Genomic DNA, 114147 nt, shown 5'->3' on the forward strand with positions numbered 1-114147 from the left:
CTCTGTGACCGAAGCCGCGAAGGCATCAGGGTCACGCATTGGAGATTGGTTCGAGAACCGAAGGACACCTTTGTCCTGCGGAGGAGAAGTTTTAGCCGATCGGCGAAGTTGCCGGTCAAAGAACAACCGAACCCAAGGAAAGCACGCAAACGCTGGTGTTTTAACCCTTGTGTTCTTTCATTGGAGACAAACCATGTCATCCCAACATGCCGTCATCATTGGCGGCTCATCCGGTATCGGCCTTGCGACCGCCGCCCATCTTCTCGAAAAAGGATATCGGGTGACGATCACCGGTCGCGATGCGGCAAAGCTTCGGGCGGCGGCGGAAAGCCTTACCGGCGACGTCGCCGCGATCGCCATGGACGCCGCCGATCTCACCAATCTTGCCAAAATCTTCCAGACGATCGGGCCGCTCGATCACCTCGTTCTGGCATTGGGTGGCGGCAACGGCGGCGGGCCCTTCGCCACAGTCGATCTTGCCGATGTCAAAAGAGGGTTCGAACAGAAGACGATGGCGCATTTTGCCTGCGCCCAGGCGTGTCTTCCCTATCTCTCGAAAGAGGGCAGCATCACCTTCGTTTCCGCCGTTTCCGCCCAGGCAGCCTTGCCGGGAACGGCAGGACTTGGCGCTGTCAACGCCGCAATCGCTGCCCTTGCGCCAATCCTCGCCGTCGAACTCAAGCCGATCCGCGTGAACTGCGTCTCGCCCGGCGTCGTCGAAACGCCATGGTGGGATTTCCTTGGCGAAGACCAGAAGGCGCCGGTCCTCGCGAGCTTCGCTGCGCGCACGCCGGTCGGACGCGTCGGCCGCCCGCAAGAGATCGCCGAAGCCATCGCCTTCCTGATCGGCAACGGCTTTACCAGCGGCCACACGTTGATCTGCGACGGCGGCATCCGGCTCGGCCAATAACCTGCAGCGCGTTGCCGGTCATCGCCGGCAACGGCTTATCTGCCGCCGACATCCGCCTGCAGATGCGTTAGAATATTGATGAGTTCCGGAGCTCTGTCGCGGATCTCCCGAAGGTGGATGGCAGTCAGCCGGCGCAGGATCTCTTCCGATTTTTCCGTGAGCTGCAGCGTCTGCCGGCGTTTGTCGCCCGGATCGGGATGGCGGGTGACATAATCCGCATCGATCAGCCGGCCGACCAATTCGGTCGCGGTATGTGGTGCGATCAGCAGCCGTTCCGCCAGCATCCCGATGGTCATCGTCTCGCCCTGCGGATTGCCCTTGATTGCCAGCAACGCCTGATGTTGCTGCGGCGGCAGTCCCTCCTGATGAGCAGCGGAAGTGCTGAAATCCATGAATTTCCGCAGCGTGTAGCGCAGTGTCGCCAAAGCCTCGTAATCCGCCTGCGATAGCGTTTCCTTCAATTCCCGCGCCACTTCCATCTTCCTTGTAAATTCATTCTATTTTCAGCCGTTGCTTTATATCGCATTACGATATAATTGCCATTGCAGTTCCGGCCATCTGCCGCCGCGCTTTAGCACAGAAAGCATTCCATGCAGGATATCAACGTACATCATCGGCCCGCCCATGATTTCTCGGGTGGCGCTTCGCGGAAAGACAATGGAGATTTTACCACGGACAAGCGTGTCCTGGTGCTTGCGGCCATGGCACTGGTCGTCGGCACCGGTGGCGCCCTGTCCGCCTGGGTGCTGATCAATCTCATCGCACTCGTCACCAACGCCGTCTGGCTGTTCAAGATCAGCGTCGAACCGCTGTCGCTGGGAACGGTCGCCCGCTCCCCCTGGATGGTGGCCGCGCCCATCATCGGCGGCATCGTCATCGGACTCATGGCACGCTACGGTTCGGAAAAGATCCGCGGCCACGGCATTCCGGAGGCGATCGAGGCGATCCTGATCGGCGGCAGCCGCATGTCGCCGAAAGTGGCGGTCCTGAAGCCGCTCTCTTCCGCCATCTCGATCGGCACCGGCGGTCCGTTCGGTGCGGAAGGTCCGATCATCATGACGGGCGGCGCCATCGGTTCGCTCTTCGCGCAGTTCTTCCACCTGAGCGCCGCCGAGCGCAAGACGCTGCTGGTTGCAGGTGCCGCCGCCGGCATGACCGCGATCTTCGGCTCGCCCATCGCCGCCGTCATGCTGGCCGTCGAACTGCTGCTGTTTGAATGGAAGCCGCGCAGCTTCATTCCGGTCGTGATCGCATCCTGCGTCTCCATCGCCTGGCGGCCCCTGCTGATCGGCAGCGGCCCGCTCTTCCCGGCCCATTTCGACATGCAGCTAAACTGGTGGGGCATGCTGCTCGCCGCCGGTGTCGGCATCGTGGCCGGCCTGCAATCCGGCCTTTTGACGACGCTGCTCTACCGCATTGAAGACGCCTTCGAGAAACTGCCCATTCATTGGATGTGGTGGCCCGCACTCGGCGGCCTCATTGTGGGTCTCGGCGGGCTGATCGAGCCGCGCTCACTCGGCGTCGGCTATGACATCATCTCCGATCTCCTGAACGACCACGTCGTCGCCATGGCAGTGGTCGCCATTCTCCTGGTAAAGGCCGGTATCTGGCTGGTCGCATTGTCGTCGGGAACGTCTGGCGGCGTGCTGGCGCCGCTGCTCATCCTCGGCGGTACGCTCGGCTGGCTCGTCGGCCTCGTTCTGCCGGGAGATCCCGGCTTCTGGGCGCTGCTCGGCATGGCCGCGATGATGGGCGGTACGATGCGCGCGCCGCTGACCGGCACCTTCTTCGCCATCGAATTGACCGGCGACATGCATGCTCTCGTGCCGCTGCTTGCCGCCACCGTCGCAGCTTATGCGGTTACCGTGTTGCTGCTGAAGCGCTCGATCCTGACGGAAAAGATCGCACGCCGCGGCCAGCACATCACCCGCGAATACGGCATCGATCCGTTCGAATTGACCCGTGCTGCCGATATCATGATTGCGAAGGTGAATACGCTTCCCGCCGCAATGCCCGTGGCGGAGGCCCTGACGCAGTTGACGGAGCAGCCGGACGCCCATCGCTTTTATCCGGTCGTTGAGATCGACGGGCGCCTGGTCGGCATGATCTCTCGCGCCGATGCCCTGAGATGGCAGAGCCAACCCGATTTCGCCGGTCAGACACTCTATGATCTGATTTCGGATACGTCCATTCCGGTCGCTCATCCTGAAGACACGGTTGGCCGCGTCGCCGATATCATGATCCAGGCCGATACCGGCCGCGTTCCCGTCGTTGACGAGCGGACCGGCGTTCTCGTCGGCCTTATTGCCCGGAAGGACCTGTTGCGCCTGCGCAGCGCCGCCAATCGTTCGGAATTCGAGCGCGGCGCCTATCTCGGAGCAAAACGTTAAGGGGAGGAGGAGCGGCGTCAGCGGGGCAACAAGAACCCTGCGGCGCTGCCTTCTCTTCAAAGTCGAGAAAGAAAGAGCGATCCACGACGACCGATGGATGTTTACGATCCTGGGCGCCTACAAACGTAGGTGGGCACCGTGTGTCCAGGCCCACGAGCCTGGTCAGGGACAGCTCCCTTTGGATCGAGTATGGCCCCAGGGATTGTGGTTCCTGTCGGGAAGCGCAGACCGCTCGCCATATATAAAGAGAATTTTCGGCTTGTACCAGAGGGTGCCGGGGCGCAGTCCCGATAAATAAAAGAAAAGCCTCAGTTCGGCTCCGCCCCCGGACGGACCGTCAGTTTTTCGGTGATACCGCGAATGCGCGTCGTCACTTCGTCGATGACGGTCGCCAGCGTCTCTTCGCTGCGGGCATTGGCCGCAAGCACGGTGTCACGGTTGCTGCGCAGGTTTTCGAGCTCGGTTTCCAGCCCCGAGACACGGCGCGTCAGCTCCGCCACCTCGTCCATGATCATGATACCGGCCATGACGGTGACCCGCAGATCGCCGATTTCGCCGAATTGGCTCTTCAGATGCATGACATAGCGGTCGAAGCGGGTGGCGAGATCCGTCAGATGCTCTTCCTGCCCCTCTTCGCAGGCCATGCGATAGGCCTTACCGTCGATCGTTACCGTTACCTGCGCCATCAGACTTTCCGATCATTGCCGTTGATCGCGACGGCTGCGTCCCGAGGGATCAGCGGTCGAGCACGGCTCTTATGGTTTCCATCGCCGTCACCAGCCGGCGCGACACTTCGCGATTGACTTCTTCGAGCCGGTTCGCTCGAAACTCGGCCTGATCGAGTTCCTGGGCGAGCCGCGAGCGATCCGCATGCACCCGGCGAACCTCGCCTTCGACATCGCTTTGGGCGCGTTCACGTTCGAACCGCCCGTCGACGGCGCTCTCCAAAGTCGAAAGCGCCTGGCGCAACTGAGCGAGCGCCACATCCACCGTTTTGCCTGAGGGTGTCATGCCTTTCGATTCCCCGCGCAAGGCCCGAATCAAAATATCCGGCCACTCGACTGATTTCCCAACAATATTCAACTCAGCAACTGAACGTCAATAAAGGCCGTCATGCCGCAAGGGGCCTAATCTGTGGATGAAGGTCGTCTTTATGGCTTACGCGGGCTTTGCCGCACCCTTGTCGTCTTTTGTACAAGGCGGCGGGCAAATGTCGAAAAATTGCCGCACCAGCGCCCGATCGGCCTCCGGATTTATTGACTTGCTCGCCCCAACTGCTATGTCTCAGCCGCCTGAGGCAGTAGTGAAAACGGAGTTTGTAAAGACTTCTCCGTTTCGGCCGCCTTTCACCGGTGGCCCTGCCCCCCAAGCGTGTGGCCATCCCCCGAACCCGGAACCCTGCGGAAAAACCATGATCTCTCGCGAACAACACGACCGGATGGCGAATGCGATCCGTTTCCTTGCCATGGATGCTGTCGAGAAGGCCAATTCCGGTCACCCCGGTCTGCCGATGGGGATGGCGGATGTCGCTACCGTTCTCTTTAGCAAATATCTGCGTTTCGACCCGAAGCATCCGCACTGGCCGAACCGTGACCGCTTCGTGCTCTCGGCCGGCCACGGCTCCATGCTGCTTTATTCGCTGCTGTACTTGACCGGCTACCCCGACATGGGGGTGGAGGACCTCAAGCAATTCCGTCAACTCGGATCCAAGACCGCCGGCCATCCGGAATATGGTCACGCCACCGGCATTGAAACCACGACCGGCCCGCTTGGCCAGGGCATTGCCAACTCGGTCGGCATGGCGATCGCCGAGCGCAAGCTGCGTGAGGAATTCGGCGCGGATCTGATGGATCACCATACCTATGTCATGTGCGGCGACGGCTGCCTGATGGAAGGTATCAGCCATGAAGCGATCGCGCTGGCCGGCCACCTGAAGCTGAACAAGCTCATTCTCTTCTGGGACAACAACTCGATCACCATCGACGGCGCTATCTCGCTTTCGGATTCGACCGACCAGGTCGCGCGCTTCAAGGCCGTTCACTGGAACACGATCGAAGTCGACGGTCATGACCAGGCTGCTATCGGCGCTGCCATCGAGGCCGCTCACAAGTCCGACCGCCCGACGCTGATCGCCTGCAAGACGATCATCGGCTTCGGCGCACCGAACAAGCAGGGCACCCACAAGGTTCACGGTTCGCCGCTCGGGGCCGAGGAGATCGCAGCTACCCGCGTTGCGCTGAACTGGCCCTATGAAGCTTTCGTCATTCCGGACGACATTCTTTCCGAATGGCGTGCGACCGCCGAGCGGTCCGTCGACATCCGCACGGCCTGGGAAGGCCGCGTTGCGAGCGCCGAGGCCGGCAAGAAGGCTGAGTTCAACCGCCGCTTTGCCGGCGAGCTGCCGGCAGGCTTCGATGCCGCCATCAGCGACTACAAGAAGAAGCTGGCCGAAACCAAGCCGACGCTTGCAACCCGCAAGGCATCGGAAGATGCGCTCGAAGTCATCAACGGCTTCCTGCCGGAAACGCTCGGCGGTTCCGCCGACCTGACGCCGTCGAACAACACCAAGACGAGCCAGATGAAGTCGATCACCCCGACCGATTTCTCCGGCCGTTACGTCCACTGGGGCATTCGCGAGCACGGCATGGCCTCTGCCATGAACGGCATTTCGCTGCATGGCGGCCTGATCCCCTATTCCGGCGGCTTCCTGATCTTCACGGATTATTGCCGTCCGCCGTTGCGTCTCGCAGCGCTGATGGGCATCCGCGTCATCCACGTTCTGACGCATGACTCGATCGGCGTCGGTGAAGACGGCCCGACCCACCAGCCCGTCGAACAGATCGCCGGCCTGCGTGCCATCCCGAACTTCCTGTTGTTCCGTCCGGCTGATGCCACCGAAACGGCAGAATGCTGGCAGATCGCGGTCAAGACGCACAATCGTCCGTCCGGTCTTGCGCTGACCCGCCAGAACCTGCTCGCTGCGCGCACCGAATATAGCGAGAAGAACCTCTGCGAACAGGGCGCCTACACGCTCGCCGGCAGCGCCGATGCCAAGGTGACGATCTTTGCTTCGGGCTCTGAAGTCGAAATCGCCGTCGCCGCCCGCACGGCGCTGGAAGGCAAGGGTATTTCCACCCGCGTCGTTTCCGTTCCCTGCACGGAGCTGTTCTTCGAGCAGCCGGACGCCTATCGCGAGGAAGTGCTCGGCAGCTCGCCGGTCAAGATCGCCGTCGAAGCCGCCGTGCGCGAAGGCTGGGACGCATTCATCGGTCCGGAAGGCACCTTTATCGGCATGAAGAGCTTCGGCGCTTCCGCCCCTTACAAGGACGTCTACAAGCATTTCGGCATCACCCCGGAAGCGGTTGTCGCCGCCGCCGAGGCAAAGCTTTCCTGAGGGCGCCGCAAGGCGCTCTCCATTCCAATAGCAATACCCTGAGTGAACGGGAGTGAACACAATGACTGTAAAAGTTGCCATCAACGGTTTCGGCCGCATCGGCCGTAACGTTCTGCGCGCGATCGTCGAATCCGGCCGCACCGACATCGAAGTCGTCGCGATCAACGACCTCGGCCCGGTCGAGACCAACGCCCATCTTCTGCGCTATGATTCGATCCACGGCCGTTTTCCGGCTGAAGTGAAGGTCGAAGGCGACTCGATCATCATCAACAACGGCAAGCCGATCAAGGTCACAGCCATCAAGGATCCGGCAACCCTGCCGCACCGCGACCTCGGCGTTGACATTGCGATGGAATGCACCGGCATCTTCACCGCCCGCGACAAGGCTGCCCTGCATCTGACGGCAGGCGCCAAGCGCGTCATCGTCTCGGCTCCTGCCGACGGCGCCGACCTCACCGTCGTTTACGGCGTCAACCACGATCAGTTGACCAAGGAACATCAGGTCATCTCCAACGCATCCTGCACGACGAACTGCCTGGTTCCGGTCGTTAAGGTTCTGCATGACCTGATTGGCGTCGATCATGGCTTCATGACCACGATCCACTCCTACACCAACGACCAGCCGTCGCTCGACCAGATGCACAAGGATCTGTACCGCGCCCGCGCTGCCGCGCTTTCGATGATTCCGACCTCGACCGGTGCCGCCAAGGCCGTCGGCCTCGTGCTGCCGGAACTTAAGGGCAAGCTCGATGGTTCGTCGGTTCGCGTGCCGACCCCGAACGTTTCGGTCGTCGACCTGAAGTTCGTCGCCAAACGCGCCACGACCGTCCAGGAAATCAACGATGCCATCAAGGCGGCTTCCAACGGCGCCCTGAAGGGTGTCCTCGGCTACACCGACGAGCCGCTGGTTTCGCGCGACTTCAACCATGACAGCCATTCGTCGATCTTCGCCCTCGACCAGACCAAGGTCATGGACGGCACCTTCGTGCGCATCCTCACCTGGTACGACAACGAGTGGGGCTTCTCGAACCGCATGGCCGACACGGCCGTCGCGTTCGCCAAGCTGATCTGATCATGGCCTTCCGCCCTCTCCTTCCGACGACAGTTCGCTGGCGTCCGCTGGAGGGAGACGGGCTGGAGCATCTGACGATCGCTCCCATCGACACGGCCACCGGCGCAGCCATTCGCGCCTGTGGCACCATCATCGGCAGCCGCGGAGGTTCGCCCTACGGCGTTTTCTACCGCATCGATTGCGCAGCCGACTGGACCGTTCTCTCCTTCTCGATCGAAACCACCGATGGCCGGCGCCTTGCCTTGCTTTCCGACGGCACGGGACATTGGCGCACCGAAGACGCCATTGCCCTGCCGCAATTCGACGGCTGCATCGATATCGATCTCAGCGGCTCCCCCTTCACCAACAGCCTGCCGATCCGACGGCTTGCGTTGACGCCGGAAGCCGGAACGGCAAAGCTCTCCATGCTCTATATTCCGTTTGATAGCTTCGTGCCCGTACGCGACGGCCAGCGCTACACCTGCATCACGCCGGAAAAACTCTACCGCTATGCCGCCGAAGACAGGGCTGTTGCCGTCGACCTGCCCGTCGATGCCGATGGCCTGGTGATCGACTATCCCATCTATTTCAAGCGTGTGGATGTTTGATGCAGCCGCAGACAGCGGCTAACAGCCTGCGATCTGCATTATTCCTTCGATCCGGCTGAATCTTCCCTCTCCCTGCCCTGCTATGGTCCAGATTTAAAAATAAATTTTTCACAGGAATTCTCCCAAGACATTCCGGGGGCCGTTTCGCCGTTCTGGTGAGGCGCATCACATCATGACGTCGCAATTGTCGGAGCGGGCATCAATCCATCGCCTTCTCCGAATAATATTTGCATGTACTAATTTTGAGCGTGCGACGGCATAGTAGGTGGCGGGAGAATTGCGAGTGATCCGGGCTCAGCCCCCGGCAAGGCGTGCGGGAAAGGGGAAGAAGGGGTGGAGGCATTTTACGTCGTCGTGCTGGTAAGCACGGTCCTGATTCTGTTGGCGGCCTTCTCGAGCCTGCTTGCCTTCCGCTTCGGCGCACCGTTGCTGCTGCTGTTTCTGATGATCGGCCTGATGGCCGGCACAGACGGACTCGGCATCGAATTCAGCAACAACTATCTTGCCTATATTCTCGGCTCGCTGGCCCTCGCCATCATCCTCTTCGATTCCGGCTATGGCACACCGATCCAGGCCTTCAAACTGGCGGCCGCGCCGGCCCTGACCATCGCGTCTGCAGGCGTTCTCGTGACGGCGGCATTGTTCGGCCTCGCCGCGAGCTGGCTCCTTGGCTTTTCCTGGCTGCAAGGCCTGCTTCTCGGCTCTATCGTCGCCTCGACGGATGCGGCCGCTGTCTTCTTCCTGCTGCGCATCGGCGGCATCAACATCCGCGACAAGGTGCGCTCGACGTTGGAAGTCGAATCCGGCACCAATGATCCGATGGCGATCTTCCTGACGCTGGCGCTCGTCGAGCTGTTGGCGAGCGGCGAGGGCCATCACGGCATCAATCTCGTCATGCTCGCGACCTTCCTTCAGCAGATGGGTCTTGGCGTCATCCTCGGCCTGCTCGGCGGCATGATGATAGTGCTGATCGTCAGCCACCTGGAGACCGATCGCGGCCTGACGCCAATCTTCGTACTGGCGCTCGCCCTCCTCGTCTTCTCCTTTACCGGCGCCGTCGGCGGCAGCGGTTTTCTCGCCGTCTATGTGGCCGGCATTTACGCCGGCAACCGCAAGATGCCGGCCTCCGCCAGTATCAAACGCTTCCAAGACGGTATGACCTGGCTCGCGCAAATCATCATGTTCCTCGTCCTCGGGCTGCTCGCAACGCCATCGCAATTTCCAGCGATCGCCATCCCTGCCGTGGCGCTGGCGCTGTTCCTGATCTTCATCGCCCGGCCGATCGCCGTCTGGCTCTGCCTGCTGCCTTTCGACTACACGCAACGGGAGACGGGTTTCGTTGCCTGGGTGGGCCTGCGCGGCGCCGTTTCCATTTTGCTCGCCATCATGCCGATTCTCGGCAATCTCGAGGGCGGCCACACCTATTTCAATGTCGCCTTCATCGTCGTGCTGGTGTCGCTGCTCGTTCAGGGCTGGACGATCAAGCCGATGGCGCGCCGGCTAGGCCTCATCGTGCCGCCGCGCATGGGCGCTGTCGACAAGGTCGAGGTCGATCTGCCGGGCACGGTCAATCATGAGCTGCTTTCCTATCGCGTCGTCAAGGATAGTCCGGTCCTTCGCGGCGAGCGCATTCCGCGCTGGGCCATGCCGTCGCTCGTCGTGCGCGAAGGCAAGTCGATGCGTTATCAATATGCCGGTCGCCTGCGCGAAAACGATCTCGTCTATCTCTTCATCTCGCCCAGCTATTCGCGCCTTCTCGACCGTCTGTTCGCGAGCCGTGCGCCGGTCGATCCGGACGATACGGATTTCTTCGGCGCCTTCTCGATTTCGCCGCTGCGTCCCGCCGCCGATCTCGACGCGGCCTATGGCCCAGGGCTTCTGAGCGATTCCGAAAAAGGCCTGACAATCGCCGAGCTGATGCGTCAGCGCCTCGGCGGCAAGGCCGATTATGCGGACCGTGTTCGTCTCGGCGAGATTATCCTCATCGTCCGTGATCTCGACGAAAACGACCATATCCAATCGGTCGGCATGTCGCTGGAAGCGCTGGAACCGGCGACGATCCTGCCGATTTTCGTCAATCTCCACGATATTCTGACCGGTATTCGCGGCTTCCTGCGCAAGCGCCGTGAGCACGCCGAAGAGGTGGTTTCAACCGATTCAAATACCGGCAAAAACGACGCCTGACCGCCTTGCGTCTCGCATCATCCGTAGTATGGTCGGCGCACTTCGCGGCACCAACAACATTGGATCCTCCCCATGGCAGCCTTCAAAACTCTCGACAATCTCACCGATATCACCGGCAAGCGCGTGCTCGTGCGCGTCGATCTCAACGTGCCGGTCAAGGACGGCAAAGTCACCGACGCGACCCGCATCGAGCGTGTGGCGCCGACGATTTTGGAATTGTCCGACAAGGGCGCCAAGGTCATCCTGCTTGCCCATTTCGGCCGCCCGAAGGATGGCCCCTCGCCGGATCTGTCGCTTTCCCTGATCATTCCTGCCGTCGAAGAGGTGCTCGACCGCGCCGTTCTCTTCGCCTCCGATTGCGTCGGCGCCCCTGCAGCCGACGCCGTTGCCAAGATGAACAACGGCGATATTCTGCTGCTCGAAAACACCCGCTTCCATAAGGAAGAGGAGAAAAACGACGGGGCCTTTACTGAAAAACTGGCCGTCAACGGCGACATCTACGTCAACGACGCCTTTTCCGCTGCCCACCGCGCCCATTCCTCCACCGAAGGCCTTGCCAATCACCTCCCCGCCTATGCCGGCCGCACCATGCAGGCCGAGCTGGAAGCGCTGGAAAAAGGCCTCGGCAACCCAGCCCGCCCGGTCGTTGCCATCGTCGGCGGCGCCAAGGTCTCGACCAAGATCGACCTGCTGATGAACCTGGTGAAGAAGGTCGATGCGCTGGTGATCGGCGGCGGCATGGCCAATACCTTCCTCGCCGCCCGCGGCACCAATGTCGGCAAGTCTTTATGCGAGCATGATCTGGCCGACACCGCCAAGCAGATCATGATCGAAGCCGCCACGGCCGGCTGCGCCATCGTGCTGCCGGAAGACGGCGTCGTCGCTCGCGAATTCAAGGCAGGCGCCGACAACGAAGTCGTTTCGATCGACGCCATTCCGGCCGATGCCATGGTCCTCGATGTCGGGCCGAAATCGGTCGAAGCGATCAAGGCCTGGATCGGTCGCGCCACGACGCTGGTCTGGAATGGCCCGCTCGGCGCTTTCGAAATCACGCCCTTCGACGCCGCCACCGTTGCCGCTGCCAAATATGCCGCCGAATGCACCGAGACCGGCAAGCTGACCTCGGTCGCCGGCGGCGGCGATACCGTCTCGGCACTGAACCATGCCGGCGTTGCCGATGATTTCACCTATGTCTCGACCGCAGGCGGCGCTTTCCTCGAATGGATGGAAGGCAAGGTCCTGCCGGGTGTCGCCGTTCTCCATACTGGAAAGTGAGGCAGCCGCATCCACACGAGAAGGAGAGCTGCGAGCCGGACTTTCGCAGCTTTCCACAGGATGCTAAACTGATAGTCCAAACTTTCAAACGGTTGAAATCATTTCAATCGTTTCAATAATTTAGCTGCCCATTTCCCTCTATATACACTTCTGTTATCGCCGACTTATATGACCCGTCGCTGACTGAAATCGCCTTGGAGAACGAAAATGAGCGAACGACTTGAAGACATTGCCTTAAAGATGGTAGCCGGTGGCAAAGGCCTGCTGGCGGCTGATGAATCCACTGCCACGATCAAGAAACGTCTCGACACGATCGCTCTCGCCTCCACCGAAGAGAGCCGGCGCGACTATCGCGAAATGCTCTTCCGCTCTGACGAGGCGATGAAGAAGTACATCTCCGGTGTCATCCTCTATGAGGAAACCCTCTTCCAGAAGGCTGCCGACGGCACGCCTTTCGCCGATATCATCCGTGCCGCCGACAGCATTCCCGGCATCAAGGTCGATACCGGCGCCAAGCCGATGGCCGCCTTCCCGGGCGAGACGATCACCGAAGGCCTTGACGGCCTCGCTGACCGCCTGGCGAAATATTATGATGCCGGCGCCCGCTTCGCCAAATGGCGCGGCGTAATCGCCGTCTCCGACGCGCTTCCGACCCATGGTTCGATCAAGGCCAATGCCCATGCTCTGGCCCGCTACGCCGCCCTCTGCCAGCAGGCGAAGATCGTGCCGATCGTCGAGCCGGAAGTCTTGATGGACGGCGAACCCGGCACGCACGATCTCGCCCGCAGCGAGGAAGTCACCCGTTGGACGCTGCAGATCGTCTTCCAGGAACTCGCCGAAGCCCGCATCAAGCTCGAAGGCATGATCCTGAAGCCGAGCATGGTCATCGACGGCAAGAAGGTGCGCAAGGCATCGGTCGAGCAGGTTGCCGAAGCTACCGTCAGGGTGCTTAAGGAAACCGTTCCCTCCGCCGTCCCCGGCATCGCCTTCCTCTCCGGCGGACAGTCGCCGGAAGAAGCAACCGCGCATCTCTCGGCCATCAACGGCTATGATCTGCCTTGGCATGTTACCTTCTCCTACGGCCGCGCCCTGCAGGACGCCGCGCTGAAGGCCTGGGGCGGCAAGCCGGAAAACGTCGCCGCCGGCCAGCGCGCCTTCGCCCACCGCGCCGAGATGAACTATCTCGCCGCCAAGGGTAGCTGGACCAAGGACAGCGAAAAGGCCGCCTGATTTAAGGTCGCGTTTCGAATGGATGAAAGCCCTGACCGCGATGCGGTCAGGGCTTTTTGCTTTTGTGGCGTAGATGCTCTTAGAGGCGTTTACTCTTGTCGAAGGACTATCATCCTGTCCCAATAAAAGGGGGAGAACGCCTTATGAGCTCGCTCTTATCTGGTAAATGCCACCCCTGAAAACTCTGGCTCATGACCGATGTCGCAAAATATGGAGATCGCATCATGCTCAGGCTATTTTGAGCGCAGCAAGGTCACCGCTACTAAGAGACGCTAAGTTGGCTTCGATTTTGTCTATCGGCCAATCCCACCAAGCAATATCAAGAAGTTCGTTGATGACCTCACTCGGATAACGCATCCGAATGATAGTTGCCGGGTTCCCCCCAACAACTGCATAAGGCGGTACATGATGTGCGACGACCGAAGCAGCAGCGACAATCGCGCCCGCCCCGATCTGCACGCCCGGCATTATGGCCGCGTTATGACCAATCCAGACATCGTGACCGACGATTGTATCCTTCACCGGCAGATCCGTGTAGCCGAAAGTCTCAGGCTTAAAGATGCGAAATGGATACGTGGTGAAGCCGGTCATCGGATGATTGGCCGAGCTGGTGATGAAGTAGCTTCCCCGAGCAATCTGGACAAACTTGCCGATCACCAAGCGCTCACGAACGTTACTGCCGAGATAGGGCGCCAGTATCCGGGCGGTATCTTCCGGCCTTCCAGAATGGGTATAATAGCTGAACTCGCCGATTTCCATGCGCGGATGGTCAATTACGTTCTTCAGGTAGACAGTATCGCGATAGAGGGTGCCATCGGGCAGAGTAATTGGATGGATTGCATAAGGATCAAGAAGAGGCACGGAAAACCTTTTCAAATTGCTGGTAACTTCGCAGAAGTAGATCCCGCTTCAACCTAGCTATGTGATTTTATACAGACGAAGCTAAACCCACATATCGATCGAATCCATCACGCCGCTCGAAAGCGTTCATGAATAATTTAAATGCTGGATGAGGCGTGATCCACAGTGAGGAACTTGTCACAGGCACAAGTTCCCGCTTTCAGGCTCGCCCGAGCAGCGGCTAAATCCTCGCTCTATCAAAACTCTGGGAGCCGCCATGACAACCGTCCCTTATGTCACCGTGGACGTCTTCACCTCCGAACGCTTCGCCGGCAACCCGCTTGCCGTCATCCCCGATGCGCGCGGTTTGAGCGATGAGGCGATGCAGAAGATCGCAATGGAGTTCAATTATTCGGAAGTAACCTTCGTTCTTCCGCCGGAGAATCCTGACAATACGGCGCGTGTCCGCATTTTTACGCCAACAATCGAAATCCCCTTTGCCGGCCACCCCAATGTTGGCACGGCTTTCGTGCTCGGCCGGCAAACCGATATCTTCGGAAAGACGCCGGGCGACAGGCTGATCTTCGAAGAGAAGGCCGGGCTGGTGGATGTAGAACTGTTGCGCAATGGCAATGAGGTCAGCGGCGCGAAGATAAGGGCGCCCGGCGTGTTGCAAGTTGGCAGCGCCATCGCCGGCGATCTCATCGCCCGCTGCGTTCAGCTCGATCCCGCATCCATCCGTCACACGGCACATGCCCCGACATTCGCCTCCGTCGGTCTGCTCTTTGCCTTCGCCGAAGTGGATGATCTCGAAACGCTCGGCAAGGCCCGCCCGAATGCCGCCGTCTTTGCGGAAGCGGCCGCTCGCCACAGGGAAGAAAAGACCGATTTTTCGCTGTTCCTCTACACACGCTCGGCCGAAAAACCGCAGCACCTCCGCGCCCGCATGTTCGCGCCGCTGGATAATGTTATCGAAGATCCGGCAACCGGCAGCGCCTCCGCCGCGCTCGGCGCCTATCTCACCTCGCTGCTGCCCGCAGCCGATGCCGAAGTGCAGATGACCATTGAACAGGGCGTTGAAATGGGCCGGCGCAGCCTGATCAATCTCGATGTCAGAAAATCCGCGGGCTCTGTCACCGACGTCTTTATCTCAGGCGACTGCGTCAGCGTCATGCGCGGCGAAATCGCATTCTAAGCAACGCCTGAAGCTTTCCAAAATCGAAGCCCAGGTTGTGGGCCATGCGCTAAAATGTCTCGTTGATCACCAAAGCGACCGTCCAAGCCACGAAGGCAATCACGGCGATCTTCCAGAAATCGGCACGCCGTTTGAGGCCGGGCAGTCCTAGCGGCTTGATGATTTGCACCGCCATGGCAAGCAACAGCAGCACCGCGATCACTTTCGTCACGGTATTTTTCTCCGTTTGCGCAAGAGTGAGCATGGCCTCATTCAAAAACCGCTGCGCAGTTTTCGCGATCATGCTCTATTCGTCATAGGACGGACATCTTTCCGCGCCAACAGACTGTTTCTACACGCCGATAACGGCAATCCGGGGCACAATCAATAGTGAAAACTGGCAGGGCTTGGTCCTGCCGTATCGGTTCTTTAAGCGGAGCCGCATGAAAGTGGGAACATGAAAAGAAATATTTTACCCGTTCTTGCCCTGCTTTTCGGTACGCTCTTTCTATTCACCGGCAATGGCCTGCACAGCCTGCTTCTGCCGGTGCGCGGTACGGCCGAGGGCTACGCCACCACGACACTTGGCCTGCTCGGCACGACCTGGGCGACTGGTTTCGTGCTCGGCTGCCTGACCGCGCCGAAACTCGTCCGGCGCATCGGTCATGTCCGCGCCTTTTCCGGCTTCATCGCCGTCATTGCCATCATCGCGCTGCTGACTGGCATCATCGTCGACGCCACCTGGTGGGTTTTGCTGCGCGCCGTCACCGGCTTCTGCACCGCCGGCACCTCGATGATCATCGAAAGCTGGCTCAACGAACGTGCCACCAATGAAAGCCGCGGCGCGATCTTTTCGCTTTATATCGGCATCACATTGATCGGCGCCGTTGCCGGCCAGATGATGATCCCCTTTGCGGACATCCACACGCCGATCCTCTTCATGTTCTGCGGCATCTGCTACTGCGTCGCCATGCTGCCGACGACGCTCTCGACCGCCGCTTCGCCGCAACCGCTGAAAGCCGTCAGCCTGGATCTGAAGGCGCTCTATCGCAATTCCCCCGTCGCCTCGATCGGCATCCTGTTGGTCGGCATCGCCAATGGCGCCTATGGCACGCTCGGCGCCGTCTTCGGCGCCAATGCCGGTCTTTCCGACGGCAATATCGCGCTGATGATGAGCTCGACCATTTTTGCCGGCGCCGTGATGCAGTTTCCCGCCGGCCGCCTTTCCGACCGTATCGACCGCCGCTATGTGCTCGCCGGCATGGCCGCGATCGCCGCCATCGACGGGCTGCTGCTTTTCCTGCTGCAGCCCGCTGGTCCTTATTTCCTGATCGGCATGGTGGTCATCTATGGCGCCGTCGCCAACACGCTTTATCCGATCACTGTCGCCCATGCGAACGACTTCGCCGCACCCGAGGATTTCGTCAAGGTCTCCGGCGGCCTGCTGCTGCTCTATGGCATCGGCACCATCATCGGCCCGACGCTCGGCGGCCCGGTCATGTCGGAGATCGGCCCCTACGCGCTGTTCTTCGTCACCGCTGTCGCCCATGTGCTGATCACGACCTACGCAATCTTCCGCAGCCGCATGCGCGCCGCAAAGCCCGCGAGCGATCGCGACGCCTACACGACGATGCCTTCGGCGAATGCGCAGATGATCACGCCGGAAAGCATGTCGCTGGCACGCAGCGAGACTTCGAAAAAGGAAGATATGACGGTAAACTACGGCACATGAGCCGCCGGGGGTGACCAGCCGACAGCAAGAAGGAGGACACAAATGAGCATTTTCGATGATGACCGCCCGAAGAAGCCGTCCGCCCACGAAATCGGCAGCGATTTGTCGCTGCTCTCCGTCGATGAGCTCAAGGCGCGCGTCGCACTGATGCAGGCGGAGATCGCCCGGCTTGAAGCCGAGATCGCCACCAAGGCGTCCGGCCGCAAGGCCGCCGAGAACCTGTTCCGCTCGTAACCCTGCCGTCAGCGCAAATTGTGCGATCGAAGTACAGATCGAGACAGGTTCAACGGAATATTAAGCTTTACGACATATTACTATGATCATCCAGATTTGCTCTGGACTCAGACAGTTCCTCCACTTGGCGAATTGGTCTGATTTTTCTCCCTGTTTTACCTTGAGAGCCGCTTTTGCGGCTCTTCTTTTTCGCCTCGATGCGGCGCGCCCGAGGAAACTGTGGAGATTAACCCTTTCTTAAGAATCGCCTTGCGAATTTCAGTTAAAACCACCATCTTGAAGTCATAAGAGCGGACGCCGAGAGTTCTTCCGGACTTAAGCGGCTTTTCCTGAACAAAAGTGTTGCGTGAAGCAGGGATTACTTCGATGTCGGAACTTGGTTTGAACACGATCAGCTTTGCTGGCCACGCAGCTTCGTCGGCGCAGTTCAGGACGCTCTATTCCGAAGGCATGTCGCTGGTCGAGGAAACCGCGAGCTATCTTGACGGCCAGGGCCGCGCGGCCTCCAAGGTTCTGCCGCGCATGGCCTCCGTGCTCTATGCCGCTGAATCCATGCGGCTGACCACCCGCTTGATGCAGATGGCCTCCTGGCTGCTGCTGCAGCGCGCGGTCAATAACGGCGAAATGTCCCGCGATCAGGTGCTCGCCGAAAAGAACAAGGTTCGTCTCGACGGCTTCAACGTCGATCGCAGCGCACCCGGCTGGAGCGACCTTCCGGAAGCCTTCCGTGACCTCGTCGAACGCTCCCTGCGCCTTCAGAACCGCGTCGCCCTGCTCGACCGCGAAATCTACCGCCCGACGGAAGCGCCGATCGTTCCAGACAATCAGAACAGCGTCAAAGCACAACTCACCCTGCTGCAGACGGCATTTGGCAATCACTGAATTTCGATAGTTTAGAACTGACAATAGAACCGGTCGTGTTTTGCACGGCCGGTTCGATTTTTTTCGTGCCTGCTCGAGGGCTAAGCTCAAGGTAGCAAACTGGGCGAGCTTGACGGATTTTAGGAAACATCTGTAGAAATGGCAGCAGTTTGTCCCAAGTGGAGAAACTGGCAAGCCGACATCAGATATGCGTGGAGGTCCCAATGCGCCGACTCACTTCTCACGAAAATCACATCCGAAATTCTGAGAAGATGATGGACCATGCGCACATTGAATTTGGGCATTCTCGCCCATGTAGACGCGGGCAAAACTAGCCTTACCGAACGACTCCTTTTCGACACCGGCGCAATCGACGAGCTTGGCAGTGTCGACGCCGGCAATACGCAGACCGATAGTCTCGAAGTCGAAAGACAACGCGGCATCACCATCGCCGCGGCGGTGGTTTCCTTCACCATCGGCGATGTGGTGGTAAACCTCATCGATACACCCGGCCATCCGGACTTCATTGCTGAGGTCGAGCGGATTCTGCAATTGCTCGATGCGGCCGTGGTCGTCGTTTCGGCGGTCGAGGGCGTGCAATCGCAGACCCGCGTGCTCGTTAGGGCATTGCGCCGCCTCGGCATCCCCTTCGTGTTCTTCATCAACAAGGTCGATCGCCTTGGCGCACGCTACGATGAAGTTCTCGAGGAAATTTCGAGCCAGTTGTCGGTTCGCCCCGTTGCGATGTCGACGATTAGCAATATCGGCAGCAGACTCGCCGCTGTAGAAGCCCTAGATAGTGAAAGCGATCCTCACTTCTCGCGCCTGTGCGAAGCACTTGCGGTGAACGATGAGACTCTGCTGAAGGATTATGTCCTGGCATCCGACCGCCTGACGAGACAAAGACTGGAGCGCGCCCTTGTCGATCAGGTGGCAAAATCTCTGGTCCATCCGGCATTTGCCGGCGCGGCCACGCGGGGCCTCGGCATTCCTGCCCTAATCGCGGCCATCGAGACCTTGCTTCCGAGCCGCGGACCGAACCCTGATGGGCCGGTCTCCGGGAACGTCTTCAAGGTCGAACGCGGATGGGGTGGAGAGAAGCTCGCCTATCTCCATCTCGCATCAGGCGCGATTGCAGTTCGCGAGGACCTCGAGCTCCCGAGCGGCCCGGCAAAGATCAGCAGCATCCAGCTCTTCCGAGACGGTCGCACAGACAAGGTCACGCATATGATGGCGGGACAAATCGCCAAGATCGGCGGGCTCGCCAAGGCCCGCATCGGAGATTGGGTGGGCACCGCGACTGGGGCGGGCGATCTTCGCCACTTTGCTCCGCCCACGCTGGAAACGCGCGTCCGCCCGATGCGCCCCTCCGAAAACGCGGCGCTCTGGGTCGCCCTCGGTCAGCTCGCAGAGCAGGATCCGCTCATCAATTTGCGCACCAATGACGAAAGCGGCGAAATATACGTCTCCCTTTATGGCGAGGTGCAGAAGGAGATCATCCAGGCCATCCTTTTAAACGAGTTCGGCCTCGACATCGCCTTCGAGGAAAGCACCGTCATCTATGTCGAGAGGCTGGTCGGAATTGGGAGCGGACTTGAGCAGATATTCAAAGAACCCAATCCGTTTCTGGCGACGGTCGGACTGCGTATCGAGCCCCGACCGGAAGGCACCGGCAACAGCTTTGCCTTAGAAGTGGACGTGGGGCAGATGCCCGCGAGCTTCTATCGCGCAGTCGAGGAGGCGGTTTTCGAAACGCTCAAGGAAGGCCCTTACGGTTGGCAGGTTATCGATTGCCATGTCGCCATGACGTCGGCGCGTCAAAGCTCGCCAGCCACTACAGCGGCGGATTTTCGCAAGCTGACCCCGTTGGTGCTGGCGGCCGCCCTTTCATCCGCACGCACGTTCATATGCGAGCCCATCGAGCATTTTGACATCGAGATATCGGCAACGGCATTGGCCGGCGTGCATAGCCTGCTCGCAAAATCCGGCGCATCGATGAAAAAAACGCTGATCGACGGTGGGCTGGCCCGCCTGGAAGGTACTGTGGCATCGGCCATGATCCAGAATATTCAAAGGCAGTTGCCCGGCTTGTCCGCCGGAGCGGGTGTCCTGGATCATTCCTTCGACCACTATGCGCCGCTGACCGGCCCCCAGCGGTTGCGCCCGCGCGCCGGCGCAAATCCGTTCGATCGCGCCGACTACCTGCGTCGGATGCGATGAGACGCCGAACCTCTGCATTCAAAGCAAAAAAGCCCGGCAAAACCGGGCTTTTTTTCAAACTACCAGATCGCGAAGCGATTAGATGCCGAGGCCGCCGAAGCGCTTGTTGAACTTGGAAACGCGGCCGCCGCGGTCCATGAGCTGCTGGTTGCCGCCGGTCCAGGCCGGGTGAGACTTGCTGTCGATTTCGAGGTTCATGACAGCGCCTTCCGAACCCCAGGTCGAGCGGGTTTCGTATTCGGTGCCGTCGGTCATGACCACCTTGATCGTGTGGTATTCGGGATGGATGTTGGCCTTCATAACAATCTTCCTGTCATGCCAGGGTCCATTTGTCGCAAGCCATTGCGGCAACCGAACCGATTGAATAAATGAAGCCGCAGTCCGATTGAGGCCACGGCTTCCAATTAAGATGGCGTGCCTATACATGAAGGCAGCAAGGATAACAAGGGGCGAAAGAGCGAAGTCCCTTGCTGATATGGGGATTGGAGACGACTTGTCAGAGACGGGCCAGACAGACGACAAAAAACGCAGATCCATTCGGCCGCTTCGGCGCCTGGCACCCTATCTCAGGCGCTATCGCGGCATGGTGTTGGGCGCGCTGATCGCCTTGACCGTTGCTGCCGTCACTTCTCTCGCTTTGCCGCTCGCCGTCCGGCGCATGATCGACCATGGCTTCGATCAATCCGATCGCGGCCTCATCGACAGCTATTTCGCCGCGATCATGGTTATGGCCGTCGTCCTCGCGGTCGCAAGCGCGCTACGCTATTATTTCGTGATCACCATCGGTGAGCGCATCGTCTCGGATATGCGCCGCGAGGTCTTCGATCATGTGACGCGGCTGTCGCCCTCCTTCTTCGATGTCAATCAATCCGGCGAGATCGTCTCGCGGCTGACGGCCGACACCACGCAGATCAAGTCCGCCGTCGGTGCAACGGCTTCGGTAGCGCTGCGCAATCTCATTCTCTGTCTCGGCGCTGTCGCCATGATGATCGTTACCAGCCCTAAGCTGTCGAGCATCGTGCTGATTGCCATCCCGATCATCGTGCTGCCGCTTGTCAGCTTCGGCCGCTCTGTGCGCAAGCGCTCACGCGCAGCCCAGGATACGCTCGCCAACGCGTCCGCCTATGCCAACGAAACCATCGCTGCCAACCGCACCATCCAGGCCTTCAACGGCGAAGCGGCGGCAGCGCGGCGGTATGGCGCAGCGGTCGAGGATGCCTATCAGGCCGCGCGCGCTGCAATCAAATCCCGCTCGCTGCTGACCGGCTTTGCCATCACCATGGTGTTCGGCAGCATCGTCGCCGTGCTTTGGGTCGGCGCGCAGAATGTTCTGGCCGGAACGATGTCGGCGGGAACGCTTGGTCAGTTCCTCCTTTACTCCGTGATCGCCGGCACATCGCTCGGCTCGCTGTCGGAAGTCTGGGGCGAGCTGTCGCAAGCTGCCGGTGCCGCCGATCGCTTGGGCGAACTTCTGGCTGAAGTTTCGCCGATCGCCGTCCCCGCCGATCCCCTACCCCTTCCCCAGCCGCCGCAGGGCCGGGTGGAATTTTCCGACGTGCATTTCTCCTATCCGTCGCGGCCGGGCAAATCGGCGCTGCATGGCCTGTCGCTTTCCGTCAAGCCTGGCGAGACGGTGGCGATCGTCGGCCCTTCCGGCGCCGGCAAAAGCACGGTCTTCTCGCTCCTCCTGCGCTTCTATGATCCGCAGCAGGGTAGCGTCTCCGTCGACGGCATCGATATCAGCCGCGTCTTGCCCGATGACCTGCGTGACCGCATCGCTATTGTGCCGCAGGACACGACCATTTTCGCCGCCTCGATCCACGACAACATTGCCTTCGGCCGCCCGGGAGCCTCCCGCGACGAGGTCCGCGCCGCGGCAATCGCCGCCCAGGCGGATGAATTCATCTCGCGCCTGGACAAGGGTTATGACACTCAGGTGGGCGAGCGCGGCATCACCCTTTCCGGCGGCCAGCGCCAGCGCATCGCCATTGCCCGCGCCATCCTCAAGAATGCGCCGATCCTGCTGCTCGACGAAGCAACATCGGCGCTCGACGCAGAGAGCGAGACGCTGGTGCAGAAGGCACTCGATGGCCTGATGGAAACACGCACCACCCTCGTCATCGCCCATCGCCTGGCAACGGTTCTCAAGGCCGACCGCATCCTCGTGCTCGATCAGGGCCGCATCATCGAGGAAGGCACGCATCAGAGCCTCATCCATCACGGCGGCATCTACGCCAAGCTGGCGCGGCTGCAATTCGACGCCGGTATCGAGGATCGCATGCTTGCCGTCAAATAAGTCAGCCGGTTACAACTGGTGGAAATAGCTCTAAAGTTGAGCTAGATTTCTGCTGTTATCTCGCGCTGACGCGATTCTAGGAGACGGGACCATGTATAAATTTGAAGTCTACAAGGACAAGGCTGGCGAATTCCGCTTCCGGTTCAAGGCCTCCAACGGCGAAACCATGTTCGTCTCCGAAGGCTATAAGGCGAAGGCTTCCGCCCTGCATGCCATTGAATCGATCAAGGCACATGTCGGCGGCGCTGCCACCGACGACCAGACCGCCGCCGCATAAGACCTTTCGTCTGGCATCTGCCGCACAGCTTTCTACGGCCGGCCGCCGCCTGGTGCGCCGGCCGTTTCAGTACTTTCGCTAAAAAAATTTTGAAAAAATCTGCTCCGGCCTGTCGAAATCGGCCTTCCTCGCGCCTCATAGTATCGGAACGGGCATGAAGCCGTTTCGCCGTCGGCGTTGCACATCTTGGCATTTGCTTCTTAGATGCAGCGTCCAGTCCGGCTTACCGCCAACATAGCGAGCAGGAGTTTCCCCATGCAATATGCCTTGATCATCCGTGAATCGGCCGAGGATTTTAAGCGGCGCGAAGATCCCGCCTATAGGAACGGCTGGATCGCCTATACCCAGGCGCTCGTCCAGGCCGGCATCATGACCGGCGGCGCCGGATTGACCCAGCCGGAAACCGCAACGGTTGTCCGCCGCCGCGGCGAAGACCACGATGTGCAGGACGGTCCTTTCCCGGAAGGCAAGGAGCAGCTCGGCGGCTTCTATCTGATCGATGTCCCCAATCTCGACGCGGCTCTGGAATGGGCGGTGCGCGTGCCGATCTCCCAGCAGGGATCCGTCGAAGTACGGCCGCGCCTGCAGATGTGAGATGGTCATGAACCATGACGTTGGACGCGCCACGGAACGGGTGGCGCGCCAATCCTACGGCAAGTTGATCGCCTTCCTTGCGGCGCGCTCGGGCGATGTCCCGGCCGCGGAGGATGCGCTGTCAGACGCGCTTGCCGCCGCTCTGAGTGCTTGGCCGGTTCGCGGCATTCCAGACAATCCCGAGGCCTGGCTGTTGGTCGCGGCGCGGCGCAATCTTTATGGCGCTGCAAGGCATGCAAACGTCAAAGCCGCCGCCCGCGAGACGATCACTCTGGCCTTCGAGGAGGCGGAGGAGCGCATGAATGCCGATGGCCCGACCTTCCCCGACGAGCGGCTGAAACTGCTGTTTACCTGCACGCATCCGGCGATCGACCGGTCCGTCCATACGCCGCTGATGCTGCAGGCGGTTCTCGGCATAGATGCCAGGACCATGGCCCAGGCCTTCATCGTCTCGCCGGAGACGATGAGCCAGCGGCTGGTTCGGGCAAAGACCAAGATCCGCGAGGCGCATATTCCTTTTACTGTTCCCGACCGCTCCGTATTGCCGGAGCGCCTGACGGGCGTGCTCTCGGCAATCTATGCCGCCTACGGCCTTGGCTGGGATGGGCTCGATGGCGAAGATGGCAAGCGCAACTCCTTGGCAGACGAAGCCATCTGGCTCGGCCGCGCCCTGCTCGCCACCATGCCGCAGGAGCCGGAGGTGGCGGGCTTGTTGTCCCTGATGCTTTATTGTGAAGCGCGCCGCACCGCCCGGCGGAATGCGAATGGCCGCTATGTGCCGCTCGCCGAACAGGATACCGCGCGCTGGAACGCCATCATGATGGCCGAAGCCGACGGCTTGCTGCGGCAGGCCGGCGCTTTCGACCGCTTCGGTCCATTCCAATGCCAGGCGGCCATCCAATCCGTCCATTGCGAACGCCGGCGCTCCGGAGTGACGGACTGGACGGCGCTTGCAAAGCTCTATGAAGCACTCGTGCTGATGAAGCCGACCGTCGGCGCCCGCGTCAGCCAGGCCGCCGTTATCGGCCACACACACGGGACTTCGGCCGGATTGCATAGACTGAACCAGTTGGCTGAGCGCGATATTCTGAGCTACCAACCTTATTGGGCCGTCCGCGCCCATCTGCTTGCTGAAGCCGGAGAAGCGGAGAACGCCGCTGCGGCCTACCGCACAGCGATCGGGCTTAGCGACAGTTCCGCCGTCCGCGAATTCTTGCAGGCGCGCCTCGATACCATTCTGACCGATAGAAACTGACGGTTACTTCTCCGTCAGCTTCAGCTCGATGCGGCGGTTGGTGGCGCGGGCCTCCGGCGTATCGCCCGGAGCGATCGGCTGGAACTCTCCGAAGCCGGCGGCGACGAGCCGGTCCGCAGGAACGCCATGGGCAATCAGGAACTTGACCACGGCGATGGCGCGGGCCGACGATAGTGCCCAGTTGTCAGGATAGCGGCCGCTTCCCGAGAGCGGCACATTGTCTGTGTGACCGTCGACACGCAGCACCCAGTTGATCTCGGGCGGAATTTCCTTGGAAAGATCGATCAGCGCAGCGGCAAGCTTGACCATCTCCGCCTGGCCGTCCGGATTGAGATCAGCCGCGCCGGAAGGGAACAGCACTTCCGACTGGAAGACGAAGCGGTCGCCGACGATGCGGATATTGTCGCGATCGGAGAGGATTTCGCGCAAGCGCCCGAAGAAGTCGGACCGATAACGGTTGAGTTCCTGCACGCGCTGCGCCAGCGCTACATTCAGCCGTCGGCCGAGGTCGGCGATTTTCACCTGCGACGTCTGATCCTTCTCCTCAGACGCCTGCAAGGCGGCCTCGACGGCGGCGATCTGGCTGCGCAGTGCGGCAATCTGCTGGTTGAGAAGATCGACCTGGCTGAGCGCGCGGGCACTCGCCTGCTTCTGCTCGTCAAGCTGCTGCGTCAGCGTGCCCACGCGCTGTTGCGCGGCCTGGCTATTGCCGGAGCCGGCGTCCAGCAGCGCCTGCAGACGCGAGCGGTCGCCCTCTGCCACCGAAAGCGACGCCTGCAGATTGGCGATGGAATCCTCGAGATCCTGCTTGCCGCTCTTTTCGAGCGCCAATGCCTGCGTCAATTCGTTGATCTGGCTGTTGAGTCGGTTCAGCACCTCGTCGCGGCCGGAGATTTCACGGCTCAGGATGAACTGTCCGACGACAAACACCGTCAGCAGGAACATGATCGCCATCAGCAGCGTGGAGAGCGCATCGACGAACCCCGGCCAGTAGTCCACCGTTCTCTTATGGCGACTGTTTCGCGCGAGCGCCATGATTTACTTGCTCCCGGTCTTCTCGGTGTGGCTGATGCGGTCGGCGAGGCGATCGAGCGTGCGGCGCATCGATTTCGCTTCTTCCTGTTGGGCCTCGATCCAGTCGCGCAGCATCTGCTGTTCGTTGCGCATGTTCTTGACCAGGCCTTGAATGCCCTCGGCGAGGTTCGCCATCGCCGTCACCGAACGCTGACCGCCGCCGCCCTCTTCGGCGATCTTGCGCAGATATTCCGAAAGCACCCGCACATCCTCGGAGGATGCGCCGCTGGCGCCTTCGATCACGGGAGCGATATCGGAGCCGACGTCGGTCACGGACGAAAGCCAGTTTTCCAGTTCGGTGTAGAAGCGGTTCTGCGCGCGGCCGGCCTGAAGATCGAGAAACCCGAGGATCAGCGAGCCGGAAAGGCCGAGCAGCGAGGAGGAGAACGCAGTGCCCATGCCGACCAGCGGGCCGGAGAGGCCGGTCTTGAGCGCGCCGAGAATGTCGCCGGTATCGCCCGAACCGACATCGAGGCTCTGGATGACATCGTTGATCGAGCCAATCGTGCCGATCAGACCCCAGAAGGTGCCGAGCAGGCCGAGGAAGACGAGCAGGCCGATGAGATAGCGCGACGTGTCGCGCGACTCGTCCAGGCGGGTGGCTATGGAATCGAGGATCGAGCGTAGCGTCGCCGTCGACAATTGCATGGCGCGACGGTTGCCGATCAGCGCCCGCATCGGCGCCAGAAGCCGCGGATTGCGGCCGACCTTGTCGGCAGCGTTGCCAACGGCGCGGAAATGGTTGAACCAGCGAACTTCCGGCCTGAGCATCAGGACGTGATTGAAGACCAGCAGGATGCCGACGGCAAGCACCCCAAGGATCAATCCGTTCAGGCCGGGATTATGCAGGAAGGCGACTTGAGCCTGGCGAAACAGGATCGCTACGATAAAACCGACGATGACCAGGAAAAGGATCATCGTCCAAAAGAAGGCCATCGGGCTGGAGAGCTTGTAGGTATAGTTGCCCGACACATTGTCGGTCGACCCCAGATCCCCCAGATTTACATTTTCCATCGCACACTTCGCCTCCGCATTCTCCGCCCCGGAGACTAGAGCAACATTGTGCCGAATTGAAGAGACGGAAAACACAAAACAATCCGTTGGCAACAGCCTGTTTTGCCGCAGGCAATCGCTGAAAGGCGACCCTTATTTCGTCGGGATAGGCCGTTTGATGACCTCGGCCAGCGCCTTTTGAATATGCTCGTTACCGCAGATAATCGAGCCGTTACCGATCATATCGGTGCCGCCGTCCAGATCAGAGACGAAACCGCCGGCTTCGCGCACCAGCAGGATGCCGGCCGCCATATCCCAGGGGGACAAGCCCACTTCCCAGAAGCCGTCGAAACGGCCGGCGGCGACATAGGCGATATCGAGTGCTGCGGAACCGAGGCGGCGGATGCCCGCGACTTCGCCCATGACATGGCGCAGCTCGACCAGGAACTTGCCGTGATTGCCGCGGCCCAGATGCGGAACGCCGCAGCCGATGACGCAATCGGACAGCACGCGGCGCGAGGCGACGCGCAGGCGACGGTCATTGAGGAAGGCGCCGCCGCCGCGCTCGGCAGTGTAAAGCTCGTCCGTCGCCGGATTGAAGACGACGCCGCCGACGATCTCGCCATTGCGCTCCAGCGCGATCGAGATGGAGAAGAACGGAATGCCGTGCAGGAAATTGGTCGTGCCGTCGAGGGGATCGACGATCCAGCGATGCGCGCCGTCGGTGCCCTTGATCTCTTCGCTTTCCTCCCCGAGGAAGCCATAGGTCGGCCGCGCTTTCAGCAGCTCGTCATGAATGATCTTCTGCGCTTTGAGATCGGCCTGGCTGACGAAATCGCCCGGTCCCTTCACCGAAACCTGCAGGTTCTGCACTTCGCCGAAATCGCGGCTGAGCGACTTGCCTGCCTTGAGGGCAGCCTGAACCATGACATTGAGAAGAGCAGAGCGGGCCATCGGGCTTCCTTGGATAATATAGAAGGCACTGACCGGACCTGGAGGCAGGCCCCGGCGGAGCGGGATCGGCAGCGCAATAAAGATTGGCGGCCTCAAGACCACAAAATCGGGCGAATTTCAAGTACAGCGAGTCGGAAGGCCTGGTTTTCTCATCAGCCGGACTTCCTCATCAGCTCGGCACTGATGATCGACGGCGGTCATCCAGCCTAGAATTTCTGCTGCGCCATCAGGATCTCACGGGCGATCTGCTCCAGTGGCACGACACGATCGACGCCGCCGCGGGCGATCGCCTCTTTCGGCATGCCGAAAACGACGGAGGTCGCCTCGTCCTGGGCAACCGTATAGGCGCCGGCCTGCTTCATCTCGAACATGCCGCGCGCCCCGTCATCGCCCATGCCGGTCATGATGATGCCCATGGCATTCGATCCAGCCGCCCGCGCCGCCGAGCGGAAGAGGACATCGACGGAAGGCCGATGGCGCGAAACCAGCGGCCCGGTCTTGACAGCCACGTGGTAGCGCGCACCCTGCCGCTCCAGCAGCATGTGATTGTCACCGGGGGCGATCAGCACATGACCGCGCAGAACGGGATCGCCATCGACCGCTTCCTTGACCTCGACTTCACAGAGGCTGTTCAGCCGCTTGGCGAAGGCGGCGGTAAATTTTTCCGGCATGTGCTGGACGATGACCATGCCCGGCGCATTGGCGGGCAGCGCTTCCAGCATCTCGCGCAGCGCTTCGGTGCCACCCGTCGAGGCGCCGACACAGACGACCATTTCCGTCGTCTTCGCCATGGCGCGGCCGGTCGGCGGCGGCAGCATGGCGTCGGCCGTCAGCTTCTTGGCCGGTCCCGAAGCGGATGCCGACCGCGCTTCGGCGCGCCGGACATTCGGCATCCTGGCATGCGATGCGCTCCTAACCACCTCGCGGATGCGCATCGCCTCCTCGGCGAGATAGTCGGCAGCGCCGATCCGAGGTTTTTGGATGATGTCCACCGCGCCGGCTTCCAACGCCTGCAGCAGCGTCTCCGAACCCGCTTCCGTCAGAGACGAGCACATCACGACCGGGATCGGCCTCTGTGACATCAGTTTGCGCAGAAAGGTGATGCCATCCATGCGTGGCATCTCCACATCCAGCGTAATGACGTCGGGCACTTCCTCGTGGATCCTGCGTGCTGCCATGAAGGGATCGTTCGCCACCCCCATGACCTCGAGCTCGGGGTCGTCAGACAAAAGCGCTGCAAGCGTCTGACGCACGCTGGCGGAGTCATCGATGATCAGGACGCGGATTTTCTTTGGCATGACGACCTGCCCTAGATTCGCTGGAAGACCGTGTTGGAGACCTGTTTCAGCGGTAGATCAAAGCCGGTGATCGATTCCGAGTGGCCGATGAACATATAGCCGCCGGAGACGAGACAATCGCAAAGACGCGAGAGAACGCCGGCCTGCGTCTGCTTATCGAAATAGATGAGGACATTGCGGCAGAAGATGATGTGCATCGCATCGCCCACCTGATATTTCTCATCCATCAGGTTCATCCGGCCAAAGCCGATCTTCGAGCGCAGCCGCGGCGTGATGCGCACCTCCCGCCTGTCCTGCGCTTTGGCGGTCATGACATATTTGCGCTTGAGTTCGGCCGGAACCGGCAAGACCATATCATCCGTGTAGATGCCGCTTCTGGCCGAGTGCAGCACATCGGTGCTGAGATCGGTCGCCAGGATCGCGTAATCGATACCACCTTCGCTTTCGGAGAACTCCTCCATCACCATCGCCATGGAATAGGGCTCCGCCCCGGTCGAGCAGGCGGCACTCCACCCGCGCAGACGGCGGTGGCCGGCGCGCATCAGCATCGGCAAAGCCGCGGTCTGCATGAATTCGAAGTGTTTGGCTTCGCGGAAGAAATCGGTCTTGTTGGTCGTGACCGCATCGATGAGATAGACCGACTCCTGTTCCAGGCCGCCATGATTGAACAGGAAATCGCAGTAGTCGTCGAAGGATGTGATGCTGGTGGCGCGCAGGCGCCGCCGTAGCCGTCCCTCCAGCATCGTCAGTTTCGTCGATGGCATCTTGATGCCGCTGTAGTCATAGATGAAACGCGCCAGTTTCTCGAAATTCCGCTTGCTGATGCGATCACCGATGATTTGGCTCTCCTGAACGACGGCCGTTCCCATCCATCCACTCCCTTGCGAATTCCTATGCGGCATGACCGGCGCGATTCGGATCGAGCGCGACTGTGTCTTCCCGCGACAGCAAGCGGGCGAGATCGACAATGACGACGAAGCCGTTCTCCCGACGCACGACGCCGGCGATGTAGTCGGAACGCCAGCGCACGCCGATATCGGGCGCCGCTTCGATCTGGTCGCGCCGGAAGGGCGTCACCTCGAAGACGCGGTCGGCGACGAGTCCGAGCGTCAGCACCTTGGCCTCCATCGGAATATCCAGCACCAGCACGCGGGTATGCGGGGTCGGGACGGTCTTGGAGAGACCAAGCTTCAGCCGCAGATCGATGGTCGGCACGCCCTGCCCTCGCACATCGCGCAGGCCGAGCAGGTAATCCGGCCCGTTCGGAATCTTGAAGGCCTCGGCATAATCGAGGATTTCACGGACCACTTCGACAGGTACGGCAAAGACTTCCTCGCCGAGACTGAAGGTGACGAATTGCGCTTCCGGAGCGGGTATAGCCATGGTCATGCACTTTCCTTGAATTCGAGGTCGCCTTCGTCCGGGCCGCCCATAGAGAGATCGAGAGCAAAGCCCTTGGCACGCGCCTGCTGGGCAGCGACGGTCTGCGCGGGAGCGGCAGGCGTGCCACGGCGGTTGGCAAGCGGCGCAGCGACAGCCTTCTGAACTGCCTTGGTGGGCGACTTCCTGGCGGTGACTTTGCTGCCTGCAGTATCGACCTTGAAGAAGGCGATAGAAGCTTGCAGCTCTTCGGCCTGAGCCGCCAGCTCTTCCGAAGTGGCCGACATTTCCTCCGAAGCGCCGGCATTTTGCTGCGTCACCTTGTCGAGCTGCTGGATCGCTTCGTTGATCTGGGCAGCACCGATATCCTGCTCGCGGCAGGCAGCGCTGATCTCGGAGACCAGTTCGGCGGTCTTGCGAATGTCCGGCACCAGGCGGCCGAGCATCTCGCCGGCTTCGGCAGCAGCCTTGACGGTGTCGCTCGACATCGAGCTGATCTCGGCAGCGGCCGACTGGCTGCGTTCGGCAAGCTTGCGCACTTCCGAGGCGACGACCGCAAAGCCCTTGCCATGTTCGCCGGCACGGGCCGCTTCCACAGCCGCGTTCAGAGCGAGCAGGTCCGTCTGGCGGGCGATCTCCTGCACGATGCCGATCTTCTCGGCAATGGTGCGCATGGCGCTGACGGCGCGGGTCACCGCATCGCCGCTCGCTTCCGCATCCTTGGCCGACTGACGGGCGATCTTTTCCGTCTGGGCGGCATTGTCGGCGTTCTGCTTGATGTTGGCCGCCATCTGCTCCATCGACGCCGAGGCTTCTTCGGCCGAAGCTGCCTGTTCGGTCGCGCCCTGCGACACCTGCTCAGAGCTTGCCGAGAGTTCCTGGCTGCCCGAGGAGACGTTGTCGGCCGCGCCCAGCGCATCGGCAACGACGCCCCTCAGGCGTTCCACCATCTGCTCCAGCGCCAGACCGAGGACATCCTTGTCGGAAAGCGGCATCGGCGTGACCGTAAGGTCTCCGTCGGAAATCTTCGTCGCGATATCGGAGGTGGCGCGCAGATTGGCGACCATGCTCTGCATGGCGAGACCGAGAACGTCCTTGTCGGAGAGCGGCTTCACGGCAACGGAGAGATCGCCCATCGCGATCCGGTCCGCCACGTCGGCGGTGGCGCGCAGGTTCGAGGTCATGACATTGACGGTCTCGATGAGATCCTTGATCTCGTCATTCGTCTTGACCTCGACCTTCTGATTGAGATCGCCGATGGCCACCGCTTTGGCAATGTCAGATACCTTGGCCAAACCGCGATTGATCCCGAGCGTAATCCAGAGGGCAGCGCTCAATGCGATGATCAACGCGATGGCGGAGACGGCAGCCAGGACCATCAGAGTGTCTTCATAGAGCCGGTCATTGGCCGCATCCGTATCCGCCAGTGCCTTTTTCTGAATGTCGACGAGACTATTGATCGCGCCCGTCATCTGTTTGCTGAGGTCGCTCAACTCACCGTCCGAAAGCGCCTCGGCACCGGCGTGATCGCCTTTGGCCTCAAGGCCCTGCAGCTCGGTGGAGCGCTGGCGGAAGGTCTGGCCCAGCGATATCAATTTCTCCCAGAGGGGTTTGCCTTCCACTGTCGCGATAGCGAGACCGTCCTGGGCTTGCGAGAACATGGTATCGAGCTCAGCGCTGGATTCCTTGTAGAAGGCAGTTTCTGCATCGCCATTGGCAATCAGTGCATCTTTCTGCGCCCGAATGGCTTCAACCGCTGCGATGTTGGCGTCGAGCGCACGTTGCAACTGTTTGACAGGGCCTTCGGTCATTCCGTTGCTGGCATCGTTGAGGTGCCCAAGACTGATGCTGCCATAGACCGCGATGCCGATCAAAAGCAGCGTCATTGTGCCGAAGGCGAGACCTAGTTTCAGTTTGATGGAGAAGCGCATTTGTCCTATCCCCCAGAGATAAAGAGGCAAAATGGTATTGCGGAACGGCGTCACCGCTTGACAGCGTCGTACCGATAAAAAGAGCCTTCGAACGGGGGAAAGCGATCCATTCACCTCCCCGTCACCGGACATCTCAGGAACCACGACGCCAACGCATACACACGTTGGGGATATCAGAACGCCGGGACCACGGCGGTCCCGGCTGAGGTCATCGGAGCCCGCGCTCAGGCGCTTTCGCGGAAATCCGCATCGCCGGCATCCGGGCCGCCCATGGAGAGATCAAGGGCAAAGCCCTTGGCACGCGCCTGCTGGGCAGCGACGGTCTGCGCGGGAGCGGCAGGCGTGCCACGGCGGTTGGCAAGCGGCGCAGCGACAGCCTTCTGAACTGCCTTGGTGGGCGACTTCCTGGCGGTGACTTTGCTGCCTGCAGTATCGACCTTGAAGAAGGCGATGGAGGCTTGCAGCTCTTCGGCCTGAGCCGCCAGCTCTTCCGAAGTGGCCGACATTTCTTCCGAAGCACCGGCATTTTGCTGCGTCACCTTGTCGAGCTGCTGGATCGCCTCGTTGATCTGTGCGGCACCAATATCCTGCTCACGGCAGGCGGCGCTGATCTCGGAGACCAGTTCGGCGGTCTTGCGGATGTCCGGCACCAGGCGGCCGAGCATCTCGCCGGCTTCAGCGGCAGCCTTGACCGTATCGCTCGACATCGAGCTGATCTCGGCAGCGGCCGACTGGCTGCGTTCGGCAAGCTTGCGCACTTCTGAGGCGACGACCGCAAAGCCCTTGCCATGTTCGCCAGCACGCGCCGCTTCCACAGCCGCATTCAGAGCGAGCAGGTCGGTCTGGCGGGCGATTTCCTGCACGATGCCGATCTTCTCGGCAATCGTGCGCATGGCGCTGACGGCGCGGGTCACCGCATCGCCGCTTGCTTCCGCATCCTTGGCCGACTGACGGGCGATCTTTTCCGTCTGGGCGGCATTGTCGGCGTTCTGCTTGATGTTGGCCGCCATCTGCTCCATCGACGCCGAGGCCTCTTCGGCGGAAGCCGCCTGTTCGGTCGCGCCCTGCGACACCTGCTCGGAGCTTGCCGAGAGTTCCTGGCTGCCCGAGGAGACGTTGTCGGCCGCACCCAGGGCATCGGCAACGACGCCGCGCAGGCGTTCGATCATGACATTGACGTTGCCGAGCAATTCACCGATTTCGTCATGATTGGTGATCTCAGCCGTCTTCGTCAGATCGCCCTCGGAAACCTCTCGAACGACGGTATTGGCGCGGGTAAGGCCCTTGCTGATCGTGCTTGCGATCCAAAAAGCGGTTGCGGCGGCGATCAGTAGCGCCACACCTGCGGCGACCAGCATGGCGAGGCGGGTGCCGGCATATTGCACGTCGGCGCCATCATCGGCTTCCTTCATTTTCTGCTTCTCGGTGGCGAGCAGAGCGTCAAGAGCATTGTCGATGTCGTTGGCAGCCTTGCGGGCATCGGTAACCGAGATGTTGGTCGCCCCTTCCTTGTCGCCTGCCTTCAGCAATTGCCGAATCTGGTCGTCGGCCTGGATGAACTTCGCCGCGATCGCTTCTACCGCGTCCCAACGAGCGCGGCTCTCTTCGGTCGCGATCTTGTCCAAGGCTGCGAGGGTATCGGCGAGTTGCTTGCGTGCCACGTCGCCGGCAGCGAGCGAAGCCTTGATTTCATCATCGCTGTGAGCCGCAAGAAGGTTCTTCTGCTGACGGATGACTTGGAGCTGCCAGATGTTGACCTGCTGTGTCAACTCCAGCCGCTCGACAGGGCCTTCGAGCACGTTGCTGATGGTGTCGTTGAAAGCGCTGAGGCTCATGATGCCGTAGCCGGCCGTGCCCATCAGCATGAGGATGATGAAGGCGAACGCCCCCACCAGCTTGGCTTTGATCGTTAGACGCATCGTCTTGATTCCCTCGAAAATTCGGCCGCGGCGATGCTCAGGCGGAAAGCGCCTTGCTTTGCCGGGCGGAAAAAATCGCCTGCAGATTGGGGAGAATGATGAATTCCCCTCCGCGCTTGACCAGGCAGTTGATGTAGTCGGGACGCCAACGCATCCCCACGCTAGGCGGTGCTTCGCTGGAAGCTTTTGCAAGTGTGGTGACTTCATTCACCCTGTCGGTCCGCAGACCCACGAGCGTGGGTTCATCCTGCAGGTCAAGTTCGATAACGATGATACGGCTATCGATAGTCGCTTCCGCTGCTTCCATGCCGAAAGCGAGGCGGAGATCGGCAAGGGGGATCACCTTGCCGCGAAAGTTGATGACGCTGCCCACGAAAGGCTGGCTGCCGGGAACGGCGGTTTCCGGCAGAATGTCCAGGATTTCCTGAACCATGACCGCCTCGAGGGCGAAGGTTTCACCGGCGAGATCGAAGGTCAGAACTTCGACTTCGCCGTTTTCATTCCAGTGAGTGCCATTCCAGAGATTGTCGGATTTCATGGCTGTTCCGCTCATCCCGCTGCACGCAGATGCGCCTCCTGTTGCTGGCCGGCTGCGACCAGATGCACGACATCAAGAATGAGGGCGACGCTGCCGTCACCGAGGATCGTGGCCCCGGAGAAATGGGCTACGTCATTATGCAGCTTCGACATGGATTTGATCACGGTCTGATGGTCGCCAATGATCTGATCGACGACGAGGCCGACCCGCTCCGTACCGGTCGAGATAACGACGACCTTCTGATGCACATCCGGCTTGGTGCCGGTGCGGAATACGTCCCGCAACCGCAGGAACGGCACAAGGCTGTCGCGCAGCGAAATGAAGCTGCGGCCGCGCGAACGCAGATCCTCTTCCAGCGACAATTCCAGGCATTCCTCGACCGCCGACAGCGGAATGACATAGCGTCCGGCACCAACGCGCACGAGCAGGCCGTCGATGATGGCGAGCGTCAGCGGAATGCGCAGCGATACATCGGACCCCTGCCCCGGCTTGCTGACGATATCGATGGCGCCTCGCAGCGCTTCCACCGTCTGCTTCACCACATCCATGCCGACGCCGCGGCCGGAAAGATTGGTGATCTGCGCCGCCGTCGAAAATCCGGGCGCAAAGATTAGCTGCAGAAGCTCGGCGTCGCTGAGCTGCTGACCCGGCTGAATCAGCCCCGACGATTCCGCCTTGGCGCGGACACGTTCGCGATTGATGCCGCGGCCGTCGTCATTGATCGAGATGATGACCTCGCCGCCCGATTGCCGGGCCGACAATGTAATTGTGCCGGCTTCGGCCTTGCCGGCAGCGAGGCGCTCTTCCGGCGGCTCAAGGCCATGGTCAATGGAATTGCGCACCAGATGTACCAGGGGATCGGCAAGCCGCTCGATCACGGTCTTGTCGACCTCGGTCGTCTCGCCTTCAGTGACCAGCTCGATGACCTTGCCGGTCTCTCGTGCCAGATCATGCACCAGGCGGCGGAAGCGGCTGAAGAGGCTGGCGACCGGCACCATGCGCAGCACCATCATCGTATCGCGCAGCTCGCCCGACAGACGTTCGATCTCTTCGGACACCGACCGCAGCCCGATATCGGCGCTGGCACTCGCCAACTGGCTGAGGCGCGATTGCGCGATGACCAGCTCGCCGACGCGATCCATGAGTTCATCGAGGCGCTCGGCCGGAACGCGGACGCTTTCCGCAGCCTTGGCCTGCCGTTGGTCGGCAACCGACGCCGCCGTTGCCGCCGCTTCCCTTTTGACCGGCACAACCTCGGCAGCAGCCGCCGCGACGGGTGCGACCACCTGCGGAACTGCCGAGACGGCGGGCTCATCCGGCGTTGCAACAATCGCATTGCCATCGATTTCTTCGACATCGAGCTGCATGTCGTCCATGACGAAGATGAAGACATCGTCGATGGCTGAGCGCGGCTGCTCGGTGGTAACAGTCACATCCCAGGAAAGATGCAGCTCCGTCGGTACCAGCGCACTCAGTGGGGGAATGGCCGAGGTATTGGCAAGGATACGGCATTCGCCAAGATCGCGCAGCTCATCCAGCAATCCCAGCGGATTGGTGCCGTTGATCATCGCGTTCTGCGGCAGGCTGAAGCGAATGCGCCAGGTCTTGCGCTTGTCCGCCACAATAGGCGCGGTGGCAGCAACCGCATGAACGGACTTTGCAGCATCGCCGCCGCCGACCGCTGCTTGCAACTGCGCCAGAAGGCGCTGGCTGGTGGCGTCGTGATTGCCATTGGGGTCGTCGACGAGGGCGCGCATATGATCCTGAGCGTCGAGAACGGCAGCGACGAGCTCGGTCGTTGCCGGCGCCTGGCCCTTGCGGACGCGGTCGAAGGCGGTTTCGCAATGATGGGTGAAGGCGGCGAGCGCATCGAAGCCGAACATGGAGCCCGAGCCCTTCAGTGTATGAAGGCCGCGGAACACGGCGTCGATCAAAGCCTTGTCGTCTAGCTGATGCGTGAGATCCAAAAGGCCTGCCTCGATTTGCTCCAGGCATTCTGCAGCCTCGGTACGGAAGACAGCGATTGGATCGATCGAGCTCATCTGCCCAGCACCTTCCTGGCGATCTTGACGAGATTTTCCGGATCGAAGGGCTTGGTCAGCCAGCCGGTGGCGCCGGCAGCCTTGGCCCGCGCCTTGAGATCGGCATCGGATTCGGTCGTCAGGAAGATGATCGGAACGCCCATGTGAGCCGGCAGCTTGCGCAGCTCCTCGATCATGGTCAGTCCGTCCATGACAGGCATGTTGAGGTCGGTCACGATGAGATCGAATTGCCCGGCCTTGGCCTTGTCCAGGCCCTCGGCTCCGTTCGCCGCCTCGGTGACTTCGTAGCCGGCATTGGTCAACGTCACCTTGGTCGTCAGACGGATGCTGGCGGAATCGTCGACAGTCAAAATCTTCGCACTCATGAATGTACCTCTTTATGGAGCCAGAATTGCGCGTCCTCCGCCGTAAAGGCCTCGATGAACCCACCCCTCTGCAAGACTTTCAAAACAGAACCGCTGGCCGGAGAAGAAAGACGAAGTGTTTTGCCGGAAGCCTTCGCCTCGGCCCGAGCCGACTCGACCAATTGCACGAAGCTCAAATCAGCTTCCGCATCATCAGCGACTTCGAGGACAAGCATTTTGCTGTCCCGAAACTTCAAAGTCATACTTTGATAGATTTCGGAAATGTTCCTGATGTTCAGGATATCGGGCAGGGAAATAGATTCGGAATATTGATCGTCCATTTCAAATCCGGCTCCGCTACCACATGAATACTTGAGCAATAACTACTGAATCTCATGTCAGCCTTAACAGGCAGTAAACACAGGTTGTACAATTCTCCAATTTCCCGGCTGTGAATTCTCACCTGACATAAATGACCGCTGAAGTTTTACGATGAAAAATATGTTTGAGATTCAGTCAGTTAAATCGGAAGGATCAAAACACCGGCTTTCCGGTGAGTGAATCTTAACTCTGCTGGGGAAAGCCGGGGATGCAACGTCCACGAGTCCGGCGAATTTACCGGAATTTTCCATCCCACATTTAAGAGTTGAGTCAAACGAGCCTTTCTCCAAGTAAAGGGACACACATGCAGAATGGAACAGCTCTGGCACGCCGCATCGATCGCCCACGGGGACTCCCGCGGGCCATGGATGTCAGCCGCACCCTGGAAGCGGCGCGCACAGAGGTTGAGAAACGCTTTCTCGACGGCGGCGCTGTTCTCCTGTCTGTGATGGAGGTCCTGAACCAACTCCTGTCGTCCCTCGACCGGCTGACCAAGGCCCTCGACAGTGATGGCGCCAGCGACACCACCGCCGATCTGTTGCAGACGGTGAGCGGCCTGTCCGATCTGCCCGGTCTCGAAGCCAGGCGCCAGGAGAATTTCGCCGTTCTCGCCGAAGCCGGCACCAAGCTGCACGCGCATGTCACGGATATGCAGGAGACCATGCGTTACCTGCGCACCTTCGCCGTCACAGTGAAAATCACCGGTGCGGGCATTGCCGAATTTGCCGGTTTTGCCGAGGAGATTCTGGAGCGCATTCACTCCGGCACCAACGAAGTCAACACCTTCGCCCAGCAGCTCGGCGCGCTCGAACGCGACCTCAAGGTCGCCATGACCTTCGGCGCCACAACCGCGAGGGCCTATGACCGCAACGTTCCGCAAGTGGTGGCAGCACTCGAAAAGGATGCCCGCACCATCGCTGCCCACCGCAGGGAACTCGCGGTCATCGCCGCCGAGGTTGGCGCCATCGCCCGCGGCGTGCAAAGCAAGGTCGCGACAACTCTTTCGGCTCTGCAGATCGGCGACATCACCCGCCAGCGCATCGAGCATGTGCAAAGCGCCTTCGCCTTTCTCGAAGAATTTCTTGAATGCGACGACGGCAGCAGGCTCGATGCCGATGCCCGTAAGCGGCTCGAAAATGTCATCCATCATCTGACGGCGGCGCAGATGCGCGACATGGTCTCGGATTTCCAGCGGGAGTCCGGCAGCGTCGTCAAGACCATCGCCAGTTTCAGCCATGACACGCAGGAAATCCTAAAGCTGCGCGATGCCATGAAACCCGAGAACGACCGCGACGGCAATGTGCTGCGCGCGCTGGAGCAGAGCGTCTCTGCCGCCCACACCATCGTAAAACAGGTGGAAACCGCCCGCGTTCAGGCCGATGGCATCAGCCAGTCGACGCTCGGCACCGCCTCGAATCTTTTGCACCGCATCGAGACCATCCGCGCCGTCAAGACCGACATCCACTATATGGCGCTCAATACCAATCTGCGCTGCAGCCGCATGGGCGAGGAAGGCCGTTCGATCAACGTCGTCACCGCCGAGCTGCGCATCTTCGCGGCAAAGCTCGATGAATCCGCCGATGCGATCGTCTCCGGTCTGACATCTCTCGAAACTGCGGCCGGCCACGTCGCCTCCGGCCAGGAAGCCTCGGACTACCGGCTCGACGAGCGGCTGATCTCCGCCGTCGACGCCATCCGCACCGCCGCCAATATCATGGATGGTGAGTTGGAAACGCTCTCGGCCCATGGCCGCGAAGTGGCAAACAAAATCATGCTGTCAATCGGCAAGCTCGATTTCCAGCGCGATCTCGGCGAGATCCTGGCAAATTGTGCCGATACGCTCGAAGACATGGCCGGCAGCGAAATGGCCGATGTCAGCGATTTGGAGCAGATCATCGCGCCGCTCAGCGCCCGCATCTTCAAGACCTACACTATGGCGCAGGAGCGCAATGTCCATCGCGATATCATCGCCATGGAGGCCAGCGTGGCACCGGTTGCGGCACCGGCCAAGGCTGACGACGAAGATCTTTTCGCCGACGCTCTGTTTTAACAGAATTCGCTTGGCGTCTTACTGCGCCCTGCGAAATTTGTTGGCGGCGTCGATCGCGGCCTTTTGCTGATAATCCTCGATGCCCTGGTAAAAATCCTCGAGCTCGGGATCTTTGAGGCCGGCGCGGCGTGAGATGACATACCAGGTCGCCGCGGCGACCGGATCCTGCTTCGTGCCGAGCGCGTTGATATAAAGATGCGCCAGCTTGTTCTGTGCAACGACGTTGCCGCGATAGGCGGCAACCCGCATCCAGTTGAAACCGTTTTCCAGATCCTGCTTGCCGCCGATACCGTTGATCAGCCAAATGCCCATGTCGAGCTGGGCGGTGTCGAAGCCCGCATTGGCGGCGCGCGACAGCCATTCACGCGCCTGCGCCTTCTTCTCCGCAGGCAGGTCGGGCAGATTTTGATAGAGCTGAGAGACGGCATATTGCGCATCGGCAATGCCCTGCTGCGCCGCCTTTTCATAATAGGGAAGAGCCATCTGCAGGCCCTTGATACCGGGATTATCAGCCGTCAGGGTCTGCCCCCAATTGAATTCGGCGGATGCCTGGCCGGCATCGGCCGCCTTCTTCATCCACTCGTCGGCCTTCTTCTCGTCGCGCGGCAGGTCACGCCCCTCCATCAGGAGCAACGCGTATTTGAACATCGAAGTCGCATCGCCACCCTCGGCTGCCTTGCCGTACCAGAAGGCCGCATCCTTGGTGTCGCGCTTGACCCCCAGGCCTTGCGACATCAACTCGGCAAGCAAGGTCTGCGCCGCGGGATCACCGAGCTGCGCCCGCGGCAGGGCTTTTTGAAAAGCGGTCAGGTAATAACCGCGTTGGAAAGCGCCGTAGGCCTCGTCGATCTTGCCGGTGAAGGGCTTTTCCGGCGGCAGGTCGGGCAGCTTCGCGCCCATACGGTCGAAGACGCCCACACCTTGGGAGGGCTTGATGGCATCGTCCGCCTTCGGCTCGCCGGGCGCGGTCTTCTCGGTCTTGAAAGTGCCGACCGCGGCATTCAATGGCCGCGTCACCACGCTGTCGCTGGGCGTCGGCGCGCTATCCTCAGGCGCCGCAGCTTCATCCGGCGGCGCGGCATCGTCGGATTGTCCGCTGTCTGTCGGCCGAGCGCCCTTGTCCGGCTGCGTTGTAATGCCGGGCAGCGACGTATCGCTATTGTTCGATTGCGCCACCGCAAGCGGCGGCAACGCCGTTAGCCCAACGGCGAGCGCAGCAAGAAAAAACCGGTGACTGAATCGAGGCGTGAGCGACATGGATTGCTATCAATCTTCAAACCGTGGCGCTTTTTCGTCGAGAAGCGCATTCACTTCCGCAACGATGGAAGGCGCTGCAGAAGGATCGGCGAAAACGGCGCTGCGCAGCGCTACGAATTCGGCGCCCGTCAAAGCCACCTCCAGCGCCGATTTCGGATCCGTGCCACCCATGATGATGCAGGGAATCTCGATCATCGATGCCCACCATTCGCCGAGCGCCAGGTTTTTCGGGTGCGCCTCCGGCTTGATGTCGCCGTCGAGCTTGCCGAAGAAGATGTAGTCGGGACGCAGCTCGCCGATCTCCAGCGCATTGTGCCTGTCTGTGGCGTTGCCGCCGCCGACGATCAGCTTCGGTACGAATTTCTCGACTGCCTCGGTCAATTCGGCAAGATTGCCGGTAATGTGCAACCCGTCGGCCTTGGCGCGGCCGGCAACACGGCTGTCACCGGCAATCAACGCCGCTGCACCCGCCGCCTGCACCACGGGCACCAGCTTTTCCGCATGCTTCTGGAAGGTGCTGTCGTCGAGGCCATATTGCGGGATGATAACCGACGCGACATCCCCGCCCCTCAGTGCGTCGGCCACCGCCTTCGCCTGCTCCTCTATATCGGCAATATCGGGAACGATGAGAACGAGACGGCAACGATCTTCGGGTACGGTCATGCGGGTTTCCATATTTGCGTTCATTTATCAGGGGATGGCGCACCCATTCGATGCTTGTGAGTAAATCCGTTAGAACTTGCTGACAAGGGGAAACAGGCGCTGATCTGTGCATTGCCTGCCCCACAACCAAAGACCAATGTGAAAACAACCTTAAAGTTGATATTTACCGCAGCACCAAAGTACAGCTAGGGGATTGATCAGCGACTGTCTGGAGCATCCATGATAAATCACATGAAACTAGGGCGCATAGTATTCGCACTTACGCTGAGCATTGCGTTATGCGCGGCTCGTACGGCCGCCCTCGCCGATCCAGATGAAGCCTTCACAGCCTATCAGAAGTCGGATTATGCAACCGCCTTCAAACTGTATCATGAAAGAGCACTAAAGGGAGATGTGACCGCTCAGGGTATGGTCGGCACTCTCTACGCTTACGGACGGGGTATTAAGCAGGACGACACTCAGGCAGCCTTCTGGTTCCAAAAGCTGGCGGAACAGGGCAATCCCAAGGGACAATTTGCACTTGGGGAGATGTATCTCGCAGGCCGCGGCGTACCTCAGGATTACACCAAGGCGGCCGAATTGTTTCGCAAAGCCGGGGAACAAGGCGAACCACTCTCCGCATTCTGGCTGAGTATGCTCTACGAACAAGGGCAAGGAGTCCCCAGGGATCCACAGCAAGCCGCCTACTGGAAGAAGAAATCCGACGAAAGCATGTCCGAGTTTTCGGATATGTTGCTCCCCCGACAACAAAAGTAGGCTGCGACGAACACGATGCATCATGCAGCGCACAATTAGCTTGCCGCTCTTAGGCGTTTGACGTAGCTTTCGGCCCATGTCGACCATGGACCCCTTCGCAGCCATCGCGGATCCGAACCGGCGCCACCTGCTGGAGGAGCTGCGGCGCGCACCTAAAACGGTCAACGAACTGGCGCAGGGCCTGCCGATCAGCCGGCCCGCCGTGTCGCAGCATCTCAAGGCGCTGCTCGACAGCAATCTCGTCTCCGTCACCACTGAAGGGACGAAACGCATCTACGCGGTCAACAGCCGCGGTTTCGACAAGCTCAATTTGTGGCTGGATCAGTTCTGGGCCTAAGACAGGCTCTCTTGCGCGCTCTGCGGCAATTTTCTTAGATATTCTCAGGAAAGTTGCGCCAACTCCCACTCTTCACGTTTTGAAGTTGGCGCATTCCGTATCGACTGGGAGTAGTCACCGTCTCTTACAAGGGAATTGTTTCAGGGCCTATCGGCCCGCCCGTCTTCCTTGCCACGATCGGCGGCCTCGGTCCTCTGGAAGACGTTGTGTCAGTGAACTGACGATCGCAGACGTTGGATTTCGTCTTTGAGGCGCAGCTTTCTGCGCTTGATGTCGGCTATTTCGGTATCATTGATAGAGGGAGATGTCAGTGCAGAATGTAGCTCCTCCTCGAGAGCGACATGTTTCTTTTCGAGCGATTCAAGATGAGCTTGAACAGTCATATGACCCTTCCTTCCTCTTACGAACCTTGGCCATCCATCGCCAAAGCTCTAGGTGTCAACCCTACTACTGTGCCATAATATTGAACCCTTGTCGAAGGCCAAAACGTGGCTTATGAGCGGCAAATTCGTGATGAAGGATAACTTCCCGTTACCGTCATTTGGTGATAGGAGCTTGCGGAATTCACGAGGCGGAACGAGCACGAGTCCGCAGGGCATTGGGGAAATAGGAATGGCCGATCAGGAACAGGCGGAAATCAGGCTGATCGTGGCGCGGCTGCGCCAGGAACATGAGGATTACGACGCCGCAATCGACGCCATGATCCAGACGGGCTGCGACGCGCTTCGCATTCAGCGCATGAAAAAGAAGAAGCTTGTCATCAAGGACAAGCTCACCAAGCTGGAAGACCAGATCATTCCCGATATTATCGCCTGAGGAGCAGACGCGACGATGATGACAGAAAGACCGCCCGTCGCCATCATCATGGGCAGCCAGTCCGACTGGGAAACCATGAAGAACGCCGCAGATACGCTGGAGGCGCTGGAAATCACCTATGACGCGCGCATCATCTCCGCACATCGCACGCCGGACCGGCTGGTGAGCTTCGCCAAGGGCGCCCGCGACGAAGGCTTCAAGGTCATTATCGCCGGGGCCGGCGGCGCCGCCCATCTTCCAGGCATGGCCGCATCGATGACGCCGCTTCCGGTCTTCGGCGTGCCGGTGCAATCACGCGCCCTTTCCGGCCAGGACAGTCTTCTTTCCATCGTGCAGATGCCGGCAGGCATTCCCGTCGGCACATTGGCGATCGGCAAGGCCGGCGCGATCAATGCCGCCCTTCTTGCCGCCGCCGTCCTGGCGCTCGGTGACGAGGATATTGCCGAGCGGCTGGACGAATGGCGTGCCCGCCAAAGCGCTGCAGTTGCCGAATATCCGATGGATGACCTATGAGTGCGAAAACGATCGGCATCATCGGCGGCGGCCAGCTCGGCCGCATGCTGGCCATGGCGGCGGCTCGTCTGAACTTCCGCACGATCATCCTGGAGCCGGAAGCCGCTTGCCCCGCCGCGCAGGTGGCGAACGACCAGATCACGGCTGCCTATGACGATCCGGCCGCTCTCGCCGAACTGGCAGAGCGTTGCGATGTCGTCACCTATGAATTCGAAAACGTCCCCGTCGCCGCCGCGGAAAGGCTCGGCAAGGATATTGCCGTCTACCCGCCGCCGAAGGCGCTGGAGATGGCGCAGGACAGGCTGACCGAAAAGCGTTTCATCAACGACTGCGGCATTCCGACCGCCCGCTTCCACGCCATCGACAGCCAGGCCGATCTCGAAACGGCGCTTGCCGATTTCGGCGGCCAAGGCGTGCTCAAGACTCGGCGTCTCGGCTACGACGGCAAAGGCCAGCGCGTCTATCGCTCGTCCGCCGACAGCGCTGAAGGCGGCTATGCCGCGCTCGGCGGCGTACCGCTCATTCTCGAAAGCTTCGTGGCGTTCGAACGGGAGATTTCCATCATTGCCGCTCGCGGCCTGGATGGTACCGTTGCCTGTTACGATCCGGCGGAAAATATCCACCGCAACGGCATTCTCCACACATCCACCCTCCCCGCCAGCATCTCCGCCAAGACGGCGGCCGCAACACGCGTGGCGGCCGAAAAGATTCTGGCCGCGCTCGGCTATGTCGGCGTCATCGGCATCGAATTCTTCGTCCTCGCCGACGGCAGTCTGATTGCCAATGAAATGGCGCCGCGCGTTCACAATTCCGGGCACTGGACGGAAGCCGCCTGCGTCGTCTCGCAATTCGAGCAGCATATCCGCGCCGTCGCCGGCCTGCCGCTCGGCAATCCGGTACGCCACTCCGACTGCTTGATGCAGAATCTGATCGGCGACGATATCCTTTCGGTACCCGATTGGCTGAGCCAAGACGACGTGCTGGTGCATCTCTACGGCAAGACAAAGTCGCGTCCCGGCCGCAAGATGGGCCATATTACACAGCTTCGTCGCTAACAGCGCAGGGAAAAAACCTCTGACGTGGTTGACAGGGCTGAGGCGACAGGGTATTTGCTGCCCACCCTAAAGAGCGCGCCCTGAGCGCGCTTTTGATTGTTAAAGATACCGGGCGAATGTGACATTCCCCCTCAAACATCGCGGATCAGAAAAATGAAGATCAAGAATTCGCTCAAGTCGCTCAAGGCGCGTCACCGTGACAACCGTCTGGTCCGCCGCAAGGGCCGCATTTACATCATCAACAAGCTGAACCCGCGCTACAAGGCTCGTCAGGGCTGATTTTGCGTGGCGTCCGGCCATGGGCCGGGCGGACCGTTCGCGGTCGCTTGAGATGATCACATCAAAATTATTTTGATCTTCGACATTGGCGGGCTACTATGCCCGCCATGCGCATTTTTGCTTCGTCATATCTGGCATTGCCGATTCTCCTCGCCCTGACCGCCGCCACCCCGCATTTCGCCATGGCGGATGATTCGAACATCGTCGAGAAGAAAGACCCGAACGCTGCGTCCGGCACCCTGTCCTCGAAGCAGCAGATCGACAATCTCTTCACAGCTTTGAAGCGCCAGCGCAATCCCGATCAGGCGAGCCTCATCGCCGACCAGATTCGCATGGAGTGGAGCGATTCTGGCAGCGCGACCATCAATCTCCTGATGCAATGGGCCGACAAAGCCATCCAGGAAAAGCGCAATGCCGCTGCCATGGATTTCCTCGACCAGGTGATCTCGCTGAAGCCGGACTATGCCGAGGGCTGGAACCGCCGCGCGACGCTCAATTACGCCATCGGTGACTATCGCAAATCGATGGAAGACATCAATCAGGTGCTGCGGATAGAACCGCGCCACTTCGGTGCGCTGGCTGGCCTCGCTGCGATCTTGAGCGAAACCGGCAATGACGAGCTGACGTTGAAGGCCTGGCAACGCTTCCTTGAAATCTATCCGGCAAATCGCGCCGCCCAAGAGCAGTTTAATACCCTCTCCGAAAAAATTGCCGGCAGCCGCACCTAAAGCAGTTTATTCGCTTAAGGGTGATTCCGCGTGAAAGCGGAATAGTTTAGGATTTCTTAACATGGGCATCCCTACGGACGAGAGGTCGTGACAGTCGGATAGGCCGATAGTCCCCATTATCTGCTTCATACCGCAATGATCGATATTCTACTTTGCGCTCCTATTCTGCTCCTTGCCATTGCCGCCGGCTTTTCGGCCTATAAGACACGCGCGATCGAGCAGGCCTATCCCAATATCGGCGAGCTGACCGATATCGGCGAGTTCCGCATGAACGCCCTGCATCTGCCGCGGCCGGCGACCGCCGATCTGCCGCCGCTGATCTTCATCCATGGTGCCAGCGGCAATCTGCGCGACCAGTTCGAAGCCTTTGCCGGCCCGCTCGCCGGCCGGGCGGAAATGCTGTTCGTCGATCGGCCCGGCCATGGCTACTCCGAGCGTGGCGGCCCGGAAAACGCCCTGCCCTCCGGCCAGGCTGACGCGATCGCCAGATTGATGGAGAGGCGCGGCATCAAGAGTGCCATCATCGTCGGCCACTCCTTCGGCGGCGCCATCGCCGCAGCCTTTGGCATGCGTCATCCGGACAAGACGATCGGGCTGCTCTTCCTCGCACCGGCAACCCACCCGTGGCCAGGAGGCATCGACTGGTACTATACGCTTGCCGCCATGCCGGTCTTCGGCTGGCTCTTCGCCCATCTGCTGGTGATGCCGATCGGCCTGCGCCGTGTCGAAAGCGGCACGCTCGGCGTCTTCAGACCCAACGAGCGGCCCGTCGATTACATCGCAAAGACCGCACCGGAGCTGGTGCTACGGCCACGAGCTTTTATCAATAACGCAGCCGATGTTGCCAATCTCTTCGCCTATGTTTCGGCGCAAGCACCGCGCTACCGCGAGATCACGGCGCCAACCGTCATCATCACCGGCGACAGCGACGATATCGTCATGGAAGAGCTGCATTCACGCGGTCTGGCACGCGACATTGCCGGCGCCGAGCTCGTCACCATCCGTCATCTCGGCCATAAGCCGGATTACGTCGCGACCGATGTCGCCATCGCGGCGATGGAGCACCTTGCCGGCCAGTCGCGCGATCTGCAGGCATTCGCTTTGGAGGCGGAAGCCCGCCTCGCCCGCCTGAAGACTGCGCTGCAGACCGAAGCCGCTGCCGCTCAGGCAGTCACGAGTTCGTAGTTCGGCGCATCGACAAACACCCGCCCTTGCGGCGTCGCGTCCACCGTTTGCCGCACCGCTTGCAGCATGATCGAAGCTAGTCGCTCCGTCGCCGGGCTCGCTTCCGCATCGGCCCGATGCAGTACGAGATCGAGCTTCGGCAGCGGCGGAAGACCGGCTTCACCGGACGCCATAAGCCGCACCTTGTCCGGCAGACCCAGCGGCGTGCGCACCGTCACGCCCAATCCTGCCGCCGTCGCAGCCCAGAGCCCGCCAAGGCTGGGGCTGACGAAGGAAATGCGCCAGCCGATGCCGGCATGGTCCAGCACCCTGGTCGCGATCGACCGCAGCAGGCAGGGCGCTTCGAGTGACGCGAGCGGCAGAGGCTCGCCGCTGTCGGCATGCCAATTGCTGACACCATGCGCCGGCCCGACCCAGCACATCGGCACTTCGGCGATCCGATCGGTATGGGCCGTGCGAAAACCGTCGCTCCAGGCTAGCGCCAGATCGAGCTTACCGGATGTCACGCGCTCGATCAGCTCGGCATTTCGTACCACGCGCGCCTCGATCCGCACCTTCGGATGCGCCCGGGCAAACCGACCGAGTACCTCCGGCAGCAGCGTCTCGCCGAAATCCTCCTGCAGCCCGAGCCGAACCCAGCCCTCCAGATCCGCACCATGGATCGCAGTCGCCGCCTCGTCGTTCAGATCCAGCAACCGCCGCGCATAGGCGAGCATCGTCTCGCCGGCTTCCGTCAGCGCCAGCCCACGCCCGGCCTTGCGGAAGATTGGCGTGCCCGCCTGTTCCTCCAGTTTCTTGAGCTGCGCACTGATCGCGGATGTCGAACGCCCGAGCCGCTCGGCCGCCTTGGCGAAGCTGCCAAGCTCCATGCCCGTGACGAAGCTGCGCAAGATATCGAGGTCGAAGACAACTTTCCGCATGATCAACCATCCATATTTTTGGGACCATTGGTCCAATATTATCTGATTTTTTGAATGATTATCCCGTGGCATGGTGTGCTCGTCAAGTAGACATAATGACAGGAGCACACGATGCCATTCACCCGCATTTCCCTTCTCCGCGGCAAGTCGCCGGAATATCTGCAGGCGCTTTCGGATAATTTCCACCGCGCCATGGTCGAGACCTTCGACGTGCCGCCCACTGATCGCTTCCAGGAGATTCATCAGTTGGAGCCGAACGAACTGATCTTCGACCGCACCTATCTCGGCGGCCCGCGCTCGGACGACTATGTCTTCTTCCAGATCACCATCGGCAAGCCGCGCACGACGGAGGTCAAGAAGGCTTTCTATCGCCGGCTCGTCACGTTGCTTGCCGATGCGCCGGGTCTGCGGCCCGAAGATGTCATGATCAATATCATCACCACGACGCGCGAGGACTGGTCTTTCGCAGACGGCATCGCGCAGATGATCGAACAGGCCTGACGATGAACCGGACAAGCATTCAACAGCCGCGTCCGATCCACCGCGCCGGCACCGCCATCCAGCGTTCGCTGGAGGGCATCGCCAATGCGCACTTCTGGGTGGAAATGCTGGTTGAGGGCGACAAGGATGGTGGGCTCACAGCCATGCGCTGCACGCTCGAGCCCGGCACCATGACCCGCTGGCATACACATCCGCACGGCCAGATCCTCTATGTTTTGTCGGGTGTCGGCCTTGCGCAGCAAGACAACGAACCGGCCGAGGAACTGCGCGCCGGCGACTGTATCACCTTTGCACCCGGCGAGCGCCACCGACACGGCGCAACGCCGGACAGCACTTTCGCCTATATCAGCATCCAGGCTCAACAGAACGGCGCCGCCGTGACCTGGCTGGAGGATAGACCATGATCGCCATGCAATACAGCTTCACCCTGCCGGATGACTATGACATGGCGATCATCGACCGCCGCATCCGCGACAAAGGGCCTATGCTCGACAATTTTCCGGGTCTGAAATTCAAGTCCTATCTCTCCGCGAGGAAAGGCGATGCCAGGACGGGAAGTCGCGAGAATCTCTATGCGCCCTTCTATGTCTGGGAGAAGGACGAGGGCTTGAGCAACTTCATCTGCGGTCCGGGCTTTGCCGGGGTGACGCAGAGTTTCGGCTGGCCGCATGTGAAGACCTGGGTCGTCTGGCGCGCCGACATCTCGCCCGATATTCGCAATGCCCGGTTTGCCATCCGCGAGATCGTTCAAACCGAGCCCTATGCGCCGCTTGCCGAGATTCAACAGCGTGAAAGCGATGAATCGGCCGGCGAGGTAGCGCGCGGCGAAGCGCTTGCCTCCGTCGCTGCCTTCGAACCGACCAGTTGGACACGGGTGCGTTTCCGTCTGCTTGCCGACTTGCCGAAAGACGTTTTGAGGCCGGGCGTCCAGGCCTACGATGTCGGCCACCTTTCCTTGTCGGATGCCGGTTGAAGTGTCACCGGGACAAAGTCGTTGTTTTAAAGATCAACGCGGCGTTTTATGGATTGAACAGTCTTTCCGCAGCAGAAGAGTGTTCCCTCCATGGTCGATATTGCAATGATTGAAGCCGCTCGCGACCGCCTCGACGGCCGCGCCCGGCGCACGCCCCTGCTCTCCTCTCCTTTCCTCGATGAGATCGCCGGGCGGCGGCTGTTCGTGAAAGCGGAATGCCTGCAGCATTCCGGCTCCTTCAAATTTCGCGGCGGCTGGTCGGCGGTTTCCGCGCTGGAGCCTTCCGTGCGCGCCAGGGGCGTCATCGCCTTTTCCTCCGGAAATCACGCACAGGGCGTGGCGCTCGCCGCACGACTGCACGGCGTGCCGGCCGTCATCGTCATGCCGACGGATGCGCCGAAGCTGAAGATCGCCAATACCCGCGCCTTCGGCGCCGAAGTCGTGCTTTACGACCGCATCAACGAGGACCGCGACGCGATCGGCGCGCGACTTTCCGAGGAGCGCGGCCTGACGCTGATCAAGCCTTTCGACGAGCCGCTGGTGATCGCCGGTCAGGGAACGACCGGGCTGGAAATCGCCGAACAGGCGGCCGAAGAGGACATCGATGCCGCAACCGTGCTCGTGCCCTGCGGCGGCGGCGGCCTGACTTCGGGGATTGCGCTGGCGCTGGAGGCCCGTGCCCCCGGCTTCAAGGTCCGTCCCTGCGAACCCAAGGATTTCGACGACACCACCCGCTCACTCGCCTCCGGCAAGATTGAACGCAACGCTGCCCTGCAGGGCTCGATCTGCGACGCCATCATCACGCCGCAGCCTGGCAACATCACCTTTCCAATCCTGAAGCGCCTCTGCGGTCCCGGCCTTGTCGTGACCGACGAAGAAGCGCTGGATGCCATGGCGCTTGCCTTCACCCGCCTCAAGATCGTCGTCGAGCCCGGCGGCGCCGTGGCGCTGGCGGCGGCCCTCTTTCATGGCAAGGAGATCGACGGCGACACGGTCATTGCGGTCACCTCAGGCGGCAATGTCGATACGGATGTCTTCGAGACGGCGCTGCGCCGCCACTAGAGCGGTCCAGCGTTTAACGGAATCGCTTTCCCGCTCTATCCCTTTGTTTTTACGCATTCCGGACGGAAAACCGCTTCGCACTTTTCCTGGAAGTGCTCTAACCTTCAACTCGCCGCGCGACGATAAAGCGCCAGCGAACCGGCCAAAGCCAGGAGCGCGCCGCCGCAGGCGCGTTCGAGCCATTTCGTGCCTTCCGTCTTCAGGAAACGTGCGGCTTGCGAGCCGAAGGCGGCATAGCCGAACATGATCGTGAAATCGAGCAAGGCGAAGACCAGTGCGAGGACGGCATATTGCGGCATCTGCGGCGCAGCGGGATCGATGAACTGCGGCAAGAAGGCCGAGAAGAACAGATAGCCCTTCGGATTGGTCACCGCCACCATGAAGCTTTTCATCCCGATGGACAGCAGCGTGCCTTTCCCCTGCTCGGCATTGGCTTTGAGCATGCCGTCGATCGTTCCCTTCGATCGCAGCATCATGATGCCGAGAAAGGCGAGATAGGCGGCGCCCGCCCATTTCAGCACGGAGAACCAGAATTCGGAAGCCGCCAGCAACGCGCCCAGCCCGATGGCGACCGCGCCGATCAGCACGAAGTCCGACAGCACGGCGCCGATCATCCCGGCGAGTGCACGGCGGACACCAAAGCGCGAGCCGTTGGTCAGCGCCAGCAGCACAGTCGGCCCCGGCGTCGCGATGCCAATGAAGGAGACGGTGGCAAAAGCAAGCAGCGTGGCAGTGTGCATGATTTCCTCCTCATGGTTGCCGGAAACTTGCATGCACCGCGGTGCTTGGCAAGCATGTGCTGTTGGTATCCCTGTGCTCGCTCGCCTGCTCGCCATAAACATCGAATATGCCGCACCTCTGATACCCCCCTCTGTCACTTCGTGACATCTCCCCCACAAGGGGGGAGATCGTTGGGAGTGCGCTGCCCTTCCCCGTTGCAACAATCAGCCTCAGTCTCCGCAGACTCGATGACAGCTTGAAGCGAAAGATTTGCCGCAAGTTACCAATCTCCCCCCTTGTGGGGGAGATGTCACGAAAGTGACAGAGGGGGGTCCCGCACTCTCCTCGACCTCATTGCCGGAGACTATTCCCCAGCTCCGCATCCCTGGCTACCAGTGCACCGACCAATCAAGCTCGCCTCCGCTACAAGATCAGCAGCACGGTACCAGTGCCAAGCAGAACCAGCGTCCATAGGAGATCCACATTGATCCAGGCGCTGCGCAATATTTCGAGCCCGACCCAGCGATAGACCGCAAGGGCAACGAGGCTTGTGACCGCCAACATCGCAAATGTATGGACACCGACCGCCGCGATCGTCATCGCCGCGGATGCATCCCCGCCGACGTCATGCAATGGCGACGCCGCAAGACAGAGCGGCATCAGGGCGGGCAGGAGCATGAGCCCCGCACCATGAGCCGTCGCCATCAGGAACGACCAGAGCACGAGGCCAGCAAGCCCGGTGCGCATGCCGACGCGAACGCGATGCCGGTGTCCGTAGAAATAATGCCAGAAAGCCCACGCGACGAGGCCCGCCCCGGTGACCATGCGCACAACGCCCTCATCCACGAACAGACCGACCGCAACCACGGCTCCCGCCACCAGTGCGATGGACACGGCATGGCCAAGGGCAATAGCCGGCACCGCCTTGACCACTGCGGCGGAACTCTGCCGGTGAACGCCAAGGGCCACGGCAAACAGCCATCCCATCGCGGGGTTGAGTCCATGAAAGGCTCCCAGTCCCGCCAGCAGCACCCAAGGCCAGAGTTCGTTCATGCGGCGCCTCGTCCGGCTGACCTTCCCTCACGGATAACAATAGGAATCCGACGAGCAATCGCCACCTTGCAAGCGGACCTGATGCGGGCGATGCGACTTCGGCCATTCGACGAAGAATTTCTCGTCGAAGGCAATGCCACCGTCCTCTCCCGCGTCCAGCTTCACCATCCAGCCGGAAAGGCCTTCGGGATAGAACTGCTCGTCGATCGCGCCATAAAGCGAGTTGGTGAAATAGACGCGGCGACCGTCGCGGCTGATCTCGACCATCTGCGGGCCGCCATTCAGCGCGCCATTTTTCGCGGGGTGTGAAGCGCGCGAAATGATGCCGCCGATCCGGACCTTGCCTGTAAGCCTGGGCTTGAACGGATCGGACACATCGTACTGATGCAGGTCTCCGGTTCCCCAGCAGGAGACGTAGAGAAATCTGTCATCCATCGAAAGATCGATGTCGGTGACGAGCGGCGGCACGGCCTGGAAACCCTTGAGCATCGGCGGCAACTGCTCCGGATCGGCGGGCTCAGCGGGAATGTCGATCACCTTTGTCACCGCCCACTTCGCACCGTCGCGATGCCAGACCCATATCGAGGAGGAGAGGTCCTCGAGGCTGAGGACGCAGTTGACGAAGCCATAGGCCTTGGTCGGGTCATGCGCGGGTCTGAGTTCGAATACGAGTTGATACTTGTCTCCGAAATCGATTGTCTGCAGATGCTTGCGCTTGTGCAGATCCCAGAAATGCAGGCGGCGGCCATATTTCGCGCCGAGCAGGATGTCCGGGATCAGGCCGTTTTCGAAGGTATCCGGCGTGCCCCACTCGCTGGTGACGAGCGTATCGTGACCAAGGTGCCACCAGACGTCATAGGAAAGCTGTTGCGGTCCGCGATCCATTTCCCACTGGCCGCGCACCTCGAACGTCTCGTGATCCATGAGGAATACGCCGCCCGGTCCCTTACCCTCGGCGTTACCAAGGGCCGCGACATAGATCCCTTCCGGTCCGCAGTGGATGGTGTGGGGCCTGGAATACCCGGCCCGTTCGGCGACTTCGCCGGGCTCAATGACCTTGACTATCGATGGTTTGCGGCCGTCGGGCTTGGTATCGATGATGTGGATGCGCGAGGATCTCAGTCCCGGCACCACCAGATAGCGGCGCTCCGCATGCGGATGCGGCGCATTCGGGCAAAGGCAGGATGAGCATGCATTCCAGCCAAAATGATGCAACTCGTCGCCGACGTTGGGCATCGCGACGGATGTAACGATCTGACCGTAAGAGGTTGACCTCGGATCCACATCGACGACCGCGAGCTCGTCGGGAACCGCTCGCGTCGGATCGAAGGCGACGACATAGGCAAGCGTCTCAGGCGCGGCCTTCATGGCCATGCGCGGTGACGGATAAAAGCTTGGATCGGGTTTCCACGTGACCATGTGAAGTGCTCCTGGCTCGCGTTTGCTGAACAACGAAAATGTTCGCTGGATGCTTGCCGACAGCAGGCTCGTCGCTGCCGATGGGGCAGGATCAAATGCTTCAATGGATATCGATTTCGAGATCGTTCTCGCGGCCGAATAGCCGCAGACGCAATCCTCCCCGCGCGATTATCTCAGATAAAGGTGCGTTTGGGCAGCCTTTTTCACTGCTGGTCTCGCTATAGAGATCGGGGCATTCAAGACTGGGGTTTGCACCGTGGCTGTAGCGGCCCGATGGCGCAGAAAAGCCCGCCGCCTTCTCAGGCAGCGGGCTTTGATATTCGTGAAATCCGGCGGTTACACGCCCGATTGGCCGTCGGAGCCGATATAGGCGATACGCAGCATGTTGGTCGCGCCGGGAGTGCCGAGCGGCACACCGGCCGAGATGATGACGCGGTCGCCAGGCTTGCCGAAGCCTTCTTCGGCGACGATGCGGCAGGCATTGTTGACCATGTCGTCAAGGTCTGTCGCATCATGGGTGACGACGCAGTGCATGCCCCAGACAACCGACAGACGGCGGGCCGTCTGGATGATCGGCGACAGCGCCAGGATTGGCACTTGCGGGCGCTCGCGCGAAGCGCGCAGGCCGGTGGTGCCCGACGAGGTGTAGCAGACGATGGCGGCAAGCTTCAGCGTCTCGGCGATCTGACGGGCGGCAAGCGAGATGGCGTCGGCGCCGGTTGCTTCCGGCTGCGCGCGCTGGGCGTAGATGATGCCTGGATAGTGCGGCTCGCGCTCGATGGTGCTGGCGATCGAAGCCATTGTCGACACGGCCTCGACCGGATAGTCGCCCGAAGCGGATTCGGCCGACAGCATGACGGCGTCGGCGCCTTCGAAAACGGCGGTGGCGACGTCGGAGACTTCGGCACGGGTCGGAACCGGCGACGAGATCATCGATTCCAGCATCTGCGTGGCGACGACGACCGGCTTACCGGAACGGCGGCAGGCGCGGATCAACTGCTTCTGGATGCCGGGAACCGCTTCGAGCGGCATTTCGACGCCAAGATCGCCGCGGGCGACCATCAGCGCGTCGGAAAGCTCGATGATTTCCTCGATGCGCTCGACGGCCTGCGGCTTCTCGATCTTCGACATCAGACCGACGCGGCCGCGCGAAATCTTGCGGACTTCCGACAGGTCTTCCGGACGCTGGATGAAGGAAAGCGCCACCCAGTCGACTTCGTTGGTGGCAAGCACCGCATCAAGGTCGGTGCGATCCTTGTCGGTCAGTGCGCCAACGCCCAGCAGTGTATCCGGCAGGCTGACGCCCTTGCGGTCGGAAATCTTGGTGCCGGAAATGACGGTCGTGACAATGCTCTTGCCATCGCACTTTTCAGCGCGAAGCGCGAGCTTACCGTCGTCGATCAGCAGCCGATGACCGGGTTGAACCGACTCCAGGATTTCCGGATGCGGCAGGAACACACGGGTATCGTCGCCGGGCGCATCGTTGTTGTCGAGCGTGAAGGTCTGGCCGGGCTTGAGATCGACCTTGCCCTGGGCAAACTTACCGACGCGCAGCTTGGGACCCTGCAAGTCGGCGAGAATGCCGATCGGACGACCACAGCGCGCCTCGACGGCGCGGATGCGCTGAATGAGCGTGCGCATCAGGTCATGACTGGCATGGCTCATGTTGATGCGGAAGAGGTCGGCACCGGCCTCATGCAGCTTCTGGATCATCTCCTCGTCGGAGGAAGCCGGGCCGAGCGTCGCTAGGATTTTGACTTTTCGGTTGCGTTTCATCAATTCTGGCTTTCTTGGCTGCCCGGGGTATCGGAGAGCTGAACCATCCAACTCGCCTGACGCCCCGTGTCGTATTCCTTGAATCCCATTTTCTGGTAACCGCGCGCGTAGCAATCTTTCACGCCTGGGATTTTGAATTCATTTTCCGCCACGCACATTTCGATATCGCCCGTCCAGCGGCCGCCACGAGCTGCGTCTTCTGCGTAGAGGTAATAGTAGCGGGACTGAAGCGGTCCTTCGATCAAAGTCGCGCAAGTGGTGGCCGGAACCTGCCACCATCCTTCGGTCACCCAGCCTTCCTTCGCACGATAGCCGATCGCTACACCCACGAGATTCTGCGTACCGTTGCAGACGCGGAAATCGGCATGGGCTGCATTTGGCATGAGGAAAAACGGCGCGGCGGCGGCAAGGATGAAAAATGCGAATCGGGCAAGCGGCCCTGACCGCGTAACGAAACTTGGCGCGACTTGGCTGGACACGGCTTCCAATGGGCTCCCGGTTATTCGTTGTTGCGTCTTCTTGCGCTGCCATCCAACGAATGTCAACGCAACTCTAATCGATTATATTTTCTTCACGGGATGGTGGCAGCCCCTTCCGGGCCCGCACCTTACCGATCAAGAGACCGAGCCTTGCACCTTCCGCCCGCGCATGCAATCAAACAACGGGCTGAAAATGCGGTAATCGACAATCCACATGAATGACTTCACATCTTTTGAAATCCTATCCGGCAATCGTGACAAAGGCATGGTCATCCTCGGCGATCACGCGATGCGGCACCTGCCCGAACGCTATGGGCGGCTCGGCCTGCCGGAAACCGCCTTTTCACGGCATATCGCCTATGACATCGGCATCGAGGGCCTTTGCCGAAAGCTTTCGGCGCGGCTTGATGTCCCCTCGGTGCTTGGCGGCTTTTCCCGCCTGCTGATCGATCCGAACCGCGGCGAAGACGACCCGACCCTCATCATGAAAATTTCCGACGGGGCGATCATCCCGGGCAACCATCCGATCACCGAGGAAGAGTGGAATTACCGCATCGAAGCCTTCCATCGACCCTATCACCGCGCCGTTGACGAGACGATCGCATCGGTCGCGGAGGCGACGGGCAAGGCGCCGCTGGTGCTGTCGCTGCATTCCTTCACCCCGGCTTGGAAAGGCATCCCGCGCCCCTGGCATGCAAGCGTACTCTGGGACAGTGACGAACGCGCCGTTCTGCCGCTTCTTGCAAAGCTCGGCGCCGACACCAATCTCGTTATAGGCGACAACGAACCCTATGACGGAGCGCTTCGGAACGACACCATGTACCGCCACTGCATGGTCAAGGGCATTCCGCATGCGCTGCTGGAAGTCCGCCAGGATCTAATCAGCGACGAGGCCGGCATAAACGAGTGGGCCGAGCGGCTGGCGCCGATCTTTTCGGCGATCAACGACGACCCGGCGCTGCATGAATACAAGCGCTATCCGTCGCGCACCGGTCCATACGATGAAGCTTGATAGGCGAGCCGCTTCAGGCGATGCCATGCCGGAAATATGAGGAGACCAGAGATGACCGAGCTCACCAGCCAACAGCAGACCGAACTGGAGGCAGCGGCCTTCCGTCGCCTTGTCGCGCATCTGCGCGAGCGCAGCGACGTTCAGAACATCGACCTGATGAACCTCGCCGGTTTCTGCCGCAACTGCTTGTCCAACTGGTATCGCGAGGCGGCCGAAGAAGCGGGCCTGCCGGTAACCAAGGACGAATCGCGCGAAATGGTCTACGGCATGCCCTACGAAGACTGGAAAAACCTGCATCAGACGGAGGCTTCCGCTGTGCAAAAAGCCGCTTTTGAGCAGAACAAGCCGAAGGAATAGGGCCACTTCCATCGAGACGACTTGACCTCGCGCTCCATTCGCGGCAGGTCAACGGCCCATCGAATTCAGGCCTCACGGCCGCAAGAGAGGATACGACACATGGAAGAAGTGGCCACAACCGGCGCGGTCAACGTAGCGGCGGCAGAACTCCGCCAGTTCATCGAGCGCATCGAGCGGCTGGAAGAAGAAAAGCAGACGATCGCCGACGACATCAAGGACGTGTTCGGGGAAGCGAAAGGCCGGGGTTACGACACCAAGGCGATGAAGACGATCATTAGGCTGCGCAAAAAGGACGCCAACGAGCGTCTTGAGGAAGAATCCATCCTTCAGACCTACATGGCCGCGCTTGGCATGGAATGATCCCGCTTTCGGGCGGCCGGCACTCGAAAAGGCCGCCTGATCCCTACTTGTCAGTTCGACAACGCCCAGGCTTGGTGTCTTCCGCGAACCTTCGAACTCCTTATTTTCCTCGCAGCCGCGTTCTCTCGCATGCTGCTCACTGCAAGGCGTGGCGACGATACGCCAGCCGTTCGAGAACCAAATTCTTCCCATTTAAGATCGCCTGCTCCGATCGCACTGCCTCTCACTCCAGCGGCACCGGTCAGCAGACCGCCATGGCCGCACGGAAAAGCGGCGAAAGCCATTTGGCGTCGATCACTGGCACAATTGTGCTGTAAATGCATCGGAATAGGGGGAACTGCTGCTTCGGCTCCTTAGATTTCCCTAATCTTCGCTTTGTTAATTGATAGTTAACCATAATTGCGCTTAACCTAAATATCGATCTCAGGGGCTTGATTTCACAATGCGTCGCGTAATTTGCCCGTGAATATAACGATAAACGGTTGTCGCGATCCCAAAGATGCACTTTGTCAAAATAATAGCGCTTGTCACATTGGCCGTTTTGGGGACCAGTTGCACGACAACGGGCGGGGTGCGGCAATCGGCTGGTGCAGAGACTGTCCCTAACGAGAAAGCATTGGCATTCCCGCCGCCCGGGGGCCCCGCCATCGTCAGCGTGGTCGAGCGCAGGCATAAGGATGATGTGGAGCAGACGATTTCGCTTTCCACGTCATCCTCGGTCATCGGTCAGAACTTCCTCAAGGTACAGTTTCTCGGCGTGACTGGCTCCAACCCGGGATTGGGCAGCACACCTTATAAAATGATCAGCGAAGGTGCGATCTCGCGTGAGATGGCGGCGACGATCCCAAGCGTGCGGCTTGCTCGCTCCACAACCTTCGTGCAGAACAGCTACGGTCCCTTCGGTTATGCTTCGGGGCAGAGCCGGGCGGGCGATACCTGCGTTTATGCGTGGCAGCAGATTCAGGCGGGTCGCTCCGCGTCGGTAGAGCAGCGCAATTTCAGCATGGTCCAGGTCAGGCTCCGGCTTTGTAATGCGCATGAAACGGAGCGGGAACTCCTGAGCACCGTCTACGGCTACACGATCGCCGGTGGTTTTGAAAATGCGGCGCTGAACCCCTACGGTGCTCCGCGAGGAGCCGATGCCTTGCTCGGCCGCCTTGGCGATCCGATTTATCCGGACGCGGGCGGCTACCGCAGCGGAGCGACGCCTATCGGCTATGAACCGCGCCCCGCCGTTGTCGTTCGTCCCGCAATCATCAGCCGCCAGACCACGGTCCAGCCGCAAGCCGTGACAGTTGCTGCGCCTCAACCAGTCGGTCCGCGCGTACCATTGCCCGATCCGCAAGGCGGCGTGCTCCAGACAAACGTGCCCCAGACAGGTGTCGTGACCGTGCCGGCACAGATGCCGGGGCAGGTTCAGCCAAGAACGACGGGAACCAAGGGCACGACCGTACCATCACCAGACTGTATCGGCGATGCGGGGGTGACCGCTGCCTGCCGGTGATCATAAAGTAACCTGGGGCGCCGACAGGCGCTCGGCTCAGCGCCATTGAAGGGACATCGATGCATACAGCGCGAAGCATCTTGATGTGGATTGTCGTTTCGCTATGCGGGATCGTCCTCATTACATTACCGGTCAACCTGCAGACCCAGCTCATCGCGAGCACCGCCGTCGTTACCTTCATGGCGATCATCAAGGTCCTCAAGGCTCAAGGAACGTGGCGGCTGATCGCACTCGCTTTCGGTACCTCGATCGTGTTGCGCTACGTCTATTGGCGCACGACAAACACGCTGCCGCCCGTCAATCAGCCGGAAAACTTCATCCCTGGCCTGCTGCTCTATCTTGCAGAAACGTACAACGTCGCCATGCTGATGCTCAGCCTTTTCATCGTCGCGACGCCCCTGCCCCCACGCGTCGGCCGCGCATCGAAGATACAGCAATATCCATCCGTCGACGTTTTCGTCCCGTCCTATAACGAAGACACCAAGCTTCTCGCCAACACGCTCGCTTCTGCCAAGGCGATGGATTATCCGGCCGACAAGCTCAAGGTGTGGCTGCTCGACGATGGCGGCACTTTGCAGAAGCGCAACTCCACCAAACTCTTGGAATCGCAGACGGCGATTGCGCGCCACAACGAACTCAAGCAGCTCTGCGAAGATCTCGATGTCGAATATCTGACCCGTGATCGCAACGAGCATGCCAAGGCCGGCAACCTCAACAATGGCTTGAAGCATTCGAACGGTGACCTGATTGCCGTTTTCGACGCCGACCATGCACCAGCCCGCGATTTCCTGCTCGAAACCGTCGGATTTTTCGAGGACGATCCGAAGCTCTTTCTCGTCCAAACGCCGCATTTCTTCATCAATCCCGATCCACTGGAGCGCAATCTTCGGACTTTCGACAACATGCCGAGCGAGAACGAGATGTTCTACGGCATCATCCAGCGCGGTCTGGACAAGTGGAATGCCGCCTTCTTCTGCGGTTCGGCGGCTGTATTGAGCCGCACCGCGCTGGAATCCCAAAAGGGCTTCAGCGGGATCAGCATCACGGAGGATTGCGAAACGGCCCTTGCTCTGCACGGCAGCGGCTGGAACAGCATCTATGTCGACAAGCCGCTCATTGCCGGTTTGCAGCCCGCAACGTTTGCAAGCTTCATCGGCCAGCGCAGTCGCTGGGCCCAGGGCATGATGCAAATCCTCCGTTTCCGCTTCCCCCTGCTGAAGCGCGGCCTCTCACTGCCGCAACGGCTCTGCTACATGTCGTCCACGCTCTTCTGGCTCTTTCCTTTTCCTCGGACGATCTTCCTGTTCGCGCCGCTCTTCTATCTGTTCTTCGATCTCGAAATCTTCACGGCATCCGGCGGCGAATTCCTGGCCTATACGCTTGCCTATATGCTCGTGAACCTCATGATGCAGAACTATCTCTACGGTTCCTTCCGCTGGCCGTGGATTTCGGAACTCTATGAATATGTCCAGACGGTGCATTTGCTGCCCGCCGTCATCTCGGTCATGCTCAATCCGCGAAAGCCGACGTTCAAGGTCACGGCGAAGGACGAATCCATTTCGACCAGCCGTCTTTCCGAAATCAGCCGCCCCTTCTTCGTGATTTTCGCTGTTCAGATCATCGCGGTCGCGGTAACGATATACCGCATTTATGCCGAACCCTATAAAGCGGATGTGACGCTTGTCGTTGGCGGATGGAATATGATCAACCTGATCCTCTCCGGCTGTGCACTTGGCGTTGTCTCAGAGCGTGGCGAGCGATCATCCTCACGCCGCGTCAGGGTCAATCGCCGCAGCGAGTTCGGCGTCAACGGCAGGTGGAATTCCGCCTCGATCGAGGACGTTTCCGTTCACGGCGCGCGGCTGAACGTCTTCAATAAGGAGCTTGATCCCATAGCCATCGGTGCAGAGGGAGTACTTCGCTTTCAGCCCTATAGCGGCGCGGAAATGGAAACGCTGCCGGTCGTCGTGCGCAACATCCAGCGAACCGGTGAGATAACGACAATTGGCTGCCAGTATGTTCCGAAAGGAGCCCTGGATCATCGCCTGATTGCGGATCTGGTGTTTGCGAACTCAGATCAATGGACGCAATTCCAGGAGGCTCGCCGCCGCAATCCCGGCATCATTCGCGGAACGATCTGGTTTCTGGGTCTGTCGCTTTATCAAACAAGCCGCGGTCTGCTTTATCTTTTCCGAAGCATGCGATCCGAAGCTGGGGCGGAGCAGCAAGAGGCAAAGGCGAGCAATTGATGAAAAGCGTTCTTTCAGCGCTGATTTTCCTGCTTGGCGCCACGATCGTCCATGCCCAGGCGACGCCTTTCGACATGTCCGGCGAACGGCCGAAAGGTGCCAAGCCGATCGTGCCGGAAACGGTAATGCCGCGGGCGGCTGCACCGCAAACGGCCGCTCCGCAGGCGACCACTCCGCAGGTGACGACGCCCAAATTGGCCGCCCCACAGGTGTCCAAGCCACAGGTGGCTATCCCACAGGTGGCGACCCCGCAAACGACCAAAACAAGCGCGCCGCCTCCGGTCGTGCCGCAAGCGGTTACGCCGATCGTTTCGGCGCAAAGCGCGGTGGTCAAGCAGGCGGCCGCAACGCTTCCGGCTGCCGATTTCCGCCGGTACGTGGTGCCGTTCGCAGAGTTTCGATTGCAAGGCGAATATGATCGGAAATCCTGGTCGATTTACCTCACTCCCGAACAGGCGGCCGCTCCTGCCAAGTTCAATTTCGCCTATCAGAATGCGGTGGTCGTCGCGCCCGAGGCTTCGCAGCTCACCATCTTTCTCAACAATCGCCCCATCGGCCAGCAGCAGATCGGTTCGCCGGACAGCGCTTCCGCGATAAGTTTCGACATTCCGCGCGGTCTGCTGCAGCCGGGCGCCAATCTGGTGACCTTCGAAGCCACTCAGCGCCATCGCACCGATTGCAACATCCAATCCACCTACGAACTTTGGTCCGATATCGATCCGGCAAAAACCTATCTGAGCTTTGGCGAACAGGATGCACAAAGCCTGTCGAGCACGGACGCAATCCGAGCAATCGGCGTCGACGGCGCCGGCAAGACCGAATTCAACCTCGTCGTGCCGGCTCTGGCGCAGCCGGGCACTACGAAACCGCTGCTGCGACTGGCTCAGGGCCTTTCGCTGCTGAGCGGCATGCCGAACGAAACCTTCTCTTTCAGCACAGACTCGTTGCCAGCACCGGGTCCCGGCAAGATGACGGTGCTCGTCGGTACGCCCGCCGAATTGCAGCCATTGTTTTCGGCACCCGCGGCAGCACAGACCGCAGCATTGGCAACCTTTGTCAAGGATCCACGCACGGGCTCAACGATCCTTCTCATCAGCGGTCCGTCCTGGCAGGCCGTTTCCGGCGCAATCGATACCATCGTCTCGCCGACCGACAGAGACCCGACCGTCCGTCGCGATATCCTGGTCACCCAGCGCTGGACCGCGCCGGACGCGCCATTTCTGTTTTCGGATACGAGCCTGTCATTCGCCCAATTGGGCATCAACACGACGGAATTTTCCGGTCGCCGCTTCCACACCAGCTTCAATGTGGCAGTCCCATCGGACTTCTACGCCAATGCCTATGGCGAGGCGACCATCCTTCTCGATGCTGCCTATGCGAAAAGCGTTCTGCCGGGAAGCCATATCGACGTCTATGTCAATGGAAGCATCGCGACGACGAAGCCGATTACCGCGACTGGCGGCGGCATTTTCAGGCACCTTCCCATTCGCGTGACGATGCGCCACTTCAAGCCTGGTCTTAATACCGTGACGCTGGAAGCGATGTTGCTGACCAACGAAGACGAGGCATGCGCGCCCGCCACGACCTCCAACACAACGCCGCGTTTCGCACTTTTCGATACCAGCCAATTTCATATGCCGGATTTCGCAAGGGTCGCCCAGCGCCCGAATCTCGCGGCGCTGGCGGGCACGAGCTACCCATACAACCGTGGTCTTATGCCGGTGGCCCTGTTCATCGACCGTACGGATACCGATACCTTATCCGCAACGGCCACGTTGCTGGGGCAGATGGCCGTGGTCGCAGGACACCCAATTGACCTGGATCTGATCGCCTCGCCGAGCGGCGTCGGAAACCGCGATGCAATCTTCCTAGGCTCGATATCGCAGATGCCGACGACCACCTTGTCGCAAATGAATATCGCCACGGCCAGCCAGGCATCCTGGCGCCCCGTCACGGCCGGGCAAGGTGGCCAGCCGGAAACGGCGGTCACATTCGACGAGTGGCGCTCGAGAATTGGCGGCGGCGTATTGCAGCACCAGCTCTCACGATTTCAGGACTGGATGCGCCGCAATTTCGATATCTCCCTGAGTTCGCTGCAGTTCATGCCCGGTGCCGAGCGGGTCTTTACGCCCTCGAATGTCAACAGCTTGATGATCGCCCAGGGAACGAGCGCCGCAGGCGAATCCTCTTGGACGATCGTCACCGCGCCTTCGGCAAAGGACCTCAGAGCCGGAGTCGAAGCCATGACGTCCCAGGTCGATTGGCCGAAGATTGCAGGGCATATCACCGTCTATTCCAGCAAGACCGGAAAGGTCGACACGGTTCCCGTCAGCCGCTTCGACTTCGTCATGACTCAGCCCTGGTCGTTCACCAACTACCGTCTGATTGCCGCGAACTGGCTTTCGACCAACATCCTGTCCTACGCATTCCTGCTGATCATTCTCTTCTTGCTGATCGGCGTTGCGACGTCAGGAATTCTCGCAAAGATCGGCAGGCGCGGATGAGGCGCTGGCGCACCATGGTCATTGCCGGTGGCATCGCGCTTACGACGATGTGCCAGCCAGTTGCTGCGCAGCATGCTGCAATCGCGCCTGAGGCTTGGGCTGCCTACAAGGAAAAATTCCTCGATGCGAGCGGCCGTATCGTCGACAATGGAAACGGCAATATCAGCCACAGCGAAGGCCAAGGCTATGGCTTGTTGCTTGCTTATCTTTCGAACAGTCCCGCCGATTTCGAACAGATATGGTATTTCACGCGAACCGAGCTGCTGCTGCGCGACGATGGTCTCGCCGCCTGGAAATGGGACCCGGCCGTCACGCCCCATGTGACGGACACGAACAATGCTTCCGACGGCGACATGCTGATCGCTTACGCCCTGGCCCTGGCGGGATCGGCATGGAACAAGAAAGACTATCTGCAGGCGGCGGTGACGATAGCGCAGGCGCTGCTTTCGCATGCTGTCATCCACGCCGGCGGACAGACGCTGCTGCTCCCCGGTATCAAAGGCTATGGAGCCGCCGAACGGGAAGACGGCCCCGTCGTCAATCCCTCCTACTGGGTCTATGAAGCCATTCCCGTTATGGCGCTGCTGGCGCCTTCCGACGAATGGCAAAAACTGACGGATGACGGGCTGTCCCTGCTGCGGTCAACGCAATTGGGCCCGCGGAAATTGCCGGCGGACTGGGTGAGCCTGGGTAGCAAACCTAAACCTGCTGACGGTTTCGACGCCGAATTCGGTTACAATGCCATTCGCATCCCCCTTTACCTCGCACGGGCGGGCATTTCCGACAAGGCGCTGTTGACACGCTTGCAGAGGGGTATGACGGTCGAAGGCGATGAGCCGGCCACGATCGACCTGCAGACGGGCAATCCAAAACAGCCACTTACGGACCCCGGTTATCGAATTGTTAATGATGTTGTGGCGTGTGTAACCAGCGGGGCGAAGTTGCCCGCTTCGGTTCGGCAATTCGTGCCGTCACTCTACTATCCGTCGACCCTTCAACTGTTGGGCCTGGCTTTCGTCGAGGAGAAACATCCGGAGTGTTTATAAAATCCTCCCTACTTACGGTTTCGGTGGCAGTCGCGGTGGCAGGGCTCATCATCGCGATGAAAAACCGTGACAACCTCGAAGAGGGATTGGGACTGGCTGCGCAAAATCGTGCCGACAGCCAAATCACCCAGACTGGAAGCATCAAGCCGATTGATATAGCCTTCAACTCGCCGCCGGTTGACATGAAAACCGTCGCCGATCGCATCCAGGCGACGGCACCTTCCGCAGTTCTATCAGACACCACACCGGCCGCTGTCCAAGCGACGTCCGATACCGCAGCACCTGCGCAAACGGCACCGGTCACATCGGATGCCATTGCCCAAGCTGCGCCTCAATCAACCACACCACAGCCCGCGCCGCCGCCGAAAGTCGACGAGAGCGCACTTCGCTATTTCGCAAGCCACGGCGACAAGGCCAGGCTTCAGGCCGAAATCTCTCGCCTTCAGGCGCTTTATCCGGATTGGGTACCCCCCGCCGATCCGCTGGCCGTCCCGCAAAACAGCGACAAGCAGCTCGAAGCCATGTGGCAGCTCTATTCCGAAGGCCGCTACGCCGAACTGCGCAAGGCCATCGCCGATCGCCAGGCGGCGGAAACCGCATGGCAACCGCCTGCCGACCTGCTGGAACGTCTCGATGTTGCCGAAGCACGCGCGCGTCTGGTCAATGCGTCCGATCTCAAACAATATGCAACCGTGGTCGACATAGGGGCCAACACGCCGAGTCTGCTCACCTGCAGCGAGATCGATATTTTGTGGCGGGTCGCGGAAGCCTTCATCAGGACCAACCGGACTGCCCGCGGCGAGGACGCTTACGTCTATATCCTGAAGAATTGCGTCAATCCCCAGGAGAGGCTCGCAACCGTCCAAAAAGCGTCGGCCCTGCTGTCCTACCAACCCATGCAGGATCTTCTTGCCCTGGAGAAACCCGACGGCAATGGCGGCCGGGAATTCGACAGCATCCGCACGGACCTTGCACGGCGCTTCGTCGCCGAGGGCAATGATGATCCGAAACTGTCCGTCGCGCCGGAGTACCTGTCTCAAGTCGAACGCGCGGCTGAGACCCAAGGTCTCGCATCCGACGCCTTGCTCCTTGGTTGGTATCATCTGCGCCGGGAAAACCACGACCAAGCGGAAAAATGGTTCCGCGCAGCCCGTAGCAAGGACGATTCCGCTTCCGCCTCGCAGGGATTGGCCTTGATCCTGATCGACGATCACAAGCCTCAGGAAGCCGAGGACGTCATGTATAGATGGCGTGACGCTTCCAAGGACGCGACGGCAACCTATCTCGCGGCCACCGCCAATGTGATGGCGCTGCAGCCGCCGGCCAATCTCAGCGAAGATGTGCTCGGCCGCATGGCCGCCGAAGTCATCGAGCAAAAATACGTGCCGACCGCACAGGAATTCGGCTGGTATGCGCGTTCACTGAACCAACCGCAAACTGCGGCACGCTGGTTCGAAACCGCCCTGCGTTGGAAACCTGACGATGAACCCTCAGCCTATGGCCTGGTCATTACCCGCAACCAGTTGAACGACCGGCAGGGTGTGGCTGAAATTCAACGGCTATGGGCGGGTCGTTCTGAGCGTATCGCCAGGCTCGGCGAGGTTACACCTCAATCCCCCATCGGCTCTGCACCGCTGCCTTCGCCAAATCAGGCGATACCGCAAACCGCGGTGGCTCCGACCATCTCGCAGCCGCTCAAGACCTCACCGGCGCCATCCGAAACCAATGTCGATACGCGTCAGCGCACGACCGCGCGTTCGGGATATGGCGGATCTCAGACACAAATCACGACGGTTCGACGCAGCGCGCGTGGGCCGCGGGGTTGCTCCACGACGCTCAACGCCCAGCGGCTCAATCCCGGGGATGCTCTATCCCGCGGCTGGTGTCTCATGGATCTCAACCGCCCGATGGAAGCGATCGAAGCCTTCGAGGTTGCTTTGAACAGCTCCGCCGGCAAGGCGCGCGAAGACGCAGCCTACGGGCAAAGCCTCGCCTATCTGCGCGTAGGCCTTGCCAACAATGCGGCTGTGGCTGCGGCCAAGGCTCCTCTCAGCCGCAAGCGTGCCGCCGAGTTGCAGGTTGCTATCCTGGCCGACCGCGCGCTGACGGCATTCTCCGCCAAGCGCTATCAGGAAACTCTGATCTATCTCGATCAACGCGCGCAACTGCAGCAGGAACGCATCGATCTTATGGTTCTACGCGGTTACTGCTATCTCAATCTGAAAATGTACGACGATGCAGAGCGGATATTCACCGCCGTGGCCGCGACCGGCAACAAAGACGGAAATCGCGGCCTTATCGATCTGAGACTCGCAAGACATCCCGATCCCAGCGACTGATTTTTCCGATCCGAGTTCGGCAATCGGCGACAGAGGGATTCGGCATTTCCATGAAAAGCCGAATCCTTACGGATCGCCTCATTCTTTCAGTCCGTCGTCAAAGCAGCCTCAAGAGTGCCTGGGCCGCAGCCGTCGAGGATGCCGGATTCTGGCCGGTTACCAACCGGCCATCGGTGATGGCAAAGCTTTGCCAGTCGGCGACCTTCTCGTACTTGCCGCCAAGACGTTTCAGCTCGTCCTCCACGAGGAAGGGAACAACGGAGGTCAGATGGACTGCCTCCTCCTCGCTGTTCGCAAACCCTGTGACGCGCTTGCCCTTGACCAGAGGCTGCCCCTGATATTGCACGTGACGGAGGACTCCGGGTGCGTGACACACGGCAGCAACCGGCTTGCCCGCATTGTAAAAATCCTCGATCAGCGAAATGGATTTCTTGTCGTCCGCCAGGTCCCACATGGGACCGTGGCCGCCGGGATAAAAAACAGTGTCGAAATCGGCAGCGTTGACGGTCGCGAGCTTGACGGTATCGGCCAACACGGCTTGGGCGGCCTTATCGGACTTGAAACGCGTCATCGCCGGCGTTTGATTTTCGGGCTCATCACTTTTGGGATCGATGGGCGGCTGCCCACCCTTGGGGGATGCGACCGTGATCTGCGCCCCGGCGTCCTTGACGACGTAATAGGGGGCCGCGAACTCCTCCAGCCAAAAGCCGGTCTTTCTTCCTGTATTGCCAAGCTGGTCATGCGACGTCAGCACAATCAAAATCCTGCTCATCAGCATTACTCCTGATTTGGATTTACCGGATATCGTGATGTTCTGCCGACGTGCGAAAGCATGCGGTAAGCGCGTCGGTTCGATACGTCGACAGCGATAGATGCTTGGGACAATGCGTAATTATGCGGCTGCGAACAAATCGCGCCCAAGGCTACGATGATGACCAAAACCTGGCAAGCATTCTATTGTACGGCAATGCGGCCAATATCCATGCGTTAAGCCGCATTCCCCGGCCGGTGAGCTCCGGCGGCGACGCAGACAGCGCCGTCCGCCATCTCAGCTACCGTGCCATCGCCGTCAAGGACGGAAGCCTGCAGCTTAGGTTTTCGCCGCCTCAGCGCGCTGCTTTCGATATTGGACTGTTGGAAGACCGCCCCAGCCCCAATTGTCGAGATCCACTTCTTCGATGACGACATAGGTGGATTCCAGAGGTTTGTTCAGCACGTCCAGTAACACCTGGCTGACACCGGCGATGATGGCAGCTTTCTCTTCTGCGGTGACCGCGTTTCGGTCGGGACTCGTCCCTTCACGGGTAACCTGTACGGTAACGATCGGCATGACAGTCTCCTTTCAAGACTTGGATTGGAAGGTTACAAGGCGACGACCCCGCTCTGGTAAAATCGACCTTGCCAGAGGTGATCGCGCTTCCCCGCTTCAATATTGCGGTCACCAGCGTCCGGCGTTTTGGCCGCCATCGACATGGAGGATTTCGCCGGTTACGAAACTCGCCGTTTCGAGATAGAGCACGGCATCGACAATATCGCGGATCTCGCCCATCCGGCCGATGGGATGCAGCGTTGAAAGAGCTTCGTGCGTTTCCGGCGAATGCATCGGCGTCTTGATGATCCCTGGCGATACGGCATTCACCCGAACACCGGTTTTCGCGAACTCTATCGCCAGTTCCTGGGTAACCGAGCTGAGACCGCCCTTGGTCAAGGAGGCGAGCGCGGCCGGCACGCCGGCAATCGGCTGATTGACGATGCTCGTTGTGATGTTGACGATGTGCCCCGAGCCTTGCTTCAGCATTTCCGCAGCAACGCGCTGCGTGATGTGGAAGAAGCCGGCGACGTTCACGCTCATATTATGGTCGAAGTCCTGCTGAGTGAACTCGATGAACGGCTTGGCCAGGAAGACGCCGGCATTGTTGACCAGCGTGTCGATGCGGCCGAAATGCTCAAGTGCCTCGCGCACCACTCGCTCCGCGGTTTCCGGATCGGCAATATCGCCGGCGACAGCATGCACGCCTGTGTCGGAGCTGGCCTTGATCGACCGGGAAGTGGCGAGGACACGATAGTTGCGATCGCGATAGCCTCGGACGAGCGCTTCGCCGATCCCCTGCGATGCTCCGGTGATGATGGCGACTTTCTGTTGACTGCTCATGATGTGCATCCTTTCCAGTGCAGCGGCCGGAGTTTTGGGGGCCGCCCAACGCCTTTTGCGTCGGTGCTACTGATTTAGATGCATCCGCCATTCGGGAGAATTGCCACGCATTGGCAGACACTCATCCGATTATCGGCATAATCAGCTCAAGGAGCCTGCTTCTGTCGCTATACGATCGAGTTCGACGCGCAGACGCGGCACGGCATAATCGATGAAGGCGCGCACCTTCGGCACGGACATGCGGCCCTGAGGCGCGAGCAGATGAACCGGAAGCGCGGGATGTTCGGCGTCGGCAAGCACGATCTTCAGCCGGCCGTCGCGGACATGTTCTGCAACGTGATAGGAATAGAGCCGCGTCAATCCGATACCCGCTACCGCGGACGCCGCCGCGGCGCGAACGCTATTCACGATATAGCGAGGCGTAAAATGAACGGTCCTCGGAACCGGCGATTCAGCCAAGGGAGTGAAGCTCCAGGAATCGAGGCCGAAATTGCTGAATGCCACGATCTGATGTTTCGCGAGATCGGACGGTTCGACGATCTCCGGATTGCTGGCGAGATAGCGGGGAGAGGCGACGACGACGCGCCTGACGTCCCCGCCGATCCGCGTCGAGATGTGAGATGAATCCGTCAAATTGCCAATGCGAAGAGCAAGATCGACGCCCTCATCGACGAGGTTGACGAAGCGGTCCAGCATCAGAAATCGAACGGAAACGCTCTGATGAAGCTCGAGGAAATCATCGAGAATGGGACGCAGAACCTCTTCGCCCAGGATCGGCGGCGCCGAAATGGTGAGGATGCCGCGCGGTGACGACCGCTCGCCTCCGGCCACCATGTCGGCCTCCTCCAGCTCGATGAGCACCCGCCGGCATGCCGCCACATAGCGTTGACCGGCCTCGCTCAGCTTGAGCGTCCGGGTCGTCCGATGCAGCAGCTCGACGCCCACATGCGCCTCCAGCGAACTCAGCGCTCTGCTGATCGCAGTCGGCGATCGCTTCAGCTTACGCGCCGCCGCGGCGAGACTGCCCTCGTCGATCGCCGTGACGAAGACCCTCATTGCGTCGATACGATCCATTCTAAGGCTCCGCTGGATTGTGGTCGGTGACGGATACTTTTGGTCGGATTTTCCGCTGGCGTAAATATGGGCATTCCGGACTGGCCGCAGCCAATCCAGCTATCGGCGACACCGTCGTGCAATAGAGATCTGATATCTTTGATGAGAGTCTCGAGCGCGAGAAAGCCGCCGCTTCGCCGCATGGAAGCGGCCGAAAGCGTATCTGATCGAACTCAGTGCGGCATTTACCTCAGCTCGCACCTAGCGGAGGTCGCGGGTCAGTCCCCCTCGGCGGCACCGATCACGTTTCCAGTTTTCTTTTACGTCGGAGTTGGTGAGCCTATTCGACCGAATTGAACTTCTTCACCTGCAGGAAGTTCACCGCCGTGCCGCTGAAACGTTCCGGGTCGATCGATGCGGTCTGCACCTTGAACCCTTCCGTATAGACGGCGGTCGGCTGGGCGCGCAGCGTCGGGCTGACGAAGCGCGGCGCCTTGACTGGACGGTTGACGATCTCGACACGGGCATTACCAATCGCCCACTGCGAGATCATCTTCTCGGTCAGTTTCGGCTCGGTGGTCACCGTCGCGCGGCCAGCATCGGCCACTGCGGCATCCTGCTTGTTCGGCCGGCCGCCCTTGGTGGCTATACCAGCAGCAATCGGACGCTCCTGCAGCCGCGCCGGTTCGAAACTGTCGTTGAAGCGGCCGCTGCTGACCCTGATGTCGTTGGAGGTCGGCGCAAGCGCGGCAACCTGCATCGGCATTGGCTGTCCAGGCCGCTTCTGCGGCGAGACCGCGGCGATAGCCCGAACGGCGTCATTGTCAGCAACGGCATTGTTCTGGGCCGGCGGTGCGGTATCCGCGGTACTCTTCGGCGGTATCTCATCCTTGGATGCGGCATTATTGGCAGCCACGTTGACCGGAACGCCGGCATTCGCATCCGCTTGATCGACACGATGCTGTTCGAGAGCCGCCACGATCGACGGCGACAGCGTGCCTTCGTCGGCCGCATCGTCAATCGCATCCGGATCGGCGTCTGCGGAGGCAAGCAGGCTTTCGGCGACTTCCGGACGCTCGGCCGGAACCGGCACGTCGCCGGTCTGATCCTTCGCATCCGACTCGGCGGAGGCTAGCTCGGCATCGCCGGGCGAACGGCGGTCAAGCAGCGAGGGCACGGGAACGTGATAGGCGCGAAGATCCGCATATTGCTGGTCCTGCTGCCCGTTGGCATCCGGCATGGCTGCGGCAAGCGCATCCTGAGCGGCGTTATGCGGCGGCGACATCAGGGCCGAAGCCACTTCGCTGCCCGCCGGCTGGTTGCCGAAGGCCGGCCGGACCTGCGGAACAGGCGCATTTATGCTGGCAACCTGCGTCTCCGGCTGGCTGTTGTCATCGCCGTCATCCGCGGCTGCGGGGGCGGACTGGCCCTTCTTGGCAACGAGCGTAGCCGGCGCTGCCGTTGCCGGTGCGCCTTCATCCGCATTGTCCTCTTCCTCGTCAGCACCGCCGCCAAACAGTCTTGCGAAGAAGCCGCGATGCGAAGACGAAGAGCTGGCGATCTGGATATCGTCGGAAGCCATGCGGCGCTTATAATCGGCAACCGCCTCCTGATAGCCCGGCAATGGCCGGCCGTCGGCCGGAATATGCATCGTCTTGCCATCGGGGAAGAGACGGACGAGATCCTGGCGATCCATGCGCGGCCAGGCGCGTACGCCGCCGACGTCCATATGCACGAAGGGCGAGCCGGAGGTCGGGTAATAACCGACGCCGCCGACCTGCAGCTTCATGCCGATCTCGCGCAGCTTGGTGAGCTTGACATCGGGAATATAGAAATCCATCGCATTGCCGAGCATGTGCTGGCTCTTCTTCGCGACGCCCGTGTGAGCCGAACGCGTGCGCAGCATCTCGTTGGTTCCCGGCGAGCGGAAGCCGCAGACGACGTAGATGAATTCATGCGAACCGCTTTCGCGGTAGACTTCCCAGATCAGGTCGAACAAGCGCGGATTCATCTTGGTCGGCTGGTTTTTGCGCCAGTCGCGCAGGATGCGGTTCAGTTTCTCCAGACCGTCCGGATCGAACTTTCCATTGCGCTTGTAGGTGATGACGGCCTTTTCGCCTGTATGGACATAATAGATCTTCAGGCTGCGGGTCTCTCCGCCTGCCTGGGAAGGGGTGCCAACGAAAACCGGAGTGGAAACAGCCATCGCAAGCAGGCCAACGGCTACGACCTTGGCCACCTTACGAAATATCTCTGAGCACGCAAAAAGCCTGCTCAAGCTATTCAGCTTGGTATTTCCACTCAAATTCGGCAATTCGATCCCCGTCCGACAGACAATGTCGCATCGTGTTCCAAATGGCTGTCAATTGCGGTGACACGATGGCAAAAATGCCACACATGGTCGCCCTCTTCATACATGGTGAACGATGCACTAACAAGTGCTTTACGACAGGTAACAAAATATGCTTGCCTAAACGTTAAAATACGCTCAGGCCGCATGTTTCTGCGGGTCATCCGGGTCTATCCCGTAGTCTTTCAACTTGCGATAGAGCGTGGAACGCCCGATTCCGAGCTTCCTTGCCACTTGACTCATTTGCCCGCGATAGAATTTGAGGGCGAATCGAATGAGCTCTTCCTCAACATCTGCGAGCTTTCTGACATCACCCGACGGGTCTGTGCTGGCGATGACATTGTCTGTCGCGGAAGCAGACGATGTTTCGACGATCGAAAGCGGCGAGGTTGTAACCGCATCCGCGGACATGACGCGCATGCCACGCTCGAACGCATCCGCGGCGTCCGCGCCGACGCTGAAAGCCTCGGAATTATCCACAACTAAGGTCGGATGCTCGGCGGTAAAATAGCCAGGCAACTGTGCGGCGATCTGCGGGAAATCAGCCTCGACCAGTTCCGGACCCTCGGAGAGTACGACAGCGCGGAAGATCGCGTTTTCGAGCTGGCGGATATTGCCCGGCCAATCGTAGGCCGTCAGCAATGCCAGGGCGCCAGCGCTGATCGACAGCGAATGACCGAGCTTCTGTTCGAGCGCAAACCGGTCGGCGAAGGCGCGGGCCAGGTGCGGAATGTCTTCCTTGCGGCGACGCAGCGCCGGCATGGTGATCGGGAAGACGTTGAGGCGATAATAGAGATCTTCGCGGAACCGGCCGGCCTTGACCTCCTCGATCAGATCCTTGTTGGTGGCCGAGATCAGCCGGACGTTGACCTTCTGGGCAACGCGTGCGCCGACCGTTTCGATCTCGCCCTGCTGCACGGCGCGCAGGAGCTTGACCTGCACCTCCAGCGGCAGATCACCGACTTCGTCGAGGAACAGCGTACCGCCGTCCGCTTCCATGAACTTGCCGACATGCCGCTCGGCGGCGCCGGTGAAGGCACCTTTCTCGTGGCCGAAGAGAATGCTCTCCACAAGGTTGTGCGGAATGGCGCCGCAATTAACCGTCACGAACGGCTTGCCGGCGCGGTCGCTGCCGGCCTGGATGGCACGCGCCACCAGTTCCTTGCCGACGCCGGACTCGCCTTCGAGCACGACGGGGATGTTGGATTGCGCCGCCCGCTGGGCAAGATCGATCACCCGCATCATCGCCGGGCTGGCCGAGACGATGTCGTCGAAGCTGATCGTCGACGTGCGCGATCTGCGTCCTGCCCGTGCTCTCGCCTCGCGTTGATCGAGCTTCAGCGCATTGGCGATCGAGGCCCCTATCCGTTCCGGCGAGACCGGCTTGACGACGAAATCGAAAGCGCCGGCCCGCATGGCCTGCACCACAGTCTCGATACCGCCCTGCCCCGTCTGTACGATAACAGGCAGGTCGGTGCCCATATCGCTCAGCGCACTCAGAAACTCGATGCCGTTCATCTCCGGCATCATGAGATCGAGCACGATCACATTGATCTGATCGCTGTTGCGCTTCAGAATCTCGAGGCCGAAACGGCCATTCTCCGCCAGATGAGCAACGTGTCCGTGCCGCTCGATAGCGTTTTTCAGCAGACGCCGTTGGATCGGATCATCCTCAACAACAAGAATCTGCGCGCCCCCCTTGGCGCTATTAAATACGGTCATTGGTGCCTCACTTCATGCGAAACCTGATAAGGACCTTCGCAGAAAGGCTTGAACACGAAGTTTTGCCAAAGCATCGTATTTTAATCATTATGACGAATGTAACGTCGTCTATGAATTCGGTTGTTCGATCTCAAGGAGATCGCCCTTGCCGCGGTCTTTTCAGCCGAATAGACACGGAGAGACCGAACTGGTCCGCAAAGAAAAGCAGAGGAAATACCGCCCATGAGCCCAACCTCGCTCCATTCATCCCTTAATTTATCCGCTGGCCCGACGGTCGCCGCGACCAACGCCGCGCTCGGCGACCTGCCCGCCTGGAAGCTCAGCGACCTCTATCCTTCCGCCACGTCCACGGCCTTCGTCAGCGACATGGAAAAGGCCGGAAAGGCGGCGATCGCTTTCGAGGAAAAGTGGAAGGGCAAGCTCGCCGACGCAGCCACCAAGACGGGTGAAGCGGGCATCGGCGCTGCACTGAAGGAATATGAAGCGCTCGACGATGTCATGGGCCGCCTCAGCTCCTTCGCCGGCCTCACCTATTTCTCCAACACGAGCGATCCGGCCAACGGCAAGCTCTATGGCGACGTGCAGGCGCGGCTGACCGACTATTCCGCCCACCTGCTGTTCTTTCCGCTGGAACTCAATCGCATCGACGATGCCGCGATGGATGCCTGCATGGCGAACGACCCAGCCGCCGGTCACTATCGCCCCTGGATCGTCGATCTGCGCAAGGACAAGCCCTACCAGCTCGACGACAAGCTGGAGCAGCTATTCCTGGAAAAATCCATGACCAGCGCCGCGGCCTTCAATCGCCTGTTCGACGAGACGATGGCGGAGCTGCGCTTCGAGGTGGACGGCGAAAAGCTGCCGCTGGAAGTCGCCTTGAACATGCTGCAGGAGAAGGACCCCGAGGTGCGCCGCAAGGCGGCAATGGCTCTCGCCGAGACCTTCAAGACCAATTTGCGCATCTTCACGCTGATCACCAATACGCTTGCCAAGGATAAGGACATTGCCGACCGCTGGCGCGGCTTCGAGGATATCGCCGACTCCAGGCATCTGGCCAATCGCGTCGAGCGCGAGGTGGTCGATGCATTGGCCGCCGCCGTGCGCGACGCCTATCCGCGCTTGTCGCATCGCTATTATACGATGAAGGCCAAGTGGCTCGGCATGGAGCAGATGAATTTCTGGGACCGCAATGCGCCGCTGCCAGAGACGTCCAACGCACTGATCCCCTGGCGCGAGGCGAAGGAGACCGTTCTTTCCGCCTACGGCAATTTCGCCCCGGAAATGGCCGATATCGCCAAGCGCTTCTTTGACGAGGAGTGGATCGACGCGCCCGTTCGTCCCGGCAAGGCGCCGGGCGCCTTCGCGCATCCGACCGTTCCTTCCGCGCATCCCTACGTGCTCGTCAACTATATGGGCAAGCCGCGCGATGTCATGACGCTGGCGCATGAACTCGGCCATGGCGTGCATCAGGTCCTTGCCGGCGGCCAGGGCGCGCTGATGTGCCAGACGCCGCTGACGCTAGCCGAAACCGCCTCCGTCTTCGGCGAAATGCTGACCTTCCGCGCATTGCTCGACAAGACCACCGACAAACGCGAACGCAAGGCGATGCTCGCCCAGAAGGTGGAAGACATGATCAACACGGTCGTCCGCCAGATCGCCTTCTATGAATTCGAGCGCAAAGTTCATACCGCCCGCAAGAACGGCGAGCTGACATCGGACGATATCGGCGAGCTGTGGCTCTCCGTTCAGTCGGAGAGCCTCGGGCCGGCGATCAAGATTTCCGAGGGCTATGAGACCTATTGGGCCTATATCCCGCACTTCATCCACTCGCCTTTCTATGTTTATGCCTATGCCTTCGGCGACTGCCTGGTGAATTCGCTCTACGCCGTCTACAAGAATGCCGAGCAAGGCTTTCAGGCGAAATATTTCGAGCTGCTGAAGGCCGGCGGCACCAAGCATCATTCCGAACTCCTGAAACCCTTCGGCCTCGACGCCACCGATCCGTCGTTCTGGAGTAAGGGACTGTCGATGATCGAAGGGCTTATCGATGAGCTGGAGGCGCTAGATAAGAACTAAGTCTTCCTGCTTGTTCGGAAGATGAGCAAGTCAGGCATGTTCGTCGTTATCGTACGTTCGTGGCTGGCCCCTCACCCCAACCCTCTCCCCGCTCGTGCACGGAGAGGGAGCTACCCTCGGCAGACCGCTCGCTGATCGTCTGGACACGAGCGGTGCGGCGGGGAGTGAACCAGTCCCCTCGCCCCGCTCGCGGGGAGAGGGTTAGGGTGAGGGGCCAGGCACATAGATGCGCCAAGCACGAACGCGCCTGACAACAGACACAACAAGAAAGCTATGCAGGCCGCAACATGGCCGATACTCAACCCTACGTCCTTTTCCGAGACGACAGCACAGGACAGGTGATGCTCTTCGCCGAGCCGGCGGAGATCATCACGGCTCGAACACATGCGGAATTCTTCGACGCCCTTGACCGGATGCAAAAGGCGAAGGCTGAAGGAAAATGGCTCGCGGGCTATATGGCCTATGAAGCCGGCCATCTCTTCGAGGAAAAACTTGCGCCTTTCGCTGAAGAAAACCGGGAGACGCCGCTGCTCTGCTTCGGCGTTTTCGACGCTCCGGCAGCGGATGGTCATCCCCTCGCCCAGCCATTGCAACGCCTCGAAAACGAGGAGTTTCTGACTGACGCTACGGCCGCATGGGACCTCTCTATATATAAAGAGAGATTCGACCGGTTGCATTGGCATCTGCGCCAGGGCGACTGCTATCAGGCAAACCTGACCATGCCGATTACGGCCCGCTGGAATGGCGATGCCCGCGCCGCCTTCTGGTCACTGATCGAGCGTCAGCCCGTAAAATATGGCGCATTGGTCGATCTCGGCGGCCCGATCATCCTGTCGCGCTCGCCTGAACTCTTCTTCCGCACTGATAACGATGGCTGGATCGAGACGCATCCGATGAAGGGCACGGCCAAGCGCGGCGCAGATGCCGCCGAGGATGCCGAGATCATCAACGCCATGCTTGCCGACGAGAAGACGCAGGCCGAGAACCGCATGATCGTCGACCTCCTGCGCAACGATATCTCTCGCATTACCGAAGTCGGTACGCTCGACGTGCCGAAACTCTTCGAGATCGAGACCTACCCGACCGTGCACCAGATGGTCAGCCATGTGCAGGCGAAGCTGCGCCCCAACATGACCATTCGCGATATCTTCGCCGCCCTCTTCCCCTGCGGATCGATCACCGGCGCGCCGAAGATGCGAGCGATGGAAATTCTGCACCAGCTCGAAGTCGGCCCGCGCGACGCCTATTGCGGGGCGATCGGCATGATTTCGCCTGGCGGGGCCATGCGCTTTTCCGTGGCGATCCGCACCATCACGCTATTCGACGACGGCCGCGCCATCTTCAATGTCGGCGGCGGCATCGTTTTCGATTCGACGGCGGAGGCGGAATATGAAGAATGCCTGTTGAAGGCACGCTTCGCCGTGGGGGACAGATGGATCCGGCGCTAGGGGATTTTTCGCTGATTGAGACGTTGCGCTACGAGCCGCAGGCGGGCTTCGTGCGCCTGCGCTTACATCTTGCCCGGCTGCAACGCTCCGCCCGCCGCCTGGGTTTCCCCGCGCCGAAGGATGCGCTGACGAAATTGGATGCGGCGGTTGCCGGCGCGAATGCTCCATTGCGGGTACGCCTGACCTTCGATCGCGCCGGGCGTACGGACGTCACCACCGCCGCCTTCACGCCTCTTGCGCCCGATGCCCTCTGGCGCGTCCGCATTGCCGAGACCCGTCTTGATTCTGCCGACAAGCTGCTGCGCGTGAAGACCACGCGCCGATCCGTCTATGAGGCCGCCCGCGCCGAATATTCGTCGGCAGAGGTGGACGAAGTGCTGCTACTCAATGAAAAGGATGAGGTCTGCGAGGGTACTATTACCTCGATCTTCCTCGATGAAGGCTCCGGTCCCCTGAGAACACCGCCGATCTCCTCCGGCCTGCTTGCCGGCGTGTTGCGCACCGAGCTCATCTGCCAACGCAGAGCCCGCGTCAGCCGAATAAGGCTGGACGAGCTGGAAAAAGGCACTCTTTATGTCGGAAACTCCCTGCGCGGACTGATCCGCACACAACTCATATGGAATTGACGCAATGTTCATCCTTTCGCTCACCTATCTCAAGGGCAATGACGCAGCCGACAAGCACATGGAGCCGCATATGGCCTGGGTGAAGGAAGGCTATGCTAGAGGCTGGTTTCTCGCATCCGGCCGTAAGGTGCCGCGCACCGGCGGCATCATCTTTGCCCGCGGCGACCGCGCCGAACTGGAAGCCTATGTCGCAGCCGATCCTTTCACCATCCACGGCGTCGCCGGCTATGAAGTCACGGAAATCGCTCTGACCAATGTTACGGAAGGGTTGGAGGCCCTGAAAGTCTGAACGGAAACCGGGAGGGAGTTCGCCGATGCTGTCCGAGGCCGCGATAGATGATCGCAGTCGACATCTGAAACAATTGGAAGAACGGCTTTTCGATCCGGCGGTGCGCACATCGAGACCGGCATTGGAGGAACTGTTGTCCGCCGAGTTTCGCGAGATCGGCAGTTCGGGCATGCTCTACACGTTCGGCGACATCGTCGATCAGCTTGCCGACGGCGAGCCCGAAGGTATTGCACGAACGCTGACCGGCTTTGAACTGAAGATGCTGTCCGATACGCTCGCGCTCGCAACCTATTGTGCGACCCGCCGCTATCCGGATGGTCGTGAAGTTAAAACCCTCCGCAGCTCGATCTGGCGGCTGGAGGCGGACGAGCGCTGGCGAATGCTCTTCCATCAGGGAACCTTGACGCGGTAGGTTCCCATCCATGACCTTATTGACCTACACACCCTATGACGGCTCCTCAAAACCTTTCACGATCGGTCTGATGCCGCTCGACCCGGCCCGATGGATCGAGTCCGACGCCGACCTCAGGCGCTATCTTGACGAAAAGCGACAGCTTCTTCGCGACCATCGCGATGAGATTTTCGTTTCCGAAGACGGATCGGAAAACGCGCAGCAGGAGTGTCTCGATCTTCTGGCCACTTACCTTTGCGAACAGCATCCCGCGATCTATCGTCGCGATGGCGATATTGTTTCTGCCGCCGGTCATGCGATCGATCTCACCGATCCCTACCTGCCGCCGCTGCTGAAAGCCGGTTCGCTGGTTGCCGACGATCTCGTTGTCATGCGGCGCAAGGAGGATGGCTGGCATCTCGTTGCCGGCCATGTCGCCTTCCCCTCGTCCTGGTCGCTCCGGGAAAAATTCGGCCGACCGATGCAGGCGATTCATAGCGATGTGCCCGGTTTCGGCGAGGGCACACGCAACGCCGCCCTCATCAATCGCATCTTCGACAATCTGCAGGTAACCCAACCTGTCGAGCGAATGAACTGGTCGGTAAGCATGACAAACGAATTGTCCCTGCCGACGTCAAAGCATAGGCGGCCGCCGGCCAGCACCGCTCCAACGCTCGAAACCAGCTTTGCGCGTGTCGAGCGCCAAACGCTGCGCAAGCTGCCGGAATCCGGCGATATCCTCTTCACCATCCGCGTCTATGTCGACCCGATCGCGGCGATTGCCGGTCATCCAAAGGCCTCGGAACTGGCGTCGAGCTTTGCTGCGCAGTTGCATGCTTTGGATGAACAGCAGACGGCCTATAAGGGCCTCACCCACCAGAAGGCAGAGTTGGTGAGGCAATTGCGTGCGCTTGCGGAAATCGCTTCACCCGATTGACATTTACCCGATAAGCCGGGACGGCTCTTTATTGTGACACTGATTTATGGTTAGAGCCCTTCACTTCGCATTTTCGCGCAAACACTGATTGAATTTCAGAGACCGAACGGCGTCCTGCCTTTCGAAGGAGAAAAGAATGACGGAACAGAACTATCCGGTATATGCCGAAATTACCGGTCCGATCGTGATGATCGGCTTTGGCTCCATCGGCCGCGGCACCTTGCCCCTGATCGAGCGCCATTTCAAATTCGACAAAAGCCGGATGGTCGTCATCGACCCGCAAATGGACGCCGAGCACTTGGCGATCCTCGAAAAGCACGGCGTCCGCCATATCCAGGAATATGTCACCAAGAGCAATTACAAGGAGCTCTTGATGCCGCTTTTGACGGAAGGCGGCGGCCAAGGCTTCTGCGTCAACCTTTCCGTCGATACCTCGTCGCTCGATCTCATCAAGTTCTGCCGCAAGCATGACGTGCTCTATATCGATACGGTCGTCGAGCCCTGGCTCGGCTTCTATTTCGACAAGAACATGAAGAATGCCGATCGCACCAACTATGCGCTGCGCGAGACCGTGCGCAAGGAAAAGGCCAAGAACTCCGGCGGCGCCACGGCGGTGTCCACCTGCGGCGCAAATCCGGGCATGGTGTCTTGGTTCGTCAAGCAGGCGCTCGTCAATCTCGCCAATGATATCGGCGTCAAGTTCGACGAGCCGGATCAGCATGACCGCGAAGGTTGGGCCAAGCTGATGAAGAAGGTCGGCGTCAAGGGCATCCATATTGCCGAGCGCGACACTCAGCGCACCAAGCATCCGAAGCCGCTGAACGTCTTCTGGAACACCTGGTCCGTCGAAGGCTTCATCTCCGAAGGCATGCAGCCGGCCGAACTCGGCTGGGGCACGCATGAGCAGTGGATGCCGAAGAACGCCAAAAAGCACAAGAAGGGCTGCCAGGCCGCCATCTATCTGGAGCAGCCGGGCGCCAACACCCGCGTCCGCACCTGGTGCCCGACGCCGGGTCCTCAGTACGGCTTCCTCGTCACGCACAACGAGTCGATCTCGATCGCCGACTATTTCACCGTGCGCGACAAGGATGGCGACGTCACCTTCCGTCCGACCTGCCACTACGCCTATCATCCGGCCAACGATGCCGTGCTTTCGCTGCACGAAATGTTCGGCAACGGCGGCACGGCGCAGCCGGTTCATCACGTTCTGGACGAGGACGAGCTTGAGGACGGCATCGACGAACTCGGCGTGCTGCTCTATGGCCACGACAAGAACGCCTATTGGTACGGTTCGCGCCTGTCGCTCGAAGAGACCCGCCGCATCGCTCCATACCAGAACGCAACCGGCCTGCAGGTGACCTCCGCCGTGCTCGCCGGCATGGTCTGGGCCTTGGAAAATCCGACCGCCGGCATCGTCGAAGCTGACGAGATCGACTACAAGCGCTGCCTCGAAGTACAGTTGCCGTATCTCGGCCCGGTTGAAGGCCACTACACCGACTGGACGCCGCTTGCCGGCCGTCCGGGCCTCTTCCCGGAAGATATCGACACCAAGGATCCCTGGCAGTTCAAGAACATCCTGATTCGCTGATCGACAGATCATCGGAAACAGTCGGAAATTCGAATGCCCGCACAAGTCGTGCGGGCATTTTTGTTACGCTCATTGGATAAATCAATGTGACGGGTTCTGGAGCCTTGCTTTCAACAAATGGCCGCGCCATGTTTCCCGCAACCGACATGACATTAGTCCGCCTTCAATCGCGGGAGATATTTATGAAGATCAAAACCAGCATTGCCCTTATCGCCGCCGCAGCCGCCTTGTCGGCCTGTGTCGATTTCGGCGGATCGAGGCCCCCGCCTGCCATGCGCGCCAGCGTGCAACCGCAGACCGGAGTAGAAGGCAACTGGAGCGATGCGAACGGTCTCATTTCGACCTTCCAGGCCGGCACCTTCACCACGCACACCACCGACAGCAATTCGGTTCTGGCCTCCGGCACCTACAGCATGGTTTCCGCCAATCTGATCGAAATCAACATGACGTCGCTGGTGCGCAAGACACAATCCAAGATCAATTGCGCCCTGATCAGCCCTTCTCAACTCAACTGCACCTCGGATGCCGGGAAGCAGTTTTCTCTCAATCGCCGATAGAGGCTGAAAAAGATCCTGCGGACGGATCAATACCGTCCGCAGGCTGGCGCTCTATCTCCGTTTCACCGCCGCTTGTCATCCTGGCGGCTGCTTTGGCATCTGCCGGAATTTCATTCGCAGCCATGCGGAATTCCCGTCGGCCAGGCCTCTATCCCGGCCTGCGCCTGATGCGGTGATTTCTTTCCACAGATTTGCAAAATCCTAATAAACCCAACAGCTTTTGCTTGCGCTCTTTCCGCCGCGATGAAAAAATTCAACGCGGGGTACCGCTGCGGGACATGGGCGGGCCGGATATGGTGAGCAACAGGAGAAAGAGATGACGAAGCCCTTCGGTATGGGTCTTTTGGCCGCCGCGGCCTTGGCGCTCAGCGCCAGCACCGCTTTCGCGGATTACCAGCTCAACATTCTGCATTTCAACGATTTCCATTCGCGCGTCGAACCGATCAACAAGTTCGATGCCACCTGCTCTGCCGCCGAAGAAAGCAAGAATGAATGCTTTGGCGGGGCAGCGCGGTTAAAGACCGCGATCGACCAGCGTCGCGCCGCCCTTGCCGGCCAAAATGTCCTACTGCTCGATGCCGGCGACAATTTCCAGGGCTCGCTCTTCTACACGACCTACAAGGGGGCTGCCGAGATCGAATTTCTCAACGATATGAAGCTCGACGCCATGACCGTGGGCAACCACGAATTCGATGATGGCGAAGGCCCGCTCGCCGCCTTCCTCGACAAGGCGCAATTCCCCGTCGTCACCGCCAATCTGGTCGTGGACGACCAATCGAAAATCGGCGACCGCATCAAGAAATCGATCGTGCTCGACATCGGCGGTCAGAAAATCGGTATCGTCGGCGCGGTCACGGCCGAGACGCCGGAGCTCTCCTCGCCTGGCCCGCATGTCAAGATCACCGACGATGCCGCCGCCATCAGCGCCGAAGTGGATGCGCTGAAGGCGCAGGGCGTCAACAAGATCATTGCGCTCACCCATGTCGGCTATCCGCGCGACGTTGCCCAGATCGCCAGGATCGCCGGCGTCGATGTCGTCGTCGGCGGCCATTCGCATACGCTGCTGTCGAATACCGATCCGAAAGCGGCCGGCCCTTATCCGACCATGGTCGACAACCCCGCGGGCTATAAGGTCCCGGTCGTCCAGGCTGCCTCCTACAGCAAATATCTCGGCGACATCGTCATCACCTTCGATGACAACGGCGTCGTCAAGGAAGCCAAGGGCGATCCGATCCTACTCGATTCTTCGATCAAACCGGATCCTGCCATTGCCGCCCGTATCCAGGAAATGGCCACGCCGATCGACGAACTGCGCCATAAGGTCATTGGCGCTTCGCAAGCGCCGATCGAGGGCGCACGCGAGATTTGCCGCGTTCAGGAATGCTCCATGGGCAATCTCGTCGCCGATGCCATGCTCGACCGCACGAAAAACCAGGGCATCACGATTGCCATCCAGAACGGCGGCGGTTTGCGCGCTTCGATCGGCGCCGGTGACGTCACCATGGGTGACGTGCTGACCGTCCTGCCGTTTCAGAATACGATCGCCACCTTCCAGTTGACGGGTGCCGACCTGAAGGCGGCACTGGAGAACGGTCTCAGCCAGATCGACGATGGCGCCGGCCGTTTTCCGCAGGTCGCCGGTCTCAAATACACCTTCGACAAATCAAAGCCGCCCGGCGACCGTATCGTCTCCATCACGGTGCAGGAAGGCACGGAGTTCGTGCCGCTCGATCCCAACAAGACCTATGGCGTTGTCAGCAACAATTATATGCGCGCCGGCGGAGACGGTTACGTCGTTTTTGCCAAAAACGGCAAGAATGCCTATGACTTCGGCCCCGAGCTGGAAGGCGTCGTCGCCGATTACCTGGCAACGCACAAGCCCTACAAGCCCTATACCGATGGCCGCGTGACACAGGTCGGCGGGACCGCAGCCACTGCCCAACCGGAGGCAGCCAAGCCGGCGGAAACGCAACAGGCAGCATCATCGGATCAGAAGCCCGCCCCGGCTGCGGCCGACACAGGCGCAGCGCCCTCCGCAACGGCTCCTGCCGCCACCGCTCCGGCCACAACGACGCCCGCGCCCACCACGACCGCGCCTGCTGCTTCAACACCCACCACCACGACCCCAGACACGTCCACGTCTCAGACGACCGCGCCCGCCGCAACCCCACCGGCGACCACCGCTCAAACAACGACGGCCCCTGCCGCCGCTGCTCCGGCCACGACGACGACCGCGCCCACCGCGACCGCGCCTGCTGCTTCAACACCCACCACCACGACCCCAGACACGTCCACGTCTCAGACGACCGCGCCCGCCGCAACCCCACCGGCGACCACCGCTCAAACAACGACGGCTCCTGCTGCCACCGCTGCTCCAGCCACGACGACGCCTGCGCCCACCACGACCGCGCCTGCTGCTTCAACACCCAGCACCACCACGACCCCAGACACCTCGACGTCTCAGACGACAGCGCCCGCCGCGACCCCACCGGCGACGAACACCGCACCCGCAACAACGGCCCCTGCTGCCACCGCTCCGGCCACGACGACGCCTGAGACCACTACGACCGCGCCCGCAACGTCGACGCCTGAGACCACGGCGCCGGCAACGGCTGCTCCGGCAACAACGACCCCCACGCCGACGGAAACGGCTCCTGCCGCCACAAACATGGCACCGGAGACCACCGCTCCGGCGCCTCAGGCGGGCGAGCCGCCGAAAACGCCGGCCACCCACGTCATCGCTGCCGGCGACACGCTCTGGGATCTCGCAAAGACCTACTACGGCGACGCCGGCGAATGGCGCAAACTGGTGGCCGCCAACCGCAATCTCAAGCCGCGCCATCTCACCGTCGGCCGCGAATTGAACATTCCGGCCAAGTAACGACGATAGTTTCGAAAAAGTCAGCCGGTCCGGGCTTTCCCGGGCCGGTTTTTGTTCCTATGTGAGGTGCTCTGTTTCGTTGAGAGGACCACCATTGATGATCGCAGAAGTCCCGGCCGGCCAATCGCAGCAAAAATCTGGCAAGATCGGCGTCCTTCTCGTCAATCTCGGCACGCCTGACGGTACCGACTACACGTCGATGCGACGCTATCTGCGCGAATTCCTGACCGACAAGCGCGTTATCGAGTGGTCGCCATGGAAATGGTATCCGATCCTGTTCGGCATTGTCCTCAACACCCGCCCGGGCAAAGTCGGCAAGGCCTATGAGACGATCTGGAACAAGGAAAAGAACGAAAGTTTCCTGCGCACCTACACGCGAAACCAATCGGATTTAATGGCCACGCGGCTGATGGACCTGCCGGACGTGATCGTCGATTGGGCCATGCGCTACGGCAAGCCATCGATCGGCGAGCGCATCCAGGTGCTGAAGGATCAGGGTTGCGACCGCATCCTGCTGTTTCCGCTCTATCCGCAATATGCAGCCGCCACCACCGCCACCGTGAATGACAAGGCTTTCGAAAAGCTGATGGCCATGCGCTGGCAGCCGGCGTTGCGCACCGTTCCGGACTATCACGCCGATCCGACCTATATCGAGGCGCTCGCGAACTCCGTCACCCGGCACCTCGCCACGCTCGACTGGCAGCCGGAGAAGATCCTGGCCTCCTTCCATGGCATCCCGCTTTCCTATTCCGAGAAGGGCGATCCCTATTATCATCAATGCGTCGAGACCAGCCGGTTGCTGCGTGAAAAGCTCGGACTATCCGAAGACCGGTTCATGCTCACCTTCCAGTCCCGCTTCGGACCGGAGGAATGGCTGCAACCCTATACCGACACGACGGTGGAGCGCCTTGCCAAGGAAGGCACCAAACGCATCGCTGTCCTCAACCCCGGCTTCGTCTCGGACTGCCTGGAAACGCTCGAGGAAATTGCCGAACAGGCAGCCGAATCCTTCCTCCATAATGGCGGCGAGAAGTTCACGCACATTCCGTGCCTCAACGACAGCGAGGACGGCATGTGGGTGTTGGAGAAGGTGGTCAGAAGGGAATTGCTGGGCTGGGCTTGACGCCGCGCATTCTATTGAGGCGCCGGATGTTCCGGTCGCCGCGACTGCAGTGCCCTACTGCAGTTGCGGCTTCCTGAGGAAACTGCTGCGATCGGCCGACTTCACGCGCAGCCATGCTTCGCGGCCGTTGCGTAATATCCTCATGGGGATTTCCGAGCCGGCGGGGCCGCTTTCCCATACTTTTCGATAGAAATCGGCCAGGCTATCGACTTCGCCATCGCGGATCTCGGAGATGACGTCGCCTCGCTGCAGACCCGCCTGAGCGGCCGGACCTCCTTCCGCCACGCTCATGACCACGACCTCGCCGTTGCTTTCGGCAGAGAAAGCGCCGAGCCAAGGTCGCGGCGGCTTGTTGACCTGGCCTCGGTTGAGCAGATCATCGAGAATAGGCGGCAACAAATCGATCGGCACGACCATGTTGATATCCGCAGTCTCTTGGTTTTGCGAGGCCATCTGCAGGTGAAGCGAGCCGATGCCCAAAAGCTTGCCGTGGGCGTCGAGGAGCGCGGCGCCTCCCCATGAAGGATGGGCGGGCGCGACGAAGATCGCCTCCTCCAGCAGATATTCCCAATAACCGGCGAATTCCTGCTTGGCCACGATGTTTGCCCGAACGAATTGGCCGATTCCATCGGCAATCACCACAGGATCACCAATCGCAGCCCTCGCAGCATTGCCGAATTCCAGTGCGGGCACGCCAAGCGAACCCAACGCCTGGACCAGACCGAAACCGGTCTCCTGATCATAGGCAAGCGCATGAGCGGGGACCACATGGCCTTCATTGGTCGTCAGCCAGACCTCTTCCGCTTCGGTGATCAGATAGCCGATGGTGAGTACCAGCCCGTTGTCCCTGATGACCACACCGCTGCCTTCCCGCCGGATTCCCAATGCCCCGGCCGTAAAGGCATCTTCCGGAATTGAAGCGTGCACGGCCACGATTGACCGCAAAGTCCTGTCGATATTCATCATCTCACCCTGGTGTTGCGCCATGCCATGGCTCAAAGGGCCGCACGGCGGCAGAAACCGGATATTTTTCCTTCCCTTAAGGTATGAACATGAACGGCTAGGTGCAAGGGCTTCGAGCGAGATTGAGCGGAGCGCCGGAACCGTCCTTGCGCTCCGGCAACGCGCGTTTTCGCGCTGCAAAGCAGGGCGAAAGGTTGGATGGCGCGGCCCATTCCGCCCTTGCCGAGAACATGCTAACCCACCACTCTGATTGATCTGCTGCGTCGCTTTTTCCCCCGAATGCGCAGGGATCGCGGCAGTGTTTCGAAGTGACGCAAACCCTGCATCGTGCGGGAGCGTCGATGGAGGATTTTATGGTCGTCGGTGGTTTCAGCATCGTCGTGGTCGCTTTTGTAATTTTAGTCATTCTAGTGCTGTTTGCCGGCATCAAGACCGTGCCACAGGGATACCGCTATACGATCCAGCGCTTTGGACGCTACACGCGCACACTCGAGCCGGGCCTCAATCTGATCGTGCCCTTTATTGACTCCGTCGGCGCTCGCATGAATGTCATGGAGCAGGTGCTGGTCGTTCCGACCCAAGAGGTCATCACGAAGGACAATGCGAGCATCGCTGCGGACGCCGTCGCCTTCTATCAGGTGCTAAACGCCGCGCAGGCCGCTTACCAGGTCACCAATCTCGAAAATGCCATTCAGAATCTGACCATGACCAATATCCGCTCCGTCATGGGCTCGATGGACCTGGATGAGCTGCTTTCCAATCGTGACGCCATCAACGATCGGCTGCTGCGCGTCGTCGACGATGCGGTACACCCCTGGGGCATCAAGGTCACCCGTGTGGAGATCAAGGACATACAGCCGCCAAAAGATCTGGTCGACGCGATGGCGCGGCAGATGAAGGCAGAGCGTGAAAAACGCGCCCAGGTGCTTGAGGCGGAAGGCCTGCGCAACGCGCAGATCCTGCGAGCCGAAGGCTCCAAACAGGCTGCGGTGCTGCAGGCGGAAGGTCAGCGCGAGGCAGCGTTCCGCAATGCGGAGGCGCGAGAACGCCTCGCCGAAGCGGAAGCCAAGGCGACACGTATGGTTTCGGAAGCGATCGCTGCTGGCGACATCCACGCCATCAATTATTTCGTTGCGCAGAAATATACGGAGGCGCTCGCATCCATCGGCACAGCCGGCAATTCCAAGATCGTGCTGATGCCCATGGAAGCCGCTTCGCTCATCGGTTCGCTCGGTGGTATCGGCGCTATCGCCCGCGAGGTCTTCGGCGACGGCAATGACGGCAATATGTCTTCGCAATCGTCGCGTCCGCGTGCGGGGGCAACGCGCTCGACCCCCTCCGTCAATCCGCTGTCGCCGCGGGAGAGCTGAGCATGCTCGACAATCTCATTGGCGAGCTTGGGCCATGGAGCTGGTGGGTAGCCGGGTTCATACTTCTGGCTGCCGAACTCATCGCGCCCGGTTTCTTCCTGGTCTGGATCGGCCTTGCCGCCGTCATCGTCGGCGCGCTCTCCCTGGCATTTTGGGATAGCGCCTTCTGGATCTGGCAGGTGCAACTGCTGATCTTCGCGGCGTTCGCCGTCATCGTCGCCTTGCTCGGCCGCCGCTATGTCTATAGCGACAGCCAGATAACGGACGAGCCCTTCCTCAACCAACGCGGCGCAAGCTTGGTCGGCCGTACGGCAACGCTCAATGAGCCGATCACGGAAGGCCGCGGTCGGATCCGTCTGGACGATACCTATTGGACGGTGATGGGGCCGGACCTGCCGGCAGGAACCCGCGTCAAGGTAGTCGCCAGCAATGGGCGTGATCTGACCGTCGAAATGGCCTGATCAGGCAACGCCGATCCGCAACAGATCGTGGAAATGGACGATGCCGACGGGCCGCCGCGCATCGTCGACGACGATCAGCGCCGAGATGTTGTGGCGGTTCAGCACTGCCATTGCGCCGGTCGCCAGTGTCGTTTCCTTCACCGTCTTCGGATTGCGCGTCATCACCTCGTCCACCCGCATTTCCGCAAGGCTGCTGCCGAGATTGCGGGCAATATCGCCATCGGTGACGATGCCGCACAGGCAGCCGTTGTCATCGATCACCCCGACGCAGCCGAAACGCATTTTCGACAGCGTCATCGCCGCTTCCGGCATGCCGGTGCCGAGGCCGACCAGAGGCACGCGGTCGCCCTTGTGCATGATATCGGCGACATGCGAGAGGCTGGCGCCCAGCTTGCCGCCGGGATGGAAGGTGCGGAAATCCTCGGCCGTGAAGCCCCGCGCTTCCAGGAGCGCCACGGTAAGCGCATCGCCTATGGCAAGCTGCAGCAATGTCGATGTCGTCGGCGCCAGCCCATGCGGGCAAGCTTCCTGCTCCTTGGGCAGCAGAAGAACCACGTCCGACTCGCGCGCGAGCGTAGAGGTCTCGCCGGCGGTGATGGCAATCATCGGGATCGAAAACCGGCGGGAATAGCTGATGATGCCGCGCAGCTCCGCGCTTTCGCCGCCCCAGGACATCGCGATGATGACGTCGTCCTGCGTGATCATGCCGAGATCGCCGTGATTGGCCTCGACCGGATGCACAAAGAAAGCCGGTGTTCCAGTGGAAGCCAGACTTGCGGCGAGCTTGTTGCCGATATGGCCGCTCTTGCCGACACCGGTGATGACGACTCGACCGCTGATGTCGCCAATGATCTCCACCGCGCGGCTGAAGGGCTCGGCCAGACCATTGGTCAGGGCGCGTTCCAGCGCCTCCATGCCCAGTCTCTCGGTCTCGATCGTTCGCATTGCGGATTCGATCGCACCGTTCTCGATGAGTCTTACAGCTCTCTTATTCATGAGCGAGGCCTAACGCTTTTCTTTATTTCTGTCCACCCGAGATCGATTTTGTTCAGCGCGAGACGGCTTGTCCCCTGACCGGAGCAACTCCGTCACTATGAGTCCTTGTAGTCGGCTGGCAAGGAAGCGTTAACCATGGGCCTTTACGCTTGAGTAAGGATTTAAAGCATTTCGAGTAAGGTCAGACATAGATCAAATGAACATCGGCAAGAACAAGGCGGGTGGTGGCTCCCTCCGGCTGACGGCATGCGCGGCATCCGCTCTGCTGGGCTGGGCTGCACTCGCCATGCCGATGCCGGTTCAGGCGCAATCGCTGAGGACCAGCGAGAGCTCCAGCGCGGATCTGGCGGTAACATCGACCGACACGGACGGTTTGGATCTGCCCGGTTCGGATACGACAGCCACCACATCCTCGAAATCCAAGACAACGGCAACGGATACGTCATCCAGCACTCGCCTCCGGCTCGGCGGCATCGATCCGATGACGACGGGTTCCACGCTGGATGACGACTTGCGCCGCGTCAATCTGCGCGAGACCAGTGTCGATGATCTGAAGGCCCGACAATATCCGGATCGTGAGGATGTGCAGGGTATTCCGCTCGGCACCTTCACCCTGCGACCTTCCGTCAACCAGTCCATCAACGTCGAGCGCAACCGCACCGGCTCGACCAATGACGACCGCAGCTTTCTGCAGACCGATCTGCGCAGCACGCTGACGTCGGATTGGGACCGCCATGCCCTGACCGTCACCGGCGAAGGCGTCTGGCAAAAGAACCTGAGCGGCAGCGGCGCCGAACAGCCGGATGTCAATATCAATGCCGATCTGCGCCTCGATCTTCCCGCCGATACCACGGCGCATATTACCGCCGGTTATCAGTTCTTCCGCGAAGACACCAGCGACCCCAACGCCATTGCCGGCGCCTCGAAACAATCGGCCGTCAACCAATTCAACGCCGGCGGATCGCTGGAGCGCGATTTCGGCCTGCTGCGCGGCACGACAGCCCTGGCGCTGACCCGCACCGTCTATTCCGACGCCACCCTTTCGGACGGAACGCAGGTGACGCTCAGCGACCGCAACCAGACGGCCGGCACCTGGCGCGGGCGCATCGGCTACGAGCTTTCGCCTGTCCTCATACCCTTCCTGGAAGCCGATCTCGGCCGCACCTTCTACGACGAGTCGCATGACAGCAATGGCTATGCCCGCTCGAACCAAAGCTATGGCGGCAAGGCGGGCGTCGAGTTCGACCTCGGCGACAAGATGAAGGGCGAGCTGGGCTTCGGCTATCAGCACACGGAATTCGACGATTCGCGCCTCGCTTCGATCGATTCTCCGACTGTGGATGGCAATCTCGCCTGGTCGCCGCAGCGCGGCACCGATGTCAGCATCGGCCTTTCGACAACGGTCCAACCCTCCACGACGGCGGGCGAAAGCGGCTATACCGCCTATCAGTTGACGAGCACGTTGAGCCAGGAACTGCGCGACGATCTCACCGCCAAGGTGACGGGCGGCACGATCTGGCGCGACTATCCTTCCGGCAGCACCATCTCTGACGAAACCGAATATGATGCCGCACTCGGCCTCACCTGGGGCATCAATCGCTATCTCGATCTGACAAGCAATGTCGGCTACCAACTGACATCACGAAAGACGGGCGATGATACCAGGCAGTTTCAGGCGGGCGTCGGTTTGACGGTGAAAAGGTAACCTGGTTAGGGTGAGGGGCTAGGCACGAAAGCGCGGCATCTGTGGAGTCACCTGCTTTCCACCGTTGCAACATCAATATAGTCGGCACTTGGCAGTCGCAGCAACGACGGAAGAAGGCCCCTCATCCGAGGCGTCGGCATTTCACTCCGTTCAATGTCTCCGCCCCACCTTCTCCCCGCATCGCGGGGAGAAGAAGCTTTTGATCTTTCTACGACTTCAGCGCCTCGACCAGCGCTTTGAACCCATCCTCGATAGTCGGACGGATGTCCGCACGGGCGAGTGCGAAGGCGACGTTGGCGAGGATGAAGCCATCCTTGGCGCCACAGTCGAAGGTCTGGCCGCGGAAGTGATAGCCGGCGAAATCCTGCTGCTGGGCAAGCTTCAGCATACCGTCCGTCAACTGAATCTCATTGCCCGCGCCGCGCTCCTGGCTCTCCAGGATGTGGAAGATCTCCGGCTGCAGGATGTAGCGGCCATTGATGAAGAAGTTCGACGGAGCCGTGCCCTTGGCCGGCTTTTCCACCATTTCGGTGATGCGGAAGCCGCTGCCGATGGTCTCGCCGACGCCGACGATGCCGTATTTGTGAGTCTGATCGGGAGCGCATTCCTCGACGGCGATGACATTGCCACCGCTATGCTCGTAAAGCTCGATCATGCCCTTCATGCAGCCCTTTTCGGCACGCATGACCATGTCGGGCAGCAGCAGCGCGAAGGGTTCGTCGCCGACGATCTCGCGGGCGCACCAGACCGCATGACCGAGGCCGAGCGGCTCCTGCTGGCGCGTGAAGCTGGCCGTACCCGCCTTTGGCAGCAGGCCGTTCAGCAGCGACAGCTCAGCATTCTTGTTACGCTGACGCAACGTGTGCTCGAGTTCGAACTGAATGTCGAAATAGTCCTCGATGACATGCTTGCTGCGGCCGGTCACGAACACGAAATGCTCGATGCCCGCTTCCATCGCCTCGTCGACAACGTACTGGATGACCGGCTTGTCGACGACCGTCAGCATCTCTTTCGGCACCGCCTTGGTCGCCGGCAAGAACCGCGTCCCTAGTCCGGCGACCGGAAATACTGCCTTACGCACCTTTTTATGCTGTCCCACTCATACCTCCTGGGGAATTACGTCGCTTTTGCGCGAAAGCTGTTCAAAGGGTCAGTAGTATAAATTTGCTACTGTTTTGCAAATGATGACTGACCCCGGCATCCATGGTAAAGAATTTGTTGACTTCGTTCCTGTAGTGTCACGCCTGGGCGAATGCCATGGGCATCGCCGCACCCGAAATCCAACTATCGATGGACACGGCTGTTGATGACCCTAAACCGCAAACACTCCCTTCGTGGTCTCGCTTTGGCGCTCGCGCTCGGTGCCTTTGCGGGACTAACTCCCATTAACGCCAATGCGGACCCTGGGTTCCAGAAATGGATCGCGGGCTTCTACGATACCGCAGCCAAAAGCGGCATCACGCAGTCAACCTATCGCAAAGCATTTGCCGGCGTAACGGACCCAGACCCCACGGTCCTCGAAAAAGCTCAGTACCAACCGGAATTCAAATCCCAGATCTGGGATTATCTGGATTCCCGCGTCAATCCCTATACCGTCGATATTGGCCGGAAGATGGCGGCCAAATACGGTTCTACACTCCGCTCCCTTGAACAGCATTTCGGTGTGGATCGCAATATCATCCTGGCGATCTGGTCGATGGAATCGAATTACGGGGCCGTACTCGCCAAGGACGAAAAGCTGCACTACGTGCCGCGCGCTTTGGCGACCCTCGCCTATGCCGATCCGAAGCGTTCCGGCTATGCCAAAAAGCAATTGATAGCAGCGCTGAAGATCCTGCAGAGCGGCGATGTGCCGCGCGACGAGCTCAATGGCTCCTGGGCGGGCGCCATGGGCCATACGCAGTTCATCCCGACCAGCTACCTGCTCTATGCGGTCGACGCCGATGGCAACGGCCATGCCGACATCTGGAACTCCGTTCCCGACGCGTTGGCAACCACCGCCAATCTGCTGGCAAAGAACGGCTGGAGCACCGGCCGCACCTGGGGCTACGAAGTGACCGTACCGCCGGGCGGCGCGGCGCAGGTGGGCAAGACCCATACGATCGCGCAATGGGCTGCCATGGGTTTCGTGCGCCCGAATGGCAAGGGCTTCCGCCTGACCTCCGATCGCGCCCAACTGAAGATGCCGGGCGGAGCTGACGGTCCCGGCTTCCTCATGGCCGGCAACTTCTCCACCATCAAGCGCTACAATGCCTCTGACAGCTACGCGCTCGCCGTCGGCCTGCTCGCCGATCAGATCGCCGGCTATGGCGGCATGCAGCAATCTTGGCCTCGCCCCAGCGGCACGCTGGACGTAAAACAGAAATTCGAGCTGCAGACGCGGCTGAAGGAGCTCGGCTATTATGACGGCGTCGTCGACGGCAATTTGGGCTCCGGTTCCAAAGCGGCCATTACCGCCGTTCAGCAGCATTTCGGCATGAGCGCCGACGGCGAGCCGTCGATGAACCTTTTGAACGCGCTGCGCAAATAGGCCGCCGCAGATGAGCCTTGGATTCGCTGGACGGCGGCACCGCCTTCATGCGACCATGGGGCAGCGAGCGGAAAAGAGCCCGATGAAAAACCGACCTGCCCGCGCGATCATGACTGCTGCAAAAGCGATCCTCACGGCGCTTCTTGCAGCCTGCTTCGCGTTTACCTGCCTGCTGACGGCGGCCGAAGCGCAGGAGCGGCCGCGCAGGACATTGCTCCAGATGCTGTTCGGCCGTTACGAGCCTGACATTCCGGAGCAGCAGCCCGCGCCGAGACGCACGTTTCGGCCACCGCGCAAACGGATCGCTCCGCCGCCGCGCCAAGTCGTGGTTCAGCAGCCGGAGGCGCCGCCGGAAATCCGCAAACTGCCCGATGCCAAGACGATCCTCGTCGTCGGCGATTTCCTGGCGGGCGGCCTCGGCGACGGGCTGGGAGCTGCCTTTTCCACCTCGCCCGGCGTCGTCGTACAGACGCGCAGCACCGTCGCCTCCGGCCTCGTGCGCCAGGATTATTACAACTGGCCACAACAACTGCCCACCATGATGGACCAATTGAAACCGGCCATGGTCGTCGTCATGATCGGCGCCAACGATCGTCAGCAGATGACGGGCGACGGGCTCAATGAAAAATTCGGCACCGACCCGTGGTTCCTCGCCTACGAGGAGCGCGTTCAGCAGTTCGGCAAACTGGTGACGAGCCGGCATATTCCCCTGCTCTGGGTCGGCCTGCCACCCTTCGGCTCGGACCAGATGACGGCCGATGCGGTGAAGCTCAATCAGCTCTACCAAAGCCAGGTCGAAAGCATCGGCGGCGAGTTCATCGACATCTGGGACGGCTTCACCGACCAGAACGGCGAATTCATCGTCACCGGCTCGGACATTAACGGTCAGCAGGTGCGGCTCAGAACCTCAGACGGCATCAACCTGACGGCAGCGGGCAAGCGCAAAGTCGCCTTCTACGTCGAAAAACCGACCCGCCGACTGCTCGGCGACCAGGCGAGCCCGGATATCACGCGCCTCGATACCGGCAATCAACTGCCGGCCGAACAGGTCAACCTGCCGCCGGCGGAGTTGGAAAAGATCACCCGCACGCAACCGGTCAGCCTCTCCGATCCCAATCTCGACGGTGGCGCACAGCTCCTCGGCGGCGGTCCCGCCCGCACGTCCGTCACCGAGTCACCCCGCGACCTTCTGGTCAAGAAAGGCCAAATGGCCCCCGCGCCGACCGGACGCGTCGACGACTATCGGCTGCCGACTGCTGCAACTACTCCCTGATCATCATCGGGTACAACATAACAAGGGCAATTCGCATGCTGGAATCGCACGCAGACCTTGGCCTGCCGGAAGCAACAGCGGACGGATGGGCGTTATCTACTCCGGAGGACCATGGTTTTGACGCGGACAGATTGCGAGGCATCGGCCCACACTTCGAGGCATGGACGGCGGCAAATGCTCATGCCGTCGCGATAGCGCGTCATGGCAAACTGGTCTACGAGCGATATTTCGCGGGGGAGGACCGGGCATGGGCTGCCCCGCTTGGCCGCGTTGCCTATCATGCAGGCCTCAGACACGATCTTCGCTCAATCACCAAAAGCATTACCGCCCTCCTGGTTGGCATCGCGCTTGAAAACGGCTGGATCACCGACCTGGACACGCCGGTTTTCTCCTTCTTTCCTGATCACAGTGATCTCCGCACACCGGAAAAAGATAGGATAACGCTTCGCCACCTGCTCACAATGTCCGCTGGTTTTGCCTGGAGCGAGGAACTTCCGTATAGCAATCCAGCCAACAGCGAGCGCCGGATGATGGAAGCTGCTGACCTGTACCGCTACGTTCTGGAACAGCCAATCGCCTGGCCGGCGGGCGTTGTCTACAACTACAACGGCGGATTGACCGCCCTGCTCGGCGCCATTCTGCATAGGGTATCGGGCCGGCCGTCGGATCAGCTCGCCAAAGAATACCTCTTCAATCCTCTTGACATCGATGACGTGGAATGGGTTCGCTACCCTGACGGAACATCCAACGTCACATCCGGCTTGCGTATGCGGCCCCGCGACGTCGCCAAGATCGGTCAACTTGTGTTGAACAAGGGCGACTGGAACAACGCAAGGATTCTTTCCTCAGCCTGGATCGACCTGGCCACGTCACCGCAAATCCAGGGAGAAAGCTTATATTTCTACGGGTTCCAATGGTGGCTCGGACGCTCGCTGATCGACCGGCAGGAGATTAGCTGGACTGCAGCCATCGGTTGGGGAGGACAAAGGCTCTATGTCATTCCGAGCTTGGACATAACGGCTGTCGTGTTGGCAGGATTATATGACAATCCGATGCTGCAACCCGCCGTCGGAGATACGCTTCTCCGGCGCTTCCTGCTTCCCGCCGTAACGAACCGCTAAACGAAAAGGCTCCGCCAAAGCAGAGCCTTTCTTGACCTTCGATAATGCCCAAGCTTTTACCGCGGCAGCACCGTCGAACCCATCAGGGCCTCGTCGATCGCGCGGGCAGCCTGGCGGCCTTCGCGGATGGCCCAGACGACCAGGGACTGGCCGCGGCGGACGTCGCCGGCGGTCCAGAGCTTGTCGACGGACGTCTTGTAGCTCTTGTCGTCGGCGACGACATTGGTCGAGCCGCGCTTGTCGGTGTTGAGCGTCAGCTTGCCGTCGAGCTCCTTAAGCACGCTGTCGATAAACGGGCCGCGGAAGCCGATGGCGATGAAGGCGAGATCGGCGCGGATGACGAATTCCGTTCCGGCAATCGGCTTGCGGCGCTCGTCCACTTCGCAGCACTTCACACCGGTCAGCACGCCGTCTTCGCCGATGAATTCCAGCGTTGCCACCTGGAATTCGCGCACGGCGCCCTCGGCCTGCGAGGAAGAGGTACGCATCTTTGTCGCCCAGAACGGCCAGACGGCGAGCTTGTCTTCCTTTTCCGGCGGCTGCGGGCGGATGTCGAGCTGGGTCACCTTGACCGCGCCCTGACGGAAAGCGGTGCCGACGCAGTCGGACGCCGTATCGCCGCCGCCGACGACCACGACATGCTTGCCGCCGGCGAGGATCGGGTCGGACGGCCAGCCGATGCTGTCGATGTTTTCGCGGCCGATGCGGCGGTTCTGCTGCACGAGATAGGGCATGGCGTCGTGGACGCCGGCAAGCGTCGTGCCCGGAATGCCGGCTTCGCGCGGGGTTTCCGAGCCGCCGCAGTAAAGAACCGCGTCATAGTCAGCCAGAAGCTCCTCGACCTTGACGTCCACGCCGACATTGACGCCGCAATGGAAGGTGACGCCTTCGCCCTTCATCTGCTCGACGCGGCGGTCGATGAAATTCTTCTCCATCTTGAAGTCCGGAATACCATAGCGCAGCAGCCCGCCGGGCTTCGTCTCGCGCTCATAGACATCGACGTCATGACCGGCGCGGCCAAGCTGCTGAGCCGCCGCCATGCCGGCAGGGCCGGAGCCGATCACGGCGACCTTCTTGCCCGTATGGACGGTTGCCGGCTCCGGACGGATGAAGCCGAGCTCATAGGCCTTATCGGCAATCGCCTGCTCGACCGTCTTGATCGCAACCGGCGCATCCTCGAGGTTCAGCGTGCAGGCTTCCTCGCAAGGCGCGGGGCAGACGCGGCCGGTGAATTCCGGGAAGTTATTGGTCGAATGCAGGTTGCGGATCGCCTCTTCCCAATTGTTGTTGTAGACGAGGTCGTTCCAGTCCGGAATCTGGTTGTGAACCGGGCAGCCGGTCGGGCCATGGCAATAGGGAATGCCACAGTCCATGCAGCGCGCGGCCTGTTTCTGTACTTCCTGGTCCGACATGGGGATCGTGAATTCGCGGAAATGCCGGATGCGATCCGACGCCGGCTGATACTTGCCAACCTGCCGGTCGATTTCCAAGAAGCCTGTTACCTTGCCCATGCTTTCGTCCCTATTCATCAAAACGCTACTAATGCAGCCAGTTTTCCACCTTCAATCCCGGCACGCGGGAGAATTCACCCTCATTGTCCGTCACCAGCACCGCATCCAGCGCTAGGGCGTGGGCAGCGATCCAAAGATCGTTCGGACCAATAAGAGTACCTTTCCTTTTCAAATCCGCCCGCAGCCATCCGTAATGACGGTAGACCGAATTCTCCAAAGGCATCACTCTGATGGCCTGTAAGATCGCCTCCATATTCAGGCGTAGCCTTTCAGACCCTTTCGACTCCAAACCAAACTCAACTTCACCAGCAACAATGACACTCGTAATCACATCATCGACGTCGAGCTCAGCGATCTTTCGGCTAATATGACCATGTGGGTCACTGGAAAGACGTGAGAGGATATTTGTGTCAAGCAGGTAAAGCATTAGAAATTCACATCTTTCAACGGCGGCAGGTCGTCGTCGTTGAGCTCAGGCATCCAATCTTCTGGCGGCAGCGGTTCTAAGCTTGCCAAAACTTCCAGCAAAGTTCTGCGTTTCACCGGATGAACAATCAGATCGCCATCCTCATCCATACGAATCTCAACTTGATCCGCATCGAATTCGAACTCCTTAGGAATCCTAATCGCTCGGCTCCGGCCATTGTTGAAAACCTGGGCGATTTTGATGACCTGTGCGTGCTCGTTCATAGGCGCCTCCAATCCGTGATATGACATGTCATATCACGGAAATGCCCACATCCCAACTATTCCGCCGCAACACCCATCCGGCTACGCTCCATCTCTTCCAGCGCACGACGGTATTCGACCGGCATGACCTTGCGGAATTTCGGACGGTAGTCGGCCCAGTGATCGAGGATTTCCTTTGCCCGCGTCGAGCCGGTGTAGTGGAAATGGTTCGAAATCAACTGGTAAAGGCGCTCTTCGTCGTGGCGCGTCATATCACCGGAGACGTCAACGCGTCCCTTGTGCATGAGGTCGCCGCCGTGATGATGCAGCTTCTCCAGCAATTCATCCTCTTCCGGAACCGGCTCCAGTTCGACCATCGCCATGTTGCAGCGGCGGGCAAAATCGCCCTTTTCGTCGAGCACGTAAGCGACGCCGCCCGACATGCCGGCCGCGAAGTTGCGGCCGGTTTCGCCGAGCACGACGACGACACCGCCGGTCATGTACTCGCAGCCGTGGTCGCCCACGCCTTCGACTACGGCGATGGCGCCGGAGTTGCGCACCGCGAAACGCTCGCCGGCAACGCCACGGAAGTAGCATTCGCCTTCGGTCGCGCCATAGAGCACGGTGTTGCCGACGATGATCGAATGTTCAGCCAATATCTGTGAGTTTTCCGGCGGACGGATGATGATACGGCCGCCCGAAAGACCCTTGCCGACATAGTCGTTGCCGTCACCGACGAGGTTGAAGGTCACGCCGCGCGCGAGGAACGCGCCGAAGGACTGGCCGGCCGTGCCTCTCAGCGTGATGTTGATCGTGTCATCCTTGAGGCCACGGTGACCGTAGCGCTTGGCGACGGCGCCCGAGAGCATCGCACCGGCCGAGCGGTCGACGTTCTTGATATCGACCTCGAAAGCGACCGGTGTCTTGCTGGCAAGCGCCGGCTCCGCCTTTTCGATCAGCTTGCGGTCGAGAATGTCGACGATCGGGTGCTTCTGCACGGTCGTCCAATAGGTCTCTTCCTTCGGCGCATCGACCTTATGGAAGATGCGGCTGAAGTCGAGCCCCTTAGCCTTCCAGTGGGCGAGCATGTCGTCCTTTTCCAGCAGTTCCGAAGCGCCGATGATGTCGTCCAGCTTGGTGGCGCCGAGCGAGGCGAGGATTTCGCGCACTTCCTCTGCAACGAAGAAGAAATAGTTGATGACATGCTCCGGCGTGCCCTTGAAGCGCTTGCGCAGGACCGGGTCCTGCGTCGCGACCCCGACTGGACAGGTGTTGAGATGGCACTTGCGCATCATGATGCAGCCGGCCGCGATCAGCGGTGCGGTGGCGAAACCGAACTCGTCTGCACCGAGCAGCGCTCCGACGATGACGTCGCGGCCGGTCTTCAGGCCACCGTCCACCTGCAGGGCAACACGCGAGCGCAACCCGTTCAGCACCAGCGTCTGCTGCGTTTCGGCAAGGCCGATTTCCCAAGGCGAGCCGGCATGCTTCAGCGAGGTCAGTGGCGAAGCGCCCGTGCCGCCGTCGAAGCCGGCGACGGTGATGTGATCGGCGCGCGCCTTGGCAACGCCGGCGGCAACCGTGCCGACGCCGACTTCCGAGACGAGTTTGACCGAGACATCCGAAGTCGGGTTGACGTTCTTCAGGTCGAAGATCAACTGCGCCAGGTCTTCGATCGAGTAGATGTCATGATGCGGCGGCGGCGAGATCAGGCCGACGCCCGGTGTCGAATGGCGGGTCTTGGCGACAGTGGCATCGACCTTGTGGCCGGGCAACTGGCCGCCTTCGCCGGGCTTCGCACCCTGCGCCACCTTGATCTGCAGCACGTCGGCATTGACCAGATATTCGGTGGTCACACCGAAGCGGCCTGAAGCGATCTGCTTGATCGCCGAGCGTTCCGGGTTCGGCGAACCGTCGAAGAGCGGCATGTAGCGGTCGGATTCCTCGCCGCCTTCGCCGGTGTTCGACTTGCCGCCGATCCGGTTCATGGCGATCGCCAGCGTCGTATGTGCCTCGCGGCTGATCGAGCCGAAGGACATGGCACCCGTCGAGAAGCGCTTGACGATATCGGCGGCCGGCTCGACCTCCTCGATCGAGATCGGCTTGCGGCCGAGTGCTTCCGCACCCTTGATCTTGAAGAGACCGCGGATGGTGTTCATCCGGAGTGCGGACTGGTTGACCATTTCCGAAAACTCGCGGTAGCGGTCCTCGGCATTGCCGCGCACGGCATGCTGAAGAGCTGCAACGGCATCCGGCGTCCAGGCATGGCTTTCGCCGCGCATGCGGTAGGCATATTCGCCGCCGATATCGAGCGTACTTGCCAATAGCGGATCGCGGCCGAAAGCAGCCTTATGGCGAGAGACCGTTTCCTCGGCGATGGTTTCAAGGCCGATGCCCTCGATCATCGTCGCCGTGCCGAAGAAATACTTGTCGACCAGTTCCTGCTGCAGGCCGATCGCATCGAAGATCTGCGCGCCGCAATAGGACTGATAGGTCGAGATACCCATCTTCGACATGACCTTGAGAATGCCTTTGCCGACCGCCTTGATGTAGCGGTAGACGACTTCGGTCGCGTCCACTTCCTTCGGGAATTCGCCGCGCTGATGCATGTCGAGCAGCGTGTCGAAGGCGAGATAGGGGTTGATGGCCTCTGCGCCATAGCCGGCGAGCAGGCAGAAATGATGCACTTCGCGCGGCTCGCCGGTTTCAACGACGATGCCGACCGATGTGCGCAGCCCCTTGCGGATCAGGTGATGGTGGACGGCAGCCGTCGCCAGAAGCGCCGGGATTGCGATGCGGTCCGGGCCGATCTGACGGTCCGACAGCACGATGATGTTGTAGCCGCCGCGAACGGCCGCTTCCGCCCGCTCGCAGAGACGATCGAGCATTTCCGGCATGCCTTCGGCGCCGCGCTCGACATCATAGGTGAAGTCGAGCGTCTTGGTATCGAAGCGATCTTCCGTGTGGCCGATCGAGCGGATCTTTTCGAGATCACCGTTGGTCAGGATCGGCTGGCGCACTTCCAGCCGCTTGGCGTTGGCCATGCCGGTATGGTCGAGCAGGTTCGGGCGCGGGCCGATGAACGAGACAAGGCTCATCACCAACTCTTCGCGGATCGGATCGATCGGCGGGTTGGTTACCTGCGCGAAGTTCTGCTTGAAATAGGTATAGAGCAGCTTCGGCTTGTCGGACATGGCCGAGATCGGCGTATCCGTGCCCATGGAGCCGATCGCCTCCTGCCCGGTGGTCGCCATCGGCGACATGAGGATCTTGGTGTCTTCCAGCGTATAGCCGAAAGCCTGCTGGCGATCGAGCAGCGATACGTCGCGGCGCAATGCCCGCGGCTCCACCGGCTTCAGGTCTTCGAGGATGAGCTGCGTGCGGTCGAGCCAGCTCCGATAGGGATGCTTGGTCGCAAGCTCCGACTTCACCTCGTCGTCGGAGATGATCCGGCCCTTTTCCATATCGATGAGCAGCATTTTGCCCGGCTGTAGGCGCCACTTCTGAATGATCTTTTCTTCCTCGACCGGCAGAACGCCGGCTTCGGAGGCCATGATGACGCGATCGTCGCTGGTAACGAGATAGCGGGCCGGACGCAGGCCGTTGCGGTCGAGCGTCGCGCCGATCTGCTTGCCATCGGTGAAGGCAACGGCAGCCGGGCCATCCCACGGCTCCATAAGGGCGGCATGATATTCGTAGAACGCCTTGCGCTCCGGCGCCATCAACTGGTTGCCCGCCCAGGCTTCCGGGATCAGCATCATGACGGCATGCGACATGGAATAGCCGCCGCGCACGAGGAATTCGAGCGCGTTGTCGAAGCAGGCGGTGTCCGACTGCCCTTCGTAGGAAATCGGCCAGAGCTTGGAGATATCGTCGCCGAACAGCGGCGACGACACCGATGCCTGTCGCGCCGCCATCCAGTTGACGTTGCCGCGCAGCGTGTTGATTTCGCCGTTATGGGCGACCATGCGATAGGGGTGCGCCAGCTTCCACGAGGGGAAGGTGTTGGTCGAGAAACGCTGATGTACGAGAGCGACCGCCGTCTCGAACCGCGGATCGGAGAGATCGTTGTAATAGGCGCCGACCTGATAGGCGAGGAACATGCCCTTGTAGACGATGGTCGAACTCGACAGCGAGACCGGGTAGAAGTTGCTCTCTTCGCCTTCATATTCCGCATAGATGCGGTTGGAGATCACCTTGCGCAGGGTGAACAGGCGGCGCTCGAACTCCTCGTTCGTACCAGCATCGCGGCCAGCGCCGATGAAGACCTGCACGTGGTGCGGCTCGGTGGCGGCGATTTCGGGCGCCTTCGAGAGCGAGGAGTTGTCGACCGGCACGTCGCGGAAGCCGAGCAGGACCTGGCCTTCCTCGGCAACGACCTGCTTGATGGCGGTCTTGAAATGCTCGATCAGCGCCTCGTCGCGCGGCAGGAAGAAATGGCCGACGCCATATTCGCCCGCCTTCGGCAGGGTAATGCCCTGCAAGGCCATTTCCTCGCGGAAGAAACGGTCCGGAATCTGCACGAGAATGCCGGCGCCATCGCCCATGAGCGGATCTGCGCCGACGGCGCCGCGATGCGTCAGGTTTTCGAGAATGAACAGGCCGTCGCGCACGATCTGGTGCGACTTCTGACCCTTCATATGGGCGACGAAGCCGACGCCGCAGGCATCATGTTCATTGCGCGGATCGTAGAGGCCCTGCTTCGGCGGGATACCGACAGCGCGTTTCGACGTATTGACCGTAGCGGCAGCCTTCGCTGCGGCGATGTGGTCAAAAGTCATGGACGGCGTCCTGTTCGTCATCGTTTTCCCTCCGGTAAGGCCCGCACCGCGGGCGATCCTTCGTCCCGCGCCGTCCCATTGCCGGGTCCGACGCGCGACAGCGCTGTTGCATTGTGAAGATCGGGCCGCAGACCATGACCCCTTGGTGGAGCCCGTCGTCAGCGTTCCGCGCCTTGCTTATTCCACCGCCGCTCCGCCTGGTGCCTGACAGCTCCATAGGACATGCTCGCAGTAACTATAGCCCGAAATCCTGATATCGTCAGGACCCTCTAGCGCATCTTCGGCCTTGGCAGCCAAAATAGGACAGCAACCCTGTCCTAATTCATCAGCTCTATGCCAGAAAGTGATGGGCTTCGCAAGAGCAAAACGGCAAAATATCGCTGCTTCAAGACGGAAGATTGCCAATGCCTCAGAATCCAAGCAAGAAAGTTTCACTCTGCCGCATCATTTTGTTTGTTGATTGCGTAGATCAATTTCTGTGATGTGTCCTTCAGCATGGCGCACTTGATCCCCTGCTCTATTGGATTAATGTCCGCCGATCTCTGCGAACCCTCCCGCAATCCTTTTGATTCAGTTGGTGCACATCCATGTTTTTTGCTTCCGATAATTGGGCCGGCGCCCATCCTAACATCGCGCAACGCCTTTTCGCCGAATCCGGCGGTTTTGCCGCAGCCTACGGCACCAGCGATCTCGATCAGAAGATTGAAGCCAAGTTTGCCGAGATCTTCGAGCGTGACGTCGCCGTCTTCTTCGTCGCGACCGGCACGGCCGCCAATTCTCTGGCGCTCGCGAGCGTCCAGAAGCCGGGCGGCATCAGTTTCTGCCACCCAGAAGCGCATGTGGCGGAGGACGAATGCGGGGCACCGGATTTCTTTAGCGGCGCACGGCTGGCAACGGTCGAGGGCGTCCTCGGCAAAATCGATCCAAAGGCGCTGACGACCAAGGTTGCCCGCTTCCCGCAGGATGCCCTTCATCATGGCCGCGCCGCGGCAGTGACCATCACGCAGGCGACCGAGATCGGCACGGTCTATTCGCCCGCTGAAATCGATGCCATCGCCGCCGTCTGCAAGGCAAACGGTCTGCCGCTGCACATGGATGGCGCCCGTTTCGCCAATGCGCTGGTCGCGCTGGGAGTCAGCGCGGCGGAAATGACCTGGAAGCGCGGCGTCGATATTCTTTCCTTCGGCGGCACCAAGAACGGCTGCTGGTGCGCGGAAGCAATCGTCTTCTTCAATCCGGATCAGGCGAAGGAGATGCATTTCATCCGCAAACGCGCCGCCCAGCTTTTCTCCAAATCGCGCTTCATCGCCGCCCAGTTCGATGGCTATTTCGAAGGTGGTCTCTGGCTCGACCTTGCCCGTCATTCCAACCGCATGGCCGATCGCCTGCGCGCCGGCATCGAACGGGCTGCTGCCGCGCGCCTCGCCTGGCCGACGGCTTCGAACGAAGTCTTTGCGATCATCTCGAAATCGGCCGCCAAGACCGCCGAGGACAAGGGTGCAAAGTTCTACGAATGGCCGATCCCGGAATCACAGCCCGAACTGGTGAGCGGCAACGAGACCCTGATCCGCCTCGTCACCAGCTTCGCCACGACCGACGACGATGTCACCGGCTTCCTGGCTTGCCTAGCTTGATTTTAGGCCTGGCTTAGTTTTAGGTAAAAAGGAGCGCCGTGGCTGACCCAGCGGGACATACGCGGCGCTCAGTACCTCATTTGGAGGTCAGTTTTGATTTGGGTGCATAAACAATGCGGAATGTGAAACGTCTTGGCCTGATTGGGCCGGGATGTGGCGGGTTATGACCGTCATCGCCATGACACAGGCGACCAATCCGCAAATAAACATCGCACCATATTTCATCGGGCTGATTTTCCCCGGCTCAGCTCGTTCATCAAGCCGAATCGTACCACCAAAAGCTGACTTGAACCTGAACGCGTGAATCGAAAAGGCGGGACACGCGTGAAGAGAATCAGCAGCCGGCAAAGGAACTTCCACCGGATTTTCAAGCCTATTCGCTTGAGAGAAAACACTTTTTTGAGATCGAGAAACAGCGCATCCGATAGATCAGACAGATCTCAGACCCCGCACCTTCGCTAGAATATCCTCTGACAAGGCGCTAACCAGCAATTGATCCGCACCCTTGCGCGGCACCAAGACGAATTCCACATCCTCCAATGCCGGCAGCCAGCCGGGCGCAATTTCCGACAGTCCCGTCGGCGCCATGCTGCGGGGCTGAACGAGGACGCCCATGCCGGCCCGCGCCGCCGCCGTTAGGCCGCTGAGACTGCCGCAGGTGCAAACGATACGCCAGGGCACCTGCTGACGGCGCAGAGCTTCGAGTGCCACGGCACGGGTGACGCTTGGGGCCGGAAAGGCGATCAACGGCAAAGGCGCCGCAAGCGTCCGAATGCGCTCCGGATCCCGCGCCAGCCAGACCAGTGGCTCGCGATAGACCAACTTTCCCCTGGCATCGCCGAGACGTCGCTTGGCAAGCACGAGATCGAGATCGCCATTGTCCTGCATCTCATAAAGCGTGCCACTGAGAGCAACCGTCAATTCGAGATCGACCGAGGGATGCGAGCGAACGAATTCCTCCAGCACATCGGGCAACCGGCTGGTGACGAAATCCTCCGAGACGCCGAGCCGCAGATTGCCGCGCAGGCTGTTGCCGGCAAAGAGCTGCTGCACCTCCCCCTCGATCGACAGCATTTGCCGGGCATGGCCGAGCAGCGCCTCGCCGTCGCCCGTCAACACTACCCGATGCGTGTCGCGCGCCAGAAGCTTGCGGCCGAGCGTGCTCTCCAGTCGCTGGATATGCTGGCTGACGGTGGATTGGCCGAGGCCGAGCCGCTCGGCCGCCAGCGTGAAGCTGCCCATCTGCTCGACGGCGACGAAGCTGCGCAACTGCGTGAGATCAAGCATGGCGCTCATCCTGAATTGCGATAACTGTTATTCCTTGCATCGTGGATCACGATAGGTCTATGTGCAAGGACAAATCTTACGGGAATTGCAATTGGGGTAGGCACGATGCGCCGCTTTCTTCCAGACACCTTCACCATCCTGCTGGTGCTCACCGTGCTCGCGGCATCCTTCTTCCCCGTGCAGGGGACGAGCGCCCACTATTTCGGTACCGCCACCAATTTTGCCATCGGCCTGCTGTTCTTCCTGCACGGCGCGCGCCTGTCGCGCGATGTCGTCATTGCCGGTCTGCTGCATTGGCGGCTGCATATGGTCATCCTGCTGACCACCTTCGGCATTTTCCCGCTCCTGGCGCTTGCCATGGGCGTGCTGGTGCCGGCCGTCCTGCCGCAGGCGCTTTACACCGGCATCCTGTTCCTGAGCGTGCTGCCCTCGACGGTGCAGTCCTCGATCGCCTTCACCTCGATTGCCGGCGGCAATGTGCCTGCCGCGATCTGCGCGGCATCGGCTTCGAACATTTTCGGCATGTTCCTGACGCCCCTGCTCGTCGGCGTGCTCTTCTCGGTCGGTGGCCATGGCGGTGGGTTTTCCTGGGACGTGCTGGAACAGATCATGCTGCAACTGCTCGCCCCCTTTATCGCCGGTCAAATCCTGCAGCCCTGGATCGGCAATTGGATACGTTCCAAGAAGACGATCCTGATGCCGGTCGACCGCGGTTCAATCCTGATGGTGGTCTATTCGGCCTTCAGCGAAGCCGTTGTGGAAGGCCTGTGGCATACCTTCTCGCTGGTCGATATCGCCACCGTCATCATCGCCAACGTCGTGCTTCTGGCGCTGGTGCTCTGCATCACCATGTTCGGCAGCCGCGCGCTCGGCTTCTCCAAGGCCGATGAGATCACCATTACCTTCTGCGGCTCGAAAAAGTCCCTTGCAAGCGGCGTCCCGATGGCCAACGTCATCTTCGCCGGCCAGGGGATCGGTGCCATCGTCCTGCCGCTGATGCTGTTCCACCAGATCCAGCTCATGGCCTGCGCCGTCATCGCCCAGAAGTATGCAGATGCCGCCAAAAAGCGGGAAGCAGCCAAAGCCCAAGCCGAAACCGGCGGCACCTCGAAGACGAACGGAGCCTCGAACGCAGCGTAGCGGCCGTGCCGACTAATACGCAATACAAAAGGCGGCGCCCCAACGGAGCGCCGCCTTGCTTTTATGACCTGGGAGGATCGGTCTTCTGGTTATGTGTTGAAGCCTATTAGCTGATATGGGCTTCGATTGCCTTCGCGGTTTCGACCGACTCGGCCGCAATGGAAATGCGGCGGGGCTTCATGGCTTCCGGAATGTTGCGCAACAGATCGATGTGCAGCAAACCATTCTTCAGCGAAGCCGCCTGTACCTCGACATGATCGGCGAGCTGGAAGCGGCGCTCGAAGGCGCGCTTGGCGATACCGCGATAGAGATATTCGCTAGACTCGGCCGATTCCTCGCTCTTTTCACCCTTGACCTGGAGAACATTGGCATGAGCCTCGATGCTCAGTTCCTTTTCATCGAAACCGGCAACGGCCATGGTGATGCGATAGGTGTTCTCACCAGTGCGCTCGATGTTGTAGGGCGGATAGGTCTGAGCCTGATCCGGCTGCGCAAGGCTGTCGAGCATGGTGAAGAGACGGTCGAAACCGACGGTGGAACGATAAAGGGGAGAGAAGTCTACGTGACGCATGTTGTCCTCCTGTGAGCGACGATTGCGATTTGGTTTTGCCCCCGCGGCCCCGCTCTGGGCGGCCTGAGGACGGTTACGCGAGCCCGTTTGGCACCCGCAGAATGGAGATGGTGATCGCTTTTCGGCAGTTCAAGACCCCTGATCACATCTCTCGATTTTCAAAAAATCCGCGTGAACCGCAGATGAACGGCCGGTTCGGCGCCCGTTCAGACTAGCGGGACTAACAATAGGATCATCGGATACATTCACTGTCCGATGACTGAAGTGTATCGTCCCTTCTTCTTCAGTCCTTGCTAGGCCGGCGACGCGGAACTCTCTATCTCCGCAAGCCGGTCTTTTTTCTTTCCTGCGTCAGCGCAACAGCTTCAGCGAGCCCGTCAGCGATTTCACCCATTTCGTTGGACCCGCTATACCCAGACCATCGATCGCTTCCATTGTCAGGTCGCGGTCAGGAAACGTTGCCTCATATTCCCTATAATCGTGCAGCGAGCGTGCAAAGGCCGGAAAGGCAACGACCGCCCGTTCGCCCTGCGGCGGCAATGCATTCAGCAGCAGCGACCGGATGGTATCGGCATCCGCCTGCAGCATCGGAACCGGCATGTTCGAACTGATGTCGATAGCCCGCCCTTCCATATCCATCAATTGCCGCGCCGCCAGCGCGGGAAATCGTGCCCCCAGCCCGATCGCGATGGCACCGGCGGTATTGGCGATCAGCCCGAGCGGCAGATCCGGATTGATGACGATGGCAAGGCGGATATCTGGAAGCATGGGAAGCCCGTTGCTGGTGTCGATGGTCCCAAGAAGAATATCCTGGGCGTCGCGAAGAATCCTACCTTTTATTGCGGCCATTTGGTTATATGTGGTAGGCTCTACCCATATCGAGCCAAAACAAGATGACATATACCCTCCGCACTTGAACCGATCGACCTCAGAATCCTTGAAGCACTCCAGAAAGACGGACGCCTGACCAATCAGGCGCTTTCCTCCGAAGTCGGGCTCTCCACCTCCCCATGCTGGCGGCGTGTGCGCCAATTGGAAGAAACCGGAGTCGTCCAGGGCTATACGGCAACCATCGACAGGCGCCGGATCGGGCTTGGTGTCCTGGCTTTCATCCGAGTAAAAATCGACAGCCACAGCGAGGCCGAGGCCGAAGAATTCTCGCGCGACGTCCTGAAGCTCAGCGAAGTCGTGGCCTGCTACAGCATTGCCGGCGACGCGGATTTCCTGCTGCAGGTCGTTGCGGCGAACCTCGATAGCTATGCGGATTTCGCCATGGCGGTCGTTCGCCGATTGCCGCGCATCAAGGAGATGCAGACGACGTTCGTGCTGAAGGAAATCAAGGCCTTTAAGGGTTTTCCGCTGGATGTCGGACAACGATAGCGGCCCTGGGCGTGGAACTGGCATAGTCTATTGCATCAGCCATAAATCGCCCGCTCCACTGGCCAACACTTGGTTCCCGCACATGCCCAGCCAGCCCTTTACGTTTGGATCGAAGACATCCTATTCTAAAAGAGTGGCGGTTCACCGGGGTATTGAATGTCGGCGCTCCCTTTCTCGAAGATTTCCGAGCCGCTGAACGCGCTGCTCGTTGCCATCGGCCTCGTGACCGTGGCTGCACTCACCACGCCGGACATGACCGGACAGACGAGGCTCGTTCTCGAAGTCCTGCTTGCCGGCATCTGGGCTGTCTACGTCCTGCAACTGATCGAGACGCTGATCGTGCATCGGACGAAAAATGTTCGCGACAGGGTGCCGGAAATCGCCGTCGATGGGCTCGCTGTCCTCATCCCCTTGGCGGCGTTCCTGTTTGTCGGCGGACGCGACCAGAGCCTCTATTGCGCGATCTGGCTGCTGAAGCCGCTGCGCGGCTCAACCTTCTTCAGACTGCTGGGCAGGGTCCTGGGCAAAGAGGCGCGCAATTTGCTCGGCGTCACCTCAATCTTCGGCATCGTTCTGTTCGGCGCAGCCCTCGCTGCCTATATCATCGAGCGCGATGTCCAGCCTGACAAGTTCGGCAGCATTCCGCTTGCCATGTGGTGGGCGGTGGTGACCTTGTCGACCACCGGCTATGGCGACGAGATTCCGCAAAGCTTCGCCGGCCGCGTTCTTGCCGGGTTGGTCATGATGAGCGGTATTGGCATCTTTGCGCTCTGGGCCGGCATCCTCGCCACCGGATTCTACGAAGAAGTCCGCCGCCAGGACTTCGTGCGCAATTGGCAGTTGGTTGCGGCGGTGCCGCTGTTCCAGAAGCTTGGTTCGGCCGCACTCATCGAGATTGTGCGGGCGCTGAGGCCGCGCATCGTCCCGGCCGGTTCCGTCATCTGCCGCAAGGGCGACACGGGTGACCAGATGTTCTTCATCGTTGAAGGCCGCGTCACCGTCGCAACACCACAGCCGGTGGAGCTTGGGTCCGGCAGCTTCTTCGGCGAGATGGCCCTGATCAGCGGCGAACCCCGCTCGGCAACCGTCAGCGCCGCTACCGAGGTCTCACTCCTCTCGCTTTATTCGGCGGATTTCCAGATGCTGTCCAGCAGCAGCCCGGAGATCGCCGACGTCATCCGCAAAACCGCGCTCGAACGACGCGGTGGGACACCGAAGGCTTGATGGAAGTGACACTAAGGCTAACACCTACAGCCCAGCCACCGTTGACCTTTTAGCCGTCCACTTCGTAATCTATTGAGGGTGACACAGGCGAAACGGCCGCGTCGCCCGGCGGTCATTTGATTGCGGTTGTTCTGACCCCTACTTCGGCACGGCTCGATGCATCCCAGATTACTCAAGACATTTTTAACAGTTGCCCGAACTCGAAATTTCACTCGTGCGGCCGAGGACGTGCATCTCGCGCAATCCAGCGTAAGCGATCAGATCCAGTCGCTGGAAACCGAATTGGGCACCGAGCTCTTCGTGCGGTCGAGATCGGGCTTGAAGCTGACGGCGGCGGGAGAGACGTTGAGACACTATGCCGAAGAAATTCTGGTCCTGACGGATGAGGCGCGCGCAGCCGTGGAAGCGTCCTCAAAGCGTATGACCGGAACGGTGACGATCGGCGCGCTGGAGACGATCGCCTCCGTGAAGCTTGCGCAGTGGCTGTCGGCTTTTCAGAGCGATCATCCTGATATCGAGCTACGGCTGAAGGTCGCGGGCAGCGGCGATCTGTTGCGGAAGCTCGAAGACGGCGAAATCGATGTCGCCTTTTGTTTTGACCGAGACCGTCTCGATGAACGCCTGGCGAAGCGGAGGATATCGGCGGAGCCGTTGATTCTCATCGCGCCTCCTGCCAAGGAACCGGCAACGAAAAGCGGCGATTTGGCCGCGCTCGCCTCAATGAGCTTCGTGGTAACAGAGGTCGGCTGCGCCTATCGGCGTCTCTTCGATAACGCCTTTGACGAAGCAGGAATAGCGGCACCGAAGCTCGCTGCTGAAGTCGGCAGCATCGGCACGATTGCGCGGCTCGTGGCCGCCGGTGCAGGCGTGAGCCTGGTTCCGCGCCTTGCGGTCGCAGATCACCTCGATCGCGGCGAAATCATCGAGATGCCTTGGCCCGGTCCGAAGCGGACGGTATCGCTTATGATGATCTGGCGGCGCAGGCGCGTTCAGCCGCCAGCCTTGAAGCTATTGTTGGCGGCCGCCGGCGACGGTTTTGCGCCGGCTAAACCAACCGATGTCCACCCTCGACATGCAATATCGTCCCGGTTGTGAAGGCATTGCCCATCAGGAAGCTGATGGCGTGGGCTATGTCTTCCGGTTGCCCCACTCTGCCAACCGGCAGTCGTTTTGCCATAGCGCCCAATGTCTCCTCCTTCTTGTCGCCGGCAACGAACGTCCAGATGGGCGTGTCGACCCAGCCGGGCGAAACGGCGTTCACACGGATTGGCGCCAACTCGACTGCAAGCGCGCGGACCAGTCCTTCCAGGCCCGCATTGACGGCGGCGACGACCGATCCCCGCGCCGACGGCCGATAGGCCGCGATACCGGATGTGAAGGTGATGGAGCCGAAGGGAGAGAGTAAGGGGGCACCATATTTGGCGAGCAACAGCGGTCCGTAGAATTTGCTTTCCACGACCTTTTGCGCTGCCCTGAGATCCAGCGATGGCAGCAGTTCATAAGCACCTTCGATATCGGCGGCTGTGCTTACGATATGATCGAGTCGGCCGATCCTCTCAAAAAGATCGGCGACCTGGCCTTCCTGTGTCACATCGGCTGCCACGGTCGAAAGCGCTGCGTTTCGAAGCTCCACACCGGCACGCTTAAGTTTCTCCTCGTTTCTTCCGACGATGATCACCTCGGCACCGGTGCCGAGCGCACGTTTCGCCAGCGCCAGGCCCATTCCGGAGCTGCCGCCGACAATAAGAACTCTTGAATTCGCGATTTCAGCAATTGCCATGTCTTCCATTCCCACGGGTAATGATTGCGGCCAAGAATTCGCAGAGACGCGCAACGAGGGGAAACGGAGAAAGACGATCGTGTCATCGGAGAAACCGATGGAGCGATGCCGCCAATAAACCAGTTGCAATTCCCTACGCCTGCGCTATCCCCTTGAGGAAGGCATCCCTTCAACGAGGCGCGACATCGTCATGGATTCGATCCTCTATTCCACACCAGACAATCCGGTGCCGGAAAACCGCACCGAAGGGTTCTTCGAGACATTTGACGGGCGCAGGCTGCGCTATGTGGTCTTCCGTTGCCAACAGCCGGTCGCCAAGGGCACGGTGGTGCTGTTGCAGGGCCGCAATGAGTTCATCGAGAAATATTTCGAAACGATCCGCGATTTGACCGCCAAGGGCCTGTGGGTTGCGACCTTCGATCTGCGCGGCCAAGGCGGTTCGGAACGGCTCTTGAAGGACCCGTTGCGCGGACATGTCAGACGCTTTTCCGACTATGAACGCGACCTGACGGCCTTCCTCGACAAGATTGTACTGCCGGACACGCGCTTGCCGTTCTTTCTGCTGGCCCACTCGACCGGCGCGTTGATCTCCCTATCAGCGGCGCCGCGGCTTGCGAGCCGCATCGAACGTATGGTGTTGTCGGCGCCTTTTGTCGGCCTCACTGGCCAGGGTGTCTCGCCAGGCCTGGTGCGTTTCCTCTCGGGAACGGTCTGCGGGCTTGGTCTCGGCCGGATGCAATTCAGCAAAAAAATCAAGGAAAAGCCCTTCCCGGAAAACCCGCTGACCACCGACGAACGTCGGTATCGGCGCAATCTCGCCATTGCAACGGCGTATCCACAGCTTACCCTCGGGCCGCCGACGGCCCGCTGGTTGCTGGAAGCATTCCGCACCATCGAGCGCGTCAATACGCCCGAGCATCTCTTTTCCATCGCCATTCCGACGGTGCTGATCGCGCCGAGCCGCGACGGCGTCGTGCCCTATGCCGACCAGGAACGATTGTCGCGCTATTTCCGCGCAGCGCAGTTCGTGCCCGTTCACGGGGCGAAACATGAAATCCTGCAGGAGCGGGACGTCTATCGCAACGCCGCGCTCGCCGCGATCAACGCTTTCATCCCCGGCAGCGATGCCGAGGCGAATACCGATATGGCGGGAGTCGGAATTTAGCGCGTGATCTCGAGTCCGCGGACCGCGAAGTTGAAAATATCCGGCGCTTTCGGATGCTCAATCGCCTAGCGCGACAGGATTGCCCTTGCCTGATCATAGAC

Annotated in this window: 105 protein-coding genes, 1 other RNA gene and 3 pseudogenes (1 of these 109 only partly in view); 61 read left to right on the plus strand and 48 right to left on the minus strand. The window is 60.4% G+C overall.

Annotated features, from left to right (window positions below; all coding sequences use genetic code 11):
* Window positions 1-193 precede the first annotated feature (193 nt).
* Entirely contained in the window at window positions 194-910 is a 717-nt protein-coding gene (locus tag QDY28_RS10505) for an SDR family oxidoreductase (RefSeq protein WP_331381629.1), read from the plus strand.
* Between the two features lie 35 nt (window positions 911-945).
* On the opposite strand, the gene QDY28_RS10510 is transcribed toward QDY28_RS10505, so the two are convergent.
* A complete protein-coding gene (locus tag QDY28_RS10510) occupies window positions 946-1302 on the minus strand; it encodes a MarR family winged helix-turn-helix transcriptional regulator (RefSeq protein ID WP_442967504.1) in 357 nt (118 codons plus the stop codon).
* A 198-nt stretch (window positions 1303-1500) separates the two neighbouring features.
* Between QDY28_RS10510 and QDY28_RS10515 the strand changes: the two genes are divergently transcribed.
* Window positions 1501-3300: a chloride channel protein gene (locus tag QDY28_RS10515; RefSeq protein ID WP_331381631.1), complete on the plus strand. Its 1800-nt coding sequence runs from the start codon at window positions 1501-1503 to the stop codon at window positions 3298-3300.
* Between the two features lie 74 nt (window positions 3301-3374).
* Here the strand turns inward: QDY28_RS10515 and ssrS are convergent.
* The 3 genes from ssrS to QDY28_RS10530 form a co-directional block, all read right to left on the minus strand.
* Window positions 3375-3533, minus strand: a non-coding RNA gene (gene ssrS / locus QDY28_RS10520) — 6S RNA.
* A 75-nt stretch (window positions 3534-3608) separates the two neighbouring features.
* On the minus strand, window positions 3609-3986 hold the full coding sequence (locus QDY28_RS10525; RefSeq protein ID WP_331381632.1) for a cell division protein ZapA: 378 nt from the start codon (window positions 3984-3986) through the stop codon (window positions 3609-3611).
* Between the two features lie 49 nt (window positions 3987-4035).
* Window positions 4036-4311 carry a DUF4164 domain-containing protein gene (locus QDY28_RS10530; RefSeq protein WP_283055775.1) on the minus strand — a complete coding sequence of 92 codons (276 nt, stop codon included), beginning with the start codon at window positions 4309-4311 and terminating at the stop codon, window positions 4036-4038.
* 400 nt (window positions 4312-4711) lie between these two features.
* On the opposite strand from QDY28_RS10530, the gene tkt reads away from it, so the two are divergent.
* The 6 genes from tkt to QDY28_RS10560 all read left to right on the plus strand — a co-directional run bounded on the left by tkt (window position 4712) and on the right by QDY28_RS10560 (window position 13042).
* On the plus strand, window positions 4712-6694 hold the full coding sequence (gene tkt, locus QDY28_RS10535) for a transketolase (protein WP_331381633.1): 1983 nt from the start codon (window positions 4712-4714) through the stop codon (window positions 6692-6694).
* 61 nt (window positions 6695-6755) lie between these two features.
* A complete protein-coding gene (gene gap, locus QDY28_RS10540; RefSeq protein WP_028754595.1) occupies window positions 6756-7766 on the plus strand; it encodes a type I glyceraldehyde-3-phosphate dehydrogenase in 1011 nt (336 codons plus the stop codon).
* Window positions 7767-7768: 2 nt separating this feature from the next.
* Window positions 7769-8353, plus strand: a complete 585-nt coding sequence (locus QDY28_RS10545; RefSeq protein ID WP_331381634.1) for a putative glycolipid-binding domain-containing protein — start codon at window positions 7769-7771, stop codon at window positions 8351-8353.
* Window positions 8354-8686: 333 nt separating this feature from the next.
* The gene (locus tag QDY28_RS10550) at window positions 8687-10537 is read left to right on the plus strand and encodes a potassium/proton antiporter (protein WP_331381635.1); all 1851 of its coding nucleotides are present in this window, start codon (window positions 8687-8689) and stop codon (window positions 10535-10537) included.
* A gap of 72 nt (window positions 10538-10609) precedes the next feature.
* On the plus strand, window positions 10610-11812 hold the full coding sequence (locus QDY28_RS10555; protein WP_331381636.1) for a phosphoglycerate kinase: 1203 nt from the start codon (window positions 10610-10612) through the stop codon (window positions 11810-11812).
* A 207-nt stretch (window positions 11813-12019) separates the two neighbouring features.
* The gene (locus QDY28_RS10560) at window positions 12020-13042 is read left to right on the plus strand and encodes a class I fructose-bisphosphate aldolase (protein ID WP_331381637.1); all 1023 of its coding nucleotides are present in this window, start codon (window positions 12020-12022) and stop codon (window positions 13040-13042) included.
* A 228-nt stretch (window positions 13043-13270) separates the two neighbouring features.
* On the opposite strand, the gene QDY28_RS10565 is transcribed toward QDY28_RS10560, so the two are convergent.
* A complete protein-coding gene (locus QDY28_RS10565) occupies window positions 13271-13903 on the minus strand; it encodes a CatB-related O-acetyltransferase (protein WP_331381638.1) in 633 nt (210 codons plus the stop codon).
* Between the two features lie 256 nt (window positions 13904-14159).
* Here QDY28_RS10565 and QDY28_RS10570 point away from each other — a divergent pair, with 256 nt between their 5' ends.
* Window positions 14160-15077 carry a PhzF family phenazine biosynthesis protein gene (locus QDY28_RS10570; RefSeq protein ID WP_331381639.1) on the plus strand — a complete coding sequence of 306 codons (918 nt, stop codon included), beginning with the start codon at window positions 14160-14162 and terminating at the stop codon, window positions 15075-15077.
* A 49-nt stretch (window positions 15078-15126) separates the two neighbouring features.
* Here QDY28_RS10570 and QDY28_RS10575 read toward each other — a convergent pair whose 3' ends face one another.
* Entirely contained in the window at window positions 15127-15360 is a 234-nt protein-coding gene (locus QDY28_RS10575; protein ID WP_331381953.1) for a hypothetical protein, read from the minus strand.
* A 153-nt stretch (window positions 15361-15513) separates the two neighbouring features.
* Here QDY28_RS10575 and QDY28_RS10580 point away from each other — a divergent pair, with 153 nt between their 5' ends.
* The 4 genes from QDY28_RS10580 to QDY28_RS10595 all read left to right on the plus strand — a co-directional run bounded on the left by QDY28_RS10580 (window position 15514) and on the right by QDY28_RS10595 (window position 20103).
* The gene (locus QDY28_RS10580) at window positions 15514-16788 is read left to right on the plus strand and encodes an MFS transporter (protein WP_331381640.1); all 1275 of its coding nucleotides are present in this window, start codon (window positions 15514-15516) and stop codon (window positions 16786-16788) included.
* Window positions 16789-16830: 42 nt separating this feature from the next.
* A complete protein-coding gene (locus QDY28_RS10585; protein WP_331381641.1) occupies window positions 16831-17022 on the plus strand; it encodes a DUF1192 domain-containing protein in 192 nt (63 codons plus the stop codon).
* Between the two features lie 366 nt (window positions 17023-17388).
* Complete coding sequence (gene rcdA, locus QDY28_RS10590; RefSeq protein WP_331381642.1) at window positions 17389-17904, plus strand: protease adaptor protein RcdA; 516 nt, start codon at window positions 17389-17391, stop codon at window positions 17902-17904.
* Between the two features lie 261 nt (window positions 17905-18165).
* Window positions 18166-20103, plus strand: coding sequence for a translation factor GTPase family protein (locus QDY28_RS10595; protein ID WP_331381643.1), 1938 nt, complete (start codon window positions 18166-18168; stop codon window positions 20101-20103).
* Between the two features lie 78 nt (window positions 20104-20181).
* On the opposite strand, the gene rpmE is transcribed toward QDY28_RS10595, so the two are convergent.
* On the minus strand, window positions 20182-20403 hold the full coding sequence (rpmE, locus tag QDY28_RS10600) for a 50S ribosomal protein L31 (protein WP_028754606.1): 222 nt from the start codon (window positions 20401-20403) through the stop codon (window positions 20182-20184).
* Between the two features lie 175 nt (window positions 20404-20578).
* Between rpmE and QDY28_RS10605 the strand changes: the two genes are divergently transcribed.
* The 4 genes from QDY28_RS10605 to QDY28_RS10620 all read left to right on the plus strand — a co-directional run bounded on the left by QDY28_RS10605 (window position 20579) and on the right by QDY28_RS10620 (window position 24525).
* On the plus strand, window positions 20579-22399 hold the full coding sequence (locus tag QDY28_RS10605; protein WP_442967501.1) for an ABC transporter transmembrane domain-containing protein: 1821 nt from the start codon (window positions 20579-20581) through the stop codon (window positions 22397-22399).
* 91 nt (window positions 22400-22490) lie between these two features.
* Window positions 22491-22676 (plus strand): YegP family protein, encoded by a 186-nt coding sequence (locus QDY28_RS10610; RefSeq protein WP_028754608.1) that lies wholly within the window; start codon window positions 22491-22493, stop codon window positions 22674-22676.
* A gap of 255 nt (window positions 22677-22931) precedes the next feature.
* Window positions 22932-23270, plus strand: a complete 339-nt coding sequence (locus tag QDY28_RS10615; protein WP_331381645.1) for a YciI family protein — start codon at window positions 22932-22934, stop codon at window positions 23268-23270.
* Between the two features lie 7 nt (window positions 23271-23277).
* Window positions 23278-24525: an RNA polymerase sigma factor gene (locus QDY28_RS10620; RefSeq protein WP_331381646.1), complete on the plus strand. Its 1248-nt coding sequence runs from the start codon at window positions 23278-23280 to the stop codon at window positions 24523-24525.
* A 3-nt stretch (window positions 24526-24528) separates the two neighbouring features.
* On the opposite strand, the gene QDY28_RS10625 is transcribed toward QDY28_RS10620, so the two are convergent.
* The 12 genes from QDY28_RS10625 to QDY28_RS10680 form a co-directional block, all read right to left on the minus strand.
* The gene (locus tag QDY28_RS10625; RefSeq protein WP_331381647.1) at window positions 24529-25560 is read right to left on the minus strand and encodes a peptidoglycan -binding protein; all 1032 of its coding nucleotides are present in this window, start codon (window positions 25558-25560) and stop codon (window positions 24529-24531) included.
* Window positions 25561-25563: 3 nt separating this feature from the next.
* Window positions 25564-26613, minus strand: coding sequence for a flagellar motor protein MotA (locus tag QDY28_RS10630; RefSeq protein WP_331381648.1), 1050 nt, complete (start codon window positions 26611-26613; stop codon window positions 25564-25566).
* 132 nt (window positions 26614-26745) lie between these two features.
* A complete protein-coding gene (locus QDY28_RS10635) occupies window positions 26746-27546 on the minus strand; it encodes an inositol monophosphatase family protein (RefSeq protein ID WP_331381649.1) in 801 nt (266 codons plus the stop codon).
* 206 nt (window positions 27547-27752) lie between these two features.
* Complete coding sequence (locus QDY28_RS10640) at window positions 27753-28844, minus strand: protein-glutamate methylesterase/protein-glutamine glutaminase (RefSeq protein ID WP_331381650.1); 1092 nt, start codon at window positions 28842-28844, stop codon at window positions 27753-27755.
* A gap of 11 nt (window positions 28845-28855) precedes the next feature.
* Window positions 28856-29713 (minus strand): CheR family methyltransferase, encoded by an 858-nt coding sequence (locus tag QDY28_RS10645; protein ID WP_331381651.1) that lies wholly within the window; start codon window positions 29711-29713, stop codon window positions 28856-28858.
* Window positions 29714-29735: 22 nt separating this feature from the next.
* On the minus strand, window positions 29736-30227 hold the full coding sequence (locus QDY28_RS10650; protein WP_442967505.1) for a chemotaxis protein CheW: 492 nt from the start codon (window positions 30225-30227) through the stop codon (window positions 29736-29738).
* Between the two features lie 2 nt (window positions 30228-30229).
* The gene (locus tag QDY28_RS10655; RefSeq protein ID WP_331381653.1) at window positions 30230-32155 is read right to left on the minus strand and encodes a methyl-accepting chemotaxis protein; all 1926 of its coding nucleotides are present in this window, start codon (window positions 32153-32155) and stop codon (window positions 30230-30232) included.
* A gap of 224 nt (window positions 32156-32379) precedes the next feature.
* A complete protein-coding gene (locus QDY28_RS10660) occupies window positions 32380-34074 on the minus strand; it encodes a methyl-accepting chemotaxis protein (RefSeq protein WP_331381654.1) in 1695 nt (564 codons plus the stop codon).
* 37 nt (window positions 34075-34111) lie between these two features.
* Window positions 34112-34612, minus strand: coding sequence for a chemotaxis protein CheW (locus QDY28_RS10665; RefSeq protein ID WP_331381655.1), 501 nt, complete (start codon window positions 34610-34612; stop codon window positions 34112-34114).
* Window positions 34613-34623: 11 nt separating this feature from the next.
* Window positions 34624-36654 carry a chemotaxis protein CheA gene (locus QDY28_RS10670; protein WP_331381656.1) on the minus strand — a complete coding sequence of 677 codons (2031 nt, stop codon included), beginning with the start codon at window positions 36652-36654 and terminating at the stop codon, window positions 34624-34626.
* The gene (locus QDY28_RS10675) at window positions 36651-37019 is read right to left on the minus strand and encodes a response regulator (RefSeq protein ID WP_331381657.1); all 369 of its coding nucleotides are present in this window, start codon (window positions 37017-37019) and stop codon (window positions 36651-36653) included. Before QDY28_RS10675 ends, QDY28_RS10670 begins: the two co-directional genes overlap by 4 nt.
* Window positions 37016-37339 carry a hypothetical protein gene (locus tag QDY28_RS10680; RefSeq protein WP_331381658.1) on the minus strand — a complete coding sequence of 108 codons (324 nt, stop codon included), beginning with the start codon at window positions 37337-37339 and terminating at the stop codon, window positions 37016-37018. Before QDY28_RS10680 ends, QDY28_RS10675 begins: the two co-directional genes overlap by 4 nt.
* A gap of 404 nt (window positions 37340-37743) precedes the next feature.
* Between QDY28_RS10680 and QDY28_RS10685 the strand changes: the two genes are divergently transcribed.
* A complete protein-coding gene (locus tag QDY28_RS10685; protein WP_331381934.1) occupies window positions 37744-39429 on the plus strand; it encodes a chemotaxis protein in 1686 nt (561 codons plus the stop codon).
* 18 nt (window positions 39430-39447) lie between these two features.
* Here QDY28_RS10685 and QDY28_RS10690 read toward each other — a convergent pair whose 3' ends face one another.
* Together QDY28_RS10690 and QDY28_RS10695 are read right to left on the minus strand one after the other, a co-directional pair.
* A complete protein-coding gene (locus tag QDY28_RS10690; RefSeq protein WP_331381659.1) occupies window positions 39448-40686 on the minus strand; it encodes a tetratricopeptide repeat protein in 1239 nt (412 codons plus the stop codon).
* A gap of 9 nt (window positions 40687-40695) precedes the next feature.
* A complete protein-coding gene (locus QDY28_RS10695) occupies window positions 40696-41349 on the minus strand; it encodes a thiamine phosphate synthase (RefSeq protein WP_331381660.1) in 654 nt (217 codons plus the stop codon).
* A 231-nt stretch (window positions 41350-41580) separates the two neighbouring features.
* Here QDY28_RS10695 and QDY28_RS10700 point away from each other — a divergent pair, with 231 nt between their 5' ends.
* Both QDY28_RS10700 and QDY28_RS10705 read left to right on the plus strand, forming a co-directional pair.
* Window positions 41581-42105, plus strand: coding sequence for a tetratricopeptide repeat protein (locus QDY28_RS10700; protein ID WP_331381661.1), 525 nt, complete (start codon window positions 41581-41583; stop codon window positions 42103-42105).
* Between the two features lie 76 nt (window positions 42106-42181).
* Window positions 42182-42442: an ArsR/SmtB family transcription factor gene (locus tag QDY28_RS10705; protein WP_331381662.1), complete on the plus strand. Its 261-nt coding sequence runs from the start codon at window positions 42182-42184 to the stop codon at window positions 42440-42442.
* Window positions 42443-42651: 209 nt separating this feature from the next.
* Here the strand turns inward: QDY28_RS10705 and QDY28_RS10710 are convergent, their stop codons facing one another.
* Window positions 42652-42825 carry a YdcH family protein gene (locus QDY28_RS10710; RefSeq protein WP_081670329.1) on the minus strand — a complete coding sequence of 58 codons (174 nt, stop codon included), beginning with the start codon at window positions 42823-42825 and terminating at the stop codon, window positions 42652-42654.
* Window positions 42826-43054: 229 nt separating this feature from the next.
* Here QDY28_RS10710 and QDY28_RS10715 point away from each other — a divergent pair, with 229 nt between their 5' ends.
* The 6 genes from QDY28_RS10715 to QDY28_RS10740 all read left to right on the plus strand — a co-directional run bounded on the left by QDY28_RS10715 (window position 43055) and on the right by QDY28_RS10740 (window position 47018).
* Window positions 43055-43258 carry a YdcH family protein gene (locus QDY28_RS10715; protein WP_028752913.1) on the plus strand — a complete coding sequence of 68 codons (204 nt, stop codon included), beginning with the start codon at window positions 43055-43057 and terminating at the stop codon, window positions 43256-43258.
* A gap of 18 nt (window positions 43259-43276) precedes the next feature.
* Window positions 43277-43771, plus strand: a complete 495-nt coding sequence (gene purE, locus QDY28_RS10720; protein WP_028752912.1) for a 5-(carboxyamino)imidazole ribonucleotide mutase — start codon at window positions 43277-43279, stop codon at window positions 43769-43771.
* Window positions 43768-44826 carry a 5-(carboxyamino)imidazole ribonucleotide synthase gene (locus QDY28_RS10725; RefSeq protein ID WP_331381663.1) on the plus strand — a complete coding sequence of 353 codons (1059 nt, stop codon included), beginning with the start codon at window positions 43768-43770 and terminating at the stop codon, window positions 44824-44826. The genes purE and QDY28_RS10725 overlap by 4 nt, the downstream gene beginning before the upstream one ends.
* Window positions 44827-44979: 153 nt before the next feature.
* A complete protein-coding gene (gene ykgO / locus QDY28_RS10730) occupies window positions 44980-45105 on the plus strand; it encodes a type B 50S ribosomal protein L36 (protein ID WP_003582204.1) in 126 nt (41 codons plus the stop codon).
* 98 nt (window positions 45106-45203) lie between these two features.
* Window positions 45204-45833 (plus strand): hypothetical protein, encoded by a 630-nt coding sequence (locus QDY28_RS10735; protein WP_331381664.1) that lies wholly within the window; start codon window positions 45204-45206, stop codon window positions 45831-45833.
* 135 nt (window positions 45834-45968) lie between these two features.
* Window positions 45969-47018 (plus strand): alpha/beta fold hydrolase, encoded by a 1050-nt coding sequence (locus QDY28_RS10740; RefSeq protein ID WP_331381665.1) that lies wholly within the window; start codon window positions 45969-45971, stop codon window positions 47016-47018.
* Here the strand turns inward: QDY28_RS10740 and QDY28_RS10745 are convergent.
* On the minus strand, window positions 46997-47938 hold the full coding sequence (locus QDY28_RS10745; RefSeq protein WP_331381666.1) for a LysR substrate-binding domain-containing protein: 942 nt from the start codon (window positions 47936-47938) through the stop codon (window positions 46997-46999). The two genes, QDY28_RS10740 and QDY28_RS10745, sit on opposite strands and share 22 nt — an antisense overlap.
* Before the next feature lie 111 nt (window positions 47939-48049).
* Between QDY28_RS10745 and QDY28_RS10750 the strand changes: the two genes are divergently transcribed.
* The 4 genes from QDY28_RS10750 to QDY28_RS10765 all read left to right on the plus strand — a co-directional run bounded on the left by QDY28_RS10750 (window position 48050) and on the right by QDY28_RS10765 (window position 50474).
* Window positions 48050-48439, plus strand: a complete 390-nt coding sequence (locus QDY28_RS10750) for a tautomerase family protein (RefSeq protein ID WP_331381667.1) — start codon at window positions 48050-48052, stop codon at window positions 48437-48439.
* A gap of 2 nt (window positions 48440-48441) precedes the next feature.
* Window positions 48442-48843, plus strand: a complete 402-nt coding sequence (locus tag QDY28_RS10755) for a cupin domain-containing protein (protein WP_331381668.1) — start codon at window positions 48442-48444, stop codon at window positions 48841-48843.
* Window positions 48840-49412: a DUF4865 family protein gene (locus QDY28_RS10760; protein WP_331381669.1), complete on the plus strand. Its 573-nt coding sequence runs from the start codon at window positions 48840-48842 to the stop codon at window positions 49410-49412. The genes QDY28_RS10755 and QDY28_RS10760 overlap by 4 nt, the downstream gene beginning before the upstream one ends.
* Before the next feature lie 90 nt (window positions 49413-49502).
* Window positions 49503-50474, plus strand: a complete 972-nt coding sequence (locus QDY28_RS10765) for a threonine ammonia-lyase (RefSeq protein ID WP_331381670.1) — start codon at window positions 49503-49505, stop codon at window positions 50472-50474.
* A 104-nt stretch (window positions 50475-50578) separates the two neighbouring features.
* On the opposite strand, the gene QDY28_RS10770 is transcribed toward QDY28_RS10765, so the two are convergent.
* The 5 genes from QDY28_RS10770 to QDY28_RS10790 form a co-directional block, all read right to left on the minus strand.
* Complete coding sequence (locus tag QDY28_RS10770) at window positions 50579-51214, minus strand: LysE family translocator (protein ID WP_331381671.1); 636 nt, start codon at window positions 51212-51214, stop codon at window positions 50579-50581.
* 403 nt (window positions 51215-51617) lie between these two features.
* Window positions 51618-52247: a hypothetical protein gene (locus QDY28_RS10775; RefSeq protein WP_331381672.1), complete on the minus strand. Its 630-nt coding sequence runs from the start codon at window positions 52245-52247 to the stop codon at window positions 51618-51620.
* Between the two features lie 27 nt (window positions 52248-52274).
* Window positions 52275-53666 (minus strand): selenium-binding family protein, encoded by a 1392-nt coding sequence (locus tag QDY28_RS10780; protein WP_331381673.1) that lies wholly within the window; start codon window positions 53664-53666, stop codon window positions 52275-52277.
* A 336-nt stretch (window positions 53667-54002) separates the two neighbouring features.
* Complete coding sequence (pyk, locus tag QDY28_RS10785) at window positions 54003-55442, minus strand: pyruvate kinase (protein WP_331381674.1); 1440 nt, start codon at window positions 55440-55442, stop codon at window positions 54003-54005.
* Complete coding sequence (locus QDY28_RS10790) at window positions 55442-55930, minus strand: DUF1036 domain-containing protein (protein WP_331381935.1); 489 nt, start codon at window positions 55928-55930, stop codon at window positions 55442-55444. Before QDY28_RS10790 ends, pyk begins: the two co-directional genes overlap by 1 nt.
* A gap of 205 nt (window positions 55931-56135) precedes the next feature.
* Here QDY28_RS10790 and QDY28_RS10795 point away from each other — a divergent pair, with 205 nt between their 5' ends.
* The 8 genes from QDY28_RS10795 (at window position 56136) to QDY28_RS10830 (ending at window position 67292) form a co-directional block, all read left to right on the plus strand.
* Entirely contained in the window at window positions 56136-56933 is a 798-nt protein-coding gene (locus tag QDY28_RS10795; RefSeq protein ID WP_331381675.1) for an N-formylglutamate amidohydrolase, read from the plus strand.
* A 51-nt stretch (window positions 56934-56984) separates the two neighbouring features.
* Window positions 56985-57290 carry a DUF1244 domain-containing protein gene (locus QDY28_RS10800; protein ID WP_331381676.1) on the plus strand — a complete coding sequence of 102 codons (306 nt, stop codon included), beginning with the start codon at window positions 56985-56987 and terminating at the stop codon, window positions 57288-57290.
* 99 nt (window positions 57291-57389) lie between these two features.
* The gene (locus tag QDY28_RS10805) at window positions 57390-57650 is read left to right on the plus strand and encodes a DUF2312 domain-containing protein (RefSeq protein ID WP_331381677.1); all 261 of its coding nucleotides are present in this window, start codon (window positions 57390-57392) and stop codon (window positions 57648-57650) included.
* Window positions 57651-58149: 499 nt separating this feature from the next.
* Window positions 58150-59154 carry a cellulose biosynthesis protein BcsN gene (bcsN, locus tag QDY28_RS10810; protein ID WP_331381678.1) on the plus strand — a complete coding sequence of 335 codons (1005 nt, stop codon included), beginning with the start codon at window positions 58150-58152 and terminating at the stop codon, window positions 59152-59154.
* Window positions 59155-59213: 59 nt separating this feature from the next.
* Complete coding sequence (bcsA, locus tag QDY28_RS10815) at window positions 59214-61403, plus strand: UDP-forming cellulose synthase catalytic subunit (protein ID WP_331381679.1); 2190 nt, start codon at window positions 59214-59216, stop codon at window positions 61401-61403.
* Window positions 61403-63907 carry a cellulose biosynthesis cyclic di-GMP-binding regulatory protein BcsB gene (locus QDY28_RS10820; protein ID WP_331381680.1) on the plus strand — a complete coding sequence of 835 codons (2505 nt, stop codon included), beginning with the start codon at window positions 61403-61405 and terminating at the stop codon, window positions 63905-63907. The genes bcsA and QDY28_RS10820 overlap by 1 nt, the downstream gene beginning before the upstream one ends.
* Window positions 63904-64953, plus strand: a complete 1050-nt coding sequence (locus tag QDY28_RS10825; RefSeq protein ID WP_331381681.1) for a glycosyl hydrolase family 8 — start codon at window positions 63904-63906, stop codon at window positions 64951-64953. The genes QDY28_RS10820 and QDY28_RS10825 overlap by 4 nt, the downstream gene beginning before the upstream one ends.
* Entirely contained in the window at window positions 64950-67292 is a 2343-nt protein-coding gene (locus QDY28_RS10830; RefSeq protein ID WP_331381936.1) for a cellulose synthase, read from the plus strand. Before QDY28_RS10825 ends, QDY28_RS10830 begins: the two co-directional genes overlap by 4 nt.
* Window positions 67293-67389: 97 nt before the next feature.
* On the opposite strand, the gene QDY28_RS10835 is transcribed toward QDY28_RS10830, so the two are convergent.
* The 7 genes and pseudogenes from QDY28_RS10835 to QDY28_RS10860 all read right to left on the minus strand — a co-directional run.
* A complete protein-coding gene (locus tag QDY28_RS10835) occupies window positions 67390-68064 on the minus strand; it encodes a type 1 glutamine amidotransferase domain-containing protein (protein WP_331381682.1) in 675 nt (224 codons plus the stop codon).
* Window positions 68065-68382: 318 nt separating this feature from the next.
* Window positions 68383-68622 (minus strand): tautomerase family protein, encoded by a 240-nt coding sequence (locus QDY28_RS10840; RefSeq protein ID WP_331381683.1) that lies wholly within the window; start codon window positions 68620-68622, stop codon window positions 68383-68385.
* A gap of 108 nt (window positions 68623-68730) precedes the next feature.
* Window positions 68731-69444 (minus strand): SDR family NAD(P)-dependent oxidoreductase, encoded by a 714-nt coding sequence (locus tag QDY28_RS10845; RefSeq protein WP_331381684.1) that lies wholly within the window; start codon window positions 69442-69444, stop codon window positions 68731-68733.
* Between the two features lie 141 nt (window positions 69445-69585).
* Window positions 69586-70518 (minus strand): LysR family transcriptional regulator, encoded by a 933-nt coding sequence (locus QDY28_RS10850; RefSeq protein ID WP_331381685.1) that lies wholly within the window; start codon window positions 70516-70518, stop codon window positions 69586-69588.
* A gap of 319 nt (window positions 70519-70837) precedes the next feature.
* Window positions 70838-72811, minus strand: a complete 1974-nt coding sequence (locus tag QDY28_RS10855; RefSeq protein ID WP_331381686.1) for a DUF882 domain-containing protein — start codon at window positions 72809-72811, stop codon at window positions 70838-70840.
* A 174-nt stretch (window positions 72812-72985) separates the two neighbouring features.
* A pseudogene (locus QDY28_RS30990) lies at window positions 72986-73192 on the minus strand (helix-turn-helix domain-containing protein); the annotation flags it as partial.
* Between the two features lie 125 nt (window positions 73193-73317).
* Window positions 73318-74569: pseudogene (locus QDY28_RS10860) on the minus strand (sigma-54-dependent transcriptional regulator); the annotation flags it as partial.
* A 222-nt stretch (window positions 74570-74791) separates the two neighbouring features.
* On the opposite strand from QDY28_RS10860, the gene QDY28_RS10865 reads away from it, so the two are divergent.
* The 8 genes from QDY28_RS10865 (at window position 74792) to omp10 (ending at window position 82481) form a co-directional block, all read left to right on the plus strand.
* Window positions 74792-76645: a M3 family oligoendopeptidase gene (locus QDY28_RS10865; RefSeq protein ID WP_331381688.1), complete on the plus strand. Its 1854-nt coding sequence runs from the start codon at window positions 74792-74794 to the stop codon at window positions 76643-76645.
* A gap of 287 nt (window positions 76646-76932) precedes the next feature.
* Complete coding sequence (locus tag QDY28_RS10870) at window positions 76933-78093, plus strand: aminodeoxychorismate synthase component I (protein WP_331381689.1); 1161 nt, start codon at window positions 76933-76935, stop codon at window positions 78091-78093.
* Window positions 78078-78719 (plus strand): aminotransferase class IV family protein, encoded by a 642-nt coding sequence (locus QDY28_RS10875; protein WP_331381937.1) that lies wholly within the window; start codon window positions 78078-78080, stop codon window positions 78717-78719. The genes QDY28_RS10870 and QDY28_RS10875 overlap by 16 nt, the downstream gene beginning before the upstream one ends.
* A 4-nt stretch (window positions 78720-78723) precedes the next feature.
* Entirely contained in the window at window positions 78724-79008 is a 285-nt protein-coding gene (locus tag QDY28_RS10880) for a YciI family protein (RefSeq protein WP_331381690.1), read from the plus strand.
* A 43-nt stretch (window positions 79009-79051) separates the two neighbouring features.
* A complete protein-coding gene (locus QDY28_RS10885; RefSeq protein ID WP_331381938.1) occupies window positions 79052-79420 on the plus strand; it encodes a nuclear transport factor 2 family protein in 369 nt (122 codons plus the stop codon).
* A 10-nt stretch (window positions 79421-79430) separates the two neighbouring features.
* Window positions 79431-80336, plus strand: coding sequence for a heme-dependent oxidative N-demethylase family protein (locus QDY28_RS10890; RefSeq protein WP_331381691.1), 906 nt, complete (start codon window positions 79431-79433; stop codon window positions 80334-80336).
* Window positions 80337-80472: 136 nt separating this feature from the next.
* On the plus strand, window positions 80473-81924 hold the full coding sequence (locus QDY28_RS10895) for a homospermidine synthase (protein WP_331381692.1): 1452 nt from the start codon (window positions 80473-80475) through the stop codon (window positions 81922-81924).
* 182 nt (window positions 81925-82106) lie between these two features.
* Entirely contained in the window at window positions 82107-82481 is a 375-nt protein-coding gene (gene omp10, locus QDY28_RS10900) for an outer membrane lipoprotein Omp10 (protein ID WP_331381693.1), read from the plus strand.
* On the opposite strand, the gene QDY28_RS10905 is transcribed toward omp10, so the two are convergent.
* Window positions 82468-82605: a hypothetical protein gene (locus QDY28_RS10905; RefSeq protein ID WP_331381694.1), complete on the minus strand. Its 138-nt coding sequence runs from the start codon at window positions 82603-82605 to the stop codon at window positions 82468-82470. The genes omp10 and QDY28_RS10905 overlap by 14 nt on opposite strands.
* 192 nt (window positions 82606-82797) lie before the next feature.
* On the opposite strand from QDY28_RS10905, the pseudogene QDY28_RS10910 reads away from it, so the two are divergent.
* Window positions 82798-84615, plus strand: a pseudogene (locus QDY28_RS10910) (bifunctional metallophosphatase/5'-nucleotidase); the annotation flags it as partial.
* Between the two features lie 844 nt (window positions 84616-85459).
* Window positions 85460-86485, plus strand: coding sequence for a ferrochelatase (hemH, locus tag QDY28_RS10915; protein WP_331381696.1), 1026 nt, complete (start codon window positions 85460-85462; stop codon window positions 86483-86485).
* A gap of 54 nt (window positions 86486-86539) precedes the next feature.
* Here hemH and QDY28_RS10920 read toward each other — a convergent pair whose 3' ends face one another.
* A complete protein-coding gene (locus tag QDY28_RS10920) occupies window positions 86540-87448 on the minus strand; it encodes a S1C family serine protease (protein WP_331381939.1) in 909 nt (302 codons plus the stop codon).
* Between the two features lie 353 nt (window positions 87449-87801).
* On the opposite strand from QDY28_RS10920, the gene QDY28_RS10925 reads away from it, so the two are divergent.
* Window positions 87802-88818: an SPFH domain-containing protein gene (locus QDY28_RS10925; protein WP_331381940.1), complete on the plus strand. Its 1017-nt coding sequence runs from the start codon at window positions 87802-87804 to the stop codon at window positions 88816-88818.
* 2 nt (window positions 88819-88820) lie between these two features.
* The gene (locus tag QDY28_RS10930) at window positions 88821-89279 is read left to right on the plus strand and encodes an NfeD family protein (protein WP_331381697.1); all 459 of its coding nucleotides are present in this window, start codon (window positions 88821-88823) and stop codon (window positions 89277-89279) included.
* Here QDY28_RS10930 and QDY28_RS10935 read toward each other — a convergent pair whose 3' ends face one another.
* Complete coding sequence (locus QDY28_RS10935) at window positions 89280-90275, minus strand: KpsF/GutQ family sugar-phosphate isomerase (RefSeq protein ID WP_331381698.1); 996 nt, start codon at window positions 90273-90275, stop codon at window positions 89280-89282.
* Between the two features lie 196 nt (window positions 90276-90471).
* Between QDY28_RS10935 and QDY28_RS10940 the strand changes: the two genes are divergently transcribed.
* The gene (locus QDY28_RS10940; protein ID WP_331381699.1) at window positions 90472-91980 is read left to right on the plus strand and encodes an outer membrane beta-barrel protein; all 1509 of its coding nucleotides are present in this window, start codon (window positions 90472-90474) and stop codon (window positions 91978-91980) included.
* Window positions 91981-92188: 208 nt separating this feature from the next.
* Here the strand turns inward: QDY28_RS10940 and galU are convergent, their stop codons facing one another.
* Window positions 92189-93079, minus strand: a complete 891-nt coding sequence (gene galU, locus QDY28_RS10945; protein ID WP_331381700.1) for a UTP--glucose-1-phosphate uridylyltransferase GalU — start codon at window positions 93077-93079, stop codon at window positions 92189-92191.
* Between the two features lie 207 nt (window positions 93080-93286).
* On the opposite strand from galU, the gene QDY28_RS10950 reads away from it, so the two are divergent.
* The 3 genes from QDY28_RS10950 to QDY28_RS10960 all read left to right on the plus strand — a co-directional run bounded on the left by QDY28_RS10950 (window position 93287) and on the right by QDY28_RS10960 (window position 96904).
* Complete coding sequence (locus tag QDY28_RS10950) at window positions 93287-94510, plus strand: lytic murein transglycosylase (protein ID WP_331381701.1); 1224 nt, start codon at window positions 93287-93289, stop codon at window positions 94508-94510.
* An 82-nt stretch (window positions 94511-94592) separates the two neighbouring features.
* Window positions 94593-95783, plus strand: a complete 1191-nt coding sequence (locus QDY28_RS10955; protein WP_331381702.1) for an SGNH/GDSL hydrolase family protein — start codon at window positions 94593-94595, stop codon at window positions 95781-95783.
* Window positions 95784-95818: 35 nt separating this feature from the next.
* Window positions 95819-96904, plus strand: coding sequence for a serine hydrolase domain-containing protein (locus tag QDY28_RS10960; protein ID WP_331381703.1), 1086 nt, complete (start codon window positions 95819-95821; stop codon window positions 96902-96904).
* Window positions 96905-96960: 56 nt separating this feature from the next.
* Here QDY28_RS10960 and QDY28_RS10965 read toward each other — a convergent pair whose 3' ends face one another.
* Genes QDY28_RS10965 through gltB form a run of 4 tightly spaced genes read right to left on the minus strand, consistent with a single transcriptional unit; the run spans window position 96961 to window position 103886 of the window.
* Window positions 96961-98415 carry a glutamate synthase subunit beta gene (locus tag QDY28_RS10965; protein WP_331381704.1) on the minus strand — a complete coding sequence of 485 codons (1455 nt, stop codon included), beginning with the start codon at window positions 98413-98415 and terminating at the stop codon, window positions 96961-96963.
* A 28-nt stretch (window positions 98416-98443) separates the two neighbouring features.
* Window positions 98444-98842, minus strand: coding sequence for a type II toxin-antitoxin system VapC family toxin (locus tag QDY28_RS10970; protein ID WP_331381705.1), 399 nt, complete (start codon window positions 98840-98842; stop codon window positions 98444-98446).
* On the minus strand, window positions 98842-99105 hold the full coding sequence (locus QDY28_RS10975) for an antitoxin (protein ID WP_331381706.1): 264 nt from the start codon (window positions 99103-99105) through the stop codon (window positions 98842-98844). Before QDY28_RS10975 ends, QDY28_RS10970 begins: the two co-directional genes overlap by 1 nt.
* A gap of 56 nt (window positions 99106-99161) precedes the next feature.
* The gene (gene gltB / locus QDY28_RS10980) at window positions 99162-103886 is read right to left on the minus strand and encodes a glutamate synthase large subunit (RefSeq protein ID WP_331381707.1); all 4725 of its coding nucleotides are present in this window, start codon (window positions 103884-103886) and stop codon (window positions 99162-99164) included.
* Window positions 103887-104452: 566 nt separating this feature from the next.
* On the opposite strand from gltB, the gene QDY28_RS10985 reads away from it, so the two are divergent.
* Together QDY28_RS10985 and QDY28_RS10990 are read left to right on the plus strand one after the other, a co-directional pair.
* Window positions 104453-105499 (plus strand): threonine aldolase family protein, encoded by a 1047-nt coding sequence (locus tag QDY28_RS10985; protein WP_331381708.1) that lies wholly within the window; start codon window positions 104453-104455, stop codon window positions 105497-105499.
* 163 nt (window positions 105500-105662) lie between these two features.
* Window positions 105663-105803: a hypothetical protein gene (locus QDY28_RS10990; protein WP_331381709.1), complete on the plus strand. Its 141-nt coding sequence runs from the start codon at window positions 105663-105665 to the stop codon at window positions 105801-105803.
* 125 nt (window positions 105804-105928) lie between these two features.
* Here QDY28_RS10990 and QDY28_RS10995 read toward each other — a convergent pair whose 3' ends face one another.
* Entirely contained in the window at window positions 105929-106786 is an 858-nt protein-coding gene (locus QDY28_RS10995) for a LysR family transcriptional regulator (RefSeq protein ID WP_331381710.1), read from the minus strand.
* Window positions 106787-106891: 105 nt separating this feature from the next.
* Here QDY28_RS10995 and QDY28_RS11000 point away from each other — a divergent pair, with 105 nt between their 5' ends.
* Window positions 106892-107926 carry a bile acid:sodium symporter family protein gene (locus tag QDY28_RS11000; RefSeq protein WP_331381711.1) on the plus strand — a complete coding sequence of 345 codons (1035 nt, stop codon included), beginning with the start codon at window positions 106892-106894 and terminating at the stop codon, window positions 107924-107926.
* A 106-nt stretch (window positions 107927-108032) separates the two neighbouring features.
* On the opposite strand, the gene QDY28_RS11005 is transcribed toward QDY28_RS11000, so the two are convergent.
* Window positions 108033-108497: an Hsp20 family protein gene (locus QDY28_RS11005; protein WP_331381712.1), complete on the minus strand. Its 465-nt coding sequence runs from the start codon at window positions 108495-108497 to the stop codon at window positions 108033-108035.
* A gap of 351 nt (window positions 108498-108848) precedes the next feature.
* A complete protein-coding gene (locus QDY28_RS11010; RefSeq protein WP_331381941.1) occupies window positions 108849-109265 on the minus strand; it encodes a DUF2000 domain-containing protein in 417 nt (138 codons plus the stop codon).
* A 132-nt stretch (window positions 109266-109397) separates the two neighbouring features.
* Here QDY28_RS11010 and QDY28_RS11015 point away from each other — a divergent pair, with 132 nt between their 5' ends.
* The 3 genes from QDY28_RS11015 (at window position 109398) to QDY28_RS11025 (ending at window position 112196) form a co-directional block, all read left to right on the plus strand.
* Window positions 109398-109877, plus strand: coding sequence for an Lrp/AsnC family transcriptional regulator (locus QDY28_RS11015; RefSeq protein ID WP_331381942.1), 480 nt, complete (start codon window positions 109398-109400; stop codon window positions 109875-109877).
* A gap of 156 nt (window positions 109878-110033) precedes the next feature.
* Window positions 110034-111101: a cyclic nucleotide-gated ion channel gene (locus tag QDY28_RS11020; RefSeq protein WP_331381713.1), complete on the plus strand. Its 1068-nt coding sequence runs from the start codon at window positions 110034-110036 to the stop codon at window positions 111099-111101.
* 156 nt (window positions 111102-111257) lie between these two features.
* Window positions 111258-112196, plus strand: a complete 939-nt coding sequence (locus QDY28_RS11025; protein WP_331381714.1) for a LysR family transcriptional regulator — start codon at window positions 111258-111260, stop codon at window positions 112194-112196.
* Here the strand turns inward: QDY28_RS11025 and QDY28_RS11030 are convergent.
* Complete coding sequence (locus QDY28_RS11030) at window positions 112147-112881, minus strand: SDR family oxidoreductase (protein ID WP_331381715.1); 735 nt, start codon at window positions 112879-112881, stop codon at window positions 112147-112149. The two genes, QDY28_RS11025 and QDY28_RS11030, sit on opposite strands and share 50 nt — an antisense overlap.
* A 190-nt stretch (window positions 112882-113071) precedes the next feature.
* Here QDY28_RS11030 and QDY28_RS11035 point away from each other — a divergent pair, with 190 nt between their 5' ends.
* Entirely contained in the window at window positions 113072-114046 is a 975-nt protein-coding gene (locus QDY28_RS11035) for an alpha/beta hydrolase (protein ID WP_331381716.1), read from the plus strand.
* Window positions 114047-114111: 65 nt separating this feature from the next.
* Here QDY28_RS11035 and hisN read toward each other — a convergent pair whose 3' ends face one another.
* On the minus strand, window positions 114112-114147 hold the final stretch of the coding sequence (gene hisN / locus QDY28_RS11040; RefSeq protein WP_331381717.1) for a histidinol-phosphatase. The gene runs 738 nt beyond the window's last position; only the last 36 of its 774 coding nucleotides appear in the window; its start codon lies off the right edge, out of view; its stop codon occupies window positions 114112-114114.

Origin of the sequence: Rhizobium sp. BR 362, assembly GCF_036528765.1 — a bacterium.
Lineage (GTDB): Bacteria > Pseudomonadota > Alphaproteobacteria > Rhizobiales > Rhizobiaceae > Rhizobium.

What these genes read in the sequence shown, in the direction of transcription:
- QDY28_RS10505 (WP_331381629.1), top strand. Translation starts at nt 194, where the DNA reads ATGTCATCCCAACATGCCGTCATCATTGGCGGCTCATCCGGTATCGGC.
- QDY28_RS10510 (WP_442967504.1), bottom strand. Translation starts at nt 1,302, where the DNA reads ATGGATTTCAGCACTTCCGCTGCTCATCAGGAGGGACTGCCGCCGCAG.
- QDY28_RS10515 (WP_331381631.1), top strand. Translation starts at nt 1,501, where the DNA reads ATGCAGGATATCAACGTACATCATCGGCCCGCCCATGATTTCTCGGGT.
- QDY28_RS10525 (WP_331381632.1), bottom strand. Translation starts at nt 3,986, where the DNA reads ATGGCGCAGGTAACGGTAACGATCGACGGTAAGGCCTATCGCATGGCC.
- QDY28_RS10530 (WP_283055775.1), bottom strand. Translation starts at nt 4,311, where the DNA reads ATGACACCCTCAGGCAAAACGGTGGATGTGGCGCTCGCTCAGTTGCGC.
- tkt (WP_331381633.1), top strand. Translation starts at nt 4,712, where the DNA reads ATGATCTCTCGCGAACAACACGACCGGATGGCGAATGCGATCCGTTTC.
- gap (WP_028754595.1), top strand. Translation starts at nt 6,756, where the DNA reads ATGACTGTAAAAGTTGCCATCAACGGTTTCGGCCGCATCGGCCGTAAC.
- QDY28_RS10545 (WP_331381634.1), top strand. Translation starts at nt 7,769, where the DNA reads ATGGCCTTCCGCCCTCTCCTTCCGACGACAGTTCGCTGGCGTCCGCTG.
- QDY28_RS10555 (WP_331381636.1), top strand. Translation starts at nt 10,610, where the DNA reads ATGGCAGCCTTCAAAACTCTCGACAATCTCACCGATATCACCGGCAAG.
- QDY28_RS10560 (WP_331381637.1), top strand. Translation starts at nt 12,020, where the DNA reads ATGAGCGAACGACTTGAAGACATTGCCTTAAAGATGGTAGCCGGTGGC.
- QDY28_RS10570 (WP_331381639.1), top strand. Translation starts at nt 14,160, where the DNA reads ATGACAACCGTCCCTTATGTCACCGTGGACGTCTTCACCTCCGAACGC.
- QDY28_RS10575 (WP_331381953.1), bottom strand. Translation starts at nt 15,360, where the DNA reads ATGATCGCGAAAACTGCGCAGCGGTTTTTGAATGAGGCCATGCTCACT.
- QDY28_RS10580 (WP_331381640.1), top strand. Translation starts at nt 15,514, where the DNA reads ATGAAAAGAAATATTTTACCCGTTCTTGCCCTGCTTTTCGGTACGCTC.
- QDY28_RS10585 (WP_331381641.1), top strand. Translation starts at nt 16,831, where the DNA reads ATGAGCATTTTCGATGATGACCGCCCGAAGAAGCCGTCCGCCCACGAA.
- rcdA (WP_331381642.1), top strand. Translation starts at nt 17,389, where the DNA reads ATGTCGGAACTTGGTTTGAACACGATCAGCTTTGCTGGCCACGCAGCT.
- QDY28_RS10595 (WP_331381643.1), top strand. Translation starts at nt 18,166, where the DNA reads ATGCGCACATTGAATTTGGGCATTCTCGCCCATGTAGACGCGGGCAAA.
- rpmE (WP_028754606.1), bottom strand. Translation starts at nt 20,403, where the DNA reads ATGAAGGCCAACATCCATCCCGAATACCACACGATCAAGGTGGTCATG.
- QDY28_RS10605 (WP_442967501.1), top strand. Translation starts at nt 20,579, where the DNA reads ATGGGGATTGGAGACGACTTGTCAGAGACGGGCCAGACAGACGACAAA.
- QDY28_RS10610 (WP_028754608.1), top strand. Translation starts at nt 22,491, where the DNA reads ATGTATAAATTTGAAGTCTACAAGGACAAGGCTGGCGAATTCCGCTTC.
- QDY28_RS10615 (WP_331381645.1), top strand. Translation starts at nt 22,932, where the DNA reads ATGCAATATGCCTTGATCATCCGTGAATCGGCCGAGGATTTTAAGCGG.
- QDY28_RS10620 (WP_331381646.1), top strand. Translation starts at nt 23,278, where the DNA reads ATGAACCATGACGTTGGACGCGCCACGGAACGGGTGGCGCGCCAATCC.
- QDY28_RS10625 (WP_331381647.1), bottom strand. Translation starts at nt 25,560, where the DNA reads ATGGCGCTCGCGCGAAACAGTCGCCATAAGAGAACGGTGGACTACTGG.
- QDY28_RS10630 (WP_331381648.1), bottom strand. Translation starts at nt 26,613, where the DNA reads ATGGAAAATGTAAATCTGGGGGATCTGGGGTCGACCGACAATGTGTCG.
- QDY28_RS10635 (WP_331381649.1), bottom strand. Translation starts at nt 27,546, where the DNA reads ATGGCCCGCTCTGCTCTTCTCAATGTCATGGTTCAGGCTGCCCTCAAG.
- QDY28_RS10640 (WP_331381650.1), bottom strand. Translation starts at nt 28,844, where the DNA reads ATGCCAAAGAAAATCCGCGTCCTGATCATCGATGACTCCGCCAGCGTG.
- QDY28_RS10645 (WP_331381651.1), bottom strand. Translation starts at nt 29,713, where the DNA reads ATGGGAACGGCCGTCGTTCAGGAGAGCCAAATCATCGGTGATCGCATC.
- QDY28_RS10650 (WP_442967505.1), bottom strand. Translation starts at nt 30,227, where the DNA reads ATGGCTATACCCGCTCCGGAAGCGCAATTCGTCACCTTCAGTCTCGGC.
- QDY28_RS10655 (WP_331381653.1), bottom strand. Translation starts at nt 32,155, where the DNA reads ATGCGCTTCTCCATCAAACTGAAACTAGGTCTCGCCTTCGGCACAATG.
- QDY28_RS10660 (WP_331381654.1), bottom strand. Translation starts at nt 34,074, where the DNA reads ATGCGTCTAACGATCAAAGCCAAGCTGGTGGGGGCGTTCGCCTTCATC.
- QDY28_RS10665 (WP_331381655.1), bottom strand. Translation starts at nt 34,612, where the DNA reads ATGAAATCCGACAATCTCTGGAATGGCACTCACTGGAATGAAAACGGC.
- QDY28_RS10670 (WP_331381656.1), bottom strand. Translation starts at nt 36,654, where the DNA reads ATGAGCTCGATCGATCCAATCGCTGTCTTCCGTACCGAGGCTGCAGAA.
- QDY28_RS10675 (WP_331381657.1), bottom strand. Translation starts at nt 37,019, where the DNA reads ATGAGTGCGAAGATTTTGACTGTCGACGATTCCGCCAGCATCCGTCTG.
- QDY28_RS10680 (WP_331381658.1), bottom strand. Translation starts at nt 37,339, where the DNA reads ATGGACGATCAATATTCCGAATCTATTTCCCTGCCCGATATCCTGAAC.
- QDY28_RS10685 (WP_331381934.1), top strand. Translation starts at nt 37,744, where the DNA reads ATGGATGTCAGCCGCACCCTGGAAGCGGCGCGCACAGAGGTTGAGAAA.
- QDY28_RS10690 (WP_331381659.1), bottom strand. Translation starts at nt 40,686, where the DNA reads ATGTCGCTCACGCCTCGATTCAGTCACCGGTTTTTTCTTGCTGCGCTC.
- QDY28_RS10695 (WP_331381660.1), bottom strand. Translation starts at nt 41,349, where the DNA reads ATGACCGTACCCGAAGATCGTTGCCGTCTCGTTCTCATCGTTCCCGAT.
- QDY28_RS10700 (WP_331381661.1), top strand. Translation starts at nt 41,581, where the DNA reads ATGAAACTAGGGCGCATAGTATTCGCACTTACGCTGAGCATTGCGTTA.
- QDY28_RS10705 (WP_331381662.1), top strand. Translation starts at nt 42,182, where the DNA reads ATGTCGACCATGGACCCCTTCGCAGCCATCGCGGATCCGAACCGGCGC.
- QDY28_RS10710 (WP_081670329.1), bottom strand. Translation starts at nt 42,825, where the DNA reads ATGACTGTTCAAGCTCATCTTGAATCGCTCGAAAAGAAACATGTCGCT.
- QDY28_RS10715 (WP_028752913.1), top strand. Translation starts at nt 43,055, where the DNA reads ATGGCCGATCAGGAACAGGCGGAAATCAGGCTGATCGTGGCGCGGCTG.
- purE (WP_028752912.1), top strand. Translation starts at nt 43,277, where the DNA reads ATGACAGAAAGACCGCCCGTCGCCATCATCATGGGCAGCCAGTCCGAC.
- QDY28_RS10725 (WP_331381663.1), top strand. Translation starts at nt 43,768, where the DNA reads ATGAGTGCGAAAACGATCGGCATCATCGGCGGCGGCCAGCTCGGCCGC.
- ykgO (WP_003582204.1), top strand. Translation starts at nt 44,980, where the DNA reads ATGAAGATCAAGAATTCGCTCAAGTCGCTCAAGGCGCGTCACCGTGAC.
- QDY28_RS10735 (WP_331381664.1), top strand. Translation starts at nt 45,204, where the DNA reads ATGCCCGCCATGCGCATTTTTGCTTCGTCATATCTGGCATTGCCGATT.
- QDY28_RS10740 (WP_331381665.1), top strand. Translation starts at nt 45,969, where the DNA reads ATGATCGATATTCTACTTTGCGCTCCTATTCTGCTCCTTGCCATTGCC.
- QDY28_RS10745 (WP_331381666.1), bottom strand. Translation starts at nt 47,938, where the DNA reads ATGCGGAAAGTTGTCTTCGACCTCGATATCTTGCGCAGCTTCGTCACG.
- QDY28_RS10750 (WP_331381667.1), top strand. Translation starts at nt 48,050, where the DNA reads ATGCCATTCACCCGCATTTCCCTTCTCCGCGGCAAGTCGCCGGAATAT.
- QDY28_RS10755 (WP_331381668.1), top strand. Translation starts at nt 48,442, where the DNA reads ATGAACCGGACAAGCATTCAACAGCCGCGTCCGATCCACCGCGCCGGC.
- QDY28_RS10760 (WP_331381669.1), top strand. Translation starts at nt 48,840, where the DNA reads ATGATCGCCATGCAATACAGCTTCACCCTGCCGGATGACTATGACATG.
- QDY28_RS10765 (WP_331381670.1), top strand. Translation starts at nt 49,503, where the DNA reads ATGGTCGATATTGCAATGATTGAAGCCGCTCGCGACCGCCTCGACGGC.
- QDY28_RS10770 (WP_331381671.1), bottom strand. Translation starts at nt 51,214, where the DNA reads ATGCACACTGCCACGCTGCTTGCTTTTGCCACCGTCTCCTTCATTGGC.
- QDY28_RS10775 (WP_331381672.1), bottom strand. Translation starts at nt 52,247, where the DNA reads ATGAACGAACTCTGGCCTTGGGTGCTGCTGGCGGGACTGGGAGCCTTT.
- QDY28_RS10780 (WP_331381673.1), bottom strand. Translation starts at nt 53,666, where the DNA reads ATGGTCACGTGGAAACCCGATCCAAGCTTTTATCCGTCACCGCGCATG.
- pyk (WP_331381674.1), bottom strand. Translation starts at nt 55,442, where the DNA reads ATGAAACGCAACCGAAAAGTCAAAATCCTAGCGACGCTCGGCCCGGCT.
- QDY28_RS10795 (WP_331381675.1), top strand. Translation starts at nt 56,136, where the DNA reads ATGAATGACTTCACATCTTTTGAAATCCTATCCGGCAATCGTGACAAA.
- QDY28_RS10800 (WP_331381676.1), top strand. Translation starts at nt 56,985, where the DNA reads ATGACCGAGCTCACCAGCCAACAGCAGACCGAACTGGAGGCAGCGGCC.
- QDY28_RS10805 (WP_331381677.1), top strand. Translation starts at nt 57,390, where the DNA reads ATGGAAGAAGTGGCCACAACCGGCGCGGTCAACGTAGCGGCGGCAGAA.
- bcsN (WP_331381678.1), top strand. Translation starts at nt 58,150, where the DNA reads ATGCACTTTGTCAAAATAATAGCGCTTGTCACATTGGCCGTTTTGGGG.
- bcsA (WP_331381679.1), top strand. Translation starts at nt 59,214, where the DNA reads ATGCATACAGCGCGAAGCATCTTGATGTGGATTGTCGTTTCGCTATGC.
- QDY28_RS10820 (WP_331381680.1), top strand. Translation starts at nt 61,403, where the DNA reads ATGAAAAGCGTTCTTTCAGCGCTGATTTTCCTGCTTGGCGCCACGATC.
- QDY28_RS10825 (WP_331381681.1), top strand. Translation starts at nt 63,904, where the DNA reads ATGAGGCGCTGGCGCACCATGGTCATTGCCGGTGGCATCGCGCTTACG.
- QDY28_RS10835 (WP_331381682.1), bottom strand. Translation starts at nt 68,064, where the DNA reads ATGAGCAGGATTTTGATTGTGCTGACGTCGCATGACCAGCTTGGCAAT.
- QDY28_RS10840 (WP_331381683.1), bottom strand. Translation starts at nt 68,622, where the DNA reads ATGCCGATCGTTACCGTACAGGTTACCCGTGAAGGGACGAGTCCCGAC.
- QDY28_RS10845 (WP_331381684.1), bottom strand. Translation starts at nt 69,444, where the DNA reads ATGAGCAGTCAACAGAAAGTCGCCATCATCACCGGAGCATCGCAGGGG.
- QDY28_RS10850 (WP_331381685.1), bottom strand. Translation starts at nt 70,518, where the DNA reads ATGGATCGTATCGACGCAATGAGGGTCTTCGTCACGGCGATCGACGAG.
- QDY28_RS10865 (WP_331381688.1), top strand. Translation starts at nt 74,792, where the DNA reads ATGAGCCCAACCTCGCTCCATTCATCCCTTAATTTATCCGCTGGCCCG.
- QDY28_RS10870 (WP_331381689.1), top strand. Translation starts at nt 76,933, where the DNA reads ATGGCCGATACTCAACCCTACGTCCTTTTCCGAGACGACAGCACAGGA.
- QDY28_RS10875 (WP_331381937.1), top strand. Translation starts at nt 78,078, where the DNA reads ATGGATCCGGCGCTAGGGGATTTTTCGCTGATTGAGACGTTGCGCTAC.
- QDY28_RS10880 (WP_331381690.1), top strand. Translation starts at nt 78,724, where the DNA reads ATGTTCATCCTTTCGCTCACCTATCTCAAGGGCAATGACGCAGCCGAC.
- QDY28_RS10890 (WP_331381691.1), top strand. Translation starts at nt 79,431, where the DNA reads ATGACCTTATTGACCTACACACCCTATGACGGCTCCTCAAAACCTTTC.
- QDY28_RS10895 (WP_331381692.1), top strand. Translation starts at nt 80,473, where the DNA reads ATGACGGAACAGAACTATCCGGTATATGCCGAAATTACCGGTCCGATC.
- omp10 (WP_331381693.1), top strand. Translation starts at nt 82,107, where the DNA reads ATGAAGATCAAAACCAGCATTGCCCTTATCGCCGCCGCAGCCGCCTTG.
- QDY28_RS10905 (WP_331381694.1), bottom strand. Translation starts at nt 82,605, where the DNA reads ATGGCTGCGAATGAAATTCCGGCAGATGCCAAAGCAGCCGCCAGGATG.
- hemH (WP_331381696.1), top strand. Translation starts at nt 85,460, where the DNA reads ATGATCGCAGAAGTCCCGGCCGGCCAATCGCAGCAAAAATCTGGCAAG.
- QDY28_RS10920 (WP_331381939.1), bottom strand. Translation starts at nt 87,448, where the DNA reads ATGAATATCGACAGGACTTTGCGGTCAATCGTGGCCGTGCACGCTTCA.
- QDY28_RS10925 (WP_331381940.1), top strand. Translation starts at nt 87,802, where the DNA reads ATGGTCGTCGGTGGTTTCAGCATCGTCGTGGTCGCTTTTGTAATTTTA.
- QDY28_RS10930 (WP_331381697.1), top strand. Translation starts at nt 88,821, where the DNA reads ATGCTCGACAATCTCATTGGCGAGCTTGGGCCATGGAGCTGGTGGGTA.
- QDY28_RS10935 (WP_331381698.1), bottom strand. Translation starts at nt 90,275, where the DNA reads ATGAATAAGAGAGCTGTAAGACTCATCGAGAACGGTGCGATCGAATCC.
- QDY28_RS10940 (WP_331381699.1), top strand. Translation starts at nt 90,472, where the DNA reads ATGAACATCGGCAAGAACAAGGCGGGTGGTGGCTCCCTCCGGCTGACG.
- QDY28_RS10950 (WP_331381701.1), top strand. Translation starts at nt 93,287, where the DNA reads ATGACCCTAAACCGCAAACACTCCCTTCGTGGTCTCGCTTTGGCGCTC.
- QDY28_RS10955 (WP_331381702.1), top strand. Translation starts at nt 94,593, where the DNA reads ATGAAAAACCGACCTGCCCGCGCGATCATGACTGCTGCAAAAGCGATC.
- QDY28_RS10960 (WP_331381703.1), top strand. Translation starts at nt 95,819, where the DNA reads ATGCTGGAATCGCACGCAGACCTTGGCCTGCCGGAAGCAACAGCGGAC.
- QDY28_RS10965 (WP_331381704.1), bottom strand. Translation starts at nt 98,415, where the DNA reads ATGGGCAAGGTAACAGGCTTCTTGGAAATCGACCGGCAGGTTGGCAAG.
- QDY28_RS10970 (WP_331381705.1), bottom strand. Translation starts at nt 98,842, where the DNA reads ATGCTTTACCTGCTTGACACAAATATCCTCTCACGTCTTTCCAGTGAC.
- QDY28_RS10975 (WP_331381706.1), bottom strand. Translation starts at nt 99,105, where the DNA reads ATGAACGAGCACGCACAGGTCATCAAAATCGCCCAGGTTTTCAACAAT.
- gltB (WP_331381707.1), bottom strand. Translation starts at nt 103,886, where the DNA reads ATGACGAACAGGACGCCGTCCATGACTTTTGACCACATCGCCGCAGCG.
- QDY28_RS10985 (WP_331381708.1), top strand. Translation starts at nt 104,453, where the DNA reads ATGTTTTTTGCTTCCGATAATTGGGCCGGCGCCCATCCTAACATCGCG.
- QDY28_RS10990 (WP_331381709.1), top strand. Translation starts at nt 105,663, where the DNA reads ATGACCGTCATCGCCATGACACAGGCGACCAATCCGCAAATAAACATC.
- QDY28_RS10995 (WP_331381710.1), bottom strand. Translation starts at nt 106,786, where the DNA reads ATGCTTGATCTCACGCAGTTGCGCAGCTTCGTCGCCGTCGAGCAGATG.
- QDY28_RS11000 (WP_331381711.1), top strand. Translation starts at nt 106,892, where the DNA reads ATGCGCCGCTTTCTTCCAGACACCTTCACCATCCTGCTGGTGCTCACC.
- QDY28_RS11005 (WP_331381712.1), bottom strand. Translation starts at nt 108,497, where the DNA reads ATGCGTCACGTAGACTTCTCTCCCCTTTATCGTTCCACCGTCGGTTTC.
- QDY28_RS11010 (WP_331381941.1), bottom strand. Translation starts at nt 109,265, where the DNA reads ATGCTTCCAGATATCCGCCTTGCCATCGTCATCAATCCGGATCTGCCG.
- QDY28_RS11020 (WP_331381713.1), top strand. Translation starts at nt 110,034, where the DNA reads ATGTCGGCGCTCCCTTTCTCGAAGATTTCCGAGCCGCTGAACGCGCTG.
- QDY28_RS11025 (WP_331381714.1), top strand. Translation starts at nt 111,258, where the DNA reads ATGCATCCCAGATTACTCAAGACATTTTTAACAGTTGCCCGAACTCGA.
- QDY28_RS11030 (WP_331381715.1), bottom strand. Translation starts at nt 112,881, where the DNA reads ATGGCAATTGCTGAAATCGCGAATTCAAGAGTTCTTATTGTCGGCGGC.
- QDY28_RS11035 (WP_331381716.1), top strand. Translation starts at nt 113,072, where the DNA reads ATGGATTCGATCCTCTATTCCACACCAGACAATCCGGTGCCGGAAAAC.